Source organism: Hyphomonas sp. (genome assembly GCF_018402285.1).
Taxonomy (GTDB): domain Bacteria; phylum Pseudomonadota; class Alphaproteobacteria; order Caulobacterales; family Hyphomonadaceae; genus Hyphomonas.
The window spans coordinates 56,066-167,765 of sequence record NZ_JAGYJH010000001.1; the positions used below are offsets into that span (position 1 = coordinate 56,066).

The following is a 111,700-nucleotide window of genomic DNA, read 5'->3' on the forward strand; positions in this document are numbered from 1 at the left end:
TCCGCTAGAAATGGAGGTGAACCACAACAATAGCAAGAATATGACCGTGACGCTTGGCTTTTGCCGCGATTTGATGTCTCAAGCCGCTTTCCGGAACTAGAAAGCCGCCGCCCATGACCCGCCCCGTTGTTCGTTTTGCGCCCTCGCCCACTGGCCGTCTGCATGTCGGTAATGTGCGTACTGCCCTGATTAACTGGATGTTTTCACGTGGGCAGCAGGGCAAGTTCATCCTCCGCATCGACGACACGGATCTGGAGCGCTCCACAGCCGAGAACGAAGACGCTCTGAAAGTCGACCTCACCTGGCTCGGCCTGACATGGGACGACACGTTCAACCAGTCCCACCGCTTCGCCGTCTATGACGCTGCTGCCGACAAGCTGCGGGCCATGGGTCTGCTCTATCCCTGCTACGAAACGGCCGAGGAACTCGACGTAAAACGCAAGATCGCCCAGTCCCGGGGCCGCCCGCCGGTCTATGACCGCGCCGCCCTTCAGCTGACCGAGAAAGACCGCGCCGAACTGGAGGCCAAGGGCCTCAAACCCCACTGGCGCTTCAAGCTTTCGGGCGAGCGCGTGGAATGGCACGACCTCGTGCGCGGGCCGCAGAGCATCGACACCTCTTCTGTCTCTGACCCGATCCTCATTCGCGAGGATGGCAGTTATCTCTACACCCTTCCCTCGGTCGTCGACGACATCGAGGCCGGCATCACCCATGTCGTGCGCGGCGAGGACCATGTCACCAATTCCGGCGCCCAGATCGAGATCTTCATGGCGCTCGGCGGCAAGGCACCCGAGATGGCCCACACGCCTCTGCTGATCGGCGCTGACGGCGCAGCCCTCTCAAAGCGCATCGGTTCGCTCTCGATGGGCGAGCTTCGGGCGCGCGGTTTCGAGCCGATGGCCATCTGCAGCCACCTCGCCAAGCTCGGCACCTCCGACAATATCGAGGCGCGCAGCACACTGGAGCAGCTCTGCGAAGAGTTCGCCTTCTCGAAAATAGGCCGCGCCCCGGCCCGGTTCGACGATGACGACCTGCATGCCCTCAACGCCGCTCTGGTGCATGCGATGCCGTTTGAATCCGTCCGTGAACGGCTGATCACCCTGGATGCCCGCGCCGCGTCAGAGCCGTTCTGGCTGGCCGTGCGCGAAAACTGCACCTTCGTGGCCGATGCGAAAGCATGGGTCGATATGGTCTTCGGCGCGCCCGCCCCGCTGGTGGCAGAGGAAGACCGCGAGTTCATCTCCGGCGCCGGCGCGCATCTTCCCGAGGGCGCCCTCACCCCGGAAAGCTGGAGCGCCTGGACCAGCGCGCTGAAAACGGCGACGGGCCGCAAGGGACGCAGCTTGTTCATGCCGCTGCGCAAGGCCCTCACCGGCGCCGAGCACGGGCCGGAAATGAGTGCCATCCTGCCCCTGATCGGCCGCGAGAAAGTGCTTCAGCGCCTCAGCTGAACGGCCAAGGTCAATCGCAGCTGTTGTCCCGCTCGCACGAGACGGTTTTGACGGGGCGCCCTTCGGCGAGGTCGCGCACCCAATCGGCGAGTTGCACCCCTTCGGCCTCGGTCGAGTACATCACCCCGTATCGCAACGCGGTGTGCCCCATACCGGGCGCCGAGAATGTTCTTATGCCTGCAATATCGCGCGCCAGATCAGCCGAGTTGGCGGCCAGCAGAGCGCGGACAGGTTCGCCGGTTCCCAAAAGCCCCAGGAAGCTCTGCTGAACTTCGTCATCGACATTGTCGAAGCGCGCCAGCTGTAAATCCGGATACCGCGCGGCCGTGACGCGGAAGAAGTCCTCAGTTGTCGCTGTTGCGCGCTCGACAGAGGCAAACTCCGGCCAGTCCGGAAGGGCTTCAAATGCGCCCCAGGCTTCAAGCACGCCGGAAATCCCGGGAGAGCGATAGCCGCCCGCGCCATCCGCCAGCTGGATCACCTCTGCCTGCGGATAATGTTCTGAGACAAGACCGGCATAGTAGGGCGAGGCAATGGCACCGGCGCTACCTCCCGTCACAAACACGCGTTCAGGCGCGGCCTGGTTGGCATACACCCATTCAAGCGCCGCCTGGACATTCGTCTTGCCCCGGTGATGGATCATCACATCGGCTCCAGCCGAGGTCTTATAGGTGGCGTCCCTGGCGCCGAGATGGGCATCCCCCGTGCAGTAAGGTACAAAAACCTGGGTCCAGCCGGCGAAGGGATTGCCGGCCGCCCTGTTGTCGAACACACCGTCCAGCTGGTCTGGCTGGTTGGACTCCATGTCTGCGAACGGGGTGTAGGGGGTAGGCTCGGTGGCCAGATCGCAAAGGTCACCGCTCCAGCAGGCCCCTCCCCCATTCAGGAAAATCATCACCCGCTCCGGATCACCCTGGCGCACATGAAAGCGAAAGGGTGTTCCCGTCGCGCAAAGCGTATCGCCGCCAGGCTCAATCAGGGTCCAGCCTGCAGCCTTTGCTTCTGCCAGCGGCGGCGCCTGCTGCACATCCGGACGGGCGCTGCAGCCAGCCGTCACCGCGCTCAGAACCAACCCTGCCAGCAAGGCGCCAGATCTTGATTTCATGCTACTTCCTCCCCAGGGTCTGCCGCCCTGCAGGAGGAAGCTTATCAGCTGGCCGGAGGCTGGCAATCGCCCCCCAGGGCGATTAGCGCGTCACCACATCCCGCTGCATCGGCGCAAGCTTGGCCAGCAGCTTGTTCTGCGCACGGAAGGGCACGCCCTCCCTGTTCATCGCAAGCTGGAGGTTCTCGACCAGCGCATTGAACTCACGGTTCGTGATGCCGTGGTCCTTGTGCGACGAGGCCATGTCCCGGCCGGTGTAGTCGCACGGGCCAGCGAGAATGCAGCAGAACTGCTCCTTGAGGGTCCGGCGCAGGCGCACAAGGTCGCTGGCCATCAGGATTTCGGCCATCCGGGAATCCTCAAGGCTGATGCCCACCATGGTGTCGACGATACTTGCAACGCCCTCTTCGCTGCCGAATACCTCTTGAGGCTCTCGCTCGCGATGGGGTTGCCCCGGCATTCTCGTTTGTCATCTCATAGGGATCGACCGGCAACTCACCGGCCGGCGCATCCTCTGTCTGCGCATGGACGCCAATACGGTGCAAGGCGCCCGCTGGCGCTGGAGGCTACCCCGAGCTTCCTGCAGGCAGGCAATCCGGCGCGCGCCATCGCCGGAGGCGCGTCATTGCCCGCTCATCAGGCCGCGCAAATCATCACCGCATAGTTTTCAGCACGATTGTTTCACACCAACATTCCTAATGTTGTAATTTTCATCAGGTTGGCTAATCTATTGCGATGAGCGAAGAACTGTCGATATTTGATATCAAGATCCTTGAACAGCTCCAGAAGGACTGTTCAGTCTCCACCGTGGAGCTGGCAGACATTGTTGGCCTGTCCCAATCGCCCTGCTGGCGCCGTCTGCAAAGGCTGAAGGACGAGGGCTACATCCGCCAGCAGGTCGCAATCCTGGACCGCGAAAAGCTCGGCTACGGCCTGCACATCTTCGCCTATGTCAAAGTCGCGCGGCTGTCGGAGAAGGACCGGGAAATCTTCCTTCGCAAGGTCCAGAACACGCCGGAAATCCTCGAATGCTATTCGATCTTCGGCGAGATGGACCTGATGATGAAGATCCTCGCCAAGTCGATGAAATGGTATCAGGAGTTCCTGATGGATTTCCTGCTGAACCTGCCGGGCGTGGAGAACGTCAATTCCACCGCGACCTTGGGCGAGCTGAAATCCACCACGGCCATCCCCGTGCGAGGCAACATCGCCCTCTGATCCTGATGGGCGTTCCGGCTACGGAGCGTCCACATAGGCCATGCACTCAACCTCTACTGACGCGCCAAGCGCCAGACCATCTGCGCCAAATGCGCTGCGCGCGGGCATTCGGCCCTTGGTGAAGTAGCTGGCATACACCTCATTGAAGGCAGGCCAGTTGCTCATTTCGTCCAGCATGACGGTACATTTGAATATCTGGTCCATCCCGGCGCCGGCGGAAGCCGCTACACGTTTGACCGCCTCCATAACTTCCACGGCATGGTCTCGGAAATCGGCGGAAGGCGCAGGACCACCGCCCCCGATCTGCCCGGAAAGATAGAGCACATTGCCCACGCGGACAGCGCCGGAAAACGGCAACGTGTCCACGTCAACCGAAAGACCCTCGGCAATCATCGGATAGTGCTGGACAAAGTCCGGCACTGGCGCGGAAGCGGGCTTTGCGGCCACCGGCTCCGGCGCTGCTGGCGCTGGCTCAGCTGTTGAGCGCAGCATCTCCGGCGGCTCTGCAAACGGCTTGATGCTGAGCGCCTCATAGATTTCGGAAGGAAAATACACGTCTCCGTCCCGTACGACCATGCGCGGCGCGCGGATGGCGTTGATGTCCTCCAGCGGATTGCCAGAGAGCAGGATGAAGTCAGCGAGCTTACCAGGCTCTACAGCCCCAAGCGTATCGGAATAGCCCATATAGTCGATCGGGTTCCACGCCGCGATGCGCAATGCTTCGGCGGCCGGAATGCCCGCCAGGGTATAGAGCTCGATCTCACGGTGAACCGTGAACCCCGTGCCATCATCCGTGCCCGGCAGGATCGTGACGCCCGCCTCATGCAGCATCTTCAGCGTTTCCAGAACGCGCCGGAACCCTTCCTGATAGGCTTCGTCCTCCGCGGCATTTGCGAGGGAAACAAAGCTGCGGCGCCGATAGCGCTGATAGGCAATCGGCATATGGTCGAGATAGGCCTTGTCGCCCACAGCAACCGTGCCTGCCCGGCTCAGCATGAGCCGCTCCAGGATCACCGCGGTCGGATCAATGGCCGTTTCGTTCTCCTGCATGCGGCGTACAGTTGCCTGAACCTTCTCAGATTGCAGGTCCAGCGTTGCGCCCCGCGCCATGCCCGTCAGGCGCAGCGGTGTTCGGGTATCTTCGGTAATCTCCAGCAGCCAGCCGAGCATCAGCTGGTTGATATGCGTCACCTCATCAAAGCCAGCGTCTATCATAGCGTCCGCATTCGTGAACGCCGGAATATGGCCGATCATCCGCATGCCACGCGAATGGGCCCGCTCGGCAACCGCAGGCATCCAGGCCGGGTTCATGGAGTTATAGGATTTGACATAGCCATATCCCCGTTCCGCATACCAATCGACTGCCGCCAGTGCCTCTTCTTCCGTAGCAGCGATAATGCCGTGCCGCGCCGAGAACGGGCTGCGCCCTTCCAAAAACCCCGCCGGCGTGATGCGCGGCCCGGCCACCCGGTCTTCTGCCATCCGCGCCAGCAGGCCGGCCAGGAAGGTGTTCTCATTGCCCATGTCCCGGGTCGATGTCACACCAGCCGCTAGGTAGTAGAGCCCGGAATTGGCGGACGCATGTGAGTGCATATCGGCAAGCCCCGGCATCAGCGTGTCGCCTGCCCCATCAAACACTGCGCCTTCGCCTTCGGGCAGGACGCCCGGCGCGTAAGGCGTGACGCTGGCAATCATGTTGCCGCTGACGGTGATCACAGACGGCGCGCCAAGCGTTCCGGTCTGCACGTCCAGAACACGGACGTTCACGATGGAGTAGGGCGCATCATAGCGGTGCAGCAGGCGCTGAGCCAGCTCCTCCGTCCGCGCCGCATTGAGCTCACGCGCCACCGCCTGCAAGGGCTGGACACTCTCCTCAAATCCCTTGCGGACAACCGCAGAAGATTCGGAGAAAGTCGCGAAGAGAGAGCCATCTTCCTCCATCGCGAGCAGGCTCGGGCTCATGTCAATTCCCGAGAGGCGATAGACGGCCACAGTCTTGTCCGCCGCGCCAGAGGGCACTACCACATTCTCCACCTTTTCCAGCCGGATCTCGCCGCCCGGCAGCACAGGCATCTGCTGGTCTGCATCCTTCAGGAGGGCGCGCGCATAAACATAATCCGCCCACGGGCTGCCGTCATTGACGGCATAAAGCGCAGGCTCGGAGAGATCCTGCCGCCCGGAATCTGCCTGGCTCAGCCAGCGCGCCACGCCCTCATTGACCGCAAAGGATTCTTCAACCCCCGCCCCCATGAGCGAGGTGCCAACAATCAGCCAGCTGACGGGAACGCCCGCTGCGTCAACCGTCAGCTCTTCGCGGTGCTTCGGCCCGCGCCCGTTGCTGTCGACGTAGTAATCAACAACGGCCGATGGCCCGGCCTCCGACACTTTCAGATGCCCGACAGACTCGCCATTCTGGATGATGGCGTACTCAAACCGCTCCGTCTGAGCCGCTGCCAGGGGCAAGGCAGAAGCCAGAAGCGACGATGCCAGAAGGGCTGCCAGGCGATACATCATGGGTTCATCTCCTGATTTTTGTCTGCGCCTGCTACTGTAGCAGCGGCAATGAAGGCATGAAGCCGGTCCGCAATGCCCGCTTTCAGCGTGTCTTCGTCATAAGGGGAATGCCCGCCGGGCAGCGCGACCAGTTCTACTCGCTTCTGAGGCAGATCATTATGGGTCAGCGCATACTGCGTACCCAGCAGCGTTGTCGCAAGATCGCGGTATCCGGCAAAAACCAGAAGGTTCACGCCGGCCTTCTCCTGCATGAAACGGGACAGGACCGGCGCCGAGCTCACATAAAACCTGGGAGACTTGGCAGACGCCCGCCAGTCCCACGCAAAATTGGCGTCCAGATTGAGCGAGCGATATTCCTCGCCTGCCGGCACGCCCGCGACCTGCGCAAGATACTCCGCGATGTCCTGAGATACGATGACATTCGACCGCCCGAGCCCCAGGGACGGGTCATTCGCAGCAGCCGGCCGGTGATCATTCACCTCCGGCGACGGCAAGGGGGATGTCACGGCGGTGTTCAGACGGCTGACGAGCAAGCCATCCTGCGCCAGAACATTTTCCAGGAAAAACTGGATATCAATGCGCAGGTCTGCACCAGCCACATCTTCTGCCGAAAGCCCGGTCATCCCGGCAATCTTAGCGGCCACTGCCGCCTTCTCATCGGCCCCGATCAGGTCACCCTTCTGCAGCGCCAGCAGGTAATCGCTCTGCGCATAGGCGCGCGCAATCTCCCAGCTTTCCGCCTCGGTTTCGGCTTCAATATCCGACCGCCCAAACCGCCAGGCCGTCGCCGCCATCGTCGGCAGCGCAAACACATGGCCAAGATCGGTCTGCCCCGCCCCGCTGTCGAGCGCGGGCGAGACCATCACAAGCCCCCGCACATCCAGATCGCCGACCTTGGCGACCAGATTGGCCAGCCGTGTCCCGCCATAGCTCTGCCCGGCGAGCACCAGCGGCGACCCGGTGCGGTCATTCTCTTCCAGCCAGACGCGGATGAAACGGTTCACCGCGTCCACATCTCCCTCAATACCGAGATAGCGCGCCTGTCCTTCTTCGGAGTTTGCCCGGCTGAAACCGGTTGCCACAGGATCAATGAAGACAAGATCTGCTGACCTCAGGAGGGTGTACGGATTATCCGGAAAGGTCCTGTCTTTCCCCCGCGCCTTGGGTCCGATGGAGAAATGGAGCGGCGAGGAAGATGCCCCCGGACCGCCATTGAACAGGAACATCACTGGCCGCGCCACAACATCACAGTCGCAGTCCATAAGGTAGGCCGTGGCCGAAATGGTCGCGCTGTCGCGCTCTTCGGGATCCAGCTTCAGCGCGCTCCACGCCACCGCGTATTCGACCGGCGGCAATCCCGCCCGGTCCTGCACGCTCTGGTCCGGGCCTTGCGCAAATATGGTCCAGGCGTCAGGCGCAGCAGCAACGGGCGCTCCATTGGCGGCGCATCCGGCGAGAATACCGAGGATCGCGGCGGCAGAGAGCGCCTTCTTGAGTCGAGACAGTTTCATCATCCCCTAGACTCTCCTCATGCAGCGGAAAAATCCTATGCCTATCGCCCGCGCAGAAACACCCCGCCGGGAACAATCATGCATATTCGGGAAAAGGAACGCATGATCCATTCCACCGCCACCGCTATAATGAAAATATGGATCAGGCAGAACCGCAGCCCGCAGAGACGGAGACCCCCATGGCAGAGATCACCCGCCGCAACTGGCTCGCCCTTGGCGCGGCAACCCTCGCCGGCGCCGCGGCCTGCCGCAGCCCGGCTTCTGCTGCCCCGGTAGCCACCTCCGGCGCCCTCGCCAGCCTGCCGGACCGCGCCAGCTTCGGCCTCGGCGAAGGCGTCTACCTGAACGCAGGGTCCCAGCACCCGATCAGCCATCCGGCCCGCGCCTCGATCGAGGCCTATCTCGACCACCGCGCCGAGCATGCGCCCGGCGGCAGCTATGAGCTCGACAGTTCCGGCGCGATTGAAAAATTCGCCCGCCTCGTCAATGCGGATCCGGACGAACTCTCCTTCGTTCAAAGCACAACGACCGCCGAGCAGATGATCGTCCGCTCCCTGATGCTCCCGCAATCCGGTGCCCGCATCGTTACCGATACGCTGCACTTCTTCGGATCAGTGCCGCTTTACCTGGAGCTCGAAAAGGCGGGCTGCGACGTCGCCTGGGTGAAACACCGCGATGGCCGCATCGCGCTGGAAGACATGGACCGCGCCATCACGCCCGGCACGCGCCTGGTCGCGCTCTCCCTGGTCTCCACGATCAACGGCTTCCAGCACGATCTCAAGGCCATCTGCGACCTCGCCCATTCGCGCGGCGCGCTCGTATATGCCGACATTATCCATGCAGCAGGCTGCATTCCGGTAGACCTGCATGCCACCGACGTCGATTTTGCCGCCTGCGCCAGCTATAAATGGCTGATGGGTGATTTCGGCCTCGGCTTTCTTTATGTCCGCAAGGGCGCCCGCGAAGCCCTCACCCGCACACAATACGGCTATTACGGCATCTCCAGCTTCACCAGCCACGTCTACCAGTTTGATACGCCAGGGGAAGATGTTGCAAGCTATGGCTTTGCCGATACGGCAACGGGGCTCTTTGCGCTCGGTACCTATTCGCACACTACGGTTGCCCTGCTCAACGCTTCGCTCGGTTACATCGCCGCCCTGGGCGTGGACGCAATCCAGCAGCATGCGGTAACCCTCACGACGCGGCTCAAAGAAGGCCTGCAGTCGCAAGGCTACACGCTGATGACGCCCGAAGACTGCGCCACACCTTTGGTCGCCTGCAGCTATCAGGATGCCCGCACGCGCCTTGGCCCCAAACTCAAGGCGGCCAGCATCACCACCACGGTCTCGGCGCACCGCTTCCGGCCATCTGTGTCGGTCTTCAACACGGCCGGCGATATCGACTACTTCCTGGCCACCATCGGCCCGGCCTGAACGGTCACTTCTTCAGGAAGTCCCTCAGATCATCGGAGAAAGCCTCTGCCGTTCCGCCCAGATAAAGCATGTGTCCGGACTCGTAATCCGTGAACGTCACGCGATCCTGCGGCAGGCCGGCGGCCGCAATCGAGGCGCGCGCATCGGCGGGCGTCGTGACGAGGTCATAATACCCCGACGCCACCAGCACGCGCAGGTCCGGATTGCGCCGCATGGCCCAGGCGAGGTCCGTGGCATAGCTCTGCCCTTCGGCGACGCCCTTGCGGCTCCAGTTCCAGCCAAACAGCAGCTCCCGCCACCGGATGGACGCATAGGGCCGCCCGAGGCGGACATCGAGATCATCCCGGATCATCTGATGAAACGCCGCAATGAAACCCGGCACATAGCGCGTCATCGCCGGATCATCCGCCACCGGATCACCCCCGCTATTGGCCAGTGGCAGGGTGTAGCGGCTGTCATACATGCCAATTTCCAGTCCGCGCCCGCGCAGGGCGGCCTTGGCATAGCTGCGCTCGTCGATGTGGAGGTCATCCCCGATATCGCTTTCGGCCAGCCCGGTCATGCGGGTAATCTCCTGCAGCACGTTCGCTCGCGCCTCCGGTGTCAGCGTGCCCTCATGGTGGGCGCGCAGTGCCGGTTCATAAGTCTCCCGCGCATAGGCTTCGGCGGCCTTGTAGGCCTCCACGGCCCCGCCCGCCGGCGTCTCCACCAGCCCGTGGAACACTGACGTCACGACAAGTCCGGGAAGAGACCGCGCCTGCTTGGCGGCCTGCGTGCCGGCCGGCACATCCGCGCCGCCGGTCTGCCGCGCATCGAGCGTCGTGCCCAGGAGCACAATTCCGTCGAGCGTTATGCCGCGCATCAGGCCATTATAGATCGGCCCGCCCATCAGGGTTCGCGGCAGCACGGCTGCGCGGATAGATCCATAGCTTTCTCCGAGCACATATTTCGGCGAGTTCCAGCGCCCGTGCTCGCTCAGCCACAGCTCGATGAACTGCGAGATGGACTCTGCGTCCTCATCCACGCCCCAGAACGTCTTGGGATCGGTCCCCTCCAGCGGCACGGAAAACCCCGTGCCGACCGGATCGATGAATACGAGGTCTGCCACGTCCAGAATGCTGTATGGATTATCCTCCAGCCCAAACGGCGGAACATTGGAGGGGTTCACATCCGCGTCCAGCACCACCCGGCGCGGGCCGATCGCGCCCATATGAATCCAGAGCGACGCAGACCCCGGTCCGCCATTGAACACGAACACAACAGGCCGTACCCCGTCCTGAACATCCGTGCGCAGATAGCTGAAAGAGAAGATGCTCGCCGTCGGCTTGCCATCCATATCGCGCAGCCAGGTATCCCCGGCAATCGCCGTGTAGGAAACCGTCTCGCCATTTGCCGTGAAGCTGTGCTCCGTGACGCGCCGGTAGGGCGCGCTCCCGGCCACGAACGGAGCCGACGGGGCGGTTTCAGCCACCACCGGCGCGGTTGGGTCCACAGGCGCAGCAGGCGGCGTGCCCGTTTGCGCGCAGGCATTCAGGCCAAGCACGAGTCCCGCCGCGCATGCGCCCACAAAATTCCTGAAACGAATCATCCTGCCCGCTCCCCGTGGATCGTCTGATAGACATGATAGCCTGCGGCAATATCCTGCACGATATGCCCCAGTGATTTATAGAGGGTGATGTCGCTGTCATGGACCCGGCCCGAAATCGTGCCGCGCAGCACCTCGCCAATCTCACCCAACAAATGGGCCTCGGGCACTGCGCCGCTCGCCATTGCATGCCGGATTTCCGAGCCCTGCGCCAGAACCGACGCGCGCGAATCCGCAAAGAACCGCGCCGAAGCCACCAGCGCGTCATCAATCTCGCGCGGCCCGTCGAAGCTTGAGCCGACAACATTCAAATGCGCGCCGGGCCGCGCCATGTCCGCCGTCAGGATCGGCTCAGCTGCCCCGGTCACGGTGCAAATGACATCCGCGTCCGATACAGCGACCGCAACCTCCGAAAATGCCGAGCAGGCAATCCCTGTCCGCTCCCGGACTTTCCCGGCAAGTGCTTCGGTGCGCTCTAGGCTGCGCCCCCATATCCGGATCTCGCGGAAAGACCGCACAGCCGGCAGAGCGCACGCATGGTGCCAGGCCTGCTCGCCCGTGCCAAGGATTGCCAACACACTTGCATCTTGCCGCGCCAGAACATCGGTCGCCATCGCGCTCGCGCTCGCCGTGCGGATCGCCGTGATCATGCCCGCCTCCAGCTGGCAGAGCGGCGCGCCCGTCACAGGGTCAAAGATCACCACGGCGCCCTGATGGGAGGGCGGCCCGCCCTCGCCTCTGATGCGGCGTCACGGAAACGAGCTTGGACCCGAACGGCCCGCCAGGCCCCAGGGTACCGCCCATGATGCCGAACATCCGGCCTTCCTCCAGCGGCAATATCTGCCGCAGCATCTGCCGCGTCTCGCCCGACGACAGCCGCGCCATTGCCCCCCGCATCACGCCGATACAGTCTGAATGGCTGAGCGCCCGTGCAATCTCTTCTGCGCCGATGAAGATCACTCGCCCGCCTCAGGCCACCCACGGATCCAGCCGCGGATATCCTCTCCGAACGCCTTCGCCGAAGCATCCACTGAATAGGCCATATGCCCGCCAATATACTTGGCGCTCCGCACCCGGTCTTTCGGCCAGTCGGACTGATCAATCAGATAGTCAGCGGCGCCCACAGTGGTCATTGTGTCATGATAGCCCGTGCCGACAAACACCCGGAACTCGGGAAAAGCCCGGAACGCCGCGTCCAGCCGCTCGGCATAGGCATAATGTCCAAACGGCGAAGCTGCGCCCCAGTTCCAGCTGTCAAAGCCCGGCCCCGCGCTGAAGGTTTCCTTATAGTTTTCCAGTGGAAGATCCCCGAAAGTTTCTTCCGCATAAGCGGCAAATAACTTGGAATAGGCCTGCTGCAGAATGCTCGACGGATCGCTCCGCCCGTCGCCCAATGGCCCGGTATAGCGCCCGTCACTCCGTCCAAGGATCAATCCCTTGTCCTTCAGCAGCTCCACCCGGAACTGTTCCTTCGAGATACGCAGGCGATTTTCGGCATAATAAGCCGCCGGAATGCCCGTAAGAGCTTCCAGCTTCCCGGCAATCTCCGCCAGCTCTTCATCCGTAATCCGCTGCCCCTTGAACAGGGCGCTCAGATACTCCGCCTCGCCGAAGGCCTGCGCCTCTGCCATGAACTCTTCAAAGCTGCGCCCCGCCCGGTCCACGCCGCCAACATCCCAGGCAATCGCCGCCAGCGTCGGCAAGGAGGCAATATAGCTGAGGATGTTCTGTTTGCGCTGGGAATATTCTACGATATTGACCGCCTGCCCCATCAGGAACACACCCTCAAGGTTCAAGCGACCGGCCTCAGCCATCTGACCGGCCGCTTCGGCTGCCCGGTGCGTGCCATAGCTCTCGCCCAGGATGAATGCGGGCGCGCCCGTCCGCCCATGCTTTTCCAGCCAACTTTCGGCAAAGGCCACAAACTGAGCTGCATCAGTCCGTACAGAGAAATATTTCGACGCGTCGCCGCCCCCGGCAACACGGCTGAAACCGGTGGACGCCGGATCAAAGAAAACAAGATCCGCCGCGTCCAGCGGAGAATGCTCGTTCGGTACCAGACGGAACTGCTCCAGCGGCGCGTTTAGATCGCCCGGCGCCGAAACTCGCTGCGGCCCCAGCGCCCCGATATGCAGCCAGAGCGAAGCAGAAATCGGCCCGCCATTGAAGATGAACAAGACCGGCCGATCAGTCGGCGCCGCGCCAGTTTCGGCAATATAGGACAGCGTCACAAGGTCTGCGGGCGGCAGGCCGTCTCCCGGAGACACGCGGATCTGCTCAAGCGATGCCGTATAGTCGATCAACGCGCCGCCAAACACGCCGCTGGCGCGGACAGACCGCTCCTCAAGCGTGAACGCAGGTTCGGCCGGCCCGACCAGCGCTGCGACCGGAGCAGGCCCGACAGGCTGTGCACTGACACAGCCCGCCAGCACCATACAAGAAGGAAGGGAATAGAGAAGGCGCCTGACAAAATGTTTCATGATGGCAGGCGCCTCCCTTTGGTGTTCCGGTTGGTCAGTCCGTCCAGTCTAGAACCGGTAGTTCACGCCTGCAAAATAGCGCCGGCCAAGAATGTCGCCATGCACGAAGCTCGGATAGGAGGGGCCCTCATCAAAGAGGTTCGTCACGCCCGCCCGCAGCGTCAGCCCTTCGCGCAGTTCATACAGACCCGAGAGCGAGTGAACATAGTTCGCGTCAATCTCCGGGTTCGGATTGTTCTCGATGGTCGCGTTCGGCACAGCCAGGACATCATCGAGGTAGTCCATCTGATAGCTCAGGCGCAGCGGACCGCTGGAATAGGCCGCGTTGAAGCGGGCCGTCCAGTCCGGGCGCTGCACGGTATTGTCAGATCGCGTGAAGCTCGTTCCGGTTACGGATGTGTTGAGTTCGGCCATGTGCGTGGCTTCAAGGCCAAGGGTCACGTCGCCGGTCGCGCCGCTGAAGACGTCGTTCACGTCAAAGCCGTAGTTCACATAATAGACTTCGCCGCGGAAGGTGATTTCACCGGCATTGAAGGTCGTCGTGCGGCCCGTCGCGGTCGTGCCCGCCGGGTTGGAGCCATCAGCCACCTGAAGGCGCGTGAACGCCGAACAGATCGCAGGCGGCTGCGGCGTGCTGTCATAGCAGGTCGCCATGAAGTCGGCCGTTGTGAAGGCCGAAAGACCGTCCGTCAGGTCGATCTCGATCCGGTCAGCAGCAACCGTCAGGCCCGGAATAAGGAAGTTGTCGAACACGACGCCGAAAGTCGTCGTCTCGGAAACTTCGTTCGCAAGATCCGGATTTCCGCCTGTCAGAACGCTGGTCACCGTGAAGTTTTCAGCCGGGTTCTGGAAGGTCGCCAGGCTTCCGTACTGCGGATTGGCGGCCCATTCAGCTTCGCAATTGGCGCGGCGCACGGCAGGGTTCGGGCCCGCATTGATGCGGTCTGCATCACAGGGGTCAAACCCGCCATTCGTAAGAATGGTATTCTGCGGCGCAAACAGCTGCTCAAGTGTCGGTGCACGGAAGTTCCGGCTGCGGGTCACCCGGAAGGTCAACCCATCGGTGACTTCCCAGCGCGATCCTGCGCTCCATACCGATTCTTCCCCGGCGATGGAGTTGTCAACGAAGCGGTAGGTACCGCTGAAGTCCAGCGCCTGAACGCCCGGCAGGGTCAGGTCCCCGCCAAAGATCGGCACAAGAACTTCCGCCGAATACTCGTTGGTGTTGTATTTACCCGAAGATTCCGCCTGCACAGCGCCGGTGCCGACAAGGCCCTGCTGGTTGGCAAGGAAAGGCGTAAAGGTCGCCTCCTCGCGGCGGTGTTCATAGGCGAGCACTACGTCAACCGCGCCGGCAGGCAGATCGAACAGCCGCGTTCCGATCGTCGCCAGAAGGTCCACCTGCTCGTTGGCAAAGTCGTTTCCGCTCCGCACGGAGACGTAACGCGATGCCTCAGGGCTGATATTGCCAGCACCAAACGGATTGAGCGGTGCGCAGGAGGGGTCGTCGTTTGCCGTGTTCGCATCGGCATTGACGGCGCACACGATGTTGCCTGCCCCGTTGCGAACCGCGTTGACCGCGCGGTTGAACTTGACGAAATCGGCTTGCCAGCGTCCCTGCTCGCCACGCACATCGGCAAAGCTGGCGGACGCGGTCCAGTAGAAGTCGCGGCCGGCCGTCTCGAATTCACCTTCAAACCCGCCCAGCGCGCGCCAGGTTGTCGTCTCGTTTTCTTGAACATTGCTCGGGAACAGATCATCATAGAAGTGACGGGACAGCCAGAGGCCGCCGCCGGAGGCGAAGGCCGGGCTCGCCGCGTTCAGCGCGGTGATAGCCGACTGGCTGAGGAAGGGGTTGGCATTGGTGAAGCGAATTGCGCCGGAGGATACGCTTGTCTGGTTCAGAACCGTACGGGCATAGCCCTGCGGCACGCTCTCACCATTGGTCTGCGCGTAGAGAAGCTCGCCATTGAAGCGCAAATTGTCGGAGATGTCATAATTGAGCAGCAGGTTGCCGGTATAGCGCTCAACCCCTGTGCGAAGCCCGGCAAGGACGCTATAGCGTGTGCCGTCGCCGCCCTGCGCAAACGGAATGCCCAGGATCGTGCCAGGATCGTAAGCCATGATCGATCCGTCAGCGGCGAACTGCGCCGGCGCGCCGCCCACCCGTGTCAGGAAGTTTGGCGGCGGGGCAGGCGCGTTGAAAATCACACCATTGCCGTTGAAGTTCCAGAAATAGGCCGGAATGATTTCGCGTAGCGAAGGGATGCCGTCATTGGGACCGGTATCGGCAGCATTGCCCTGCGTGATCCGTGAACGGTTGGATTCCGGAAAGTCGCTGAAGCGCAGCAGCGGCGTGGAGGAAGCCTCAACATTGATGGCGATATTGCCGCGGTCATTGTCGAAGTTCTGGCCCGCCGTCACCCGGCCGGTGTAATTTTCGTAATTGCCCAGCTCATTGTCGCCGTACTGAAGGTCGATTTCGACGCCCTCGAAATCATCCTTCAGGATGTAGTTCACAACCCCGGCAATCGCGTCAGAGCCATATACGGCCGCGCCGCCGGCCTGAACCACTTCGATCCGCTCGATCAGGCCCGTCGGGATGATGTTGGCATCCACCTGCGCGTCGCCAAGGCCGCTCGATGTCGTCGCAAACCGGCGTCCATTGACCAGCGTCAGCGTACGCCCGGCGCCAAGGCCGAAGAGTTCGGGATATTGCTGGCCCGAGCCCGAGGCCGTGCCGTCACCGGCTGCCTGGTTCAGCTGCGGGCGAAGTGAGGTGATCTCGTTCAGCGCGTCGCCTGCGCTGACGAGGCCGCGTTCCGCAAAGGCAGCCTCGCCAAAGGTCACGACCGGCGCCGGCGTGGAGGCCACATCGCGGCGGATGCGCGAGCCGGTGATCACAACGGTGTCCAGCGTCGCAGTTGCGTCTTCCGCCGCCGGAACCGCCGCAACCGCCTCATCCTGCTCTTGCGCGGTGGCAAGCGGCGCCACCAGGGCGGTCGCCATGGCGGCCAGGGCACATGTATTCAACAGGCGCTTCACGATCACTTTTCTCTCCATCGCTGATCTCCGAGATCGAGCCGCACTCCCCGGCCAGTCCCCCTCATGGCGCTGGCTGCTGTGCGGCTTTTCGTTGGATGCCACGCTAGGAAACGGGTGACGGTTTTTTTATACTATTTGCGACATGCCCACCCCGGCTTCGGCAACAATTATTCTCCAGCGACCGGCTGGGGAATATTTCTGCCGGGGCCGCTATTGGGCCGTCACAGCGCGGCGCGCCCTCTGATTGACGAGGTAGTAAACGAAACCGAGCGCGGCCCAGCCACTGAGCAGCAGGTAAGGCCGCCAGTCCGCCGAAATGCCCAGAAGGATGATCGCAAGGCCAAGCGCGATCCCGAGCCCGGCAAGCGCATAAACCATGCGCGCGGGCAGGCTGAAGGCAGACGCGGCCCGCAATTCCGGCTCCCGGCGGCAGAGGCCGATCGCCGAAAGACAGGTCGCGGCATATTTCAGGATCGTCGGAATGTTCACGGCCAGGAACAGGAAGACGAGATTCTGAGGCATGAACAGGCCAAGGCAACAGAGCGCAAATGTCAGGAAGATCGCGTTCTGCGGCACACCCCGCGCCTCATTGGTCTTGCCAAGGAACGCAGGCAGCATCCCGGCCCGTGACATCGCATAGAGAAACCGCGTCATGATGACAAAGGTGGCATTGATCGAGCTGCCGATGGCCACAAACGCACACACAAGGATCAGGACCCGCCCGCCCTCGCCCAGCGAGACGACCGCCGCGTCCAGCAGCGGCGCGCCCGAAGCCCCCAGCGCGTCAGCCCCAAGTATGCCCAGCGCGACCACCGCGACGCCAAAATAGATTGCCGCCGTCAGCGCCACCGAAATGCCGATGCCAAGCGGAATGTTCCGGCGCGGATTGCGCACCTCCCCGCCCACTTCGGTCGCGCTCTCGATCCCGAGAAAGAGCGAAATCAGCAGCGGAATGGCCGCCAGGATGCCGAGAATGCCCTTGTCCGCAAATGGCGTGAAATTCACCGGCTCGACATGCCCCGCCCCGCCGAACACGAACACCGCGCACGTCGCCAGCAGGATCACCAGCATCACCGCCTGGCTGCGCGCCACGAAGGAAACCCCCGCCAGATTGATCAGGAACACAGCCGCAAAGATGCCGAACATTACCAGCTTCGTGGGCAGCGCAATCAGCGACGACATGTAGGACACCAGCACCATCGTCAGCACGATCAGCGCCGCCGTGCTGCCGGCAATCCGCATCCAGCTGATGATGAAGCCGGCAAAGGGATGCACGAACCGGCGCGGCCACTCAAACGAGGCCCCTGTCGCCGGGGCCGCTGCCCCCATGAAGGAATAGATCAGCGCAAAGACGATCATCGGCACCACCGCGATCACCATCGACACCAGCATCGCCGGCCCGGCCACGGCCGCCGCCGGCGTCAGGATCGAAAAGATCGACACGCCCACCGCCGTACCCAGCCCCAGCGACACGACGCCGAACAGGCCGACATTGCGCTTCAGGCCGTCGGTGGCAGGGGCGGCGTCAGACATGGAAACTCCTCAGGCTATGTGGCGCTTCTGGCCGGTCGCGCGATACTCGGCAAGCCCGCGCGCCAGCCGCCCAAGCCCTTCGCTCAGCCGCTCGGGCGCCATGCCATAGCCGATCCGCAGATAGCCCGGCGATCCGAAACACTCGCCCGGAACCACCAAAACGCCGTGCTTGGCCGAGAGCCATTGGGAAAGCTCCCGCGTGTCCTCCACGCCCGCCAGCTGCGGGAAACAGGTACACCCCTGCAGGGTAAACCCCGGCAGGATCAGCCCCTCGGCCGTCATCTCGCCCAGCACCGCTGCCGCTACCGGGCGCGCCGCTTCCATCATGCCATTGCGCCAGGCATCAAACACATCGGCCTTCGCCAGCACTTCGGCCGCAACACAGTGGGATAGCCGCGAAACATTGAAATCGGCCCGCTCGGCATAGTCCTTCAGCCGCCGCATCACGTGCCGCCCGGCAATGATCCAGCCGCAGCGCAGCGTGCTCAGGCCAAAAATCTTGGTCATGCTGCTGAGGCGCAGCACATTCTCGTGCGCGCCGGGATCGAGCCCCGGCCCGGCATCGCTGAAATAGTCCCGGTACACCTCATCGAGCACCAGAAGCACGCCCTTCTGCGCCAGCACCCGCGCCAACGTCGCGAGCGTCACATCGCTCACATACGCCCCGCTCGGATTGTGCAGATTGGTCAGCACCACCATCCGGGTATCGGGATGCAGCGCCTCGACAATGCCATCCACGGATATCCCGAAATCGGGCGCTTCCCGGCGATAAAAATCGGCATGCACGCCCACATCGCGCGCCATGTTGGCAAAGATGTCAAAGCCCGGCGCCTCCACCAGGATACGGTCGCCGGGTGAAAGCAGCGCGGTATAGATCATGCCCACGGCAGTCGTTGCCCCGGTCGTGCACAGGATCGATTCCTCCGGCACGCCGTAACGCACCGCCAGATGCTCGCCCAGATCGGGATTGTTCCGCATGAATACGCTTTGGTAGGTCCCCGGGAAGCCATCCCTGAACGCGTCGCGCAGGATGCCACCCAAAAGGTCAACCGGCTCGGGCACAGAGCTTTCAAACAGCGCAATCGTGCCAGGTTTGCCAGACCGCATCAGGGTCAGCATGTCCCGCACCCAATGGGCAAAGCTCAGGACGTTTTCGTCGGAACTGTCGGAGGCGTCCACGGCTAGATAATCCTTACCCTTGGAATATTTTATGTTTTTCGGCCGCACGCGCAGCGCGGGAGACCGTTGGAGAAGGCCTCCACAGCATCAGACTGACAGCCCGCCGGAAAAATGTTTATGCAAAGGCCGCCGCTGCCCGCCGTGCCAGCGCATAAATGTTCTCGCGCGCCCGCCCGCCAGGCAGAGAGAATTTCACCCGCCATCGCCTGCCGCCGCGCGATCAGTTGGCCGCGCCGGTGGCAAAGCAGTCCTCCGGAGCCACGCCCTCCACCCGGCGCCAGTGCATGCCGGAATAGGTCTCACCGCCCTCCTCTAAGGTCGCTGTGTCTCCCGTCACGCACGCGCCAAACCCGTCGCCCGCCGGATAGATCAGCTGCCCGTCAATATGCAGCCCCCGGACGAAAGCTTCCTCTTCCTGTCCAAGCTCCTGCGAAACAAAATCGCTCCAGGCCTCGATGGTCAGATCGACCTCACCGCTTTCGCGCAGCGCAAACACCTCGCGCAGCAGCATGTCGAGATTTCGCGCCCCGCCGCTCGCCGCGCGAATGCGCGAATCAAGGTCGGCAAAATAAAACGCGCCGCGCTGATACGGCGCATGCCGGATGCGCCCGTCATTGAAGCCCACCTGTCCGATCTCGGCCGCAGACATCGCCCGCGCCGGATTGGAATAGTACCGGTCGCTCAGCCCGTTCAGCCCGGCGATATATTCATCGATGGAAACGCGCCCCGCCCGGAACGGCACAGTATATTCGTAATAGGTGGTCAGCCCTTCGGAAAACCAGTTGGTCAGCACATGCTGCCCGCTCAGTCTGCCAACCCACATATGGATCATCTCATGCGCCAGGGTCGAGCGCGGCGACTGTCCGCCCATTTCCTCCTGCAGGGCCGGCCCGCGTGACAGCATGAAGGAATTGGCCAGCGCCGTCGCCCCGCCATAGGGCTCGGTGTCGAGCTGGCGCAGGAAAACGCGGTAGTCCGGTGCGGGGTCGAGATAGGCGAAGAACTCGCCAAAAAAGTCATAAAGGTCCTTGGCATAGTCCATTTCGGCGGCCACATCGAACGGGAAATCCCCCAACCAGTAGGCGCGGAAATGACTCTCTTCCTCCGCAGGCGGATATTGCCCGGCAGGCCCCGCCATCAGCCAGCCCTGCATCAGAGCGGCGGGGGGGCCACTGACGAGCACACGCCCCTCTCCGAACGTGGTGACCCCCACCGCTCCCGGTCCAAACTCCGTCAGATCCCATTCGAGAAGAGACTGGCTGGACTCTGCATTCACCGGCACGATCATGTAGCCCGCCCCGGCGCCGCTCACCCCGCCTTTCGACGGGCGGATGCCAAAGGCCGGACCCGGCGGCTCACCCTCAGGCTGGACCAGCGCACGGTAGCGGATGTCGAGAGGGAATTCGACATCCCGGGTCGCCGTCCAGTGCCGGAAGTACGGGAAACCGCCGGGCACTGGATCGTCCTGCTCAAGGGTGAACTCGACCGGTCCGGCCTCGTCCGTCACACGCAGATCGAGGATACGGTCCGCGATGCCCATGACATTCACATACACCACCGGTGCAGAGAGCTTCAGCCGGGTTTCCCCGTCCTTTAGTCCGCCCTGCAGGCGCGAGGTGACCGCAATGGCCTCCACCTCGCCTGCCGCATCCAGCTCCGGCCGCAGCGTAATTTCGTAGGAAGCTTCTGGCGCGTTGCTAGCCACTGGCGCCGCCTCAGCAACTGGCGCTGACTTGCATCCGGCAACAACCATCAGCGTGCAGAAGACCAGCCCCGCCACACGCAGTCCGTGCCCCTGGCGGCGCGCGGCGCCCTGCGTCTCGTGTCCGGTCACAATCATCGCCCGTCTCTCCAGGAATCCTTGAAGCCGATAGTCCCCAGCCCGGCCAGAATAGTCCTTTCGATAACGCCGCCAAATCCCGGGCGTCTGCATGAATGGCCCTCCAGAGGGCCACTGCCGGGATAGATATTTCCCCGCCGCCGCAAAGCCCTGCCCTATTCGATTAAAGTTCCCCGCGCCCGGCGCTAGTCTGGGCGCTACCGGCCTTGCAGGAGCTTTCCCATGATCCCCGCCCGCTCACCTCGCGCTGCCTTTGGCGCCGCCATGCTCCTCGCCGCCACCCTCCTGGCCGCCTGCGCTGCCCCGTCCGAAGCGCCCGCCCCGCCGGCTGCAGCCACCGTCACACCCGCCGGCATGGAAATCACCCTGACGCCCCGCCGTCCCGCCGGCGAGAAGGTCGAATCCATCGATGTCACCCTCAGCATCCGCGAGCCAGCCCTCGCGCAGGGCGACACCTTCCTCTCCATGGCCATCGTGCGCGTCATGGCGCCGGGCGCGCTCAATCGCCCAGAAACGCTCGTCGCAGCAGACGCCGCCGGCCCGCTGCCGCTGACCATCGAGGAAGACCCCGTCGATTCCTCCGAATTCCGCCAGGATCGCCGCTGGATCGCGGCCCGCGCCACGCAGGGCGACGTCACCGTCCGTTACACGATCGAGCCGCGTGTCATCACCTCGGCCACGCGCCCTGGCCCCCTGATCGACACCCGCACCGAGCTCACCGGCTTCTACGGCTCGGGCAACACGATGCTCGCCCTTCCCGTCTCCGGCTGGCCGCGCGAGGTCGCCCTCAGCTGGAACCTCACCGAGCTTGAGCCAGGTGCCCGCGCCGCCTCAAGCCTTGGCGAAGGCGATGTCACTGCAACCGTCACAGCGCAGAACCTCAACAACAGCTTCTTCTTCGCCGGCCCCCTGCGCAGCCAGCCCGAAGACGGCGCAGGCGACTTTGCGATCTACTGGATCACCCCGGCGGCCTTCGACCTGGACGGCGCCGCCGCCTGGACGCAGGAAGCCTACACCTATTTCAACGGCTTCTTCGGCGCCAGCGACACGCCCTTCCGCATCTTCATGCGCACCACCGAGCGCTTCCAGGGCGGCGGCGGCGGGGGCTTCAACTCCTTCATCTTCGGCACCGTCGGGGGCGAAGACCGTGACCCCGACGAGGTTCGCGGCCTCCTCGCCCATGAAGCGCTACACCATTTCGTCGGCGGTTACGGTGATGGCGGCGGCGCGGGCGGCCAGCAATGGTATTCCGAAGGCGTCACGAACTACTACACCGTTGTCCTGCCCTATCGCGCCGGCCTCACCAACATCGATCACTACATCAGCGACTTCAACGGCTACGCCAAATCCTACTACACCAATCCGCAGTCGAACCTTTCCAACACCGAAGTCACACGCCTCTTCTTCGCTGACGGCAACGCCCAGATCGTGCCCTACAATCGCGGCCCTCTCTATGTCGCCCTCACTGATGCACAGATCCGCGCCGCCTCTGGCGGAGAACTACGCGTGGACAACCTCATCTTCGATTTCATCGACAGCCAGGAGAAAGCCGAAGACGGCGTCGCCCTCTGGCATGACCTGGCCGAGGTCTATCTCGGCGAAGCCGGCAGTGCGCAGTTTCGCGCCATGATGGAAGGCGCCCCGCTCGACCTGCCCTCTGATCTATTCGGCCCCTGCTTTGTGGCCGAGGAACAGATGCTGCAGAACTTCGTCATCGGATTTCGTCCCTACAAGGATGAAGAAGGCGCCACCCGCGCTGGCCCCATCGTCCCTGGCACTGCTGCCGAAGCCGCCGGCATCCAGCGCTATGACATCATCACCAATCCGGACGCGCTCGGCAGCGCCCGGGACGCCGCCCCCGGCACCCCCGTCACGCTCGCCCTCCGGCGCGAAGGCGCGGCCCCCTTCAGCCTCACCTACACCCCCTGGACCCCGCCCCTGCCTGGCAAGCAATGGGTCCGCACCCGCGTCCCGGAAGAAGACTGCAACCTCTGAAGGCGCCGCGCCCGCTGCAGAAAAATACCACCCTGGCGCAAACCCTTATGGAACCTTCAGGCCGCCTGACGGGTTAACAACCAATGGAACCGACGCCCGCGCGCCCCGCTCCCAGCCTGTCCGCCTTCACCGCTCGCCTCCTCCTGGTGCTCGCGGTGGGCGCGCTTGCGCTGGCGGCATGGACCGTGCGCGATGCCTTCCTTCTTGTTTTTGCTGCCGTTCTCGTGGCGATCGCCCTGCACGGCATCGCCGACGGTCTGACGCGCAAGACCCCGCTGCCCCGCGGGGCAGCGCTCGGCATTGCCGCCTTGCTGCTGATCGGCAGTGTGGCCGCCATCCTCTGGATCTTCGGGGCGCAGCTAGCCAGTGAACTCTCAGGCGTGGCTGACCGCCTGCCCGAAGCCTGGGACCGCGCCCGGCAGACGCTGAATGCAAATCCGCTCGGATCAGCCCTCGTCTCGGAGATTGAGGCGCTCATGTCCGGCGATTCCAACGGCTCACTGAGCAACATGCTGAGCGATGCGGGCGGCTTCGCCCTGCCGTTTGCCTCGGGCTTCACCTCCGGGCTCCTCGTCCTCTTCATGGCGGCCTTCCTGACCATCTCGGCCGTACCCACCCGCAATGGCGCGCTCCTGCTGCTGCCTTCGGGCACCGACCGGAAGGTCGGCGAGGCGCTCGACGCCTCGGGCCATGCGCTCAAGAAATGGCTGCTCGGCATCAGCATCGATATGGCCATCATGACCATCGTGATGGGGCTTGTGCTCTGGCTTCTGGGCGTGCCCGCCTTCGTCGGCCTTGCCCTCATCGCCGGCATCGCGCAGTTCGTGCCCACCGCCGGCCCGCTCCTGGCGGCCATCCCCGGCGTCCTGCTGGCCTTCACCGTCAGCCCGGCAACAGCCCTCTGGACGGCCCTGGCCTACTTCACCGTGTCCCAGGTCGAAGCAAATCTCATCTACCCGCTGATCCAGAAGAAGACCGCCTCGATCCCGCCCGCGCTCAACCTCTTTGCCATCCTTGCCTTCGGCATGCTGCTGGGCCCGCTCGGCGTGCTGCTCGCCACCCCGATCCTGGTTGTCGCCAGCGTCTTCGTCATCCAGCTCTATGTGCGCGCCACCCTCGGCAAGGAGGCGGCTGTCCCCGGCGGCCGGCCAGGCTGACAGCCAAAGGCATGCACCGGCAAAAATCGCCTGATCCTTGCCGCCGGCAAGCGCGTCTCAATTCTGGCTGAAGAGTTGGTGCGGTCGAGAAGACTCGAACTTCCACGGGTTGCCCCACAGCGACCTCAACGCTGCGCGTCTACCAATTCCGCCACGACCGCACACTGGTATATTCGGGGCAGACGGGCCGTATAGGGCGGTCATTGCGCTTTGTGAAGCCCTCAAAACACCCTATATCGCACGCGCCATGCAGATTTTTCCTCCCGTCGAATGGGCCGTGTCAGATGCCCCGGTCCCCTATGAGGCGGCCCTTGCCTTCATGGAGGCGCGCGTCCGCGCGATTCGCGAGGAAAACGCTCCGGAACTCGTCTGGTTCCTGGAGCATCCCCCCCTCTACACCGCCGGCACTTCGGCCCGGATCAAAGACCTGAAAGACCCTGCCCGCTTTCCCGTCTTCGAGGCCGGGCGCGGCGGCCAGTACACCTATCACGGCCCCGGCCAGCGGGTGGCCTATGTCCTGCTCGATGTCGCCGCCCGGGGCCGCGATGTGCGCGCTTTCGTGGCCCGGCTCGAAGCCTGGATCATCGCCGCGCTGGCGGCCTTCAATGTCGAGGGCGGCATGCGCGAAGGCCGCGTCGGCGTCTGGGTCGACCGGACCGAGCCGGGCGGGCCCCTGCGCGAAGACAAGATCGCCGCCATCGGCGTGCGCCTCAGGCGCTGGGTCAGCTTCCACGGCATTTCGCTCAATGTCGAGCCCGAGCTTGACCATTTCACCGGCATCACCCCCTGCGGCATCGAAGACCCCCGCTACGGCGTCACCAGCCTGGCCGGCCTCGGCCGCATCATCTCGATGGAAGAAGCCGACATCGCCCTGAAGGCTGCCTTCGAGCAGGTCTTCGCAAGCCAGCTCCTGCGCGTCGAAGCGCCCCTGGTCACGGCATAGGTTCCTGCGCCCCTCAAACCCCGCGCTCGATTTCCTCAGGCGTCATGTGACTGCCCGTGCGGAATCTGCCCTGCCCGCCATTGGGCAGGCGCGCCACATACATCAGTGACCAGAGCATTGCCCCGAAGGACGCGAGCCACCAGATCGGGAAGGCTATCCCCATGCCCGCCTGCTGCGCCAGCTGGCGCTCGCTCATTTCCATCATCTTCGCCATCTGCGGATTGCGCGCCCCGCCGCCCCGATTGCCACCGGCGGCCGGCTGCTGGTCCCTGGAGGCGGCCCCTTCGCCTTCCTCCTCGCCTTCGGCTTCCTTCTCGGTCTTGGCCTGGACAGCTTCGGTGTTCACCGGGCTGTGCATCTGGCGGTATTGCGCCGCCCCGGCCTGCGTGCCCAGCGCGTAGGCGATCAGCCCCAGCAACAGAGGCACCAGAACAATCACCGCCATGAAGGCAGACCGCCCGGCCTCCGTCAGCCTGCGGACATGTACCACGAAGGAGGTATAGTCCGTGACCAGCGTAAACACGGCAAACGGCACCAGCAGAGCAGGCACCGAAAACAGCACCAGGCTCACCGGCGTGTTCATGCCGTCCGTGCCCACCCCGGCAACGCCGGCCAGGAAGGCCACGAAACTCGGAAACACATAGAGCATCAAGCGCCCCATGAACATGAAGGTCCAGGCGCGCGTGAAGTGCAGCTTGTAGGTTTTGCCGAAGGGATTGAAGAGGGTCTGCCACCAGTTCATGTTCCCCGGCACGTCCCGTTCATCGCGGATCCAGGGACGGCGAGCGTCAACAGTGCCGGCTGAATAGTCCATGGCAGGTCCTCGTCGTGTCAGGAGCGGGTGTCAGGGCGGCCGCCGCCGGATGTTGGCTGGCCGTAACGATTGGAATTGGGGTCAGAGCGCAGGCTGTAGGCGGCAAAGCCCGTGAGCCCGGTGGAAATCAGGAAGCCCAGGATATTGGGCACGGCCGAAACGCGTACGAACTCTTCCATCTTCGCCGAGAGTTCTGCCTGGTCGACGCTGTCAGGCGCCATGATGGCGTTGAAAACTTCCATCGAGATGTCCGAGGCGCCGGGCACCATCATCTGCATCAGGATGCCGCCCACCACCGCATTGAGAATGCCCCAGCCCACAAGGAAGGCGAGCCACAGCCAGGCGCTCTGCCCGGCATCATGCAGCCGCTTGCCAAAGAGGCACACATACGGAAACACCAGCGCATATTGCAGCATGTTGACCTGCGGGCTGGCAACCACCGACAGGGTCATGATCACCAGCATCACACCGGTCAGCACAATGAAACCCTGCCCGAAGGCGCGCGGGCTGATCCGCCCCTGAGGGTCGAAGAATAAAGAGCGGAAATCCATCTGGCGCGGCGCGGTCACTTTCTGGGGCTGTGTTCCAACGAAACCTGTGTGGCCCTTATCAATAAACGATAAGGAATGGCAACTAAAAAAGCCGGGCCCGAAAGCCCGGCTTCTCAAGGGTTTTAAGCCATTTCGCGGCTCAGGCGAAGATATCTGCGTTCGCGCCGGCCGGATTCTTCGGATCGGGGCCGTATTTGTTGGATCCTGCCGTGCCTGGAATGCACGCGATCACGATCATCGCGATACTGGCAAGCAATCCGATGAACGGGATCATGCTCACGATGATAAGGCCCAGATAGATCCAGCCTGTCTGGTTGATGTCATGGAGCCTGCGGACAAACAATGCGATGCTCGGAATGATGATCGCAAGACCATAGAGACCCAGGATACCAATGAAGACAAAGCCCAACGGTCCCATCTCGCCGGTTTCCGGGTTGAAGCCACCCAGCACCCCCAGCAAGATGCCCAGCACTGTAAATACGATCAGGTTGAACAGCACCACCCACCAGTATTCCGAGCGGCGCGAACGCCCCTGGAAGTCCACATACCGGGCAAAGAACATTTTTACTGCGTCAGGAAAACTTACCATCGAGGATACCCCCTTTTCGATGTAGGTTGAACTCAAAGATACTCAGACGAAAGTGGACGAAGCCCCGGCCGGGCCAGGACCATACTGGTTGTCGTTCGGGTCGGTTTTGTTCATCGCGCCCATCACGGCGCCAACAATACCAGTAACGATCAGCGTAGAGAGAATGCTGGGGATCAGCTGGGCCTGCGCGGCCTTCTTCGAGGCTTCCATGGCCACGCTCATCGCGGCTGCCGGATTGCCGCTCGAAGCGGCCTGCTCAATCTCGCGCTGCATCTCTTCCTGCATCGCCACCTGATCAATCCCGAACAGGGAGGGCAGGAACATCGCCAGCACAACTGACACGACGATTGCCAGGATCACCACCAGGATTGTCATCCAGCCCGACTTGCCGGAGTCATGGAAGCGCTTCACATGCACCGCAATCCACGGCCAGACGAACAGGATGCCGATAAACCCGATGAAGGGAGAGACAAATGCGCTGATCAAGGACAGCGCCGCGCTGATGGCAAACAGGATGAGCACTGCCCGCCAGTAGGCAGGCTGATCAATCCGCCCGTTCGGGGTCAGGAATAGTTCCATGGTCACGTCCCTTTAATGTCCGGCCGCATAAGGCGCCTGCCAAAGTCAAGAATGGCAGCCAAAAAACCGCAAGGCCCCTGCCGTTACGGTAGCAGGATTACCAGACACAACCGGTTTAGGGAACGTTAAGTTCGCCAGCCGCCCGCAAAATTGGTCAGGCGAACTCCACCATGATCTCGTCGGCCGCCACGCTGTCGCCCGCCTTTACGTTGATGGCCTTCACCGTGCCGGTTGCGCCTGCACGGATAATGTTCTGCATCTTCATCGCCTCGACGATGCACACCGCCTCGCCTTCCTGCACTTCCTGACCCATCGTCACGTCCATCGACACGACCAGCCCCGGCATGGGCGAAATGACCAGCTTCGAGGTATCCGCCTTCGGCTTCTCCGGCAGGCGGGCGTGCATGTCGGCCACAAACGGGGTACACACAAGCGCGCGCAGCGCCACGCCGCGATGCCGGAAGAGATAGCCCTCGGTCCGGTCGGCAAACTTCACGGCAAACGGCTTGCCGTCCAGCACGCCGTCCACAAGATGCTCGCCCGGATGCCAGGACGTCACAAGGCTGTGCGCCTTGCCGCCATCCACCGTGATCTGAGCTTCCCCGTCCTTGCCGATATCAATGGTCACCGGGTGATGCTTGTCGCCCAGGATCACCACCCAGTCCTTGCGCATCGAGGCCGCCGGATCAGACATCTGCCCCGAAATCTGCGCCGCCCGGCGCGAGAAGAAGGCATGCACATAGGCCGCCGAGCAGATCAGCTGCGCTTCCTGTTCCTTCGTCGGCTCTGTGCCCTGGAAGCCTTCGGGGAACTCGTCCTTGATATAGGCCGTCGTGATGTTGCCCGAGCGGAACCGCTTCTCGTCCACAACCGCCGCAATGAACGGAATATTGTCCTGGATGCCCTCGATGTGGAACCGGTCGAGCGCCTCGCCATGCGCGTCCAGCGCCGCGTCGCGGTCTTTGCCGTGGGTGATCAGCTTGGCGATCATCGGGTCGTAGAACATCGAGATTTCGTCGCCCTCGCGCACGCCGGAATCCAGGCGCACGGTCCCGCGCGCCACTTTCCCTTCCGCAGGCGGATGGAAGCGCTTCAGGCGGCCAATCGAAGGCAGGAAGTTCCGGTACGGATCTTCCGCATACACCCGGCTCTCAACCGCCCAGCCATTGATCTTGACATCAGACTGCTTGATCTTCAGCTTCTCGCCGTAAGCCACCAGCAGCATCTGTTCGACAAGGTCCACCCCGGTGATCATCTCGGTCACCGGATGCTCGACCTGCAGGCGGGTGTTCATTTCCAGGAAATAGAAGCCCTTGTCCTTGCCGGACGCCACAAACTCCACCGTCCCGGCGCTGTCATAGTTCACAGCCTTGGCGAGCGCCACAGCCTGCTCGCCCATCTTCTTGCGCGTCTCCGCGTCGAGCAGCGGCGATGGCGCTTCCTCGATGACTTTCTGGTTCCGGCGCTGGATCGAGCATTCGCGCTCGTTGAGGTAGATGCAGTTGCCATGCTTGTCGCCCAGCACCTGGATTTCGATGTGGCGCGGCTCCAGGATGAACTTCTCGATGAAGATCCGGTCATCGCCGAAGGAGGCTGTCGCTTCGGCCTTCACCGCCGGGAAGCCTTCTTCGACTTCCTTGTCGTTGGCCGCCACGCGAATGCCTTTGCCACCGCCGCCAGCCGACGCCTTGATCATCACCGGATAGCCGATCTGGCGGCTGATCTCGACGGCGTGCCTGGTGTCGGTGATGAGGTCCATATGCCCGGGCACGGTCGAAACGCCGGCCTCCGCGGCCAGCTTCTTCGAGGAAATCTTGTCGCCCATCGCGTCAATCGCGTGCGCGTTCGGGCCGATCCAGCCGATGCCCTCTTTCTCGAGGCGCTTGGCAAAGCCGGCATTCTCCGAAAGGAAACCAAAGCCCGGATGGATCGCCTCGGCGCCGGTCTGGCGCACGGCGTCAATGATCTTGTCCTGGACGAGGTAGGACTGGGCCGCCGGCGAAGCACCGATATAAACGGTCTCATCGGCCATCTCGACCGCCATCGAGCCGGCATCGGCATCCGAATAAACCACGACCGTTTTGACGCCGAGCCTCCGGCAGGTCTTGATGACACGAACAGCGATTTCACCGCGATTGGCGATCAGGATCTTCTTGAACATGCGTCCTCGGCCCTCGAAACTGCAACAAACCCGTCTCCGTTAAGCCGCCCCTGCCCCCTTGTCCATGCTTGCCCCACCGGCAATTTGCTGCGCTGCCCCTTGCAGCCAAACGGCGCCCAACTAAAGCTGGCGGCCGATAAAAAATGACGGGAGGGTCAGGTTCATGGGCGGCGCAGGTAAATGGCTTCGGGGCATCGCAAGTGTTGGCGTTGTCATCATCCTCCTGCTCGGCGCAGGCTGGGTGCTGGTCGGGCCTGACTGGCGCGCCCTCATCGCCCATCCGCCCTCTGGCCGCGACGTTCTCTTCTGGTCAAATCCCCAGCGCGACGCCGCCTTCCGGATGATGGACCGACCTGCCCCTGATCATCGAATCGCGCCCCATCGCGGCCGGCGATACCTCCCGCGCCGCTGCCTGAAGGTCCCCCGCTGGACCTCGGCCCGCTCGACCTTGACGCCTATATGGCCTCCCAGAACGCCGCCGCCCTCGTCATCCTGCAGGACGGCAAGATCCGCCTCGAACGGTATGGCAACGCCTTCACGCCCAGCGGCCGCTGGACCAGCTTCTCCGTTGCCAAATCCCTCACCTCCACTCTTGTTGGCGCCGCGATCGTGGACGGACATATCGAGAGCCTCGAAGACCCCGTCACGAAATATATCCCCGGTCTGGCCGGCTCCCCCTATGACGAGGTGACAATCGCCCAGCTCCTGACGATGACCTCCGGCGTCGCCTGGAACGAGGACTATGAAGACCCCAATTCCGATGTCGCCCGCTTCGACAGCGCCGAGCCTGTCGCCGGTGAGATCGGCATCGTCACCTATATGCGCGGCCTCGAGCGCGCCCATCCCCCCGGCGAAGTCTGGAACTACTCCACCGGTGAAACAAACCTCATCGGCGTCCTCGTCAGCGCCGCCACCGGCAAGCCCGTCGCAGACTATCTCTCCGAAAAGATCTGGGTGGCCTATGGCATGGAACAGGACGCCACCTGGCTGCTGGGCCAGGACGGCCACGAAATCTCCGGCTGCTGCATCCAGGCCTCCACGCGCGACTTTGCCCGCTTCGGCCAGTTCATCCTCGACGGCGCCATGACAGATGCGGGCCCCGTTGTCCCCGCCGGCTGGCTTGCCGCCGCCACCGTCAAGCAGGCAGACATCAGCGAGCCCGGCTATGGCTACGGCTATCAGTGGTGGACCTGGGACGAGGGCGCCTTCATGGCCGACGGCATCTTCGGCCAGGGCATCTTCATCGACCCGGCCCGCAACCTCGTGATCGCGTCCAACGCCAACTGGACCACCGCGCTGGGCCTGCGCGATGGCGAATGGCCCGCCCGCTCGGACTTCTACCGCAAGGTTCAGGCTGCAATCGACGCCGAAGCGGCGGAGTAAAGCCTCACCAAAACCATGTGTAACCGGGGACATGGGTTACAGGTGTCATGGTATTTTCCGTGTGCAGCTGGAGTTGACGCGCCTCGGCAAATCCACCAGACGCGACGCCTGCGAGCTCCTCCGGGAACTGACGGAAACCACCAGTACCCGCTTCTGTCACAACATGTCCTCCGGGCTGGCCTGCCCCATGGCCTGCCCTGCCCCCGCCACTTCGCAGGGGAGGAAAAGGACGCTTGCCTCCCTGTGTCAAATATGTTAGTGAACGCTCACTTTTAAGGAGAAGGCCCCATGCCCGTCATCCGCCTCGACCTCGCCGCCCTCATGAAATCCGGCCAGATCACGCCCGAGGAGGCCACCCGGCTTGCCGCCCTCGCCCTGCCTGGCACGCGCGCCGGCCTGGCGGTCAACCTGCTCCTGATCTTCGGCGCCGTCGCGGTCGCCATTGCCGCCATCGCCCTTGTGCCCAATGCGGCCACCGGCCTGATGCTCGCCCTCGGCGCCATCACGGGCGCGGAAATCCTCCGCCGCCTGAAGACGGGTCCTGTCACCGGCGATAGCTTTGCCCTCCTCGCCACTGCCCTTGCCCTCATGGGCACACTCGGCCTCGCCGGCTGGACCGCCTGGCAGTTCCAGGACGCCCCCGCCACCGCCCCTGCCGTGCTGGTCACCTTCGTGCTCGCCGCCGGCGCCCTCTGGTATTGCTCCGCCTTCCTCGCAGCCCTGGCCGTCCTCGCCCTCGGCGCGGTCTTCGGCACAGGAACGGGCTACTGGCATGCCAGCTACGGCCTCTTCGTGGAGGAGCCGGTGATCACGATCGCTGTCTTCGGCGCCCTCGCCGCCGGCCTCTATCAGCTGCGCGCAACGCTCCCGGAAGCCTGGTCCAATCTCACCACTGTTGCGGCCCGCACCGGTCTTGTCCTTGTCCATTTCGGCTTCTGGGTCGGCTCGCTCTGGGGCGATGTCATCGGCGACAGCTGGCTGCCCTATGGTTCGCGCTCGGAGGCTGGCCGCATCCTTCCCTGGATATTCTCCCTCGGCTGGGCCGGCTTCTCCCTCGCCCTTGCCCTGCGCACCCCGCGCGGCGGCTTCCTGTCAGTCAGCGCCCTCGTCTTCCTCGCCATCCATGGCTACACCCAGTATTTCGAGACCTTCGGCGCCGAGCCGATGAGCCTCCTCATCGCGGGCCTCGTCCTGGTTGGCCTCGCCATCGGCGTCGCCCGGTTCGTCCGCCGGGGCGAGCTCAAGCCTGACGGATGAATTTGGAAAAGGTGTAGATCAGGTCTCGCGGCGCCTCGGCCGTCATCAGGCTGTCGACAGGATCGTCGCGTCTTGCCAGCATGGTCCCGGCAACTTTCGTGGATTGGCCGTCTTTGTCCACGCGGAAGTAGTTCATCGACCAGAGCGGAAAGGCCCGCGTTCGGGAGCATTCGGCCAGGATGCGCACCACGCCGCTATGCCGGTCGTCCTTCATTATCCGGCCGAAAATGTCCTCTACCTCTGCGCGCGGACCCTCGATCAGCTGCATGAAGCTCGCCCCATTATGGGCGAGGTAGCCGGTGATGTGGCGCTCTTCATTATTGGACTGGGAGGTGTTGAGAATACTCAGCATATCCGTCTCCGTCAGGCCGGGACGGGCCGTGCTCACATAGATCAGGCGGAACAGGTCATGGCTCATGCAGATAGAACGAACAGCCATATATACCGGTTCCCGGCAAGCTGCTGCACCGCCCGGTTGCCCCGCCGCCCCCGCGCCGCGCGCCACGCGGGCGCGCCCCTCCCTTGACTTCCCCGCCGGCCCCCAGCCCATTGATAAGGCAGCAAAAACCGGACCGGGATAAAGGAAACACCAGATGACCCAACGAGACCTTGAAGGCCGCACCGCTCTGATCACCGGTTCGGCCACCGGCCTTGGCCGCTCGATCGCCCTTAAGCTCGCCGAACGCGGCGCCAGCGTCATCATCAACTGCACCAAGTCGATTGCCGATGGCGAAGCCACCGTCGCCGATTGCCAGGCCGCCGGCGCCCAGGCCCGTCTTGTCCCGGCGGATATCTCCACCGATGAAGGCTGCCAGAAGCTCGCCGATGCCGCCGCCCAGGCCGGCCGGCTCGACATCCTCGTCAACAATGCCGGCATAACCAAACATGCCCGCGATCACAGCGACCTGGACGCCCTCAGCCGGGAGGATTTCCTCAACCTCTACTCTGTCAATGTCGCCGGGCCCTTCATCCTTCTGCAGAAAACCAAGGACCTGCTGGTCGAGGCCCACCGCCAGACCGGCCGCGCCTCTGCCGTCCTCAATGTCTCCTCCATTGCCGGTGTGGCCGGGGTTGGCTCATCGGTCGCCTATGCCGCCTCCAAGGGCGCGTTCAATACCATGACGATCAGCCTCGCCCGGGCGCTGGCCCCCGCTATCCGCGTCAACGCCGTCTGCCCGGGCTTCATTGGCACCCGCTGGTTCAAGGACACGATGAGCGAGGAGCAATACACGAAGATGGAGGCCGGGGTGGCCGCCTCGGTCCCCCTGAATGTCGCCTCCGGCCCGGACGACATTGCCGATTCCGCCCTGTTCCTCGTCAGTGACGCCTCCCGTCACATAACTGGTGAAACCCTGCTGGTGGATGCCGGCATGCACCTTGGCTATGCCCCGCTGAAGGCACGCTGACTCGCCCTCTGCCTGATTTCTGGACGCTGCAGCGCACAATTGCGAGGCAAGGGCATCTGCATCTGCCTAAAACAGCGGCGTTCCGCCCCCTCTCGCCGGTGTTCCCGTCAGGGCAGCATCGGCAAGACCGGGAAAGCCCGGCACTTTCGTCCATGGCGCTCAAGCGGGAGCGTGATCAAAAGACGGGGTTAACACGCATGCGTATGAAATTTCTTCAGGCGGGAGTCGCACTGGCTGTCATGGTGGCGGCTGCCGGCACTGCCTCGGCCCAGGGTGAGTTCTCGGGCAACGTCGCTCTGACCACAGACTATGTCTGGCGCGGTGTCTCCCAGTCCAACGGCGACATGGCCATCTCCGGCGGCTTCGACTATTCCAACGGCATGTTCTATGCCGGCACCTGGGCATCGAACGTCGATTTCGGTGACGCGTCCGACACCAACGTGGAAATCGACTTCTATGGCGGTCTTGCCGGTGAACTCGAAAGCGGCATCAGCTGGGATGTCGGCGTGATCTACTACGCCTATCCCGACGCGGAGGAATCCGACCTGGACTTCGTCGAAATCAAGGGCGCGCTCGGCTATGCCTTTGAAGGCGGCCTCGCTGTCGGCGGTGAAGCCTATTACGACATCGACAACAAGAACCTCTATCTGAACGCCACGGCAGGCTATTCCCTGTCCGACGCCTTCAGCGTGGACGGCAGCGTCGGCAACTACCAGTTCGATGCTGGCGGCGACTACACCAACTGGTCGCTCGGCGGCACCTACTCCGCCCTCGGCTTCGGCTTTGACCTGCGCTACTGGGATACCGACATCGACGCCACCGACATCGCCGACGAGCGCATCGTGTTCACCATTTCGCGCTCAATGTAATCTGCCTGAAGGACCTGGAAACAGGGCCTGAAATCTGAAGCCGCGTGCGGGGTGTCTGTTTTCCCGGCACGCGGCTTTCTTTTTTCGCGTTTACGAAGAGGGGGTAGAACCGCCTCAAAAGGCGGTTTATAGGCATGATCTTTCCCTGAGGAGAGGCGCATGCGAATTGGTGTTCCAACAGAAATCAAAAAGCAGGAATCCCGTGTCGGCCTGACACCTGAAAGCGCTGGCGAGCTCGTTCGCGCGGGCCATCAGGTGAACATTCAGGCAGGCGCGGGTGTTGCTTCAGGCTTTGCTGACGAAGCCTATACCGCCATCGGCGCGGCAATCCTGCCCGATGCCGCCGCCCTGTTCGGCGAGAGCGAACTGATCGTAAAAGTGAAGGAACCGCAGCCGGAAGAAACCGCGCGCCTCACGAAGAACCATACCCTCTTCACCTACCTCCACCTCGCTCCCGATCCGGTCCAGGCCAGGGGCCTGATGGATTCCGGCTGCCTTGCGATTGCCTATGAAACGGTGACCGATGCGCATGGCGCCCTGCCGCTGCTGCGCCCGATGAGCCAGGTGGCCGGGCGCATGTCGATGCAGGTGGCTGCCGGCGCGCTGATGCGCACCAAGGGACGCGGCCGCGGCATCCTGATGGGCGGCGTGCCCGGCGTGGCGCCTGCAAAGGTCGTCATTATCGGCGGCGGCGTCTCGGGCACCCATGCCGCAGAAATCGCTGTCGGCATGCGGGCCGATGTCTGGATCTTCGACCGCAACAATGAACGCCTTGGCGAGCTCGACGAGCAGTTCCGCGGCACCGTCAACACGATGTATTCCACCGCCCACTCCCTCGCCGAAGCGATCAAGGACGCAGACCTCGTGATCGGCGCTGTGCTGATCCCCGGCGCCTCGGCTCCCAAGCTGATCAGCCGCGCGCAGCTCTCCACCATGCAGCCGGGCTCGGTACTGGTGGACATCGCCATCGACCAGGGCGGCTGTTTCGAGACAAGCCATCCGACCACGCATGATGACCCCATCTACGAAGTCGACGGCATCCTCCACTATTGCGTGGCCAACATGCCCGGCGCCGTGCCGCGCACTTCCACCTACGCGCTCAACAACGCCACCCTGCCCTTCGTCATGCAGATCGCCAATCTCGGCGCCCGCAATGCCATCAACGCCAACAAGCATCTGGCCAATGGACTCACGGTCGATCAGGGCACCATCGCCCACAAGCTCGTCGCCCGCGACCTTGGCGAAAAATATGTGCGTCCGGAATGGCTGACGGTCATCTGACCATCTGACTCCAGATGTAAAAGCCCGGACAGCGTCCTGCTGCCCGGGCTTTTTGCTGCCTTGCGCTGCGGCCTCAGGGTTTGATGACCTCGCCGCGCGCCATGACGAAGCTGACAGATTTCAGCAGCTTCACATCCGCCACCGGGTCTCCCTTCACGGCGATGATGTCGGCGCTCTTGCCGGGCTCCAGTGTGCCGGCCGTTTCGGTGATGCCGAGCAGGTCGGCCGCGTTCACGGTGGCCGCCTTGATGGCTTCCATCGGCGGCATCCCGAAGCGCACCATCAGCTCGAACTCATCCCCGTTGCGGCCATGCTTCGAAACGCCGGCATCGGTGCCGAAGGCAATCGGAACGCCCTTGGGATAGAGGATTTCGAGGCTCTTGCCGGTGATGCCGATGCGCCATTCGATCTTGGCGCGCACATCGGGCTCATACGCGTCGGGATTGGCTTCCAGCCGCTCGATATATCCGTTCACGGTCGAAAGGGTCGGCACATAATAAGCGCCCGAGGCCACGAACGCCTCGATGGTTTCCGGGTCAAGGATTGTACCATGCTCGATGGAATCCACTCCCGCTTCCAGCGCCAGGCGGATACCGTCCTCGCCATGGGCATGGGCCGAGACCTTCTTGCCAAAGAGGTTTGCCGTCTGCACGATGGCCACTGCCTCGTCCTCGAACATCTGCTTGCCAAGGCCCGCGCCGATCCGGCTGTTGACCCCGCCGGTGGTGGCGAGCTTGATCACGTCCGCCCCGCGCGACACTTGCAAACGGACCGCCCGGCGGCAATCCTCGGCCCCGTCACACGTATTGCCCGCTGCCTTGAAATAGGGACGCAGCTCGTCGCGGTATCCCAGCGAGCCATCCATATGGCCCGACGACACCGAGATCGAATTGCCCGCGTCCAGAATGCGCGGCCCCTGGATCTGGCCATCATTGATCGCGTCGCGCAGCGCCAGCACCGCCCCGTCGCTGTCGCCCAGATTACGCACCGTGGTGAAGCCTGCGCGCAGCGTCTTCATCCCGTTCTCCCAGGCGTCAAAAGCCTGCGCTGCCGGCGAGAGGGTGATCTCTTCCAGCTGCCCGGCAATCCCGCCGGAATCAGACGTGAGGTGGACATGCGCGTCGATCAGGCCGGGCAGCACATAGCTGTCCTTCAGGTCGATCACGCGGACATTGCGGCCCGCCGCCTTGAAACCATTTTCCACGGACACGATCTTGCCATCTGTCACGGTAATAGTGGTCGCCCCGCGCGGCGCATTGCCCGGCACATCCAGCACCTTTCCGGCGTGGATGATCACGGTCTCAGCGGCAGACGGCAGCGCCGCCGCAACGCAGAGCGCTGCAATTGCGGCAGCGCGTTTCAGGCTCAGGGTAAAGGTCATCGGATCAGTCCTCCCGGGTCAACAGATCTGGCATAACTCTTATAGGACGGTTGCGCCGAGAAAACCCTCATCATCCATCCCATCTCGGCTAGGGTGGGCAAAGACAAGGAGGCCCTCATGATCGAACTCATCATCGACAAGCGCGCGCGAGACCTTGGCGGCGGCTTTGAAGTCGGCCGCGTGCTGCCCTTTGCCAGGCGGCGGATGGTCGGCCCCTTCATCTTCTTCGACCAGATGGGCCCGGTGGATTTCGCCCCCGGCATCCCGCGCGAACTTGACGTGCGCCCGCATCCCCATATCGGCCTTTCGACGGTCACCTATCTCTATTCCGGCGCGATGACCCACCGAGACAGCCTCGGCTTCAAGCAGGAGATCCGGCCCGGCGCCGTCAACTGGATGACCGCGGGCAAAGGCATCACCCATTCTGAACGCCTCGAGCATGCCCGCATGAACGGCGCCCACATGTACGGCATCCAGGCCTGGGTGGCTTTGCCGCAGGAAGAAGAGGAAACCGGTCCCGGCTTCTGGCACCACCCGGCCGCCAGCCTTCCGGTCTGGAACGAGGCTGGTCTCAAGGGCCGCCTCATCGCAGGGTCTGCAGAGGGCATGGACGCAGGCGTAAACGTCCGCTCCCCGATGTTTTACATGCACTGGGACATGGAGAAAGGCGCCCGCCGCAAGGTGACCGGTGAATACACCGAACGCGCTGTCTATGTCACCACCGGCGCCGCAAACGTGGCCGGCCAGAAGATCGGCGCGGGCCAGATGGCAGTCCTTGGCAAGGGCGACGTGATCGTCACCGCGGAAGAGGCGTCCACCGTGATGGTGCTCGGCGGCGAACCGATCGGCGAACGCTTCATTTTCTGGAACTTCGTTTCCTCCTCCAGGGAGCGGCTCGAACAGGCAAAGGAGGATTGGAGACAGGGCCGGATGAAACTGCCCGATGGCGACGATCAGGAATTCACGCCCTTGCCCGAAGGCTGAAGACGGTTCAGGCAGCTCGCCCCGAATGCGGGCGCGCCAGTGCCTCGGCATCACCCTGCTTGGTGGACGTGGCGCTGGTGTTGAACTTCAGGATATAGACGATCGAGCCGTTCCGGGCTTCGCGCATTTCGATCTGCCCACCGATGGTCTGCATCAGCGCGCGCCAGACAAGCCGGTTTTCCGAGCTTTCGGAAAGATACTCTTCGGTCAGTTCGGTCTGCATCTGGCCGTTGGCAAGCCTGGCGGCTTCGACCGAGACCCAGCCCTGCTCGCCGCGCACGCCGCAGCGTACCCGCAGGGATCCCCCGCCCCGGCACACCTGGCCGAGCTCAAGCAGCACGGCCGAGAGCACCCGCGAAAGCACCCGCGCCGCCTTGGCGCTGTCGATCATTGTATCCTGCCCGCCCGGCTCGTCGATTTCGACGCCCAGGGTGGTGATGGCCGAGTGTTTCTGGGCAATGACCTGAGCAAGCGTCGTCTTCAGCGACACATCCGAGCCATCGACGATGCTGTCGCCGCCCTGTGTGATCGAGAGAACCTCATCCACGAGGCTGAGCGCCTGATCGGCAAAGCTGACCATCTTGTCGCCCGCAAGGCGCACTTCGGCGTCATCAAACGGGATCTGGCTGCGCGTTTCAAAGCGCGAAGCAATCGTGCGCAGCGTGCGCAGCGGCAGGCGCAGCTCGCGTGTAACCGAGCCGACAAAGCGCTCCACGGCAAGGCGGGCTTCTTCAGCGTCACGGCGGGCCTCGTCGGCCTCCTGGCGCAGGTCGTCCATGCGCGAAACGTCCGTATGGATAATAACCCGGCCACCCGAGCTTGTCGGCACGCAGGAGCGCATCACGCCGCCCACGTCTGCCAGCTTGCGCATCTCCGTACCGGGGCGGAAATCGGCCTGCTCGAGACCCTTGGGGAACCAGCGCTGGTGAACGGCGTTCTGGATGATCACATTGCCAGCCGCATCATAGATCGCGAAGGCTTCGGGAATGGCGGTCACAGCGTCCAGCAGCTGCTCATGGTTCTGGGCGGCGAGGCGCTTTGCCTCCATCTCCAGCAGCAGGTTGCGATAGGCGTTGAGGCTGGCGAAAGCCGAAGCCAGCGTCAGCACGATACCCAGCGCGACAATCGTAACGGGCAGGCCAACCGGTTCGAGCAGGAAACCAATCGTCGCCGTGGTAGCAGCGCCCAGAAGGAAACGGGCTGCAACATTCGCGACCGGCGAAACAACTGCCACCACGCCGGCGCACATGCCGAACACGATGGCAAACATAGAAACCTTGATGCCGACATCCCCCGTGGGCGCCAGCATAACGCAGAGGCCCCACCAGGCGCCAACGACACCGGTGGCAACTTCCGCCTTGCGCAGGAAACGTCCGCGCACGGGCCTTGCGGACGAACGGTCCCACCGGCTGCGGCTCCAGGCGATCTGCGAAATGGCAAAAACCCAGATCGGGATCATCCATCCAAACAGAAGCGCTGTGTTGGTGCTGCCAAACAGCGTGAACACGACTGCGGCGGAATTGATGATGTTGATGAAGCCCATGACCGTGAGTAGTGACACCAGGCGATGGTGCATATAGGCAGGGATGTCAGGCGTCTCACGGCGCTTGAGCCGTCCCACTCCGACGAGCGGGAACAGTATAACGTCTGAAAGGCCAATCGACATCTTCATGCGAGTATTACTAACAGGACATGATGAAGATGGGTTTTTACCGAACTGTGCGACCTTCAAGGTCCCTTTAACCAAAGAATAACTCTCTATGAGCCCGACAAACCGGACTTCCCTGGCAATTGTCGGCGCGGGCCCAGCGGGCCTCACCCTTGCGCAATTCCTGCGTCTTAAGGGGTATTCGGCAGCCACCCTGATCGAACAGGCAGACCGTGTCGGCGGAAAATCCGACAGCCTTGACCTTGGCGACATCGTTGCGGAGATGGGCACGTGTTACGCCACAGGCGCCCACAAGGATGTTGTCGGGTGGATGAAGCGCCAGGGCGGTGATCTGCGCATCCTGCGCAAGACGACGATCGATGGCGCCGGCCTGAAGGATTATATTGGCGATGCGGGCGGCCCGCCGCTGGGCGCGCAGGTGCTCAGCTATCTGGCAAAGCGCGACCGCCTTCTGAAACAATTGAAAAGGACGCCGGACAAACCTTCCCTTCTGGCCGAAGCGGCCATGCCGACGGATGCCTGGCTGGCTGAAAACAAGCTGCCGAAAATGACCCGGCTGATGTACCGCGCCATCACCTCACTCGGCTACGGTTACCTCAACGAAGTCTCGATCTATCAGTCGATGCAATGGGTCGATCACCACACCATCCTCAGCGGGGCCACCGGAAAGCTGATCATGCCGGCGGCCGGATGGTCGGATTTCTGGAATGTCCTGTCGCAGAATTTCGATGTCCGCCTGTCCAGCAGCATCCTGAAGATCGAGCGTTCGGGACAAGACAGCCTGTTGCACTTCAAGGATGGAACCCAGCTTGCTGCAGGCGCCCTTGCCTGCACCATCCCGATGGATAACTGGGCCAGTCTGGTGAATAATCCGACGGCAGATGAAACAGCCGTCGCCGGCGCGATCACCTGGAAGGGCTATGCTACGTCGCTGATCGTGGTGGAGAACTGGTTCACCAGCGAGGACATCCGCTCCTTCTCCAAGGCCTTCCTGCCCGGCTCCTATCCCGGCCAGCTGATCTCGGCGCGCTATGAAGGTTACAGCCCGGATTTTGGCGGGCATCTCTATGTCACCGGCCAGATCCCCGGCGACTACACCCTTCCGGAACTGCGCATCTTCCTTGAGCGCGACCTGGCAGACCTCGGCGCCAGTCTCGTCAATGTGGTCAACGCAAAGACCTGGCGCTACTTTCCCCATTATGACCTGAAAGCCATCAGCGCGGGCCTCCTGGGCACCATGCGGGGCATGCAGGGCCAGGCCGGCACCTGGTATACCGGCGCCACCTTCTCGCATGAATCTGTGGCGAATGTGTCCCGCTTCAACAAGGCGCTCACGCCCGCATTACTGGCGCGCCTGAAGGGCTGATCGCAATCCGTGCATGAATAAAGCGGGCGGGAGGCAGTTCATTGCGCGCCTGCATAAGTGTTATCGGCCACGGGCAGGATCACGAACCTCAGCCCAGCCCCCAGATGTCAGGCGTTGAACGACACGCCATCGGAGGCTTTCAGATGTCCACACTTCTTGTCATCAATTCCAGCGCCAATACCGGCGATTCGGTGTCGCGCACCCTCATCGACGACGCCGTCGGCCAGTTCCTCGCGGCAGCGCCGGGCATCAAAGTCGTGCGCCGCGACCTTGGCACCACCCCTGTCCCCCACCTCACCACGGCGAACCTCGCCGGCGTGCGCGGCACCCCCGCCACCGAGGAAGAGCATTCGGCCCGCGCCCTGTCAGACCTCCTGATCAGCGAGCTGCGCACTGCCGACACCGTCGTGATCGCCGCACCGATGTACAACTTCTCCGTGCCTACCAGCCTGCGCTCCTGGTTCGATTTCGTCCTGCGTGCCGGCGAGACCTTCAAATATTCCGAGGCCGGCCCGGAAGGCCTGCTGAAAGGCAGGAAGGTCGTCGTGCTCACCTCGCGGGGCGGCCTCTATTCGGAAGGCCCCGGCGCGGCCGCCGACTTCCAGGAGCCTTATCTGCGCCACCTGCTCGGCTTTGTCGGCATCACGGATGTGACCTTCATCCACGCCGAAAAAATCGGCTATGGCCCCGACGCCCGCGCCGCCGCCATCGCGTCGGCCAGAGGCCAGATCGCCAAGGTGGCCAGCACCTTCTCCACCGTCGCTGCCTGACCCTCCCGGCAACCGGCCACCCCTGCCGGATGGCAGCGACGCCGCGCCCGCGCTCGTCTCCCGAGCGCGGGCGCCTTGCGCTTGGGAGGTCGCCAATCCGTTGCTTGCCAAGCCAAAGACCACGCCTTAACGCTGCCAGGCAAGGTGCCGGCGTGGTGGAACGGTAGACACAGGGGACTTAAAATCTGTTGGCAACCCTTCACGTCTGCACGGGGTCGAGTGGAAAAAGTAGAAACAAGAACAGGAGGTTGTGGAGCGCTTAGAAGAATGAAAAATTTGCAAGGGCAGAAGACTAGGAGCCAATTGGGAGCCAATACAGTCAGAAAGCCTCGCAAGCGGACGTGGTGGAATCGGTAGACACAACAGACTTAAACCATGTGATTGAGTGCCCCGGTGGAAATGCCGGGAGTAGAACTGCTCAAATTCGGGGAAAGCTAAGGGTCCAGATCGGACCGATGCCAATCCCGAGCCAAGCCTGGCGAAAGCCGGGAAGGTGTAGAGACTAGACGGGCAGCATCTAAGGTCAGCGCGCTGACTATGATGAAGGGATAGTCCAGACCACAAACGGTGCCTTTTGCTTCTGCAGTCTGGGCGTCGGCGGTGAAAACCGTAGTCGGTAAGAAAATCTGTCGGGGGTATCCCCGTGCGGGTTCGAGTCCCGCCGTCCGCACCATTCTTGTTTGATCCCGTGTCTCTGCGCTCAAATAAATCGTGCTCATGGTTGCGGTGCGGTTCGAGCTGGCTCCTCGCGCCCGGACCATTCTCTCCCACTGAAACGAAGACTGAGCGCTGGGGCGCCGGTCTCAGGCATTTCTTGGTTTGACGGAGGGAACGACGGCAAGTCAGCAGCATGGCGACAGACCCGCCCTTGGGGAGCTTTGATCGTCCGTCATTTCGTATCCCTTGGGTTTACCAAGTGCGATGCATTCAAGATACCGAGCTTATCAAATTTCGAAAGCCAGCTATTTTGTATCCCATGACGCGACAAAACGAGACAAAGCTAAAATGGCTGCTGGAGACCGTACTGCCGGGTCGGCTGGTCGATACGCCGACGCTGGAGCGTCATGGCATCACGCGCATGCTTGCCCACAAATACATAGACAGCGGCTGGCTCGAACCTGTCGTGCGCGGACTCTACCGACGTCCGCAGGCCGACGTTCGCAGCGAAGACTGGCAACTCGTCGTGCGCTCGCTGCAGCACGGTATGGACTATTCATCAGTCGTCGGCGGACGCACTGCGCTGGAGCTACAGGGGCTCGCTCACTACGTGCCGATGCGAGGTGATCAGGACGTCCACCTTTATGGCGATGCGCACCCGACCTGGCTGAAGCGGCTGGATGCGGCTGGACGCTACCGGCTGCACAGCACCAAACTGTTCGACATGAGCGCTGATGAGGAGACGACGGAGGTCGACTCACCCGTCGGCCCGCTAAAGTGTTCAACGCCGGAGCGTGCCATCCTCGAGCTGCTGGATGAGCTGCCAAGGTATGAGAGCGCTCATACAGTCGATAAGGTCTTTGAAGGCCTCGCCTCTGCGCGCCCCCGCAGACTGGAGAAGCTGCTGGCGTCATGCACGAGCATCAAGGTGAAGCGCCTCTTCTTCGTCTTCGCCGACAAGCACGGCCATGCCTGGCGTCGTCATCTCTCGCCAGAACGGTTCGACCTCGGTTCGGGGCCTCGTGCCCTCTTTGAGAACGGCCACTACCATCCACACTACGCCATCTCCGTGCCGCCGGAACTGATGCCGCAAAGTGAGGCTCGCGATGGTGCGTGAGCGATATGTGGATCAGGTCCGGCTGCTGGTCGATATTCTGCCAGCCGTAGCGGCAGAGGACGACTTCGCCCTGAAAGCCTGTGCGGCGATCAACTTTCATGTTATATTACTGATCGGGAAGATTTTAGCATAAATATACCGCCAAGAGCTTACAACTACCCGTTCGGGAACATTTTGCTTGACGCCAGCCCGCTAATCACATATCTTCCCGTTCAGGAAGATAATGATAATGACACCAACAGATATTGGAATCACCATACGCGCCGCACGAAAGGCGCAAGGCCTGCGGCAGGACGAACTTGCGGCTGCGGCCAATGTCGGCGTGCGTTTTCTGATCGAGCTCGAAGCCGGCAAGGAAACCGCCCAGCTCGGCAAGACGCTGGCCGTTCTGTCTGCGCTCGGTATCGACGTGGCGCTATCCACCCCTGACGAGGCGCGGCGCATGACGCGGCGGCTGATCGTCTGGTGGAACGGCGCGCGTGTTGGTCAGCTCGCCCTGAACGAATACGGCGAACCTGAGTTCACCTATGCAGCCGACTGGCTCGCAACCTCGAACGCGAGGCCGGTTTCAGCGTCCTTGCCGCTGCAGCCCGAACCCTTCGACCGGAGGGCAACACTGCCCTTTTTCGAGGGTCTTCTGCCGGAGGCGGCCCAGCGCACTGCGATTGCGCAGGCGCTTGGCATTTCTGAACGAAATGAGTTCCGACTCCTGGAAGAAATTGGCGGCGAGGTCGCCGGGGCGATCGAAGTCTGGCCGGAGGATATGGAACCTGCTGTAGCAGGGTCGCCAGAGGCATCCCGAATTCTGAGCGATGACGAACTGGTCGCGCTGATCGACCGGTTGCCAACGCGCCCCATGCTGGCGGGCGGCGAAGACCGCTTGCGGCTTTCGCTCGCTGGCGCCCAGTCGAAACTGCCTGTGATCTGCAAGGATGGCCAGATCGCGCTGCCCGCACCAGGGCAGCCAACAACCCATATCCTGAAGCCCGAGATCGCCCGGTTCGAGGGCACTGCCGAGAACGAGGCCTTCTGCATGCGGCTCGCCTGCGCCATCGGGCTTGACGTTGCTCACGTCCAGTATCGCAGCATCAGCGACAAACGGTTCCTGCTGATCGAACGCTATGACCGGCAGACCGGCGAAGACGGGAAGACGATGCGTCTTCATCAGGAGGATTTCTGCCAGGCGCTTGGTTTCACGTCAGCGCGCAAATATGCAAGCGATGGCGGGCCGGTTTTCCGGGACTGTTTTGCCCTTATCCGGCGGGTAACGACGCGACCCGCAGCCGAAACGCTGAAGCTGCTGGATGCGGCCCTGTTCAACGCCATCATCGGCAATGCCGACGCCCATGCGAAGAATTTCAGCCTGCTCTATCTGCCGGACCGCACGCAGCTCGCACCGCTCTATGATCTTCTCTCCACCGTTGCCTATCCGGACCTCAGTCAACGCTTCGCCATGAAGATCGGCGGACGCCGGACGCTGGAGGAGATTTACCCCGCCGATCTCGACAAGTTTGCAAGGGACATCGAGATCCGCGCACCGTTCGTTCGCAGACGGATGGGGGAGATTGCAGAGGCCGTTATCGAGCAATCGGATGGTGTTGCGGCCGCGCTTGTGTTGGCGAGTGATCGGCGACAGCTGCTCAATGAGATATGCGATACCGTTGCCGGGCGAGCGAAGTTACTACTGGATCGGCTCAAGTCCTGATGGATACCCAGTCACCGTTACGCAATACCGAAACCGGTTCGCCCAATATCAGGATGGCGCTACTCTCCAACTGCGCGATCGCGCTGCTTGAGCATGCCGACAAGAGCGGCGGTCTTGGACTGACGCTTGATTGCCTGCACATGCTTCTCGGCCGAAGACTCTTTCGGCCCGGATTTCTGTCTCATCTTCACTCCTCGTATCAGTTACGATGAGCCAGAAATCCTCCTTAAGCAATTTAGCCGAACTGTCTCATGGTCGCTGACGGGGAACAGCCATTTTTTAAGCCTTTCTGCAAGTGTTTGCAAAAGGCATTCTAGCCCTCTTAAAATCCCTAGGCCCAACGGCCGTGCCGGTTCGAATCCGGCCGCCGGCACCAGTTTCACTCTGATCGGGTATCGCCGCGCCTACATGCGTCACGCTCAAGGCTGGTTGCGCCGCAGTTTCGGGGGGAGTGCCCCCGTTGCGCCATTTGCCCTTCTGCGAAAAATCGTTAGCTTTCCCGGCAAGAAGATCGCGGGGAAACGCACATGACGACTGGAGACCGGCAAGCCGCCGCGTTGCGGCCAGGCATTGCCGCGCAGCTCGGCCTGTTCATCGGTCCGGCGCTGGCCATCCTGATCGCCCTCCTGCCCCCGCCCGAAGGTCTGGAGCGAGGCGGTATGCTGGTGGCCGCTGTGCTCGTTCTCATGGCGGTCTGGTGGGCCACCGAGGCCGTGCCAATTGCGGTGACCTCCCTGCTGCCTCTCGGCCTTCTCCCCCTCACCGGTGTCGCCAGCCTGAGGGACATCGCCGCCCCTTATGCCGATCAGGTTGTCCTGCTCCTTCTGGGCGGGTTCATCATGGCGATCGGCATCGAGAAATGGCACCTCCACCGGCGCATCGCCCTCAACGTCCTTCTCTTGTCGGGCGCCCGCCTGAAACTGCTCGCGGGCGGCTTCATGCTCGCCACGGCCCTTCTGTCGATGTGGATTTCCAATACGGCCACCAGCCTGATGATGGCGCCAATTGCCCTCTCCGTCGCGGTGGCCGCCGGCGGTGGCCCGCGCCTTGCCGGCGCGCTTCTGCTGGGAATTGCCTATTCCGCCTCCATCGGCGGCCTCGCCACCCCGGTCGGCACACCCACCAACCTGATCGCCATAGGCTGGCTCAGCGAAAATGCCGGGATCGACATCAGCTTCCGGGAATGGATGAGTTTGGGCCTGCCGGTTGCCCTCATCATGCTGCCATTGGCCTGGCTGATCCTGACCTGGGGCCTCAGGTCCGACGCCGCCGCCGCCAGGGCCGCCGAAGCCACGATCCGCAACCAGCGCAACGCACTCGGCCGAATGACCACTCCTGAAACCCGCGTCGCCATCGTCTTCGGCGTCGTGGCCCTTGCCTGGATCACGCGCGAGCAGCTGGTCCAGATACCTCTCCTCGCCGGTCTCACCGACATGGGCATCGCCATTCTCGGCGCCATCCTGATGTTCCTTGTGCCCCATGGCAGCCATGCCCCTGAACACCAGCCCGGCGGCTGGGCGCTCCTTAACTGGGACGATGCCCGCGCTGTGCCATGGGATGTCGTCCTGCTGTTTGGCGGGGGCCTGTCTCTGGCTGCGGCTGTCCAGGCTTCGGGGCTCGCCGGATGGCTCGGCAACTCCCTGGCCGGCTTTGCCAATGTGCCGCCCATCATCCTCATCCTCATCGTCGTCGCGATCATCATCTTCCTGACAGAAATCATGTCGAATGTGGCCGCCATGACGACGTTCCTGCCCGTTCTGGGCGCGCTGGCGATGGCAACCGGCGTGGACGTGCGCAGCCTCATCATCCCTTGCGCGATGGCCGCCTCCTGCGCCTTCATGCTGCCGATCGCGACCGGGCCGAATGCGGTTGTCTTCGGCATGCGGCAATTCTCGATCGGGCGGATGATGCGGACCGGCTTCTGGCTCAACATCGCCTGCGTGATAATCGTGACCCTGTATTTCGGCCTCTGAGGCCGGACCGCAGCGGCGCCAGCCGGGTTGTCACAAATATACAATCGACGCGTAGGTTTAAGATACCTGCGCCCCGCGAGCTGTCAGTATTGTGTCAGATTTGTTGGGTTAGACGCTGCCCGGTGAAACGTGCATCCTTTGCCCTTATTGCCCTGACCTGCGCCGCGGCCCCGGCCGCGATGGCGGAAAACCAGGTCTGGACATCGATCGACCTCACAGCGGGCCCTTCAGCAGACGGGCAGCTGGGACCCCGTCTGGAAATCAATTCCCGCTACGAACCGGATGGCGCACCCTCGCGCATCGAACTGCGTCCCGGCGTGACCTACGCGCTGCGCCCTGGCGTCGAACTCGCAGGCGGCTACTACTGGGGCCACACAAACCAGTCCGGACCGGACCGGAATGAGCACCGCCTCTGGCAGCAGGCAAGCTATGACATCGCCCGGGGCGGGGGCTTTGAAGTGTCGGGCCGGACCCGCATGGAGCAACGCTACCGGGAGAGCTTTGACGACACCGGCGCGCGCATCCGCCAGCGTGTGACAGTGTCCTACAAGGTTCCCGGAACGCCGTTCACCCTCTCGGCTGGGCCGGAAGTCTATTTTGAATTGTTCAAGACCGATTGGGGCGCCGAAACCGGCCTGAGCGAAGTGCGGACCAAGGCGAGGATTGACTGGGCCGTGTCAGAGACGCTCGAACTGAGCCTTGGCTATCTCAACCAGTTCCAAAACGAGCAGGATGGACCCGACGAAAGCGACCGTCATATCCTGATCGGCCTGTCCAAAGCCTTCTGATCTGTCCCAACGAAAAGCGCGCCTCCCGTCAGGAAGGCGCGCTTAAAAATCTGGTCATCTGCGCAGGCGAGCCAGAGGCGTCTGCCTGCGGGAAAGATTAGGCCAGCTCGATGGCGCTGACCGCCGACTTGCCGGAACGCTTGTCGATGGCGGTGTCGTACGACACTTTCTGACCTTCGTTCAGGTGGGCGATACCCGAACGCTCGAGCGTCGAGATGTGCACGAATACGTCATTTCCGCCGTCGTTGGGCGAAATGAAGCCGAAGCCCTTCTGGCTGTTGAAGAACTTCACGATACCATTTGTCATTTATATAAGTCTCATAGTCATTGGTGGACTGACAATGCGTCAGCCCTTGCATATCGAATTTTGGAGAGTTTCTGAAACCGCAACTCACCTTGGTGAGCGCACGCGCCTGATCGTCCGGCCAATGTCGATGGCAGGCATATGCGCTATCCACAGGCAGAATGCAAGTTTAATTTACTGTCAGGCTCCGGACGCTCCGGAGCCTGACAGGTTTCTCAGTTAACGCGCTCGAACACCGCCGCGAGTCCCTGCCCGCCGCCAATACACATGGTTTCAAGGCCATAGCGCGCCCCGCGCCGGTCCATCTCGCGCAGCATCGTGGCCAGGATCCGCCCGCCTGTCGCGCCGACCGGGTGGCCAAGAGAAATGCCGGAGCCGTGTACATTGAGGCGCGCATAGTCCTCTTTGGAGAAGCCCATCGCCTTGGTGCAGGCAAGCACCTGCGCAGCAAACGCCTCATTCAGCTCGATCAGATCGATGTCTTTCAGGCTGAGACCGGCCCGCTTCAACGCTTTTTCCGTAGACGGAACAGGGCCAATCCCCATCACCGCCGGGCCGACGCCCGCCACAGCCCAGGAGACAAGCCGGGCGAGGGGTTTGAGGCCGTTGGCCTCTGCCAGTTCGCGGGTCATCACCAGACAGGCCGATCCGCCATCATTCTGGCCGCTGGCATTGCCGGCAGTCACGGTGGCTTCTGCGTCCTGCTTCAGGCGGATGGCCTTGAGCTTGGAGAGCACGTCCACCGTGGAGTCGCCGCGCGGATGCTCGTCGCTGTCGACAACCGTGTCGCCCTTTCGGCCTTTGACCGTGAACGGAATGATCTCTTCTGCAAACACGCCGGCCTTCTGCGCGGCCACAGCCTTGGCATGGGAGGCGGCGGCAAACTCGTCCTGCGCCTCGCGGGTGATCTGGTAATCGCGGCGCAGGTTTTCCGCCGTCTCCAGCATGCCGCCGGGCACGGGGAAGTTCTTCCCGCCCGCGGTAAGACGGCCATTAACAAGGCCGTCATGCACGGTCATGTTGCCCTGGCCGAGGCCCCAGCGCCAGTTGGTGGAATAGAACGGCGCGTTGCTCATCGATTCTGCGCCCCCTGCGATCACGCAATCCATCGCGCCGGTGGCCACCTGCATCGTGGCGTTGATGATCGCCTGAAGCCCCGAGCCGCAGCGCCGGTCGATCTGCATGCCGGTGACGTCCACCGGCAGACCGGCGTCCAGCGCCACAACGCGGCCGAGCGCAGGCGCGTCCATCGACGGATAGCACTGGGCAAAGATCACATCATCGACCTTGTCCCTGGCCAGGCCCGTCCGCGCCATCAGGCCCTCGACCACAGCCGCGCCCAGTTCATGCGCGTGCACGCTCTTGAACGAGCCGCCAAAACCGCCCACCGCCGTCCGTACCGGCTCGACAATCACCACATCGCGCATTCATTCCTCCCGGGACTTCTCTGAAATCTGGCCTCTGTTAAACCCGCCCTTTGCGACAACGCAACCCGGACGGGCTTGAGTTGTCAGCCCTGCTGGTCCCGGCCCCGCGCGGTGACCTGCTTGCGGGCTTCTTCCACGGCCGACGCTGAAACCGACCTGGAATGCTCGATCGATCGGGTCACTTCTTCCTTCATCGAGGCGGCGAAATTCATGCCGAAGCCGTCATCGATCAGGGCCTTGTACTTGCGCAGGAGATCCGGGTTGGTGGACGTCATCTCGGCCGCCATCTGCAGCGCAGCGGGAACAAGCTCAGCAGCCGGGTAAACGCGGTTGACGAGGCCCCATTTTTCCGACGTGTGCGCGTCGATGAAATTGCCCGTGAAGGAGAGTTCCTTGGCTCGGCTTATGCCGATCAGGCGGGAGAGTTTCTGCGAGAGCCCCCAGCCTGGCACGATGCCGACGCGCGCATGGGTGTCGGCAAAGCGTGTATGCTCGGAGGCGAGCAGCACGTCGCACATCAGGGCAAGCTCAAAGCCGCCGGTGATGGCAAAGCCGTTGATCGCGCCGATGATCGGCCAGGGATAGGCTTCAAGGGCTGCGAGCATGTTGATCGATTTGGAATCCTCGTCCGCGCCGAGGGCAAAGCCGGTCTGGCCCGCTTCCTTAAGGTCGATGCCAGCGGTGAACGCCCGGCCCGCGCCGGTCAGCACGACAGCGCGGATTTCCGGGTCGTCCTTCAGCTCGGTGAACACGCGCACGATCTCGGCGCGCAGGGCACGGTTGAGCGCATTGAGGGCGTCGGGGCGATTAAGCGTGACGAGGCAGACGGCGCCGTGGCGTTCGGTCAGGACGATGGGCTGGGACATGGGGCGTTCCTCCGGATATAGTCGCAAGAGGTGTTAGGACGGGCGGCAGGGCCCGCCAAGCCTGACGCGGCGTCCGCCCTTACCCTTTGCGGCGGGTTACCAGCCGGAAGACGCCGATCAGCGCGGCCAGGACAGCGATCGCCGCTGCCAGCCAGAACAGGCCGAACTTGACCGGGGTGATCCACACCTTGGCATCGAGCGCGTCCGCCACGCCCGACAGGGCGAGGGCCTGGACCGTGTTCTCGGTGAGATCAAGGATCAGGACGGCAAAGGCCGGCACAGAAGCGATCTTCCCCCACTTGCCGAAGAAGCGCAGCGCCATGCCCGCAAACAGGAGGCCGAAGCTCAGCGGGAACAGCGTGTCGATGATCAGGGTCACCCAGAAATGTGCGGTCTTCTGATCAGCTGTCAGCCCCTCAAACAGGGCGCGGACTTCGACGGGCTCGGACACAAGGTCGAGATAGGCCCCGCCGACAGAAGGGGCGAAAATCTCGAAGCCGGCGGCTGCAATGATCATCAGAGCAAAGAGCGCCCACAGGACCGGCGCGCGTGTCAGGAATTGCATATTGTCCCCTCCCCCGGGAGTTTCGCTGGCATTTTATAGCGCGGGGTTGGCGCAATGGTTGAAGTTTTTTGTCCCCTTATCGACGCTTTTCCGGTCAGGCCGGATCGAGCACAGGCTCCACGCCCAGGCTGCGCATCAGAGCCTCCAGCTCGCCCTGAACGGTCGTCAGCAGGGCAGTATCGCTCGCGCGGGCAACCAGCGCGACGCCATTGTCGCCCATGCCCAGATACCAGGGATAGGAACCGATGGAGACCCCGGGATAAGTCCTGGCAATGTCTCCGAGCCGTTCGGCAAGGTCACCCTCGCGCAGGCCCGCCCCGCGCAGCTGGACCTTGTGAACCCGCTCGCCGCCTTCCAGGCGCGGGCCGATGTCTTCGAGCATCGCGCGGGCAATCTGGGGCACGCCGGCCAGCGTGAACACGTTCTCCATCTGGAAGCCCGGCGCGCCAGAGACCGGGTTTTTCACGATCCTTCCCCCATGCGGAATGCGGGCCATACGGCGGCGGGCCGGGGTGAATTCGGTGTTCATGGCCCTGTAGCGTTCCGCCATCTCCGCCATCACCTCGGGGTGTTCCGAAATGCCGGTATTGAAGGCTGCCGCAATAGCGTCGGCCGTGATGTCGTCATGCGTCGGACCGATGCCGCCCGTGGTGAAGACGTAGGTGTACTTCGCCCGCAGCGCATTGACCGCCGCCACGATCTCCTCCTGCACGTCCGGCACCGTCCGGCACTCGAGAACCGGTATGCCGATCGGCTCCAGATACTGCGCGATCTGCTGGAGATTGATGTCACGGGTGCGCCCCGAGAGGAGTTCATCCCCGATCAGCAGGACAGCGGCGGTGGGCTGGGTCATTCAGTTTCCTCGAGGGCTTCATAGACAAGGCGGGCGGATGCGGCGCGGGCATCAAAGCCCGGTCCGGCGCCGCCGAAGTGCTGGATCATGCCGATGAAGTAAAGGTCGTTCGCAGGGTCCACCCAGAACCAGGTGCCCGCCGCTCCGCCCCACATATAGGCGCCGACAGGATAAGCCCGGTCTTTGCCCGGCTCCAGGACAACGGCCACATCAAGGCCAAAGCCGACCCCGGTCGCCTCATCGGCAGATGTGCCGTCATGGCCGATATAGACCCCGTTTGGCAGATGATCGGTCGCCATCAGGCGCACCGTCTCCGGCTTGAGGATCTGCACGCCGCCGAGCGTGCCTTCATTGACGAGCATTTGGGCAAAGCGGGCATAGTCGTCCATCGTTGAGACGAGGCCATGGCCGCCGCCTTCAAACGCAATGGTTTCCTTGCGGAACTGGAAGCCCGGGGCGCCGGCCGGGACAAAGCCCGAGCCATCCGGCGCGTTGACATAGACATCGGCAAACCGGTCATACTCTGCTTCGGGAACGAAGAAGGCGGTGTCCTTCATGCCAAGCGGATCGAAGAGGCGGGTCTGGAAGAACTCCCCAAGCGTCTGGCCCGACAGTTTCTCGATCAGATAGCCCTGGATATCGACGGAGATCGAATAGTCCCAGGTGGTGCCCGGCTCGTGCAAGAGCGGGATGGACGAGACACGCTGCATAAAGGTGTCCATGTCCGGCGCAGCGAATATATCGAGTTCCCGGAACCTGTCATTCACATAGTCGCCCCCGCGCAGACCATAGCCGAAACCGGCGGTGTGGCTCATCAGTTCCTGGATGGTGGGCTGGCGGCTGGCAGGCTCAAGGATGGGCTGGCCATCTGTGTCCATACCCTTGAAAACCTGCAGGCTGCCCAGTTCCGGGATGTGTTTGGAGACCGGATCGTCGAGCTGGAACCTGCCTTCTTCCCACAGCATCATGAGCGCCACGCCCGTGACCGGCTTGGACATGGAATAGATGCGGTAGATCGTGTCTCCGGCAAGCGGGGCCTGATCGGCTTGCCGGCGTATACCGGCCTGGATGTCGGAGACGATCTTACCGTCCTTGACCAGCCGGGTCGCGATGCCCTTCACCTGCCCGTCCGTCACATACTGCACCATCCGGTCTTCCAGCGCGCGAACCGCGTCCTGATCGAACGCCTCTGGCCCGGGCTGGGCCACAACCGAGAGGGGCTGAGACGTATCTTCGGGAACAGAGACGGCCGGGGCAGTAGCGCAAGCGGCCAGAAGGGCGGCCAGCGACAACGCCGCCGTTCCGGCAAGAGATTTCCTGAAGCTGGTCATGGTGTTCTCTCCCGCCATTGGTCTTGCCCCTAACTGGCAGCGGCTGCTCTCTTCGGCAAGGCAGCAGTTGATTAGGTGTGGAAAACAGCTCTTTGCCCTGCCATATTGGGACAATGAACGACACACATCTTCTCCTGCCCATGCGCACGGGCGAAATCCGGATCCACGATGCCGAAGGCTTCGAGGGGATGCGCCGCGCCGGCCGTCTCGTCGCCGAATGCCTCGACATGCTCGTGCCGGAAGTAAAACCCGGAGTGACGACCGAGCACCTGGACAATCTGGTCCGCCAATTCGTTCAGGATAACGGCGCGGTTTCGGCCACGATCGGTTATCGCGGATACCGCCATGCCTCCTGCATCTCAGTGAACCACGTCATCTGCCACGGCATTCCCGGCGGCAAGGCGCTGAAGGAAGGGGACATCGCCAATATCGATGTGACCCTCATCATCGATGGCTGGCATGGTGACCATAGCCGCATGTACGGCGTGGGCGAGGTAAAGCGCAAAGCCGAGCGCCTCATGGAAGTGACCTATGAGGCCCTGATGGCAGGCATTGCCGCAGTAAAGCCTGGCGGCCACTTTGGGGACATTGGCGGCGCGATCAGCGAGATTGCCCGCCTCAACCGCTACTCCGTTGTCGATGATTTCTGCGGCCATGGTCTCGGCCGCCTCTTCCATGACGAACCCAACGTGGTCCACTCGGCCAAGGCCGGAACCGGGCCGGTGCTCAAGCCTGGCATGTTCTTCACCATCGAACCGATGCTGAACCTCGGCCGCCGCGACGCTGCGATCCTTCCCGATGGCTGGACCGCCGTGACCCGCGACCGCCAGCTTTCGGCCCAGTTCGAACACTCTGTGGGCGTGACCGAAACCGGCGTGGAGATCTTCTCCGCCTCCCCCAGGGGCTGGCATGAGCCTTACAAGGTGACGCTCTGACCCGGTCTCGGAGGGGGAGCGCAGCGCAGACGAAAACCCCGCTGCCAAGGCCATCGCGACCGGCAGCGCGCCAGGCTCCTGAAGCGGGGCCCCGGACGACCATCAGATCCTGGAAAAGCTGCTCCAGGCCTTCATCCCGCGCCGGGCGCGAGGAGATCAAGGCGAAGGAGGTTATCCCCTCCTGGTCTGTGCTGGTAGCCTGTGTGCGCCGCGAGCTTCAGCATGAAAAGGACGAGCAGTTCTGCGTGATCTTCCTTGACCGGAAGAACCAGCTGATCCTGGACGAGATCATCGGCCGGGGCACGCTCGACCCTGCACCGGTCTATGCGCGCCAGATCGCGCGGCGGGCGCCGGAACTGCAGGCCTCCAGTCTCATCCTTGTCCACAATCACCCCGCCGGCGACCCCAAACCTTGGCGCGCAGACATCGGGATCACCGGCGAGATCATTGATGTGCCTTGGCTATTTGAACCTACCGTACACGGTCATCTCGTTTTCCGGACTTCCGGCCTCATCAAAGGCTGATCCGGCGCGTAATGCCGATGCGCGCGAGGAAGGCTTCGTCATGGCTGACGATCAGCAGCGCGCCATCATAGGCATTGAGGCCCGCCTCGACCGTTTCGAGCGAGGCAACATCCAGATGGTTCGTCGGCTCGTCCAGGATGAGCAGCTGGGGCGGAGATCGGCCGCCGAGGACGCAGGCAAGTCCAGCCCGCAGCCGCTCTCCGCCGCTGAGCGTCGATACGGTCTGCCGCGCGGCGCCCGCCCGGAACCTGAACCGCGCAAGCGCCGCGAGGCTGGCCCGTGTGCGCTGGCCGCCCGAAAGGCGCATGAGGGGTGTGTTGATGCCGATGCCGGAAAGGCCCGCCCGCGCCAGTGCTTCTGCGAGGCGCGCTTCCAGTGTCCAGTCGGCCTGGGCAAAGTCGTCTTCGGTGCCTTCACCTGCCTCAATGCGGGCAAGGCGCCCGAGCGCAGACCCGGCGCCGAACAGGCGCGCGAGGGTTTCTGCCGGCTCAGGCGTGAAGGACTGGCGCAAAGTTCCGATTGTGCCGGCCAGCCTGACGGCACCGAAGGCTGGCTGCGCCGCGCCGGCGATCAGCGTGAGCAGGCTCGATTTGCCGACACCATTGCGCCCCACAAGGCCAACGCGTTCCTGATTGAAACTGAAGCTGAGGTCTGAAAAAAGAACCCGGCCGTCAGCCAGGGCATATGTCACAGAGGCGAGTGTGATGGAGGCTGGCATTGCAAACATTCTTCCGGTGAACTGATCCGAGGGCGGTCATTTTCCGGAGAGTGTTCATGGCAGGGCGCCTCACGCTGACTTGTGGAATTCCATCCAGGCGGAGAAATTAGTCCCGCCCCGGGAAAAGTCCAACTCACCCGCCAGGTGAAACTGCAGCGCTCCCTGCGCCCTTCCCTGACGATAAGGCTTGCGGGCGGCAGCGGGACCGTTACCGTCGCGACATAATCCAGCGCGCCGGCAGAAGCGTGTCTTTCCTGGGAGGCGAGCAACACATGACGGCAACCGCAGACGCGGCCGACACCGGCAACGGGCATATCACCGGTTTCGGCACCAAGCCGTATCGCTCCTATGTGCTGATTGCCCTGACGCTGATCTACACGCTGAACTTCATAGACCGGACCGTCATCACGGTTGTCGCCCAGCCGATCATCAACACCTTCTCCCTGAGTGACGCCCAATGGGGCCTCCTCACCGGCCCGCCCTTCGCCCTGTTCTATGCGCTGATGGGCATCCCGATCGCGATGTGGGCAGACCGGGGCAACCGGGTCTTCATCATCGCGCTCTGCGTCGTTATCTGGTCTGTGATGACCGTATTGTGCGGCCTCGCCGCCAGCTTCATCTGGCTGCTGCTGTTCAGGGTCGGTGTGGCGATCGGCGAAGCGGGCTGCACGCCGCCGGCCAATTCCATCATCACCGATTACTACCCGCCCAAGAGCCGGGCGAATGCCATTGGCATTTACTCGATGGGGGTCACTATCGGCGGGGTGATGGCGCAGCTCTTTGGCGGCGCCCTCGCAGGCCTGCAGGGGGCTGATTTCGGAAACTTCCTGTCTTCCATCGGCCTCGGCGGCCTGTTCTCCGGCATCAACTGGGAAGAGGTGGAAGGCTGGCGCCTGGTCTTCGTAATCGTCGGCGCGCCGGGCGTCCTGGTTGCCCTGGTCCTCTGGCTGACGACGCGGGAGCCGCCGCGCGGATACTCCGATCCCAAAGGCAAGACGCCGATTGAGAAGGCCGGCTTCTTCGAGGCCTTCAAGGAGTTTGGCGCCAAGCCGACCTTCTGGTCACTATCTCTCGGGGCTGCCTTTGTTGCCTTTGTCGGCTATGGCCTGATCAGCTTCCAGGCACCGTTCCTGATGCGGGTGCACGGGGTAAGTGTTTCAGAAGCGGCCATTCGCTATGGCGCGCCGCTGGCCGCTGTTGCCGCGTTTGGCACGTTCCTTGGCGGCTTCCTGTCGGAAAAGTTCACCCCGCGTTTTCCGGCGATCGTTGCCTGGCTGCCGGGTGTGGGCCTGTTGATTGCCATCCCCGCCTACATAGCCGCCTTCCTGACGCCATCCCTGACGATGGCGTTCTGGATGTGGGTGATCGCGGCGATTGCCCACTACGCCTATCTCGGCGCGCAATACACCGTCTCGACCGCCATCGTCAGCCCGCGCTCCCGCGCGACAACGGTTTCAGTGCTGTTGTTGATTGTCAGCCTTATCGGGAACGGCCTCGGGCCGATGTTCACTGGCATGATGAGCAGTGCCTTCATGGGCGGCATCATCAAGAAGAACGGTCTGGAAGAGGCCTTCGCCACCTTCAATCCCGGGCTATGCGCAGGGCGGATGGCGGAGCTCGGCGAAATGGGTCCGGCCCTCTGCTCGGCCTACGCTGAAGGCCTGCGCCAGTCGATGGTGGCCACGGTCATATTCCTGGTTATCGCCGCTGCCTTCTACTTCCTTGCTTCACGCACCTTCCTGAAGGATCGCTGGAGCCCCGCCGCCGATTAAGTTTCAAACCATTTGCCTGACTGTCTTGGAGACCCGAATGACCGACGCCGCCACTCCCAGCCAGACAACCACCGAAGCCGTCCCGGGCTACAAGACCGGATACGGGACCCCGCTTTATCGCGGCTATGTTTTGACTTCGCTGCTTGTTGTTTACATCTTCAACTTCATCGACCGCTCGATTTTCGGGATCCTGACCGAGCCGATGAAGCTCTCCCTGCAGCTTGAAGACTGGCATATGGGTCTGCTCGGCGGCCTCGCCTTCGCCATCTTCTACACAACCCTTGGCATCCCGATTGCCCGCGTCGCCGAACGCCGCAACCGGATGCTCATCATCATCATCTCTCTGACCCTATGGAGCCTGATGACAGTGCTCTGCGGCTTTGCGACCAGTTTCCTGACGCTGTTCATCTTCCGCCTGCTGGTAGGCGTGGGCGAGGCAGGCTGCACCCCTCCGGCCCAGTCGGTGATCGCCGATTACTTCAAGCCGACAAGCCGGGCGACGGCCGCTTCAATCTACGCCCTCGGCGTTCCGCTGGGCGGCATGATGGCCGGCCTCGCAGCCGGTCCGATCAACGACTATGTGACCGGCGAAAATGTCTACAATCTGCTCGGTTCCTGGGGCTGGACCTGGGCGCAGGGTTTGGTGGACTGGAACAGCCTTGAAGGCTGGCGCATCGCATTTATCGCCGTAGGCCTGCCGGGCGTTCTCTTCGCCGTCATTCTGTTTTTCACGGTCAAGGAACCGCCGCGCGGCTATTCTGATCCTCCGGGCGCGCCGCGCAAGGCGGTGCCGGACGGGTTTGGAACGGTACTGAAGGATCTGATGCGCAAGCCCACCTATGTGCATGTGGTTGCCGGCGCTGCCGTTGCCTCCTTCGCTGGGTATGGCGTGGCTGCCTTCTCGACCTCGTTCCTGCTGCGCACGCATGGGCTGACTCTGACTGAAGCGGCGCTGATCTTCTCGCTCGTGCTGGGTCTGATGGCTGCGCTGGGCGTATTCCTGTCGGGCTTCCTCGCAGACAAGCTGTCAGTGCGCTATCCGACGGCACTCTCCTGGATGCCGGCGCTGGGCATGGGCCTGTCGGTCCCGCTCTACTGGCTTGGCTATCTCAGCCCTACCGTGCCGCTGATGATCCCGCCACTGATGCTGGCGGCGACGCTCCATTACTTCTACCTCGGCCCGATGTATGCGGTCTCCGCAGGCGTTGTGGACAGCCGGACACGGGCAACGGCCGTCGCAATCACCCTGTTTGCCGTCAACCTGATCGGTATCGGCCTTGGACCGACGCTCGCAGGCCTCCTGTCCACGGCTTTCAAGACGATGTTCATCAACGGATCAGACCTCGGCCTGACGCTTGCTATGTGCCGTGATGTGACCGGGCTCGCGGCTGAACAGGCCGCCGGGTGCCGGAGCGCGGACGCACGCGGCCTGCAGTACGCGATCGTGGTCTTTGCCTCGCTTTATGGCTGGGCAGCGATCCACTACCTGCTGGCCGGCAAGACGCTGAGCCGTGACATGCTGCCGAAAACTGCGTAAGGGCGCCGCCTATGGCGGTATACACGCAAGTTTCCGATGAAGCGCTCGCAGGCTTCCTCGCCGGGTATGATCTCGGCGAGGCGCTTGCGTTCAAGGGCATCGCCGAGGGCGTCGAGAATTCGAACTTTTATCTCGAGACGCGCAAGGGACGCTACATCCTCACCCTCTTCGAGAAGCGGGTGAACGCGGCCGACCTGCCCTATTTCATCGGCCTGAAACAGCATCTGTCCTCAAATGGCTTTCCTTGTCCCAAGCCGGTCATGGGGCAGGACGGCCAGGCGCTGCGCACGCTGGAAGGCCGCCCGGCGGTCATCGTCACTTTCCTGGACGGTCTCTCCCCCCGGCGCCCCAGCGCGAAGCAGTGCCGCGCCCTGGGTGAAGGGCTCGCGCGCATGCATCTTGCGCTCGCTGACTTCAAAGGCCATCGGGAAAACGCGCTCGGCCCCGCCTCCTGGCGACGGTTATGGGAGGGGCGCGGCGCAGACGCCGAAGCGCTCCAGCCCGGCCTCGAAGCGGAGGTGGATGCCTGTTTCGAGCAGATCAGCGCGGCACGCGCCTTTGCCGATGAGCTTCCGCGCGGCACCATCCATGCCGATCTCTTCCCCGATAACGCCTTCTTCCTTGGGGACACGTTCAGCGGCGCCATCGACTTCTATTTCGCCTGCACCGACGCCCTGGCCTATGACCTTGCCGTCTGCCTCAATTCCTGGGCCTTCGAGGAAGGCAACGCGAGCGATGCCTCGCGTCTGGAATATAATTTCTCCAAGGGATCTGCCCTGATTGCCGGATACCAGTCCGTGCGCCCGCTTGAGGCTTCTGAACGCGAAGCCTTGCCGGCCCTCTGCCTGGGCTCGGCCATGCGGTTTTTCCTGACACGGCTTGCCGACTGGTCCTCGACGCCGGCCGGTGCCCTCGTAAAGCCCAAAAACCCTCTTGAATACGCCGCCCGGTTGGCTTTCCATCGCAAGATGGCAAGCGCCGAAGGCTATGGGGCATGAGCGAACACCCGGTATCGGGACTTCCACGAGACACTTCACCTGCAGACGATGTCCTGCCTGCCTATGCCATGGCCTCGCGGCCGAGGCGCGTGAAGCGGGTCAAGCTTGCGCTCCTTCTGTCGTCAATGGCCGCCTGCGTCGTTGTGGCGATTGTCGGGTTTCTCGTGATGATGCTCAGTTTCATGGTTTTCGAACTGGCCGGCCAGACGCCGGGCCCGGCGGTCGGCGCCGGAGACTTTCGCGGCGGGGCGCTGCTGGCGGCCCAGCTGTCGGCGATGAATTTCATCCTGTTTTTCATAACAGTTCCAGCCGCCGCCCTGGCGCTGGGCCTGTCGATTGCCCGCTTCCCGCACAGGGGCATTACCCACATGATCCCTTACCTCCGCTGGGGCGCGATCTGGGGCGGCTTCCTCGTCGGAGGCACCACCTTTGTCTTTGGCCTGTTTGGCGGCCCGGCCTCGGCCGTCGGAGCGCTTATGTGCGGCGGAGCCATTGGCAGTCTGGCTGGCACCTTCTGCGGCTTCCTGTTTCACGCCATCGTACAGCCGGCCCGCCAGGTTACGGAAATGGATGTGAGTGTCTTCTGAAGCCGCCTTGACGGCGGCGCCAAAGCCCCGCACCCCGCTCCCATGACCGACAAAGACATCATCGAAATCTGGACTGACGGCGCCTGCAGCGGAAATCCCGGCCCGGGCGGCTGGGGTGCGCTCATCCGCTGGAACGGCCATGAGAAGGAACTCTATGGCGGCGATCCGGCCACGACCAACAACCGCATGGAAATGATGGCCGTGATCGAGGCGCTGGGCGCTCTCAAAAGGCCGTCAAAGGTCACGTTGAACGTAGATTCCACCTATGTGAAGGACGGCCTGACCAAATGGATCAAGGGCTGGAAACGCAATGGCTGGAAAACCGCCGACAAGAAGCCTGTAAAAAATCAGGAATTGTGGATGGCGATGGAAGAAGCCTGCAAGCGCCACGACATCACCTGGGTCTGGGTGAAGGGTCACGCCGGAGACGAGGGCAACGAACGCGCCGACGGCCTCGCCCGCAAAGGCACGGATGAAGTCCGCGGACAGAAATAGCCCTTCTGGAACTTATCGCCTGCAATGAAAAACGCCCGGAGAGCTAAAACTCTCCGGGCGTTTTTCTCAAAGGTCTCAGGAAGCTCAGGCGGCTTCTTCGATCTCGCTGGTTTTCTGGTTCGGGCGCGGATCACGCAGCACATAGCCCCGTCCCCAGACGGTTTCGATATAATGGTTGCCGCCGGTGGCCTGCTGCAGCTTTTTGCGCAGCTTGCAGATGAAGACGTCGATGATCTTCAGTTCCGGTTCGTCGAGGCCGCCATAGAGGTGGTTGAGGAACATTTCCTTGGTGAGCGTCGTTCCCTTGCGCAGGGAAAGCAGCTCGAACATGGCGTATTCCTTGCCGGTGAGGTGGACGCGCTCACCGTCGACTTCGACGGTCTTGGCATCAAGGTTCACCAGAATGTCGCCGGTGCGGATAACGCTCTCGGCGTGGCCCTTGGAGCGGCGCACGATGGCCGTGATCCGGGCAATCAGCTCGTCCTTGTTGAACGGCTTGGTGAGGTAATCGTCGGCGCCGTAGCCGAGGGTTTTCACCTTCGCTTCGATGTCCGGATTGCCCGAGAGGATCATCACAGGCGTGTTCACCCGGCTCATGCGCAGCTGCTTGAGCACCTCAAATCCGGTGATGTCCGGGAGCGACAGATCCAGGAGGATCATGTCAAACTCATAGACTTTGCCAATATCAACACCGTCTTCACCAAGGTCGGTGAGATAGACGTTGAAGCCAGCGGCTTTGAGCATCAGCTCGATTGAGCGGGCCAGTGCCCGATCATCTTCAATTAGCAGGACGCGCATCGCTCGTCTCCCGAATCATCCTAAGGTCAGTCGTAACTGGTTTGGTTAACATTGTGAATCCTAACGTACCTTTATTAACAGGTATTAAAAAAGCGTTGGAACACAGACGAATTGATTCACTTTCTCTGAACGGATCAGTTGCCGATCTCGGCGGAGGCCTGCCCCATCATGACCTGTGCCACTGCAATGACATCCTGAACAGGCTGGGCCTGCGGATCAATTGACATCAGCGTCTTCTGACAACGGATGGCATCGCGCACCTTGGCATCGCGCATGACGGTCCCCGCAAGGCGCGGCCGGAAACCGAGGAAAGTCTGGCAGGCCCGCGCAATGGCTTCATAGGTGCGCTGTCCGGCGGCGCGCGTATCTGCCTGATTGATGCAGACCAGCGGCTCGACCGACGGCGCATAGCCGCGCAGAACCTTGATGAAGGCGTAGGCATCGGTCATCGAGGACGGATCATCCGTGATCACGATCAGCGCCTTGTCGCCCGAACGGGCCAGACGCATGCAGTTGGCTTCGATCCCCGCGCCAAGGTCGATCACGACATGATCATACTGAAGCGCCAGAGCCGACAGGCCTGCGGCCAGGCGAGCTACTTCTTCGGTCGGCAGTTCGGCCAGCGCGCCCGAGCCCGAGCGTCCGGGCAGAACATCAAAGCCGCCATGGCCGGCGCCGCCATCAATCGGCGTCACAGCATCTTCCAGCTCAACCCAGCCAGCGACAACAGCCGCAAGATCGGTCTCCGGCGCGATGCCCAGCTGAACGTCGACATTGGCAAGGCCAAGGTCGCCGTCGACGAGCAGCACGCGGCGGCCGGACTGGGCCAGCGAGGAGGCCAGCGAAATGGAGACGAACGTCTTGCCAACGCCGCCCTTGCCACTGGCAACGGTGATAACCGAAGCAGGGGTAACCCGCGGCGGCGGGCGAACGGGGGGACGGTCCTGGGATCTGCGAACGGCAAAGCTCATGGGATCATGCAGCTCCTCTGAGGGCAATCACGTCGCCGCGGGCATCTTCCATGAGAAGCGCAGCAAGACGTGACGGGGCAGCCGGAACAAGTCCGCCGCCAATGAAGGGCGTGATTGCCAGATGTGAGAAGGCGATTCCGGAAGACGTCAGGGCCGCAATGGCCCCGCCCCGGCGGCGCACAACATCAAGTTTCGTAAGGATCGCGCGGCGGACGCCGGCGCGGTGGAACGCCCGTGCCGATTCAGCCAGGTCGTCCGGATGCCCCTCCGCGGACAGCACAAGAACCGGCTCGGCGCGGATGGCGGCCACCAGATCGCCAAGGCTGGCTAGATCATCGCCCTCGAAGGGATTGATCGCCGGAAGGTCGATTACACAACGGCGCCCTTCATTGCGCAGGGCACGCAACTCGCTGAACAGCGCATCGGGTGTTTCAGCAACGCGGATCTGGTCGCGCTCGCGCTCCAGATAGGCGGCGAGCTGTTCGCCCGCAGCAGAACCGTCGAGGTCTGCGGCAAGCGGCGTGATTTCAGTGCGGGCAACAGAGGCGCGGCGCGTCAGCTTGGCAGCCGTGGATGTCCGCCCGTGCCCGGGCGGACCAACAAGCAGAATGTCGCGGTCCATGCGCGCAGGGATCGGATCGCAGGTCACGAGGCGCGACAGGCCTTCTGCCATCGCTTCCTCAGGCGCGGAGAATTCTCCGGGGCGGCGCCCGGCGCCCTCGCTGGCCACGCGCTCGGCAAACCGTTGCGGCGCGCCATGCCAGAGCAGGGCATCACGGACCCGGGCAAAGATCGGATTGTCGACCCCGCGCCCATGGCCCAGATTGCGGGCATCCCGCAGGAAGACAGGTTCATTGCTGGCAGCCGCAGCCCCGGCGCGATCGGTTGCCGCGCGAACCTCGACGCCGCCATCGACTTCCCGTTCGGACAGGATCACGGCATCTGCGCCCATCTCCGCAAAGATCATCGCCTTGGCAGCTTCCATCGATTCTGCAGCGAACATCTTCATGCGCATGGGCGTCTTGTCCTCGGATCACGCTGGTGCGGCAGGAAGAAGGTGATTCTCCGAAGCGCCGCGAACTTGTACTCATTGAAGCCGCGCAAAAGTTAATTTTGTCCGAAATTCCGTTAGGGTTTACAGGAAATTCAGAAAACTCCGGCCTTTCGTGCAGGCAGGACACAAGGCTGGTCCCGCCGTCCCGGCGGCCTATCCTGAAACTGAGAAACGATAGGATCAGGCATGCAGATTACAGAAATCCTTGCAGTTACTGGCCTCGGGCTCGGGGCGGCCATGGGCCTGGGCGCCCTCCTCGTGCCGGAATGGGCCTCCGGGGTCGTGCGCCTGAAGGCTGATCCGGCCAAAGGCGGAGGCTATTCGGAGTTCCGCGCCACCTATGGCGGCCTGCTTTTGATGGTTCACGGCGTTGCGCTGGTCATCGTCCTGATGACACCGGCAGCAGGCTCGGTCCTGGTCGTCATGCCGATCGCCGCCGGTTGGCTGGGGGCAGCCATCGGGCGGACCGTGGCACTGATCTTCGACCGCGCCAGGCTCGGCAACGCGAAGATCATCCCGATCTGGATGGCGACGGAGGTGGGCCTCGCCCTTGCTATTGGCGCCCCGGTCCTGCAATTCCTCAGCTGAAACCAGACCTTAGCCAGATCAAAGCCAGATCAAAGAAAGACATTGCCATGACGGAGCGTCGCGAGACGGGCCGCCCGGCCCGGAAACCTTCCGGCCCAAAGCGGTCACCCCAACCCCGAAAACCTGCCGCTGTCCCTGCCGACTGGAGCGAGGGCGAACGGATCGCCAAATACCTCGCCCGGGCTGGCGTGGCGTCACGCCGGAGGTCGAACGCCTCATCGAGGCGGGCGAAGTGACCGTAAATGGCCAGAAACTGTCGTCTCCCGCGTTCAAGGTGACGGGCAAGGAACTGATCAAGGTTGGCCGGAAGACGATCCAGGCGCCCGACGCCAGCCGTCTCTGGCGCTATCACAAACCCTCTGGACTCATCACAACGACCAATGATCCCGCGGGCCGGCGGACGATCTTTGACGAGCTTCCAAAATCCCTCCCCCGTACCGTGACCGTCGGACGGCTCGACCTGACAACCGAGGGCCTGCTGCTGCTGACCAATGACGGAGAGCTTGCGCGTTTCCTGGAGCTGCCGAAATCTGCTCTGGAGCGCACCTACCGTGTGCGCGCCAAGGGCACGGTCACCCAGCTCAAGATCGATGAACTGGCGAGCGGCATCACGGTCGAGGGCGTCAAATATCAGCCGATCAGGGCTGTCTTTGATCGCGAGATGGGCGCCAACTCCTGGCTGACGGTCACTCTGACCGAAGGCAAGAACCGGGAAGTACGCAAAGCCCTGGAATCGGTCGGCCTGACCGTGAACCGGCTGATCCGGATCAGCTACGGCCCCTTCCTGCTGGCAGACCTGAAACCCGGGCAGGTCGATGAAGTTCCGCCCGACCTGCTGGAGACTGCCCTGGCCCAACTGGGGCACACGGTAGATTCTGCGCCGTCCAAGCCCGCCCCTGCCGCTAAGTCACGCCTTGGCAGGCGAGGCCCTTCCGCTAGAGTAAAGGGGAAGCGGTCCTAGTCGCCGCAAATCCGCTCTGGAGGAAAATCCGATGTCCAATACCGATGTGCTGGCGGTTCCGCCGGACACAAAGAAAGATCCTGCGCGCCGCATGAGCGAAGCGGCGGCGGCAACCTGCGAGCAGATCGTGACGCCAGCGGTCTATGCGGATCAGCCGGTTCTGGACGCGGCCTTCAAGCGCCTGCGGGCGCAAGACCCGCTCGCCTGGTGTGAGCCGAAGGATTTCCGTCCTTTCTGGGCGGTCACCAAGCATGCCGACATCATGGAAATCTCGCGCCAGAACCAGTTGTTCACGAACGGCCAGCGCGAGATGCTGTCCTATCACGAGGCCGAGAAGGGCGTGTACGCCAAGTTCGGCCAGCCCCACCTCCTCAAGACGCTCGTTCAGCTGGACGATCCGCTGCACTTCAAACTGCGCCACCTGACCCAGGAATGGTTCATGCCGCAGAACGTGAAAAAGCGCGACGACGCCATCCGCAGCATCGCCAAACACTATGTCGACCGGATGGAAGACCTGGGGGGTGAATGCGACTTCCAGCGCGACGTTGCGCTTTACTATCCGCTGCGCGTGATCATGCAGATCCTGGGTGTTCCGGAGTCGGACGAGCCGATGATGCTCAAGCTGACACAGGAGATTTTCGGCGCGCAGGACGAAGACCTGATGCGCGACAAATCCCTCGCCGAAGAGCGCGATGTCGAGAAGGGGCTTGCCTCCATTCAGGCGACGCTTGCCGAGTTCTTCATGTATTTCACCTCGATCACGGCAGACCGCCGCGCAAACCCGAAAGATGATGTTTCCACGGTCATCGCCAACGGAATGGTCGACGGCGAACCGATCGGCCAGCTCGAAGCGATGAGCTACTACATCATCACGGCAGCCGCGGGCCACGACACGACCAGTGCCTCGACCGGTGGCGGCGTGCTGGCCATGCTGCAGAGCCCGCCGGAACTGAAGAAGATGATGGATGACCCAAAAGGCATGTCGCGCACCGCGGTGGACGAGGCCATCCGCTGGACGACGCCGGTCAAGCATTTCATGCGCACCGCGCAGGAAGACTACACCCTCCGTGGCAAGAATATCCTCAAGGGTGAAAGCCTGCTGCTCTGCTACCCGTCCGGGAACCGCGACGAAGAAGTCTTCGACGACCCGTTCAGCTTCAAGGCTGACCGCTCGCCCAACAAGCTGATCTCGTTCGGCTATGGCGGGCACATGTGCCTCGGCATGCACCTCGCACGCCTCGAGATGCAGGCGATCTATGAGGAGCTCTTCAGCCGCGTGAAATCCATCGAACTTGCCGGCGAGCCGAGCTTTATCAAGGCCAACTTTGTCGGCGGCCCGAAATCCATCCCGGTGCGGTACAAGTTCTGATGCCTGGGGGCGCTCCCGGGCGCCCCGCCCTGCCCCGCCTTTCCGAACAGAGACCGAGAGCCACGCCCATGACCTTCACAAATGTCACTGAAACCTATCAGGTCGAGAGCCCTCCCAAAGAGCCCAAATTCGGCAAGGCCTATGCTCTCAGTCCGCCCCAGGATCTTACCCAGCCGACTGTCTTCTCCGACCATGGCGGGTACACACACGAAGCCTTCGCCACCATGCGTGGCAAGGCGCCGGTCATGTGGCACCCTGAACAATACGGCGCAGGGTTCTGGGCGATCACCTCCTACGATCTCGTCAAGAAGGTGGAACTCGCGCCCGAGACGTTTTCGTCCCAGAAGGGCGGCATCCTGATGAATTACGGTATGGAGGGCACGCCCCGCCATCCGCTGCTGCATTCATCTTCTCTCAACTCGCTGATCAATCTCGACCGGCCGTATCATACGCCTCTCCGCATGGAGCATATGGCCTATTTCCGGGCAGACTTCGTTGCTGAATTGAGGAAGCGGGTGGACGTGGAAGTCAACCGCCTCCTCGACACGATGGAAGCGCAAGGTCCGGTCATCGACATGGTGGAGATGTTCTCCGCCGAACTTCCTCTCTTCACGCTCTGCGAAATCCTTGGCGTTCCGCCGGCAGACCGCCCGAAACTGGTCCACTGGATGCACTTCCTGGAGACTTCGCAGTACCAGGCTCAGCAGGAAGGCCTCGGCAACGTCTCGCCCGAGCAGATCATGACGTTCATGACCGAAATCCAGGCGATGTTTGAATATGGCCGCTACCTGCTGGAAGAGCGCCGGAAAAATCCGCAGCCCGATCTTCTCTCGGCAATTGCCAATGTCCAGATCGATGGCAAGCCGCTGTCGCCCGAATTCCTTGATGGCTCGTGGTTGCTGATCGTTTTTGCCGGCAATGACACGACCCGCAACTCCCTCTCCGGCACGATGCGCCTCCTGACGGAATATCCGGAGCTGCGCGAGCAGCTGAAAGAAAAGCCTGAGCGCTTCCCCAACTTCGTCAACGAAGCCATCCGCATGGTAACGCCTGTAACCTATATGCGCCGCACCGCCACGCAGGACACAGAGCTTGGCGACCAGAAGATCGCTGAAGGCGAGAAGATCGTCATGTATTATGCAGCCGCCAACCGCGACCCGGCAAAGTTTGAAAATCCTGACCGGTTCGATATCGACCGCGCCAACGCCAGGGAGCACCTTGCCTTCGGCCATGGACCACACGTTTGCCTTGGCCAGCGCGTTGCCAACATGCAGCTGGAGTCAGCTTACCGGCATATTCTCTCGCGCTTTCCGAATGTCCGCTGGACCGGTGAACAGACGATTGCACCCAACAACTTCGTACACGCCATTTCTTCCCTCATGGTGGACCTTGGCAAATGACCACTGTCCTGCGCGAAGACCGGGACGGCCTTGCCGTCCTGACGCTTAACCGGCCCGACAAGCTGAACGCCCTCACCGTCGGCATGTTTGCAGAGCTGCGCGCGCATGTGACGGCGCTCTACAAGGACGACACCATCGGCTGCGTCGTTCTGCGCGGCGCAGGCAAGTGCTTCTCGGCAGGCCACGATCTTGCCGATATTGCCGAAGGCGAGAAAGTGCCCTCGCGCGGCTGGCATTCTGAAACCTTGCGCATGATGGAGCGCCTGCCCAAGCCGGTGATCGCAGCTGTGCACGGGCATTGCTATACCGGGGCGCTGGAAGTGGCGCTGGCGGCAGATTTCATCATTGCCGCCGAAAGCGCAAAGTTTGGCGATACGCATGCAAAATGGGCGCTCACTCCGATCTGGGGCATGAGCCAGCGCCTGCCCCGGCGCGTCGGCATTGCCACGGCAAAGCGCCTGATGTTTACGGCCGAAATGATCAGGGCGGATGAAGCCTTCCGGATCGGTCTTGCAGAAAAGGTTGTTCCGGACGCTGATTTCGATGCCGAGATCGACAAGCTCGCCCGGCAGATCCTCGCCAACTCGCCCTTCAGCCATGCCGCCAACAAGCGCCTGCTGGAAGCAACTGACGCGCGGGATATGGACAGCGGCCTGCAATGGGAAATACTTAACAATGAGGGCGTAGGCCCTGACATGCAGGCTCGCATCGGCGCATTCATGGGGAAAGGCCGAAGCTGAGCTCCAAAAAGGGGACTGAACTTGGCTGACTTTCTGATCCGGCGCGGCAATCTGCGCGACACTTCCTGGACCCATACACCGCTGCCTGCGCTGGCAGAGGGGAAGGCGCGGCTGAAGGTCGATGCCTTCGCGCTGACGGCCAACAATGTCACCTATGCCAGCTTTGGCGAGGCGATGGGCTACTGGAACTTTTTCCCAGCCGCTGACCCGGCCTTTGGCCGCGTGCCGGTCTGGGGCTTTGCCACCGTCACCGAGTCAAAGGCCGATGGTGTGGCGCCCGGCGCGCGCGTCTATGGCTACCTGCCGATCTCGGATGAATTTGACATTCAGCCCGTGCGCGTCAGCCAGACCAGCTGCATGGACGGCGCCGCGCACCGCCAGGGCCTCGCCCCGATCTACAATACCTACATCTTCAACGCCGCTGACCCGTCTTACAATCCTGCCTTTGAAGCTCAGCAGATGCTGTTCCGTCCGCTGTTCACCACGGGCTGGATGATCGACGACTGCCTTATGGAAGCGGGCACGGACATTCCCGAAACGGTGGTGATTTCCTCTGCCTCATCCAAGACAGCGCTGGCACTTGCCCATTGCCTGAAGCAACGCGGCGCTGTGGAGGCCATCGGTCTGACCTCGCCAGCAAACAAGGCCTATGTCGAAGCCTCCGGCCTCTATGCCCGGACGGTCACCTATGACGAGGTTGACCGGCTGCATGCGCGTGGCCTGACTGCCTATGTGGATTTTGTCGGGCGCCCTGCCCTGACGGCCGACATTCATCATGCGCTCAAGGACAGGTTGGTGCGCAGCCTGGTTATCGGCGTCACCGACTGGGAGGGCAACCGCGCGCCGGTAGAGGCACCCGGGCCGCAACCGGAATTCTTCTTTGTTCCGACCTATGCCGCCGCGCGGGCAAAAGCTCTTGGGGCTGATGAGCTGAATGCGCGCACGTCAAAGGCGCTTGCCGGGTTCTATGCCGCTTCGGAAAAATACCTGACCCCCAGCCATCTGCAGGGCCAAAGCGCGATTGAGACGGCCTGGCAGGATACTCTGGCCGCCAGGGTTGCCCCGTCAACTGGCCTGATCCTCAGCCTCTGAACTGTCAGCGCGGCGTCACCTTGATCTCGGTACGGCGGTTGCGGGCATGGGCCTCTGCCGTCGAGCCGCTGTCAATGGGCTGTGTCTCGCCATAACCGACAGCTTTGATCGTATCCTCCGCAAGGCCCTTGCCAACAAGATAGTTGCGCAGGGCATCGGCGCGCTCCTGGGAAATCCGAAGGTTGTAGCCGTCCGCGCCGCGCGTATCCGAATGGACACCAATCTCAATCTCGAAGGCACGGCACAGCATGGAAATGCCGCCCAGCGCGTCGACCAGCGGTAAACTGACAGGAGAGATTTCTCCCCGGATATTTCCGAACTGGATCGTGCGCCCGCTGAGCGTGGCATCAAAAGCCGCCTTGCAGCTCTCCGCTGTGGTCAGTTGACCGGCCAATGATGCGAGCGGAACACCGAGCCCCTGCTCGCCGCCTTCCACGGAAATCCCGTCGACAATGATAAGGCCCGCAACGCCCGCGCGGGGGTGGCCTTCGATGGCCGCAAGACCGGCAGAAAGACCATAAGCCTTTGCATCTGCGTCAGGCGCGGTGCCGGTGATAATGGCAACCTGATCGCGGATCGTTACGCCGAGCCATTCGATGCCTGCAGCTTTCAGCCCGGTGTCGATTTCCTGCGCCCACAAGGCCGGATTGCTCGCGGCAAGCTCCGGCGGCGTCGTGCTGACCATGAGACGCCCGTCGCGCATTTCATACATGCCGTCCGCAATCGGCACACATTCGTCGCCATTTACCATAGGCAGCGCTGGCGCCGTTTGCGGCTGAGACGGCGCCTCACCACAGGCGGCCAATGCCAGAATGGCGCTTGCCGGAAGCAAAAGGGAGCGGATAGCCATGACTTTCCTCATACTGGCAACACCCGAGAGCCAGGCTTTGCCGACTTGAACTCAACAAGCAGCGCAGCCGCCGCTGTCAAAACGGCGCCTGCCCTGCCCCCGCCCCTGCAATTTACCTGCCGGACTTGTAGACCTCACCGCCCTTCATGACAAAGGCCACCTTTTCCAGTGCCCGGATGTCCTTCAGCGGGTCGGTGGTGACGGCTATGATGTCGGCGTATTTGCCTGTTTCCAGCGTGCCGATGTCATCAGACATCTCCAGATGCTCTGCGGCAACAACTGTCGCTGAGCGGATCGCCTCTTCTGGCGTGAAACCGGCTTCGACCATCAGGGCAAACTCCTGGGCGTTGTCGCCATGGCGGGAGACGCCGGTGTCGGTTCCAAAGGCAACATTGACGCCGCCTTCATGAGCCCTGCGCAGCATTTCGATCATCAGGGGCCCCACTTCAGCCGCCTTGGCGCGCGAGGCCGCCGGCAACCAGGGCTCGTTCGTCCAGCCGGTAACGGTAGCGCCCGCAAGCACCGTCGGCACCAGCGTTGCGCCATTGTCCCTGAACAGGGCGATCGAACCTGCATCGAGATAGGTGCCGTGTTCAATCGAATCGACGCCGGCACGCAGGGCGGCGTCGACACCGCTCTTGCCGTGGGCATGCGCCGTCACCTTGCGGCCCATGGAGTGGGCTGCGTCGACAATGGCGACCAGCTCTTCATCCGTGAACTGCTGTTCGAGGCCGGCCGCTGTGTTGGAAAGGACCCCGCCGGTGGCTGTGATCTTGATGAGGTCAGCCCCCTCCTTGATCTGCTGGCGCACCGCGCGACGGCAATCATCTGCGCCATTGCAGATGTTCGCGCCGGTGAAAGCCGCCATCACGCGCGCCGAGTAGCCGTTGATGTCGCCATGCCCGCCGGTGACAGCGACGCTCGCGCCGGACGCGCGGAGCCGGGGCCCGGCGACTGCGCCGCGGGCGATGGCATCGCGAAGTCCGAAAATGGAATCGTTGGGCGCGCCCACATCCTGGACGGTCGTGAACCCGGCTTTCAGCGTGACCAGCGCAAACGCTGCGCCGTCAAACGCGGTGTCCACATCGGAATTCTCAAACTCCTTGATGCGGCCGTCAGGGCCGTTTTCGCCGGTGATGTGAACATGGCTGTCGATGAGCCCTGGCAGCAGGTAAGCATCGCGCAGGTTGATGACCGTGTAGTCCCTGGGCTTGGAATAGCCTGCCGTGATGGAGACGATGCGTCCGTCCTCCACCAGAATAGTCTGGCGTGTCAGATAGCCCTCGCCGGGTTTTGCCAGAACATACCCTGCATGGATGACGGCGTCCTCAGCGGCAGAAGACGCCGCAAACATGAGCGCGCCGAGCGCAGCAGCTATTATTTTTTTCAAAGGTATTTTCTCCCCTTACATCTGTGCACCGTAGCGTTTCCCGCCACACTTTCAACGCCTCAGGCGAGCGATCCGCCGTCAAACGGGGGAAGCGCGGCCTGCAGCTTCTTGGTCAGTTTCAAGCGGACAATCGCATAGGCCTGCGTGATCCGCTGGCGCAGCTCTTCCTCCGGCAGGTCATCGGGGCCAACCTCCACCCATTTTGCCCGCGCCAGATAGGGCGCCGGCCGGCCGGTGCCGGTCTCCACCAGGACATGAAAGGCCTCATCGCTGCATTTGAAAGAGATGCGGCGGCAGGCATTGTCGGTGGCCGCAAACATCTTGCCGGCGACCTTGTAGATCTGATCGTCGCCCCATTGCACCATGCACTCTGCCCCGGGCAAGGACAGGCAATGCTTCCGCAACCGGGCGGGCGTCATGCCAGCCGTTCCTTCGGATAAGCCGGGTAGCTCGCCTTCATCACGCCGTGATTGAGCAGCATCTCGGCGACCTGCTTCTGGCCGGAGGCATCAAAGATCCGGGTGCGTATCCAGTAATTCTCCGCGCGGCGGGATTCAGACAGCGCTACCACTTCGCGGCGCAGCACATATTCCTCACCCACAAACAGCGGTCCTGCGATCATCCGGATCTCGAGATCAGCAAACAGGCCAATGCTTGGATGCTTCACGGGGAAGCGTGCGCCATGGCTGGAATAGTTTGCCAGCACACTGACCATCTCCAGCGGCACAACCGCTCTGCCCCAGGGCGAAGCGGACGCCTCTGAATACATCGGATTGTTCTCGGTGATGACCTTGAGCTTCTCGGCCAGTGAAAAGGGATAGAGATCACCCATGTTCTGGTCCGGTCCCATCCGGACGCGCTCCTGGGAGGCGCCCTGCATGCCGACCTTCATGTCCGCAAGGATCACCAGGTCATTGGCTGGCCGCAGGGTTTTCATGCGGCCTTCCAGCAGCGTCTCGCCATGATCGGGTCCCAGCGTCGCGCTTGCCTCCAGCACGGGCGTGCCGTCCTCCTTGAAAGCGCGCGCCTGGGTGCGCGTGGCGCCCGGCGCTGGCCGGTCGATCTCGGCGCGCACTTTCTCGCCGTCAAACACCATGTTGAGGAAGTGGCAGGAAAAACACCCTTGCTCGAACCAGACATTTCCCCAGACCCCGGCAAGCAGCGGCACGAATTGCTGGAAATGCGTCGGGCCTTCTATGGGGCCGGCCTTGATGCCCAGCCGCGCGGCCTCGGCATCATCGTGAAGCGATTTGTGGCCGCCATATTTCTGCTCGGTCAGCATGTTGACGGGGCTTCTCAGGGGGCCTTTGAGAATATCGGACATGATTGCTCCTGTGCTTTTACCGACAGTGCCACTTTCAGAGTTCTCCGTCACGCCTTTGCGCGCCCGCTTTCCGCGCCAAACAGGCGCAGTGCGAGATAGCTGAGCGCGACGAGGATCGCCGAGAGGATCAGTGCCAGCATGGCCGTACCGTTCCAGCCTGCATGGTCATAGACAAAGGTAGCGCCCCAACTGGCGATGCCGCCGCCGATGAACATCAGGCCGATATAAGCCGTCATCAGCCGCGTGCGCACGTCCGGCGGCAGGCCGAGAAACGTCATCCGTCCCGTCACGTCGATGAGCGGGCCAACCACATTCATGAGCGTCAGCGGAATGATCAGCAGCCAGAGGCTATGCCCGAACACGCCGAGCAGGCACACGCCGGAAAACTGGATCAGCGAGATGATGAAGCGCGCTTTCCTCGCCCCGATCCGGTCAGCCCAGGCGCCGAGCGGGGCCGTGGTCACGAGGTTTAAGAGGGCAAGGGCCGCCAGATAGCCCACCGTGTCGGTGCCGTATCCCATCTGGGGCGATGTCAGGTGCAGGCCGAGGGTCAGCCAGACCGACAGGAAGATGCCAAAGCCGACGCCCTGGATGGTTCCCGACAAAAGCACTTCAGGATACCGCCGCACAATGGGAATGACCGACAGGACCAGACCAAGATAACTGCCCGCCTTTTCGCTGTCGCTGCGTTCGGACTTCTCCCGCCCATCCATGATCCGTGGAAGGAGCAGGGTGATCGCCAGCATCACGCCTGCAGCAATGTAGTAAACGGTGCGCCAGCCGAGATGTTCCCCGATCCAGCCTGCCCCGACCCGCGCCAGAAGGATGCCGGCAATCACGCCGGTCGTCAGCGTGGCGGTCACCTGCCCCAGCCGCTGCGGCTCTACCCGTTTGGACGCATAGGCCGGCAGGAGGTAAGGCGTAATGGTCGAAAACCCTAGAAAGGTCGATCCGGCCACGAACAGCCAGAAACTGGTGGCAAACGCCATTATCACCAGCCCGAGGAACTGTCCGGCGGCAAAGACGGTGGCCAGCTGCCGGTTGCTGAACCGGTCTCCGAGCGGCAGTAAAAAGAAGATGCCGAGCGCGAGCGCAATCTGGTTCAGCGCCGGCACAAGCCCGATGCCGGAGGCGGAGACCCCGAAATCCTTGGCGACCAGCGCGATGATCGGATGGATGTAATAGGCGTTTGCTGTGACCACTGCGCTTGCCAGCGCCAGGAGCAACAGGTCGCGCCGGGTCAGCAGCCGCCGGGCGTTTTCAGGGCGCGGCGGACTGGAAGGCTCTGCGCTCACCCCGGCATGCCGGCGCGGCGGGCATACTCATAGGCAAACCTTGCCAGCGGCACCACGCGGGCAGCATTGGACTCGGCGTTCGCGCTATTGGCCGTGCCATCGCGCACGCGCCCGATGATCCCCTGCAGGATGCCGGCCAGGCGGAAGGCGTTGTAGGAAAAGTAATAGTCGAGCTCGGGCAGGCCCTTGCGGCCGGTATGCTGACAATAGAGGCCTACATATTCTTCCATCGACGGAATGCCCCAGGCCTTGAGGTCCGGGATCGCCATGATCGATCCGCGTGCGGAGTCTCCTGGCGGCATCACCCAGTTCATGAGGTGGTAGGAGAAGTCCGCAATCGGATCACCCAGTGTCGAGAGCTCCCAGTCAAGCACGGCAATGACTTTGGACTCGGTGGGATGGAGGACCATGTTGTCGAGGCGATAATCGCCATGCACAATCGTCGTGGTCTCGCCTGGCGGGATATTTTTCGGCAGCCATTCGATAAGCTGCTCCATCTCCGGAATATGCATCGTCTCGGAGGCTTTATACTGCTTCGTCCAGCGGTGGATCTGGCGGGCGATATAGTCGCCCTCCTTGCCAAAGCCTTCCAGCCCCGCCTTGCGCCAGTCGACATTGTGCAGGTCTGCAAAGGTCTTGACCTTCGCCTCGTAGATCGCGCGGCGTTCTGCCGGTGTGGAGTCGGGCAGTGTGCCATCCCAGAGGATCCGGCCCTCCACCATATCCATCACATAGAAGATGGTGCCCGCCACGTCCTCATCCATGCAAAGCCCATATGGGCGCGCAACCGGATAGCCGAGGGGGTAGAGCGCGTTGATGATCCGGAATTCACGGTCAACCGCATGGGCGCTGGGCAAGAGGGTGCCTGGCGGCTTGCGGCGCATCACGTATTTCTTCTGTGGCGTGATCAGCTGATAGGTCGGGTTGGACTGGCCGCCCTTGAACTGGCGCACCACCAGCGGGCCTTCATAGCCTTCGACATTTTCCTGCATCCAGGCGGCGAGCTTGGCTTCGTCAAAACGATGCGACTCGGCCACTTCCTTGGTGCCGGAATACAGGTCCTGTGCGGTATCGCCCTCTGCCATTTTGGTCTCTCTCAATTCTGCCGGATTTTGTGCCGATACCATACAAGCCCATACCGTCCCGCCAAGACCTGCCGCCGCGTCGCGTCGCCTTTTCAGGATATCAGGATGAGAATTGTTTGCCGTTTCAGCGCCTTGATCTTCCTGATCTTTTCCTGCGCCGAGTTGACCGCTCAGGCGAAAATGCCCGATCCGGACGGACGTATCCGGGCAGAAATCCTGGACCGAGCCCTCGCCGCAATGGAAACGCACGCCCCGAAGGACGCAGACACCGGAAAACTGGTCGTGGTCGATTACAGTCTCCACTCCAGCAGGGAGCGCCTGTTCGTCATCCATCTGGAAACCGGCTCGGTCTCCGCCTATCGCGCGGCCCATGGCATGGGCACCGACAGGGACCATGATGGCTATCTCGACAGCTTCTCCAGCCTCCCCGGTTCACAGGCAAGCAGCGAGGGCACATTCCGTTTTTCCGAAGAATACACCGGCAGGCATGGCCAGTCCTTCCGTCTGGACGGGCTGGAGGAAACCAATGCCACCGCCCGCGAACGCGCCATCGTGATCCACGCAGCCAGTTACGCCGAGCCCGCCTTTCTTTCCCGGCATGGCAAGCTTGGGCGGTCGAATGGCTGCATTGTCTTCTCGAAGGACGACCTTGCCCGTTTCAGGGGAGAAGTGCCCGAAGGCACGCTGATCTTTGTTGGCAAATGACGCCGCCTATTTTGCTTGATCAGGGCCACCAGAGGCGGCTAAACCGCGCTCCATGACCGATACACCTCCCGACCGCCTGTCCATCTACCCCGATAGCCCGTTCTACGACTATGACGTGCTCGCGCGCGGCATTGGCGTGAGGTTTCGCGGCGAAGAGAAAACCACTGTCGAGGAGTATTGCATCTCCGAAGGCTGGATAAAGGTCTCGGCCGGCAAGGCTGTCGACCGTAAGGGGCGCCCGCTTCAGCTCACTCTGAAAGGCCCGGTCGAGGTCTGGTTCAAGGAAGACCCGGCGGCCTGAGCCAGGCGCCTTCCATACCCTGTTTCCGGGGGATGACAGGGCGCTTCAGGTATCAGACACTAAACGGCGACAGTCAAACCTGACAGGGAGCCGCTGATGTTCTTTGCCCGCCTGATTTTCAGTCTCCTGGCGTTTAGTCTTCTTGTGGTTACAGCGCTTGCGGAGACGCCCTCCCAGGCACAGTTTGAACGCGGCATGGAGCTTGGCAAGGCGGGCGACATTGACGCGGCCTTACCGCTTATCAGGAGCGCCGCCGAAGCTGGCCTGGCCGAAGCCCAGTACACGCTGGGCACGATGTATACCCACGGGCAAGGCGTGGCGCAGTCAAAAACCATCGCGCGCGAATGGTATCACAAGGCCGCCGTCCAGGACCACCCAGGCGCGATCTACAATATCGGCCTGCATTATGATCGGGGCCTAGAGATCGAGCAGAACCTTGCAACCGCGCTGGGCTATTATGAGCGGGCAAGTGCCCTCGGACATGGGGAGGCGGCCTATAATGCCGGGCATATTCTCTTCATGGGGGATGGCGTCGACAAAGACATGGCCAGAGGGCTGACCTTCTTTGAGGTCGCCGCCAAAGCCGGTCTCGGCGGCGCCAGCCTGGCGCTTGGCTGGGCGTATGAATTCGGTCTTGGGACGGATCAGAATTACAGGCTCGCCAATATGAACTACACCCTCGCCGAACTGAACGGCAAACCCTTCGCCAGCCTCTTCAAGGCCGACCTTCACGTAAAAATGAACGAGGAAGCCATCGCCCTGCAACAGGCGGGACGCTTTGCTGACGCGCTCGCCCTCTTCGATGCAGCGTGCGACGACGCATCGGGCTTTGGATGTTACAATGCCGGTGTCATCCGGCTCGAAGGGCGTCATGGTTTCGCCAGGGATATTCCCCGCGCCTTAAGCCAGCTGCGTGATGCCTGCATCTTCGAAACGGCTTATGGCTGCCGTGGCCATGCGGCCGCTGTTCTTTACGCGCCTGGCACCCTGCACAAAAGCGATGTGGAGATGGCCGCCAAACTCATCACGCAGGAATGCGAGGGGGGAGATCAGGGCCAGTGCCTGAACCTGGCCTACATGAAATACTATACCCGGTTTGGCATGCCCGACGCTGACGGCGCGATCAGCCTGCTCGCCAAAGCGTGCTACAATCATGGTTACAAGCCCGCCTGCAAACCGCATCAGGATCTCTACAACACCCAACTCGCGTTGAGCCCGGCCCCCGTCGCGCCGCGCCAGAGAGGCGCCTTCGAACAATCGCTGCATAACGGGCTCGATGCTCTTGCGGGCGGCCTGAAGGTCTGGGGGCAGGCCGCAGCGGCCTCATCGGGAAGCAGCTACGCTTATGGAAACTATGGCGCGGCCAGTTCGAGTTCGACCACTTATAATCAGATGGACACCTACCAGGCCTGGCAGGACAAGCAGGACTTCAACAACTACCTCAGCAGGATGAGTTCCTACGGCTCAGCCTATGCGGCCGGATGCCGTCCGGGAAATCCCTATTGCTAGCTGCCTGACGCCGCTGGCCCCAGCATCTCTTCGCAATGCACCACATGCTGGGCGCGCACCTGCTCCAGGGCGCGGTGGATCATCGCGCGGCCCTTGTCATACATCAGCTCCAGCGTGATCCCCCGCAGGGTCAGGATCAGGACGCGCGCATGCACCGTGCACGCCTCGACATCCTTTACGCCCGCCGCGGTCGCCGTGGCGCGGGTGTCCTGATCGATTTCCGCTTCGATCCGCATCGCAATCGGCCGCAGCGCCTCGCCGAGTGCTGCGTCCCAGCGCGACGCCAGCAATGCTTCGGTGACGGCGGCGCCCTCGGGAATTTTCTGGGTCTCCCAGAAGAGGTCGCACATCGCCCGGTAGCGCGCCTGGGCATCGGGCAGGGCCCGCATCCGCTCGCGCGTATGGGCCATCATGATTTCCATCGCCGCCTCAACCGCGCCGGCGATCAGGGCAGTGCGTGTGGGAAACTGGTGAAGTACCGACCCCCGGCTGACACTGGCGCGTTCCATCACAGCCTCGATAGAGGTTGCCGCATAGCCCTTCTCGCAAAGGCATTCGATGGCCGACTGGATCAGCTGGCGGCGCGTTTCTTCGCCGCGCCGCGTAGTCCGGCGCCGGGCGCCAGCTTCCTGGCCAGAGAGGTCTGTTCGCGTCTGCATAACTGACAAAATCAGGCCCCCACAAAGCCGGTTGGTCAACACCGGAGCCCAAATAGTCAACATTGACTATTTAGAGCAGAATGATACGCGTAGACGAAACAGCTGCTCCGCCGGGCGCAGCACCAGAGGCTCCCGAGAGCCCGAACATAGATCACCGGCCAGGAGGAAACAACAATGACGACAGCTGCCGCAAGGGAACCGTCCGCGTCGACCGGATCAGGCTTTGAAATCTTCAGATTTACGTCCGCGCCCACCCTCGAGGAGACCGGCCATATGGAAGTGGCAGACCTCGACGAGGACATGCAGGCCGGCATCGGCGGGGCGCTTGAAGCTGGCTTTGCCGAGGGCAACGTCGTCAAGACACTATTCTCCCGCCCCGGCTTCAGTCTCACCTATGCCTGGTTCAAGAGCGGCTTCCCGCTCCCTCTGCATACGCACAACGCCGATTGTCTTTACTACATCGTAGCCGGCACGCTTCAGCTTGGCACCGAAACGCTCGGGGCTGGTGACGGCTTCTTCATCGGCGCCGGCAAGGCCTATCGCTACACACCCGGCCCGGAGGGCGTAGAAGTACTCGAATTCCGCGGCGAGGAAAACTTCGACATCAGGTTCATGGCGAAAACCCTGCCCGCCTGGGCAAAGATCACCGATGTGATCAAGGAGCGCCGCCCGGCCTGGGCCACCGAAACGCCGCCCAGCGCCGCGCGCTGAAGCGAGGCTTGCCCATGACCCGCAAGAGATTTGAAAACAAGGTCGCCGTCATCACCGGCGCCGCCTCCGGTATCGGCGCGGCCACCGCCCGTCTCCTTGCTCGCGAAGGCGCGCATGTCGTACTCGCAGACCTCAACGACAATGGCGGGAAATCCATTGCTGCAGACCTTGGCCCGACAGCCATGGCGGTGAAATGCGATGTTTCCAGCGCCGCCGATGTCGAAGCTCTCATCAAAGCGGCTGTGGAGCGGCATGGCCGCATCGACATCCTCTTCAACAATGCCGGCATCGGCAGCTTCGGCACCAGCGTTGAAGTTCAGCCTGCAGAATGGGAACGCGTCATCGCGATTGACCTGCACAGCGTCTATTACGCCTGCCACTTTGCAATCCCTCACATGCCGCGCGGCAGCGCCATCGTGAATACGGCGTCCATTTCCGGTCTTGGCGGAGACTATCGCTTCGCTGCCTATAACGCCGCCAAGGGCGCTGTGGTGAACTACACCCGCGCCCTCTGCGTGGACCATGCCCGGGACGGCATCCGCGTCAACGCGCTGTGCCCCGGCCTCGTCGAAACGCCAATCACGGCAGGCGTCCAGCAACTGCCCGGCCTGCGGGAGGAGTGGCTACAGCGCATCCCGATGGAGCGCGCCGCCCAGCCCGAAGAGATGGCGAGCGTCGTGGCCTTCCTGGCTTCGGAAGACGCCTCCTATGTAACCGGCACGATCATGGTCGCCGATGGCGGACGCACTGCCCATACCGGTCAGCCCGAAGTCGCCCGGTTCGCGCTTCCCCCGGAAAACTGAAGCCTTCGAATAAATCAGGATAAAGATCATGCGCGCCGCTGTTCTTCAGGGCAAAACCCTCACTGTCCGCCAGATGCCGGACCCGTCGCCGCTGGCAGGCCAGCTCCTTGTCCGCCCCCTGTTCACCGGCATCTGCGGCAGCGACCTCAGCGCGCGCAAGCAGATGGCAGCACTGGCTGACACATTGGCAGACGAGGCGCAGGACCAGATGCCGGCGATTATTCCCGGGCATGAATTCTCAGCCGAGATTGTCGGCATTGCGCCGGGCACGGACACGCGCCTGAGAACGGGCGACATCATTACGGGCCTTCCTTTCACGCATACCCATGAAGGTCCCCAGACCATCGGCCTGTCACCGGGCCATGGCGGCGGGCTCGCAGAGCTATCCTGCATTGATGCCTCTCGCAGCTTTCGCATCCCGGAGGGTGTGCCGCATGATCTGGCTGCCCTGACAGAACCTCTCGCGGTTGGTCTGCATGCAGCCAATCTCGCAAGCCGCAACCGCGCGCCCAATGTCGTCATCGGCTGCGGCCCGGTAGGCCTCGCGGTGGTCCTCGCGCTCAGTCTGCAAGGCCGGGGGCCGATCCTGGCAGCGGATTTTTCGGCAGAAAGACGCCGCACCGCCGGGCTTATGGGCGCCGACATCGTGATTGATCCGGGCAAGGGCTCGGCCTTCAGCCATTGGGGCGATCTCGGCCTGAAGACCTATCCGATGTCGCCGCTGCTGGAGCGGGATTTCCGCGGCTTGCCGCCGGGGGCAAACATCTTCGAATGCACCGGCGCGCAGGGCATGATCGACCAGGTCATCAAGGGCGCCCCGCCGCATAGCCATATCATCGTTGCCGGTGTCTGCCCGCATGAGGAAAAGTTGACGCCGCTGGAGGGTATCCTCCGGGAACTGACGCTCGAGTTCAGTTTTGCCTACCGGCCGGAAGAATTCGCCGCCGCCCTCGCCGTCATCGAGGCTGAGCCTGCAAAAGCCGCCCGCCTCATCACCAGCCGCCAACCTCTGGCGAACACCGAAGCGGCCTTCGACAGCCTTGCCAAGCGCCCCAGTGAAATCAAGATCCTGATCGATCCGAACGTTTAGGCCTTGAGCGCCCGCCAGCCAATGTCGCGGCGGCAGAAGCCGCCCGGCCATGTGATTGCGTCAACACCCGCATAGGCGCGGTCAACGGCTTCGCGTAAAGTCGCGCCGCTGGCGGTGACGTTCAGGACGCGCCCGCCTTTGGCGACGAGCTTTCCGCCTTCGGCAATGTCTGTGCCCGCATGGAAAACTGTGACGCCGTCAAGGACCTGCGCCGCCCCGAGGCTTTCAATGACCGTGCCTTTTTCATAGCTGCCGGGATAGCCGTTTGCGGCGAGCACCACGGTGGCGGTTGGCTGGAAGTCTTCCAGTTCCAGCAGCGCCTCAAAGGCTGCTTCGCTGCCCTTCAGGCCGCCGGTTGCCGCCACGAGGATCGCCGGAACGATGTCGCCCCTCAGGCCCTTCATCAGCACCTGGCATTCAGGGTCTCCGAAACGGGCGTTGAACTCGACGACCTTGGGCCCTTCAGGCGTTACCATGACGCCGATATAGAGCACGCCCTGATACGGCATCCCGTCTTTGGCCATGCCCTTGAGCATAGGGCCGGCGATCTGGCTTTTGACCCTCGCCATGATCTCTTCACTGACGACCGGGGCGGGGGCATAGGCGCCCATCCCGCCGGTGTTTGGGCCAGTGTCGCCATCGCCCACGCGCTTGTGGTCCTGCGCGGCGGGCAGGAAGATCGCGCCTTCGCCATCGGTGATGACGAATATGCTGGCTTCCTCGCCGTGCATGAATTCCTCGATCACGAGGGTGGCCGACGCATCGCCGAACTTGCCTGACAGCATCTGGTCGATTTCGGCCTCAGCCTCTTCCAGCGTCTCGGCGATCACAACCCCTTTGCCGGCGGCGAGGCCATCGGCCTTGAGCACGTAAGGCGCGCGCATCTTGCGCAGGAAAGCCTTGGCCGGGGCTGTTTGGGTGAACTCGCCATAGGCGGCGGTCGGCACGCCGTATCTTGTCATCCGCCCTTTGGAGAAAGCCTTGGAGGCTTCCAGCTGCGCGGCCGCCTTGGAGGGGCCGAAGACATCAAAGCCGCGGGCGCGCAGGATGTCGGAGAGGCCAAGGGCGAGGGGCGCTTCCGGGCCGATCACGACCAGGTCGGGCTCGATCTGGAGGGCGAGCTTTATCAGGCCGTCGATGTCATCTACCGCAACATCGAAGCAGGGGCCGACCGCGTCCATGCCGGGATTGCCGGGCGCGCAATGCACCACGTCCACCAGCGGTGACTGGGCCATTTTCCAGGCCAGGGCGTGTTCACGGCCGCCCGATCCGATCAGGAGTATGTTCATGGGGCGGCTTGATGCGCTGAGCAGGGCGTGGGATCAAGCCCCATGCCTGACTCGCCCACGACAAATCAGCCTGAACTGACCGTTTCGGAACTCGCCGCGAGCCTGAAGCGGACGATCGAGACCAGTTACGACCAGGTGACCGTGCGCGGGGAACTCGGCCGGGTCACCATTGCCAAGTCCGGGCACATGTATGCTGACCTCAAAGACGACAAGGCGGTGCTCAACACCATCATGTGGCGCGGGCAGGTCGACCGGCTGACCTTCCGGCCCGAGGAAGGCCTTGAGGTGGTCGCCACCGGGCGCCTCTCCACCTATGAAGGCCGCTCGGCCTATCAGATGATCGCCAGCACGATGCGGCCGGCAGGCGCTGGCGCGCTGATGCAGCTGCTGGAGGAGCGCAAGAAGAAGCTTGCGGCGGAAGGCCTGTTCGACCAGGCCCACAAGAAGCCGATCCCCTATATGCCGCGCACCATCGGGGTGATCACCTCGCCGACGGGCGCCGTGATCCGGGATATCCTCCACCGTATCCGCGAGCGATTCCCTGTGCGCGTCATTGTCTGGCCCGCGCTTGTGCAGGGGGAACAGGCGGCCGCTCAGGTCACCGCCGGTATCCGTGGCTTCAACGCCATGACCGGGGCTGACCGGCCCGATGTTCTGATCGTGGCAAGGGGCGGCGGGTCGATTGAAGACCTCTGGCCGTTCAATGAGGAGGGGGTCGTAAGGGCCGCTTTCGAGAGCGAAATCCCTTTGATTTCAGCGGTTGGGCACGAGACTGATACCACGCTGATCGATTATGTTTCCGACCGCAGGGCGCCAACGCCCACCGGAGCGGCCGAGATTGCCGTGCCGGTGCGCACCGAGCTGATCCTCAGCATTGAGGAGTCTGGCCAGCGCCTGAAACGCGCCCTCACCCGCGCCCTCACCCGGGCCAAGGACAAGCTGGGCTCTGCCCGCCTGCCCCGGCCAGAAAGCCTCTTACAATCAAAGCGCCAGCGGCTGGACTTTGCCTCTGCGAGCCTTCCCCGCGCCGCCCTGGCACTGACCCAGAAGGCGCGCCTGAAGCTCTCGCGCCTGCAGCTTTCCCCGGCCACTCTGAAGGCCGAGATACGCAGCCAGCGCCAGCGCCTGCGCGACACCGCCGTGCGCGCGCGCCCTGCCCTGATGCGGCTGATCGAGCAGCGGCGCAGCGCTCTGGCCTCTGAAGGCAAGCTGCTCGAGACCCTTTCCTACCAGGCCACTTTGAAGCGCGGATACGCCCTCGTCCGGGACACGTCCGGCCAATTGGTGCGCAGTTCCGGCCAGGCTCGGACACTTGCGGCCATTTACGTCACATTCGCGGACGGAGATGTCACCGCCGCGCCTTTTGAAGGCGAGACACCGCCCCCGGCGCCAAAGAAATCCACAAGCTCCCCGAAGGGGGGGCAGGGCACCCTCTTCTGAGCCCCGAGCCGCGGCATGCATCCAGCTCCCCGCTTCCGTGAAACTGACCCGGCCGTCCTGCTGGCGCGGATGGCGGCCCACCCGCTCGCGCTGGTGGCCGTCAATGGCGAGACCGCGCCGCTGGTTGGTCATACGCCGGTGATTGCCCGGCATGACAAGGATGGCGTTCTGCTGCGCTTTCATCTGTCTGCGGCCAATCCGGCGGCGGCGCGGCTCCTGGCCGGGGCATCGGCAGTGATCGTCTTCACCGGGCCGGACGCTTACATTTCGCCGGACTGGTATGGCGATGTGCCCGATCAGGTGCCGACCTGGAATTACCTGTCGGTGGAGGCCGAGGGCCAGGCGCGCGAGACAGGCCGCGACGGGGCGGCAGCATTTCTCGATGACCTCTCGGCCGTGTTCGAAGCCGCCCTTCTGCCAAAGCCGCCCTGGACGCGGGGCAAGATGAAGCCGGCCGCCTTCGAGGCGATGCTGGTCGGTATCCGCGCTTTCGAGATGCGGCCACGAAGACTGGAAGGGATAACGAAGCTCGGCCAGAACAAGACGGCGCAGATGCGGGCGGGCGTGATCGAGGCACTGGAGGGATTGCCAGGGGGCGGGGTGATTGCTGCCGCGATGCGGGGGCTCGCCTAGGTTTCACGCAGCCGTTCTGGCCGGACGTAGCAGGCGCTGGCCGGTTTGATGGGTGAGTTCGGGGGTCAGTTTATAGCCAGGAAGTGTCGGCGTGCGCGGTGAGGGGGCAAGATTGATCATGGGGCGGAGGATACGCCCCCGGGCGGGAGGGGATGGAGAGATTTGCGGGACGAATTTTTTTAGGATGTTGATTGGGATAGGGGTTTGGCTGGCGCAGGGGACTTGGGTTTGTTGGATAAGGCGCAAGGCCCTTAACCTCCCATCGCTTTGCGATGGGTCCCTCCTTGTTCGGGAAATCGCAGTGCGATTTCTGGTCCCCACAAGCCCTCAAGCAAGAGAGGCGTAAAGTGAGTAGGACGCCTCTTACCCTCTGCCATAAATGGAAGATGGGGCGCCCGCGCGCGAAGAGCGTGGGAAGTGAGGGTCTCGTGGATGCGGGATGACAGGGGGGGCGGGAAGCGGCTAGATAGGGTCATGACCCAGACACTGCCCCCCGCCTTTCTCGCCGCCGTCAAAGACCTGCTTGGGCCAAAGGGCTGGAGCCAGGATCCGGAGAAGCTGCTGGAAGCGGCCACGCCCTGGCGGGGGACGTATCAGGGGACAACGCCTCTGATCGTGCGGCCTGCCTCAACTGCCGAGGCCGCGGCGCTGGTGAAGCTCTGCGCGCAGCATGGCGTGGCGATGACGCCGCAAGGGGGCAATACCGGACTGATCGACGGGGGCACGCCGCACGGCGAGGTGTGTGTTTCGATGACGCGGATGAGCGCCCTGCGCGAGACCGATCCGTTCAATAATTCCATGACGATTGAAGCCGGCGCAACGCTGGTTTCCGCGCAGGCGGCCGCCGAGGCAGCCGGGCGGCTGTTTCCCCTCTCGCTCGGCTCGGAAGGGACCGCGACGATTGGCGGCCTCATTTCAACCAATGCCGGGGGGGTGGCCGTGCTGCGCTATGGCATGATGCGCGACCTGATCCTGGGGCTGGAGGTGGTTCTGCCATCCGGCGAGGTGTGGGACGGGCTTTCGGGGCTGCGCAAGAACAATACCGGATATGACCTGAAGCATCTTTTTGCCGGGGCCGAAGGCACGCTGGGCCTGATCACGGCGGCGACGCTGAAGCTCTTCCCGCAGGTCCAGAGCGCGGCGGCGTGGGTTATATGCGCGTCTACGGATGACGTTGTGAAACTGCTGGCGCTGGTGCGCGGGAAGGTCGGGGATTCGGTGACGAGTTTCGAGATCATCCCGGCGAACGCGGTAGAGATGGTAGTGGCTGATATTCCCACTGCCCGGGACCCGATGCCATCGAACGCGCCGTGGCGGGTGCTGATGGAAGTTTCCCAGACGGACGGGGCCTATGCGCGCACATTGCTGGAACGCGCCCTGGAAGCGGCGATGGAGGAAGGCCTTGTGCAGGACGCGGCGATTGCCGAAAGCGAGACCCAGGCGAAATCCTTCTGGCATATCCGCGAGACAATCCCCCTGTCCAAGCGCGCTTATGGCGCGGCGCTGAACCAGGACATTTCCGTTCCCGTGAGCCGGATTCCGGCTTTCATCGAGGCGTGCAATTCCGCTGTGCGCGATGTTCTGCCTACGGCGGATTTTGTGATCTTCGGGCATGTGGGCGACGGGAATTTGCATTATTCCGTGGTCGAAGCGCAGGGGGCGGCAGAGCCGCAGCTCAAAGCTCATGAGGACGCGATCACGCGGGTGATCTTTGACACCGTGATGGGCCATGGCGGATCGATCTCTGCCGAGCATGGCGTGGGGCGGCTGAAGCGGGATGAACTTGCCCGCCTGCGCCCGCCCGCCGCCACCCAAGCGATGCGGGCGATCAAGCGCGCGCTGGACCCGCAGGGGATCATGAACCCGGGGCGGGTTGTGACAGTCTAGCCCCCTGCCCGGCCCGGCGAATCGGCCTCATATTAACGCCTCGTTAACCACGGCCTCCGCAAAGCTGGCCAGCCGCAGAACGCGATGGGGACAGACATGGTCTGGTATACCGACCTCCGGAGCCGGAGACTTTTTTCAGAGGCCGAGGGCGACTGGACCTCCCGCCGTCTGCTGGAGCTGCGCGCGCAGCTTGCCTCTCCGCCGCCCAGGGGCGTACCGCGGCGGACGAAGGATGCGAGCCTCATCATCGGCACCTGGAACATCCGCGATTTTGACAACAACAAGTTCCGCCACGGGCCGCGGCGGCGCGAGAGCCTGCACTATATCGCCGAAGTGCTTTCGGCGTTTGATGTCTGCGCGCTGCAGGAGGTCAACGAGGATATCGGGCCACTGAAGGATGTAATCCGCCTGATGGGGCCGGGATGGGATTTCATCGCGACCGATGTGACGACCGGGTCGAGCGGCAACCGGGAGCGGATGTGTTTCGTATATGACGCCCGCAAGGTCCGTTTCCGTAACATCGTTGGCGAGATCGTTCTGCCAAAGCATGCGCTGCTGCCCGGCGAGCAGCAGTTTGCGCGCACCCCGTTCATGGTGAGCTTTCAGGCGGGGTGGTTCAAATTCTCGCTGTGTACGGTGCATATCTATTTCGGGGAGGCCGCGAAGGGGAGCGATGGCTATGCCCGGCGCGTGTCCGAGATCGAGTATATCGCCCGGGAGATGGCCGGCCGCGCCGAGCGGGAGAACGAGAACTATATCCTGCTGGGCGATTTCAACATCAAGAACCCGGTGGACGAGACGATGGGGGCGCTGACCAAGGCGGGCTTCCACCTGCCGCCCGAGCAGTATCCGTCTAACCTTCTGGGGACGCACTATTATGACCAGATCGCCTTTCGCACGCGCAAGGATGAGCTGACATTCCTGTCTTCTGGCGCGTTTGACTGGAGCCAGTCTCTGTTCCGGCCCGACCATTACGAGCATTACGCGCCTGTGCTGCCCAAACGCCACCGGGACCTCAGGCCCGATGGCAGCCCGCGCGATACCGGGAAGGACAGGGACTATTATTCGAGGCGCTGGCTGACCTGGCAGATGTCGGATCATCTGCCGCTCTGGGTGGAGCTGGCGATCGACTTTTCCGATGCCCACCTTCTGCATAATGTGAAGGGCGCGTTCGAGGCCGGAGATGTGCCTGCGCAGGTGGAGTTTACAGAAGAAGCTGAGCCCGTGGCGGCGCCGCCGGAGCCGGCCGAACCTGTGCGCCCCCTGAAGAAGAAGCGCAAGGCTCCCAAGGTGGCCGCGCCGGAGAAGCAGGGCACGCTGGCGCCTGCGCCGAAAATGAGTTTCGCCGAAGGCTGGCGGATTTTCTGGTGGGTGGCGAGCGGGGGCGCCGACCGGATGCGCAGGGCGAAGGAGGCGGGCAAGAAGGCCGCCAGGCCGCGCAGGGCGGCGAGGAAGCCTGACGCCTAGAGCGCGGCAAGCAGCGTTGCAGCCGCGGCCCAGAGGGGCTCGCTGGCCTTGACGATGACGGGATGATGGGTCGATCGGTCCCCGCCGGGCACGGAGGTTCCGGTGACGGCGAAGGCGATCTCTGCGTCGAGCGCCGGGGCGTGGAAGGCGCCCGAGTAGAGGCCGTAAGCTTCGCCGTGATGGCCGATGAGCCATGTGCCCGGGATGGGGGAGTTGCCTGGCAAATGCCATTGAACGCCGAAACCGAAATCGGTGAAATATCCCTCATCGGTGTCACCATTGGGGCGGGCGGGGTTGTAGATCCATTGCTCGAGGGGCCGGGATATCGTTCCGGGAACGCTGGCCGCGGCACGCGCGAGGATGGCCATGTCCTCCAGGCTGGCGCGCAGGCCGCCTTGCGGGCTGAAGAGGGTGCCGTTTGTGCCCGGAATGTAATCTGCGAGGCGAGCGCCCTCGTCGATCAGAATTGCCGGATCTCTTCCTTTGAGGTTGGCGGGGCCATCGGCCTCAACCTGCCAGCTGCCTTCTGCTTCGCGGCTGTAGAGTGTGGCGGCTTTGCGTCGTTTTCCGCGCGAGACGCCCGACCAGTTGAAGCCCGCGTCGAGGCCGAGGGGGCCGATTACTTCGCGGGCGGCGAGGTGGTCGAACCTCTCTCCGGTTTGCTTCTCCAGTAAGGCGCCGGCGAGGCCGTAACCGAAATTGCAGTAACGGAAGCCGACGCCGGGAAGGCTCCACCATTCCGGGCTCCACATGCCGGGCGTGAACAGGTCTTCGGTGCGCCCGGGGGCGGCCATCCAGTAGACGTCCGGATCGCGGAGGCCTGATCTGTGGCCAAGGAGGTGGCCAAGCGTGATCGGGATATTCGGGTAGGCCGCGTTTATGAGCGCAGGGGTGAAGCTATCCCGAATGTCCGCATCCAGATCGACTTCACCTTTCTCCGCGAGACGCTGCGCGGTGAGAGCGGTCGCCATCTTCGAGACCGAGGCGACGCGCATGGGGGTTTGCGGCGTGAAGGGGACGGCGTCTGCCTCGCCCGCTGCGCCCTGAGCGAGGCCGTCGGCATGGGCGAAAATCACTTCACCGCGATGGCGCACGACGAGGCCTGCGGCGGGGACCATGGCGGAATAGACGAGGTCTTCGATGCGGCGGCGGGCGGAGGCGGCGGGCGTGCGCAGGGGGTCAGGGCGATGGGCGCAGGCGGTGAGCGTCAGCCCCGCCAGACCTGTCATCAGGACGCGCCTGTTCAACGTCATCGCTTATCCCCGCCGGCCGAACAGGCGTTCGATGTCAGCCAGCTTAAGCTCCACATAGGTGGGGCGGCCGTGATTGCACTGGCCCGAATGAGGCGTGGCTTCCATCTGGCGGAGGAGCGCGTTCATTTCGTCGCCGTTCAGACGGCGACCGGCGCGGATGGAGGAGCGGCAGGCCATGTTGCCCATCACTTCCTCGAAGCGTTCCGACAGTGTGAGGCCGGCTTCATATTCGGCAAAATCATCGGCGAGGTCGCGGATGAGGCCGGCGGCGTCCATCTCCCCGAACAGGGCGGGGGTGGCGCGCACGGCGATGGCGCCGGGGCCGAAGGGTTCGATCTCCAGCCCGAGCGCGGCGAGTTCCTCGGCGCGGGCACAGACGCGGTGGGCCTCGTCTTCGGAGAGCTCGACAATATCGGGTATCAGCAGCGCCTGACGGCGCACGCCGCCTTCGGCCATCTGGCGTTTCATGGATTCATAAACCAGCCGCTCATGGGCGGCATGTTGGTCTACGATGACGATACCGTCTGCCGTTTGAGCAATGACATAGGTTTCGTGGACCTGGGCGCGGGCAGCGCCGAGGGGGTATTCCCCGAGCGGTCCCGGCGCGGGCATGGGGCCGGTTTCGACCTTTGCTGTGGGGGCGCCTTCATAGGCGCTCGCCTCCGGGACAAAGCCGCGCGGCGTGAAGGGTGCGTCTGTGCCATCTCCTTCGACCTGGCGGGCGGCGTAGCCCTGAGGCGGCATGACGGGGCGCTGGGTGTAGCCGCCGGGCCCACTTTGTGTTTGTGGCGCCTGCCAGAGGAAGCCTGCCTGCGGGGCGGGCTCTGCGCGGGCCTTGCCGAGGGCGAAGCCAGCGACGGTGGTGGAGGCGCGGTGACCGGCGGCGGCGAGGGCATGGCGCAGCGCCGAGATCATCAGGCCGCGCACGCCGCCTGCATCGCGGAAGCGCACTTCGGTCTTGGCGGGGTGGACGTTGACGTCCACGCCTTCCGGATCAAGGTCGACGAAGAGCGCCACCATGGGATGGCGGTCCCGGGCGAGGAAATCCTGATAGGCGGCGCGCACGACGCCCGTCAGCATACGGTCTTTCACCGGGCGGCCATTGACGAACAGGAACTGCATCTGCGCGTTGCCGCGATTGAGCGTCGGCAAACCTGCAAAACCCGAGAGGCGCACGCCTTCGCGGGTCGCGTCGACGGCGACGGCATTGTCTGAAAAGTCCCGCCCCATGATGGCGCCGAGGCGCTTGAGACGGCCTCCATCGCCGGGGCCTTCAGCGGGATAGCGCAAGAGGTTGCGACCATTGCTTTCGAGGCTGAAGGCGACTTCCGGATTGGCCATGGCGAGGCGTTTGACGGCGTCGGTGACAGCCATGGCCTCGGCGCGCTCGCCGCGCATGAATTTCAGGCGGGCGGGGGTGGCGTGGAAAAGGTCGTTTACGTCGATGCGCGTGCCGGTGTCGCTGCGCCCGGTGAAGGCGGCGGGCCGGGGGCCATCGAGGCGGCCGGCATCGGAGAAGATTTCAGCGGCCTCTTCCCCGGCGGCGCGCGAGACGATGCGCATGCGGCTGACCGAGGCGATGGAGGGCAAGGCTTCGCCCCGGAAACCCATGGTGAAGATGTTGAGGAGATCCACCCGGCCGTCTGTGTCCGGCACGAGCTTGGAGGTGGCGTGGCGCTCCAGCGCGATGAGGAGATCGTCGGCGGAGAGGCCGCAGCCATCATCCTCGAGGGTGATGCGCTTGAGGCCGCCTTCCTCGATCGCGATGGCGATGCTGCGCGCGCCGGCATCGAGCGCGTTTTCCACAAGCTCCTTTACGGCCGCAGCGGGCCGCTCGACGACCTCACCGGCCGCGATGCGGTTGACCACATCGGCAGGGAGTTTGCGGATCGTCGGACGGGGGGGAGCAGAATCAGCCATAGGCCGAAAAGACTAGCCGATCCGGGGCGGAATGTCGTCTGGCACGCTGCGGCGCGGGCGCGGGCCAAGACAGCGCCCTGTTTCCACGCGGTTTCGGAATTTTTGCCGCAGCCGCAGGCTAAAGGTTGAGTTTGGCGGGCGGGAGCGCGAAGATGGCAGCTGTCAGATCCAGACCGATACAAGGTATTGAAAATCCATGCGCTTTTCCGCTGCTGCCCCGTTCGCCCTGTTTGCCGCGCTCGCCCTTGCTGCCTGTGGCGGCGCTGATCGGGCGCCCGTTCCGCCGCCGGCTGAACCGGTTGCGGCCGAGCCTGGAGCGCCGACGCCTTCGCCGGCCACACCCGCAGCCGCGCCCGGCGAGCCAAGCCCGGAATTTGCAAACCTGCCCGCGCCTTACAACACCGCCAACTATGCCGTGGGCGCGCGGACCTGGAAGCTCTGCCAGTCCTGCCACCTGACCGCAGAAGGGGCGGGCAATCTCGTTGGCCCCAACCTTCACGGCATTTTCGGCAACCAGGTGGCCACGGTGGAGGGCTTTGCCTATTCGCCCGCGCTGCAGGCCGAGACCTTCATCTGGACGCCTGAACAGCTCGACCACTGGCTGGAAAATCCGCGTACTTTTGTGCCGGGCAACCGGATGAGCTTTTCCGGAGTGCGCCGCGAAGCCGACCGGCTGGGCGTGATCGCCTATCTGATGGTCGAGACGGGCTATGAGGCAGGAGATGCGCTGGCAGAGGAAGCGCCTGCGGAATAAGCCGGGCTGACGGCAGGCAACCGCGTTGATCAGGATGGCGTTTTCCTCGAAGGCGCCGCCGATTTCGTGGCGTTAGCCGAGGGAAACATCGAACCCGCCGGGATGGACGCCGAGCCGGGTTTTCAGTTTTGACAGAGCGGGCGCTGCGCTCGCCTTCCTCGAACCGGAGCTGCTGGCCGATGAAGATGTGCTTCGTCATATCCTGACCGCAGCAGAGTTCGATCCGTACACGGTCGCAGCCCGCGCCCCTGGCGGGGCATGCCAGCCGCGATCCTCGCGCGCCCCAGGGGGCCGCTTGGGCGACACCGGACGTGCTTGCGCCCGCAAGACAGAGTGTGATGAGCCCCCGCACGGCAGCTGACCCAGATGAGAACTCCCCAGGACGAAGCGTTGATTTTGCGGGATCTGAATATTCCTGCCGGGCGGGCCCGGAGCGTTCCTGTCAGAGCTTGATGTAGTCGGAGACGATGCGGAGGGGGCGGGCGCCGGTAGCTTTCCGGTCGAGGCGGACGTGCCAGCCGTCGGCATCGAGCAGGCCGTTGATGTCGATCAGGGCATCGACGGAGACGAAATTGTCCTTGTGGCGGCTGGTCCATTCAGGCGACAGCGCGCGGGCGCGGGACCAGACTTCGGCTTTGTCCGATCCGGCGAGGAAGAGGTAATTGTGCTGCTCGCCGAAGAGTTCGGGCGTATAGCCGCCGAGGTTTATGAACCAGAGCGTGCGGGCGGGCGTCTCCGGCGCGGGGCCGGGCACGAGATCGACCTGCCAGCCGTCCACCTCGGTGAGCTCGGCATAGCCATCGATGTGCAGCGAGGAGGGCTTTCCCCACCAGGCCGCGCGCAGGGTGGGGATCGTCGCCTCCAGGCTCCCGCCGGCGACAAAGCGCAGATCGTGCAGTTCGATATTGGCGCGGGGGTGATTGCCCCCGGTGAAGACAGCGAAGAGTTTCATAGCGGGCAGCCTGTAGGGTTGCCGCGGCAAGCTAACGGCGCAAGCGGGCATGGCAAGGGCAGCAAGGCCCCCTTCCGGGCCCCCTTCTGCTTCCCTGCCGGAGTCCATTTGCTTTGCTTTTCAAAGTTCTCTGTTGACTGGCGTATTCACTTTGAATTACCAAGTACTTGTCGAATACAGATATGGAGACCTGACATGACCCCAGCTGCCCCCCTTGCCGCCCTGATCGCTGCTGCCCTTGCCATGACCGGCGCCGCTTCTGCCGCCCCGCTGACCGTCACGGTCGACGGCATCGAAGCGCGCGGCGGCAAGCTCTATGTCAGCGTGCAGACAGAAGACCAGTTCATGAAGGAAGACGGCGTTGCCGGAGAAATCCTTGAGGCGCCCGAAGCCGGGTCGAAGACGCTCAGCTTTGACCTGCCGGAAGGGCGCTATGCGGTGTCGGTCTGGCATGACTTCAACGGCAATGGCGCGTTTGATGTGGATGACGCAGGCATGCCTGCCGATGGCTGGACCTCGCCGAATGCTGCGAGCCTGCAAGCTGCGCCGACCTTCGAGCAGTCCTCTGTGACGGTGGAAGCAGGCGGGGCTGCCCTGCAGATGGACATGATCTATCCGCGCTGAGTTTTCATCCGCTAAGGCATAAAGAAAACCCCGGAGCGCCCCACCTGCGCCCCGGGGTTTTCCCCTACTCCTTCCCCCCGGAAGATGTACCCGTTCAATGCCCCTTAGAGGCGGTAACGGATCTGGTCAGACCAGAAGCGCTCGAGACGCGAGATGGTCTTGTTCAATTGCGAGAGATCGTCGGCGCGAACACTGGCGGTCGGCTCAAGGGCCGTTGCCTGCTTCTCGAAGAGCTTTTCCACACGTGCACGGACTTTCCTGCCGCGATCAGTAAGGCGCAGGGTGACCGTGCGCTTGTCGTCTTCAGAGCGCGTCTGGATCAGGTAGCCGCCTTCCTGAAGTTTCTTCACGTTGTAGGAAAGGCTGGTGCCAGCAAAGGCGCCGCGGGCGCGCAGCACGGAGGCCGGGGCTTCGCCCTCGCCGATCTCGTAAAGGAGGAGCGCCTGAACGCCCGTCAGCGAACGTTCGCCGGCGCGTTCCAGATCATCCTTCACCACATCGTGCAGACGGCGATGCGCCTGTTCGAGAAGAGACAGCGACTTAAGGAAAGATTCGCCGATTGTGCCTGTTGCAGTGTCCTGCATGTCGATCATCATCATATTCACCACCACTCAACTTTTACTCAACTTTTGTTGTAGTTTGAGTATATTTACTGGAGTGAACCTAATAAATTGATAAGCACAACACGGTTTAAAATGATGTTGGTAAACAAATCAGAGCATTCATTAACCGTTACTGCCCCGTAACGTGTTTTTGCGGCAGATTCCGTTTCATTATGAAACAACAGACAGAAAAAAGCCGCCCGGAAAGTATCCGGGCGGCTTTCTATTGCTGAGCCAGACATATAGTTCCGCGATATGCTTCAGAACGGGAAGGCAAGCTCATCATCTCCAAGCGGCGCGAAGTATTTCGCCACGTCCGCCTCGCTGACATCTTCCAGGCGCGCGGGCGACCAGGCGGGTGCGTTGTCCTTATCTATAATGACGGCGCGCACGCCTTCCTGGAAGTCATGGCTTTGGACCTTGCGCCAGCCGATGCGGAATTCCATGCGCATGTTGTCTTCAAAGGTTTCGCAGCGTGCGCCTTCGCGCAGCTGGCGGAGGGCAACCTTCACCGTCTCGGGTGACTTGGCGCGGATGGTGGCGGCCTCGCCCCTGGCCCAGTCACCGGGGTCAGCCTCAAGCGCGGCGACGATGCCTTCGGCAGTCTGCCCCCCAAAGCAGCGATGGATGGTTTCCCGGTGGGCGCCATAGGACGGCGCAGGGACAGCATGTGTCAGGCCGCGGAGGATGTCGTCCAGCATGGCCGTCGCATCAACCGAGAAGTCAGCCGCCTCAAGGTTTTTGGCGAGCGCGGGGACGCGTTCTGACGGAAGGTAATGGGTAGCAACGCCGGCGGCGGCGACATCGGCGCCCTTCAGGCGCGCGCCGGTCAGCGCCAGCCATGTGCCAAGCTGGCCTTCGAGGCGCGGCAGGAACCAGCCGCCGCCCACATCCGGGAAGAGGCCGATACCGGTTTCAGGCATGGCAAAGAGGGTGCGCTCGGTGGCGATGCGGTGGGAGCCGTGAACGGAGAGGCCGACGCCGCCGCCCATGGTGACCCCGTCAAGGATGGCGAGGACGGGCTTGGGGAACGCTTTCAGCGCGGCGTTCATGCGGTATTCGGTGCGGAAGAAATCGCGCGCCTCCGAGGCGTCGCCTGCGCCGCTTTCGGCGAGCATGCGAATGTCGCCGCCCGAGCAGAAGCCGCGTGTACCGTCCTGATGGTCTATCCAGACAAGGTGGATTGCCGGATCGGTTTTCCAGGCGGTGAGGGCGGCGAGGATCTGCGCGCACATCGGCGTGTTGAGGGCATGCAAGGCGGATGGCCGGGTGAGCGTGATCCGGCCTATTCTGCCGGTAACCTTGGTGCTGACATCTGCGCTCATCTGGTGCTCCCCGTTTCTGACCACCGGCTAACCGGAATCTGTTCAATTAAATCAATGACTTTGGACAGGGCTTTACCCGGCCATGTCATTAAGAAGACATGCCATTCCCCAAATGGTCCCACATTTGACCCGTGATGCCCGGCCATCCCCATGACCCAACAGCGCCCTCAAATCAACCATCAGCCCTTCCTGCAATATAACAGGCGGGGCCAGCGCATTCGCGTGGAAGGCAAGGCGCATGTACGCCTTGGCCTGTTCAAGCGGGTGGAGTGCGAATTGCGGGACATCTCGCCGGGCGGCGCGCGTATCTGCGTGCCCGAAGGCATTGCGCTGCCCGACCAGTTCGTGATGACCCTGCCGCAGTTCAAGCATCCGCGCACCTGCATGAAACGCTGGGAAAGCGGGCGGGACGTGGGCGTCGAGTTCCGGATGGACTGAAGGCGCGCCCCGGGCGAGCCTCACCTAATTCAGCGCGCAGCCTTCGATGGTGATGCGGTGCATCAGGCGCCGCTCGCCGTGATAATCATTCATCGCCCAGTGCCAGGTTGACCGGTTGTCCCAGAAGGCGACCGAGCCGGGCTGCCATTTGAAACGGTGGGCATGATCGGGGTTCATGGCGTGGGCATAGAGGCGCATCAGCAGCGCGCTGGAGGCTTCGGCGTCATAGCCGTCTATGCGTGTGGTGAAGGCGGGGTTCACATAAAGCGCCTTCCTGCCGCTGAGCGGGTGGGTGATGACGACGGGATGGGTGACATCTTCCAGAACGTCTGCAGCCGCCGTGTTGCCGATGCGCCCGCCCGTATCTTCGTTGGCTTTATAGAAATTGTCCGTCTGCGAGCCGAAGATGTGCTTGGCCGAATGGATGGCGCGCAGGCCTGCGATCTCCTCCTTTGTCGCCTCGTCCAGCGTCTCATAGGCGGTGTACATGGAGGCAAACCAGGTGTCGCCGCCTTCATCGGGCAGCTGGCGCGCGACGAGGACAGAGCCCATGGCAGGCTCGGCGTCATAGGAATGATCCGTATGCCAACCGCCGCCGATATTGGTTTTCTGTTCCTTCTCCTTCAGCACGAGGGCAATTTCGGGATAGCGCTCATGGGCCAGGAAGAAGCGGTTGATATTGATGGGGCCAAAGCGCCGGGCGAAGGCGATGTGATCGTCTTCGGTCAGCGACTGATCGCGGAAAAAGATGACGCCGTGATCTGCATAGGCCTGTTTAACCGCGCTGAACTGCAGCGCGGTGAGCGCGCGGATATCGACGCCCGTGATTTCTGCGCCGGCGCCGGGCAATGATGTTATCTGCATGGCTTCCTCCCTGCCCGCTCTGATCTGGCGGGCTGTTACCGGCAGATTAAACCGCGCAGGCGGGTATTGGCAATCAGGATGCCTGAACCGTCGCGGGCTTTCCGCTGAGCATGCGGGCAAGCGTGCCGTCCTTGTCGATGAGGGCGTGTTTCAGGGCGGCGAGGATGTGCAGCGCGATAAGCCCTGCAAGGGCATAGGCGGCGTAGCCATGAACCTGGCGCAGGAGGCCGGCGGCTTCCCTGTTTTCTGCAAAAGGCGGGATGAGGAAGAGGCCATAGATGTCGATCGGGCGGCCGCCGATGAGGGACATCAGCACGCCCGAGAGCGGCATGATCAGGAGCGCAGCGAGCATGCCCCAATGGACAAGGCGGGAGGCAAGCTCCTGCCAGGCCGGCACACCGGGGACTGGCGGGGGGAAGCCCTGCACCAGCCGCCAGCTGACCCGCCAGAGCGCAAAGAGGAGCAGCAGCGTGCCGGTGGCCTTGTGCAGGTCGCGGATGGGGCCGGCCGTTTCACGCGAGAGGACATCATAGGACAGGATGAAGCCGACAATGATCATGCCGGAAAACGCCAGCGCGCCGAGCCAGTGATTGAGCCGGGAGAGGCTGCCATAGGCAGCGCTGGTCTTGTCGGTCATGAGTTTGCTTTCCCTCGTGTCAGGCGGAGACTAGCGCATCAGGGGATGGCGGCAATCCTATTGAGGAGGTTTGCCCAGGCTTCTTCTTCGCGGGCGGACCAGCCAGAGCCGAGAAGATCGCGGAAAACATCGCGGATGCTGGCAAACATCAGGTCGAACTCGCCCTCTTCCACGCCATATCCGCCATGGGAGAAGCGGGCGGCCGAGATGATCACGCGCTGGCTGCCCGCGCCTTCGGCGACGCCGAGGAGGGCTTCCAGGCAGGTCTGCACCATCGAGCCGCGCACGCCGCCATCGGTGTCCATGTCGAACAAGGGCCGGAAATCCGGGCGCCGGGCAAAGAGGCGGTCATAGATCAGCGGGGCGGGATCGGCGCAGGCGTCGGCGGCGCGCTCGAAGGTGGAGAGGATGATGTCGGTGTCGGGCATGGTGGCTTTCTCTCTGGCGCTGATGAGTGAAGCCGATGCGGAGGGCCAGCGCAATCAGGGAGCTTGCCTGGCGGCCGGGCCGGTGACCTCGATCCGGTCGGTCCAGACATGGCCGCCGAAACCTTCGGGGACCTTTGCGAGCTCGGCGGGGGTGTCGATGCCGGGAGCGCCGTCATTGCCGGTCCCGCCGGGCGTTCCAAACAGGACGATGGTTGAGCCGGCTGCCGTCATGCGCGCCTCGAATGCCCGGGGCCAGCCCCAGAGGAACGGGGCGTAGTCAACAGGCACGGGCACGATCTGGTTGTGGCAGACCTCAGGAACGAGACCGGTCCAGCCGGTCAGGGCGTAGCCGACCAGGCAGTCCTTTGCGGAACCCCTGGTGAAATAGGGCATGCCGGGCAAACGGGCGACGGCGGCTTCACTGGGGACGGGGGCGCCGTAGACGCCCCAGACCTGCGCGCGCCAGCGAGGGTTTTCTTCCAGCATCTCCGCAAGCACCCGGCCCTCGACCGGGCGGCGGCTCTTGAAGTTGATGAGGAACCTGCCTTCCGGGAAGGCGTCCAGAACTTCGGGAAGCGACTTGATCATGCCCACGCCCTTGCCGCGCAGGGGGAAGGTATCCCCGCCATCGGCGGTGTAGCCATAGCCGGCGTCGAGTGTGCGGATGAGGCGCATCGGTGTCTGGTTGGTCTGGCCTGCGGCCTGCGTGCGGCAGTCCAGTGTCCAGTCATGGAAGACGGCGAATTCGCCATCAGGCGTCAGGTGCACATCGATCTCCACGATCTCTGCCCCGGCCTCGAAGGCGGCGGCCATGGAGGGGAGCGTGTTCTCGATGAAGTCGTGCGTGGGCGGATAGATGCGGATGGCGGTGCAGGTATCGCGTTCCAGGTCTTCGCGGTGGTAGGTCTGGTGGACGCCGCGATGAGAGATGAAGCGGGGCGGGCCATCGGAGGCGGGCGGGGTGAAGAGGCTGGTGTTGCGCAGCCAGAGACCGGCCACGAGGACCAGAAGGACAATCAGGATTTTCCTCAGCATGGACACGCTCCTCGTGTTCTGGTGAGCGCCGGTTTCGCGGGGGAAGACGGCGGGATAAGGGCGGGTTCTGGATTGTTTCCGGCAGGGCGCGGGCTTTTTGCGATGACGCAGGGTGAAGTCCCCGCCCCGATTGCGCGCGTCTTTGGGCTGGCGCAGGGTGGCCTCAAAAACCGGGAGGAACTCAATGAAACATCTGGAAGGAAAGACTGCGTTCGTGACCGGCGCGGCCTCCGGCATCGGCCTTGGCATTGCCACGGCGCTGGCGCAGGCGGGCGTCAAGGTGATGCTGTGCGACATCGAGACGGCGGCGCTGGAGAAGGCCGTTACCGCCTTGCGCGAGACCAATGCCGATGTTGACGGCGTGGTGGCCGACGTGTCGCTGAAGGACAATCTGCAGCGCGCGGCCGACGAGACCATCGCGCGATTTGGCAAGGTGCATATCCTCGTCAACAATGCCGGGGTTGGCGGCGGGGGCGACTATGGCACCTGGAATGATGCGGGCTGGAACTGGGTGGTGGGGGTGAACCTCATGTCGGTCGTCTGGGGCATCGAGATTTTCGGGCCGCTGATCGAGAGCCATGGCGAGGGCGGGCAGATTGTTTCTACCGCGTCGATTGCCGGCATGGTGGCGCTGACCAACCCTGCCTATGATGTGACGAAGTTTGGCGTGGTAGCGCTGTCGGAAGATTTGCGGCCGAAACTGGCGGCGCGGGGCATTGGCGTCTCGGTGCTCTGCCCCGGCGTGATCCGCACGAACATCGTGGACTCAGGCCGCAATATCCCGAGCCGCTTTGCCGGGCAGATCCAGACCACTCCGGTCGAGGGGCCGGGTACGGAAGTTCTCAAAGCCGTGACCGAGGCGATCGCGAGCGGGATTGATCCGCTTTATGTCGGCGAGCTGGTGCGCGAGGCGATCGAGAATGACTGGCCGCATATCTTCACCGACATGCAGTTTGAGCCGCATATCGAGGCAAGGTTTGCGGCGATCAAGCAGGGGTTTGACCGGATACGGGACCGGGTGCCGCGGCACTAAGGCTTCATCATCCCTTCAGCATATCCCGGGAGATGATGACCCGCATCACTTCGTTCGTGCCTTCGAGGATCTGGTGGACCCTCAGGTCACGGACGATGCGTTCGACGTGGTAGTCGGCGAGGTAGCCGTAGCCGCCGTGGATTTGCAGGGCGTCGTTGGCGACCTTGAAGGCGGTGTCGGTGACAAAGCGTTTGGCCATGGCGCACCAGCGGGTGGCGTCGGGGGCTTTGCGGTCGAGGCGCCCGGCAGCTTCGTAGAGCATCAGGCGGGCAGCCTGGAGCTCGGTTTCCATGTCAGCGAGCTTGAACTGGGTGTTCTGGAACTCGGCGATGGCCTTGCCGAACTGCTCGCGGTCCTTGGCATAGCTGATGGCTTTGTCCAGCGCGAGGCGCGCCCCGCCCAGCGCGCAGGCAGCGATGTTGAGGCGGCCGCCATCGAGGCCTGCCATGGCGAAGCGGAAGCCATGGCCTTCTTCGCCGATGCGATTGGCGGCCGGCACGCGCACGCCGTCGAGGATGACCTGGCGCGTCGGCTGGGATTTCCATCCCATCTTGCGCTCATTGGCGCCAAATGAGAGACCCGGCGCGTCCTTCTCGATGATGAAGGCGGAGACGCCTTTGGCGCCCTCGTCCGAGGTGCGCGCCATCAGGACGTAGACATCGGATGTACCTGCGCCGGAGATGAACTGTTTGGTGCCGGTGATGACGTAATCGTCGCCGTCTTTCACCGCCTTGGTCTTGAGGCTGGCGGCGTCAGAGCCTGAGCCAGGCTCGGTGAGGCAGTAGGAGGCGATGAGCTCCATTGAGGTGAGGCGGGGCACCCAGGCGGCGCGTTGCTCCTGTGACCCGAAGGTGTCGATCATCCAGCTCGCCATATTGTGGATGGAGATGAAGGCGGCGGTGGAGACGTCGCCATAGGAGAGCTGTTCGAAGATCAGGGCCGCGTCTGTGCGCGTCAGGCCGGAGCCGCCAACATCCTCCTTCACATAGATGCCGGCAAATCCGAGTTCGGCGGTCGAGCGGATCACATCGACGGGGAAATGGCTGTCCCGGTCCCAGGCTTCCGAATGGGGGGCGAGCTTGTCGGCGGCGAATTTGGCGGCCATGTCGGCGATCATCTCTTGTTCTTCGGAGAAGATGAGGCTCATTGGCGGGGCTCCCGGATTGGCTTAAGTCTTTGGGGCCGCTTGTCGTTTGAGGTCCCTGATATGTCAATCCGACGCCCTCCTGCCGGGTATGTGATTACCGGCGCTGCCCGCGAGGAGGTCCCCGCGCTGATCGCCATCGACGTGGCGGCGGGAAGGGTGTTTGAGGGCACAGGCCTTCTGCCCGAGGCGCAGCTGGGCGATCATGTGCCAGCCAGGGTGCTGGAAGCTGCCATCGGCGCCGCGCACCTGCATGTGGCGCGGACGGCCAAAGGGGCGCTGGCGGGCTTTGCGATGACCTCGGTGCGCGAGGGGTGGCTTTATCTCGACCAGATCAGCGTGGACCCGGCGCATGGGCGCGGCGGAGTGGGCAGCGCGCTGATCGGGCGCGTAATGCTGGAAGCCAAGGACAGGGGCCTTAAGCGCGTGACACTGTCGACCTTCCGCGATCCGCCCTGGAACGGGCCGTTCTATCGCCGGAACGGCTTCCGGGAGCTCCCCCGGAAGAAGATGGAAAAGTGGATGATCGAGATTGAATCGGTGCAGGATGATCTCGGGCTCAATGTGCGCGACCGGTGTTTCATGGCGCGGCGATTGGGATGGTTGTGAGGGCGCCGGATTTGGCGCTAGGAGGTATGACATGACACAGTTTCCCCAAGCCTTTCCCGGCACCCGCATGCGCCGCCTGCGCCAGGCCCCCTGGGCGCGCAGCCTTGTGAGCGAAAACGTTCTGACCCCGGCAGACCTTGTCTGGGCGGTGTTCGTGCACGATGGCGAGGGGCGGGTGCCTGTCGCCTCCCTGCCCGGTGTGGACCGCCTCAGCGTGGCGGAAGCGGCCCTCGCCGCCAAGCGCGCCAAGGCGCTCGGCATACCGGCGATCGCGCTGTTTCCCTACATTGGCCCCGAGGGCAAGGACGCGGACGGCAGCGGCGCGCTTTCCCCCGGGGGCCTTGTACCCCGCGCGCTGAAAGCGATGAAGGACGCCGCGCCGGAGGTGGGCCTCATCACAGATGTGGCGCTTGATGCGTATACCTCGCATGGGCATGACGGCCTGCTGGACGAGGACGGCAGCATTCCGAATGACGCGACCGTGGAGCGACTTGTCGAGCAGGCGCTGGTGCATGTCGGCGCGGGGGCCGATGTGGTGGCGCCGTCCGACATGATGGACGGGCGCATCGGCGCGATCCGCTATGCCTTCGAGGAAGAGGGCTTCACCAATGCGATGATCCTGTCCTATGCGGCGAAATATGCGAGTGGCTTTTACGGGCCTTACCGGGAAGCGATTGGCTCGGCCGCCGCGCTGAAGGGCGACAAGAAGACGTATCAGCAGGACCCGGCGAATTCCGACGAGGCGCTGCGCGAAGTGGCGCTGGACCTCGCCGAGGGCGCGGACATGGTGATGGTCAAGCCAGGTCTTCCGTATCTGGACGTTGTGCAGCGCGTCTCGAGCACGTTTGGCGTGCCGACGCTGGCCTATCAGGTGTCGGGCGAATACGCTCAGATCATGGCGGCCGCGCAGAATGGCTGGATCGACGGCGACCGCGTGATGATGGAAACTTTGACATGCTTCAAGCGCGCAGGCGCGGCGGGCGTGATCACGTATTTTGCGGAGCGGGCGGCGGAGAAGCTGGGCTGACGCGCAGCCCAGCTTTCAGCAGGTCTCGCTACGCCGCTTCTTTAATCGCCACCACTTCAATATCAAATGTCAGGTCCTGCCCCGCCAGCGGGTGGTTGGCATCCAGGGTGACGGTCCTGTCATCGGAGGCAACGACGACCACCGGGACAGGCTGGCCAGACTGGGTCTGCATCTGCAGGCGGGTGCCGACTTCAACAGGGACTTCAGCCGGAATGTCCGCACGCGGAACGTCCTGGCGCATTTCGGGATTGACAGGACCGTAAGCCTCTTCGCAGGGCACGGTGACGGTCTTCCTGTCGCCGACGGCCATGCCGGGGATGGCGGCATCAAGGCCGGGGATGATCTGGCCGGCGCCGACCTGGAAAGCGAGCGGGTCGCGGCCCTGCGAGCTGTCGAAGGTGGTGCCATCCTTCAGGGTGCCAGTGTAATGGATGTGTACGGTGTCGCCTTGTTTGACCTGGGTCATGGGAGTTCCAATCTTTTCGGAGGGTGGGGAAACGGAAGGCGGCACGCAGGGCGCGCACGCCAAAGGGCTCTCGTTGCCTAAGGGATGGGGCTCGGCCACAAGGTTAAGAATTCCTGCGGAGATGTAAACCCGCAAGTCTGCAGGGGTCTGGCTGCGCCTTATTCGTCCCAGGTCTGATAATTCTTCCGCATGAAGGCAACGCCGTCGGCGACGATCTCTTCCAGAACCGGCATGTTTATGGCGGAAAGCTTGCCCAGATAGAGGCAGCTCTTGCCGGTCTTGTGCGGGCCGAGGCGGGCGAGCTTTTCGGTGAGGTCGCGGTATCCGGGAAGGATGTAGACGACGGTGTTTGCCTTGCGGGGGCTGAAGCCGGTGAGCATGTGTTCGCCCGAATGGCCGCTTTCATAGGTGTAGGCGTAGCGGCCAAAGCCGATGATGGATGGCCCCCACATGCAGGCCTTGAGCCCGGTGACCTTTTCGAACCAGGGCAGAAGCATTTCGGCGTCGCGTTTGCGGGGGCTGTCTTCCAGGGTCGCGATATAGTCCGCCGGGCGTGTCACGGCCGGCTTGGTCTTTGCTTCGTATCTGGCCACTGGTCCCTCTTTCAGTTGCCCAGATCAACGGCCTGGCCGAGATCAAGGAGCAGGATAAGCGCGCCGCAGACAAGTAGGAAGAGGGCTGACAGGCCGGCATTGATCCAGACCGCGCGGGCAGCGTGTTTCTGCTCGATCCATGTCCGCGGGTGGATCTTGCGCAGGCGGAAGACGATCAGCGCGGAGAGGAGCAGCGCCGCCACATTGAGGCTGAGCAGGAGCGCGGCCCTGAGCGCCAGCGTGCCCTGGCCGTAGCCGGCGAAGAGCCCGACGGCCGCTGCCGGTGGCAGGAGCGCGGCGGCGACCATCACGCCGACAAGCGCAGAGGCGGTTCCGCGCGTGACCGAAAGCGCCGCGGCGCTGCCTGCCGCCATGGCAAGAGCGAGCCCGTCAAGGCGCACTTCGGCGCGGGACATGAGTTCCCGGCTTTCAAAATCGGGCGGCATCACGAAGGCCAGCAGCAGCGACAGCCCGATCGCGACCGCGATCCCGACATTGAAGGCAATCAGGCCGCGGCGAATGAGGGCGGTTTCGCCCAATGCGGCGCCCATGGCGAGGCCCATGATCGGCCCGAGCAGCGGGGCAATGACCATGGCGCCGATGACAGCGGCAACCCCGTCAGACACGAGGCCAATGGCAGCCACGATGGTGGAGAGGGCAACCATGATCACATAGTCCCAGCTCAGCTTGGCGTCGCTGGAGATCTGGACGTAGAGTTCTTCCCGCGTGTGCTGGGAGCTGGCGGCTTTCTTTTCGTCCTTGGGTTCGGGAAGGCTCGGCAGGGTGAGGTCGAGATCAGCGACGGTGACGCGCCAGCCGGAGCGGTCTTCCAGAAGCGACTGGAGATTGTCGAGCAGCGACTGCACCGGCCCGTCGCGCATGATTACCTGGATGAGGCTGCGGTCCTTCTGTTCGGGCTGGAGGACCACATAGTCGATCGGGTCTGCCGCCTTGACGATCCGGATGGCCGTTTCAAAGGTCTCCCCGCCTGCGGGGATGTGAATGTCGACACGGCAGATACCCATCAGTCAGGCTTCCGGCCCAGGCGGGCAATCAGGCTGGACGTGTCCCAGCGATGGCCGCCCATGGCCTGCACGTCGGCATAGTACTGATCGACCTGGGCGGTGAGGGGAAGGCTGGCGCCGTTTTCGCGGGCCGCGTCCAGCGTGATGCGCAGATCCTTGCGCATCCAGTCTACCGCGAAGCCGAAATCGAACTTGCCGTCGGTCATCGTCTTCCAGCGATTTTCCATCTGCCAGCTCTGGGCCGCGCCGCCGGAGATGGCGGCGATGACCTTTTCTGCGTCGAGGCCTGCCTTCTCGGCAAAGTGGAGCCCTTCGGCGAGGCCCTGGACGATGCCGGCGATACAGATCTGGTTGACCGATTTGGCGAGTTGGCCGGCGCCGCTCGGGCCGATCAGCGTGATGGCGCGCGCGAACGCATTCATCACCGGCTCAGCGGCCGCGAAGGGAGCCTCCTCGCCGCCGCACATGAGGGTGAGCTTGCCATTGATGGCGCCGGCCTCGCCCCCTGAAACCGGGGCGTCGATGAAATGGGCGCCCTTTGCGCGGCAGCGCTCGGCGAGTTCGCGGGCAAGGGCAGCAGAGGCAGTGGTATGGTCGATGACGGTCATGCCGGCGCCGAGGCTTGGCTCGAAGGCGTCAAAGACGGCCCGCACGTCCGGGTCATCGCCCAGGCACATCAGGACATATTCGGCGCCGAAGACGGCCGAGGCCGGGTCCTTGGCCGCTTCACCTTTGTGGGCGGCGGTCCAGGCGGCGGATTTGGCCGGGGAGCGGTTCCAGACGGTGACCTGGTGGCCTGCCCGGGCAAGGTGGCCCGCCATATGGAAGCCCATGACCCCCAGGCCCAGGAATGCGGTACGTGCCATGCCAATCTCCTCATGAATTCGGGGCCAATTAGAGCGAATTTCATCAAAATCCCACCCCTGGCCGAAGCGTGGCTTTCACCACGACCTGATACACCCACGTCATCCATCAGAAGGATTGGACGCAAAAGAGCAATGGCGTATGCCACGACCTCACGGCGGCAGACGGGCAGAAGGCCCGTCATGCCTACCCGGAAAACGGGGACATGGAAGCTGGCCTATGCCGACTTCCTGACGGCCCTGGTCGCGTTCTTCATGCTCATGTGGCTGGTCAGCGGGGTCTCGAAAGAAGACCGCGCGGTGATCGCCTCTGAATTTACCGGGAAGCCGGTTTCTGCCTCGACCATTTCCCAAATGGCCCCGTCTGGCGCCGCTGAGCTGCTGGCGCGGCTGCAGGATGCGGGCGGCCTGAAGGCGGCAGGGGAGAGTGTACAGCTTTCCTCGGACGCAGCCGGCGTACGGATCGAGCTGGTTGATACGGCGGGCCGCCCGCTGTTCGAGACCGGCAGCGGCGCGCTGACGGCCGATGGCCGGGCCCTGGTCGAGGCGGCCGCTGCCAGCCTTGCCGGCCTGCCCCATCAGATTTCCATCGAGGGACATACCGATGCCTTCTCGATGACCGGGGCGGCCGCCTCCAACTGGGAGCTGTCTTCGCAGCGGGCAAACGAGGCCCGCCGGGCGCTCGAGACGGCCGGTTTCGCGACAGACCGGGTCAAAGCGGTGACAGGATATGCCGATACGCGGCCACTTAATGCCGGACAGCCCCACCTGGCCGCCAACCGCCGGATCAGCCTTGAGGTTCACCTGGCCGACTGAAATTGTTACCGGCGGGGCACACAGGTGTGTCCTTTTTGCCGCGTAATGGCCCCCTGCCCCGAAATGGCCACTTGGCGGAAGCGCGCGCGGGTGTATCGTCGGGAGCAATGAAGTTTTCGGATTCACATCTTCTGCCGGCGGGCCTGGAGCGGTCGCTGAGGTTCTACGTCACGAACCCCAGCCCCTGCCCCTATCTGCCTGACCGGAAAGAGCGCAAGGCGTTTACAAACCTCGCCATTCCGGAAGCCGACGCGTTGCACAATGTGCTCAGCCAGTCCGGTTTCCGCCGCAGCCAGTCGATTGCCTACCGCCCGGCCTGCGCGCGCTGCAATGCGTGCAAGAGCGTACGCGTGGCGACACGGGAGTATGACATCAGCCGGGGTGACCGGCGGGTGGTCGCGCGCAATGCCCGTCTGGTGCGCCGCCCGGTGGCCGCGCAGGCAACCCGCGAACAGTTCCGCCTGCTCAAGACCTATGTGACGACGCGCCATGACAATGGCGGCATGTCGGACATGAGCTTCCGGGATTATGCCGCAATGGTGGGCGCCAGCCCGGTGCAGAGCCTCATTTTCGAGTATCGCGACGGGCCCGAGCCCGATGCTCCGCTGGTGGCGGCGGCGATTACCGATGTGCTGCGCGATGGATTGTCTATGGTCTACACCTTCTTCGATCCGGCGAAGGCGAGCCAGAGCCTCGGCCATTACCTCATTCTCGACCATATCCGGCATGCCCATGACCTCGGCCTGCCGCACCTCTATCTGGGCTATTGGGTCAAGGGCAGTCCGAAGATGGACTACAAACGGCGCTACAAACCGCTGGAAGTGCTTGACGGCGACCGCTGGCGGCCCTTGAGAGACGACGACTAGATTTTCGCCGGCGAAACGGACCGATGGCCATTCCGGCCAGCAGAGCCCGTGCCGTGTGGGGAGGGCTTTGATGATCAACCGCCGCAACCTGATCGGCGCAGGCGCACTGGGTGTGGCCGGCGCGGCTGCTACGTTCTCGACGCCGACAGCGGGCGCAGTGCTGGCGAGCCCGGCGGTCAGCCGCAACCGCCGGCGCTTCAACATGGTGACCACCTGGCCCAAGGGCCTGCCGGGCCTTGGCACGGCGGCCGAGCGCGTTTCCCAGCGCATCAGCGACATGACCGATGGGCTGATCGAGGTGAAGGTGTTCGCCGCCGGGGAGCTGGTGCCGCCTTTTGAATCCTTTGACGCGGTCGCCAATGGCTCGGCCGACATGTATCACGGGGCCGAATATTACTGGACGGCGAAGTCCACCGGATTTCCCTTCTTCACCGCTGTGCCGTTCGGCATGACGGCGCAGGAGATCATGGGCTGGATCGACTTTGGCGGCGGGCAGGAACTCTGGGACGAGCTCTCTGGCCAGTTCGGCATCAAATGCATTCAGGGCGCCAATACCGGTCACCAGATGGGCGGCTGGTTCCGCAAGGAAATCCGTTCACTGCAGGATATGGCCGGGCTGCGGATGCGCATTCCCGGACAGGGCGGCGAAGTGTTGCGCGCGCTCGGCGGGGCGTCCGTGGCGCTGGCGGGGGGCGAGATCTATCAGGCGCTTCAGACGGGCGCGATTGACGCGGCCGAATGGGTGGGCCCGTGGAACGACTATTCCCTTGGCTTCCACCGCGAGGCGCCCTTCTATTATGGCCCTGGTTTCCATGAGCCCGGCGCGAGCCTTGCCGTGGGCATCAATCGCGGCGTTTGGGACAGTCTTACGGCCGGCGAGCAGGCGATCTTCAAGGCCGCCTGCGAAGCGGTGAACCATGAGACGCTCGGCGAGTTCACCTATCAGAACTCGGTCCACCTCGACCTGCTGGTCAATCAGCACAATGTGCAGATGCGGTCCTTCCCGGAGGAAGTGGTGAAGCGGATGTCTGAGGCGGCCTATGATGTGCGCGCGGCGGCCGGGGCCAGCGGCATCGAGAAGCGCATCTATGAGAGCTTCGAGAAATCCCTGAAGCTGATGCGGGGCTGGGCCGGGGTTTCCGACGGGGTGTATTACACTGCCCGCGCGCTCGGCAAGTAAGCGGGGCCGGGGCGGGCAATGGATACAGGCATCTTTCTCCAGATCGGAACGGGGCTGAAATGGCTGGGCCTTCTCAGCCTGCCGCTTTTCCTGCTTCCACTGATTGCGCTGAGCGCGCCGCGCCTGGTCGACGCCTTTGCGCTGAAGATCAGCCGGCTGATCGACAGGGTGACCGGCATGGCGCTGGGCGCAGCGATGGCCAGCGCGCTGATCCTTGTCTTTGCAATGCTGGCGGTCGTGATCCTGCGCTACACGTTTTCGCTCTCCTTCAGCTGGCTGAATGAGATCACCACCTATGCCTTTGCCGCCATGTTCATGCTGGGCGCCGCCGCGGCACTGAGAGACGGCGCGCATGTGCGCGTCGACATCCTGCGCCCGCGCTTTGGCGAGACCGGGCGCAGCTGGGTGGAGCTGACCGGCATCTACCTCTTCCTCTTCCCCATCTGCGTGCGCATCCTGATGACAAGCGAGGCGGGGCTTGCCCGGGCCTGGCTGCTGCTGGAGGGCTCGCGCGAGTCCGATGGCCTGCCGATCTTTTTCCTGTTCAAGACGCTGGTGCCGGTGTTTGCCGCGCTGCTGATGGCGCAGGGGCTTTCCGAAGCCATCAAGGCCGCGCTGCGGATCACGGGCGCGCTGCCGCCAGAGACGCCGCAGCAGCTGGCAGCAGAAGGAGGCGGCCATGGAGCTTGAGGCGGTCCTTGCGATCTCGATGTTCCTTGTTGCCATCGGCGCGCTGCTGGCCGGCTTTCCCGTTGCGCTGACGCTGGGCGGGGTGGCGCTGATCTTTGCGCTGATCGGGATTGCCACGGGCGTGTTTCCCGAGAGCTTCCTGAAAGCGTTTCCGAGCCGCATCGAAGGCGGCTCGATCATGCAGAGCCAGACGCTGGTGGCGGTGCCGCTGTTCGTGATCATGGGGGTGATCCTCGAACGCTCGCGGGTGGCCGAGGACCTTCTGAACATTGCCAGCCGCCTGCTCGGCAAGGTGCGCGGCGGGCTTGGCTTTGCGGTGGTGCTGGTGGGCACGCTGCTGGCGGCCTCGACCGGCATTGTCGGCGCGACGGTGATCACGATGACGTTGATCGCCCTGCCCTCCATGATCCGCCAGGGCTATGACCCGCGCCTTGCGACAGGCACGATTGCGGCCTCCGGCACGCTCGGCCAGATCATTCCGCCATCCATTGTACTCATCCTCCTGGCCGACGCGATTTCCAATGCGGCGAGCCAGGCGGCCTTGCGCACAGGCGGGGGCTCGGCGGTTGTGTCCGTGGGCGATCTCTTTGCCGGGGCCCTGATCCCCGGCCTCATTCTCGTCGCGCTCTACATGCTGTGGATTGCGGCGATGGCGATCTTCCGGCCGGCCTCCTGTCCGCCCGCAACGGTCCTCGAAGGCACCGCGCCGCTGAGCGTTCGCGATGTCGCGCTCGGCCTTGGCGCGCCACTGGCGCTCATCGTTGCCGTGCTCGGTTCAATTCTTGGCGGCATTGCCCCGCCGACGGAAGCGGCCGCCATCGGCGCGGGCGGGGCAATCCTGCTGGCGGGCATGCGGCTGGCGCGCGAGGCGCAGAGTCGGCTGATGCCGGTGATGCTGGCGGGGCTTGCCGGGCTGATCCTGATCATCGTGCTGCGCAATTCCCTCGACCTGCGCACCGCCTCCAGCGGCCATAGCGGGGCCGACCTTGTCGGCATGGCGATCACCGGGCTTGGCGCGTTTGCCTTCTTTGCGGCGCTGGTCTCCGGCTTGCTGGTGCTGCGCCGGGTGAAGGAACTTGGCCCGGCGCTGAAAAGCTCGGCGCATATCACCTCGATGGTGTTCCTGATCCTGATCGGGGCGTCGCTCTTCAGCCTCGTCTTCCGGGGCTTTGACGGGGACGACCTTGTGGCAGAGCTGCTCCATTCCGTGCCGGGGGGCAAATGGGGCGCGCTCGGCATTGCGATGCTCGTGATGTTCGTGCTCGGCTTTTTCCTCGACTTCATCGAGATTGTGTTCGTGGTCGTGCCGCTGGTGGCACCTCCGCTGATCATGCTGGGTTTCGATCCGGTATGGCTCGGCATCCTGATGGCGGTGAACCTGCAGACGAGCTTCCTGACGCCGCCCTTCGGCTTTGCGCTCTTCTATCTGCGCGGGGCCGCGCCGCCGGAGGTCTCCACGATGCAGATCTGGCAGGGGGCTGTTCCGTTCATTGGACTGCAGCTCATCCTGCTGGCAATGATCGCCGCGATGCCGGCGCTGGCAACATGGCTGCCGTCGCTGGCGGCAAGATAACCGCAGCACAGACGTTACAGGCAGGTATTCCCGATGGGACAGGATATTGCGCCCTTCCAGGCGATCTCGATCAGCCGCCGCGCGCATGAACTCAAAGCTTCAGGCCAGCGTATCCTGCATATGGAGTTTGGCCAGCCCTCGACCGGCGCGCCGAAGGCGGCGATTGCGGCGGCGCACGGCGTGCTCGATGCCGAGGCGATGGGCTATTGGGAGAGCCAGCCCCTCAAGGAGCGGATCTGCCGGCACTATCTGGAAGGCTATGGCGTTACCCTCTCGCCCCGGCGACTGGTGATTACCTGCGGGGCCTCGCCGGCGCTGGTGCTGGCGCTGGCGGCGGCGTTCAGCCCGGGCGACCGGATCGCCATGGCGCG

At 63.2% G+C, this 111,700-nt stretch carries 106 protein-coding genes, 1 tRNA gene and 1 pseudogene (1 of these 108 only partly in view); 54 read left to right on the plus strand and 54 right to left on the minus strand.

Annotation, left to right across the window (positions count from 1 at the left end; all coding sequences use genetic code 11):
* The first annotated feature begins 113 nt into the window (after positions 1–113).
* The gene (gene gltX / locus KG722_RS00285) at positions 114–1,451 is read left to right on the plus strand and encodes a glutamate--tRNA ligase (RefSeq protein WP_213268408.1); all 1,338 of its coding nucleotides are present in this window, start codon (positions 114–116) and stop codon (positions 1,449–1,451) included.
* Between the two features lie 10 nt (positions 1,452–1,461).
* Here gltX and KG722_RS00290 read toward each other — a convergent pair whose 3' ends face one another.
* Together KG722_RS00290 and KG722_RS00295 are read right to left on the minus strand one after the other, a co-directional pair.
* A complete protein-coding gene (locus KG722_RS00290) occupies positions 1,462–2,556 on the minus strand; it encodes a pectin acetylesterase-family hydrolase (RefSeq protein WP_213268409.1) in 1,095 nt (364 codons plus the stop codon).
* 82 nt (positions 2,557–2,638) lie between these two features.
* A complete protein-coding gene (locus tag KG722_RS00295) occupies positions 2,639–3,016 on the minus strand; it encodes a group 1 truncated hemoglobin (protein ID WP_213268410.1) in 378 nt (125 codons plus the stop codon).
* Between the two features lie 275 nt (positions 3,017–3,291).
* On the opposite strand from KG722_RS00295, the gene KG722_RS00300 reads away from it, so the two are divergent.
* Entirely contained in the window at positions 3,292–3,774 is a 483-nt protein-coding gene (locus KG722_RS00300; protein WP_213268411.1) for an Lrp/AsnC family transcriptional regulator, read from the plus strand.
* Positions 3,775–3,792: 18 nt separating this feature from the next.
* Here the strand turns inward: KG722_RS00300 and KG722_RS00305 are convergent, their stop codons facing one another.
* Together KG722_RS00305 and KG722_RS00310 are read right to left on the minus strand one after the other, a co-directional pair.
* Complete coding sequence (locus KG722_RS00305) at positions 3,793–6,288, minus strand: Rid family hydrolase (RefSeq protein WP_300998108.1); 2,496 nt, start codon at positions 6,286–6,288, stop codon at positions 3,793–3,795.
* Positions 6,285–7,802, minus strand: coding sequence for a hypothetical protein (locus KG722_RS00310; protein WP_213268412.1), 1,518 nt, complete (start codon positions 7,800–7,802; stop codon positions 6,285–6,287). Before KG722_RS00310 ends, KG722_RS00305 begins: the two co-directional genes overlap by 4 nt.
* Before the next feature lie 176 nt (positions 7,803–7,978).
* Here KG722_RS00310 and KG722_RS00315 point away from each other — a divergent pair, with 176 nt between their 5' ends.
* Positions 7,979–9,232 carry an aminotransferase class V-fold PLP-dependent enzyme gene (locus tag KG722_RS00315; protein ID WP_213268413.1) on the plus strand — a complete coding sequence of 418 codons (1,254 nt, stop codon included), beginning with the start codon at positions 7,979–7,981 and terminating at the stop codon, positions 9,230–9,232.
* Positions 9,233–9,236: 4 nt separating this feature from the next.
* On the opposite strand, the gene KG722_RS00320 is transcribed toward KG722_RS00315, so the two are convergent.
* The 8 genes from KG722_RS00320 to KG722_RS00350 all read right to left on the minus strand — a co-directional run bounded on the left by KG722_RS00320 (position 9,237) and on the right by KG722_RS00350 (position 20,894).
* The gene (locus KG722_RS00320) at positions 9,237–10,820 is read right to left on the minus strand and encodes a septum formation initiator (protein ID WP_213268414.1); all 1,584 of its coding nucleotides are present in this window, start codon (positions 10,818–10,820) and stop codon (positions 9,237–9,239) included.
* Complete coding sequence (locus KG722_RS00325; protein ID WP_366909823.1) at positions 10,817–11,518, minus strand: ornithine cyclodeaminase family protein; 702 nt, start codon at positions 11,516–11,518, stop codon at positions 10,817–10,819. The genes KG722_RS00320 and KG722_RS00325 overlap by 4 nt, the downstream gene beginning before the upstream one ends.
* Positions 11,508–11,777: a hypothetical protein gene (locus tag KG722_RS14855; protein ID WP_300998109.1), complete on the minus strand. Its 270-nt coding sequence runs from the start codon at positions 11,775–11,777 to the stop codon at positions 11,508–11,510. The genes KG722_RS00325 and KG722_RS14855 overlap by 11 nt, the downstream gene beginning before the upstream one ends.
* Positions 11,774–13,297, minus strand: coding sequence for a peptidase S10 (locus KG722_RS00330; RefSeq protein ID WP_213268415.1), 1,524 nt, complete (start codon positions 13,295–13,297; stop codon positions 11,774–11,776). The genes KG722_RS14855 and KG722_RS00330 overlap by 4 nt, the downstream gene beginning before the upstream one ends.
* A 48-nt stretch (positions 13,298–13,345) precedes the next feature.
* Complete coding sequence (locus tag KG722_RS00335) at positions 13,346–16,360, minus strand: TonB-dependent receptor (RefSeq protein WP_213268416.1); 3,015 nt, start codon at positions 16,358–16,360, stop codon at positions 13,346–13,348.
* Between the two features lie 192 nt (positions 16,361–16,552).
* Entirely contained in the window at positions 16,553–17,875 is a 1,323-nt protein-coding gene (locus tag KG722_RS00340) for an APC family permease (RefSeq protein WP_213268417.1), read from the minus strand.
* A gap of 9 nt (positions 17,876–17,884) precedes the next feature.
* Positions 17,885–19,054, minus strand: a complete 1,170-nt coding sequence (locus KG722_RS00345; RefSeq protein ID WP_213268418.1) for an aminotransferase class I/II-fold pyridoxal phosphate-dependent enzyme — start codon at positions 19,052–19,054, stop codon at positions 17,885–17,887.
* A gap of 220 nt (positions 19,055–19,274) precedes the next feature.
* A complete protein-coding gene (locus KG722_RS00350; RefSeq protein WP_213268419.1) occupies positions 19,275–20,894 on the minus strand; it encodes a hypothetical protein in 1,620 nt (539 codons plus the stop codon).
* A 222-nt stretch (positions 20,895–21,116) separates the two neighbouring features.
* On the opposite strand from KG722_RS00350, the gene KG722_RS00355 reads away from it, so the two are divergent.
* The gene (locus tag KG722_RS00355) at positions 21,117–22,889 is read left to right on the plus strand and encodes a hypothetical protein (RefSeq protein ID WP_213268420.1); all 1,773 of its coding nucleotides are present in this window, start codon (positions 21,117–21,119) and stop codon (positions 22,887–22,889) included.
* A gap of 83 nt (positions 22,890–22,972) precedes the next feature.
* A complete protein-coding gene (locus tag KG722_RS00360; protein WP_213268421.1) occupies positions 22,973–24,046 on the plus strand; it encodes an AI-2E family transporter in 1,074 nt (357 codons plus the stop codon).
* Positions 24,047–24,122: 76 nt separating this feature from the next.
* On the opposite strand, the gene KG722_RS00365 is transcribed toward KG722_RS00360, so the two are convergent.
* Positions 24,123–24,207: transfer RNA gene (locus KG722_RS00365), tRNA-Leu, on the minus strand.
* A gap of 86 nt (positions 24,208–24,293) precedes the next feature.
* Between KG722_RS00365 and lipB the strand changes: the two genes are divergently transcribed.
* The gene (gene lipB / locus KG722_RS00370; protein WP_213268422.1) at positions 24,294–24,989 is read left to right on the plus strand and encodes a lipoyl(octanoyl) transferase LipB; all 696 of its coding nucleotides are present in this window, start codon (positions 24,294–24,296) and stop codon (positions 24,987–24,989) included.
* Between the two features lie 13 nt (positions 24,990–25,002).
* Here the strand turns inward: lipB and KG722_RS00375 are convergent, their stop codons facing one another.
* From KG722_RS00375 to KG722_RS00395, 5 genes are all read right to left on the minus strand, one after another.
* Positions 25,003–25,803: a hypothetical protein gene (locus tag KG722_RS00375; protein WP_213268423.1), complete on the minus strand. Its 801-nt coding sequence runs from the start codon at positions 25,801–25,803 to the stop codon at positions 25,003–25,005.
* Between the two features lie 17 nt (positions 25,804–25,820).
* A complete protein-coding gene (locus KG722_RS15310; protein ID WP_213268424.1) occupies positions 25,821–26,372 on the minus strand; it encodes a DUF805 domain-containing protein in 552 nt (183 codons plus the stop codon).
* Between the two features lie 121 nt (positions 26,373–26,493).
* Complete coding sequence (locus tag KG722_RS00385) at positions 26,494–26,943, minus strand: DUF805 domain-containing protein (protein ID WP_300998111.1); 450 nt, start codon at positions 26,941–26,943, stop codon at positions 26,494–26,496.
* Positions 26,944–26,985: 42 nt separating this feature from the next.
* A complete protein-coding gene (locus tag KG722_RS00390; RefSeq protein ID WP_213268425.1) occupies positions 26,986–27,522 on the minus strand; it encodes a DUF805 domain-containing protein in 537 nt (178 codons plus the stop codon).
* Between the two features lie 154 nt (positions 27,523–27,676).
* Positions 27,677–29,683, minus strand: a complete 2,007-nt coding sequence (locus KG722_RS00395) for an acetyl/propionyl/methylcrotonyl-CoA carboxylase subunit alpha (protein WP_213268426.1) — start codon at positions 29,681–29,683, stop codon at positions 27,677–27,679.
* A 459-nt stretch (positions 29,684–30,142) separates the two neighbouring features.
* On the opposite strand from KG722_RS00395, the gene KG722_RS00400 reads away from it, so the two are divergent.
* A complete protein-coding gene (locus tag KG722_RS00400; RefSeq protein WP_300998112.1) occupies positions 30,143–31,066 on the plus strand; it encodes a serine hydrolase in 924 nt (307 codons plus the stop codon).
* A 288-nt stretch (positions 31,067–31,354) separates the two neighbouring features.
* Positions 31,355–32,323 (plus strand): hypothetical protein, encoded by a 969-nt coding sequence (locus tag KG722_RS00405; protein WP_213268427.1) that lies wholly within the window; start codon positions 31,355–31,357, stop codon positions 32,321–32,323.
* On the opposite strand, the gene KG722_RS00410 is transcribed toward KG722_RS00405, so the two are convergent.
* A complete protein-coding gene (locus tag KG722_RS00410; protein WP_213268428.1) occupies positions 32,307–32,762 on the minus strand; it encodes a BLUF domain-containing protein in 456 nt (151 codons plus the stop codon). The genes KG722_RS00405 and KG722_RS00410 overlap by 17 nt on opposite strands.
* Positions 32,763–32,916: 154 nt before the next feature.
* Between KG722_RS00410 and KG722_RS00415 the strand changes: the two genes are divergently transcribed.
* The 3 genes from KG722_RS00415 (at position 32,917) to ald (ending at position 35,879) form a co-directional block, all read left to right on the plus strand.
* Positions 32,917–33,729 carry an SDR family oxidoreductase gene (locus tag KG722_RS00415; RefSeq protein ID WP_213268429.1) on the plus strand — a complete coding sequence of 271 codons (813 nt, stop codon included), beginning with the start codon at positions 32,917–32,919 and terminating at the stop codon, positions 33,727–33,729.
* Positions 33,730–33,926: 197 nt separating this feature from the next.
* Positions 33,927–34,598, plus strand: a complete 672-nt coding sequence (locus KG722_RS00420) for a TorF family putative porin (RefSeq protein ID WP_300998113.1) — start codon at positions 33,927–33,929, stop codon at positions 34,596–34,598.
* A 159-nt stretch (positions 34,599–34,757) separates the two neighbouring features.
* Entirely contained in the window at positions 34,758–35,879 is a 1,122-nt protein-coding gene (ald, locus tag KG722_RS00425; RefSeq protein ID WP_213268430.1) for an alanine dehydrogenase, read from the plus strand.
* A gap of 73 nt (positions 35,880–35,952) precedes the next feature.
* On the opposite strand, the gene KG722_RS00430 is transcribed toward ald, so the two are convergent.
* Complete coding sequence (locus tag KG722_RS00430; protein WP_213268431.1) at positions 35,953–37,260, minus strand: amidohydrolase family protein; 1,308 nt, start codon at positions 37,258–37,260, stop codon at positions 35,953–35,955.
* 117 nt (positions 37,261–37,377) lie between these two features.
* On the opposite strand from KG722_RS00430, the gene KG722_RS00435 reads away from it, so the two are divergent.
* On the plus strand, positions 37,378–38,244 hold the full coding sequence (locus KG722_RS00435; RefSeq protein ID WP_213268432.1) for a pirin family protein: 867 nt from the start codon (positions 37,378–37,380) through the stop codon (positions 38,242–38,244).
* A gap of 7 nt (positions 38,245–38,251) precedes the next feature.
* Here the strand turns inward: KG722_RS00435 and KG722_RS00440 are convergent, their stop codons facing one another.
* Complete coding sequence (locus KG722_RS00440) at positions 38,252–39,916, minus strand: hypothetical protein (protein WP_213268433.1); 1,665 nt, start codon at positions 39,914–39,916, stop codon at positions 38,252–38,254.
* 88 nt (positions 39,917–40,004) lie between these two features.
* Here KG722_RS00440 and KG722_RS00445 point away from each other — a divergent pair, with 88 nt between their 5' ends.
* The 5 genes and pseudogenes from KG722_RS00445 to KG722_RS00460 all read left to right on the plus strand — a co-directional run bounded on the left by KG722_RS00445 (position 40,005) and on the right by KG722_RS00460 (position 45,528).
* Positions 40,005–41,279 carry an FAD-dependent oxidoreductase gene (locus KG722_RS00445; RefSeq protein ID WP_213268434.1) on the plus strand — a complete coding sequence of 425 codons (1,275 nt, stop codon included), beginning with the start codon at positions 40,005–40,007 and terminating at the stop codon, positions 41,277–41,279.
* Positions 41,280–41,422: 143 nt separating this feature from the next.
* Positions 41,423–42,049, plus strand: a complete 627-nt coding sequence (locus tag KG722_RS00450) for an FMN-dependent NADH-azoreductase (RefSeq protein WP_213268435.1) — start codon at positions 41,423–41,425, stop codon at positions 42,047–42,049.
* Positions 42,050–42,899: 850 nt separating this feature from the next.
* On the plus strand, positions 42,900–43,823 hold the full coding sequence (locus KG722_RS00455; protein ID WP_213268436.1) for a type IV toxin-antitoxin system AbiEi family antitoxin domain-containing protein: 924 nt from the start codon (positions 42,900–42,902) through the stop codon (positions 43,821–43,823).
* Positions 43,813–43,917 (plus strand): annotated as a pseudogene (locus KG722_RS15315) (nucleotidyl transferase AbiEii/AbiGii toxin family protein); the annotation flags it as partial. The gene KG722_RS00455 and the pseudogene KG722_RS15315, both read left to right, overlap by 11 nt.
* A gap of 135 nt (positions 43,918–44,052) precedes the next feature.
* Positions 44,053–45,528 carry a HipA domain-containing protein gene (locus KG722_RS00460; RefSeq protein ID WP_300998114.1) on the plus strand — a complete coding sequence of 492 codons (1,476 nt, stop codon included), beginning with the start codon at positions 44,053–44,055 and terminating at the stop codon, positions 45,526–45,528.
* Between the two features lie 59 nt (positions 45,529–45,587).
* Here KG722_RS00460 and KG722_RS14865 read toward each other — a convergent pair whose 3' ends face one another.
* Complete coding sequence (locus KG722_RS14865) at positions 45,588–45,713, minus strand: hypothetical protein (protein WP_300998115.1); 126 nt, start codon at positions 45,711–45,713, stop codon at positions 45,588–45,590.
* Between the two features lie 342 nt (positions 45,714–46,055).
* Here KG722_RS14865 and KG722_RS00465 point away from each other — a divergent pair, with 342 nt between their 5' ends.
* Complete coding sequence (locus KG722_RS00465) at positions 46,056–47,501, plus strand: DASS family sodium-coupled anion symporter (RefSeq protein ID WP_213268438.1); 1,446 nt, start codon at positions 46,056–46,058, stop codon at positions 47,499–47,501.
* A gap of 122 nt (positions 47,502–47,623) precedes the next feature.
* Positions 47,624–48,289, plus strand: a complete 666-nt coding sequence (locus KG722_RS00470) for a DUF2490 domain-containing protein (protein WP_213268439.1) — start codon at positions 47,624–47,626, stop codon at positions 48,287–48,289.
* Positions 48,290–48,386: 97 nt separating this feature from the next.
* Here KG722_RS00470 and KG722_RS00475 read toward each other — a convergent pair whose 3' ends face one another.
* The 6 genes from KG722_RS00475 to KG722_RS00500 all read right to left on the minus strand — a co-directional run bounded on the left by KG722_RS00475 (position 48,387) and on the right by KG722_RS00500 (position 53,635).
* On the minus strand, positions 48,387–48,596 hold the full coding sequence (locus KG722_RS00475) for a cold-shock protein (protein ID WP_213268440.1): 210 nt from the start codon (positions 48,594–48,596) through the stop codon (positions 48,387–48,389).
* Between the two features lie 212 nt (positions 48,597–48,808).
* Entirely contained in the window at positions 48,809–50,020 is a 1,212-nt protein-coding gene (locus tag KG722_RS00480) for an acetyl-CoA C-acetyltransferase (RefSeq protein WP_213268441.1), read from the minus strand.
* Between the two features lie 83 nt (positions 50,021–50,103).
* Positions 50,104–50,886, minus strand: a complete 783-nt coding sequence (locus tag KG722_RS00485) for an enoyl-CoA hydratase (protein ID WP_213268442.1) — start codon at positions 50,884–50,886, stop codon at positions 50,104–50,106.
* A gap of 79 nt (positions 50,887–50,965) precedes the next feature.
* Entirely contained in the window at positions 50,966–51,451 is a 486-nt protein-coding gene (locus KG722_RS00490) for a hypothetical protein (protein WP_213268443.1), read from the minus strand.
* A 94-nt stretch (positions 51,452–51,545) separates the two neighbouring features.
* Positions 51,546–52,304, minus strand: coding sequence for a molybdopterin-binding protein (locus KG722_RS00495; protein ID WP_213268444.1), 759 nt, complete (start codon positions 52,302–52,304; stop codon positions 51,546–51,548).
* Complete coding sequence (locus tag KG722_RS00500; protein ID WP_213268445.1) at positions 52,301–53,635, minus strand: serine hydrolase domain-containing protein; 1,335 nt, start codon at positions 53,633–53,635, stop codon at positions 52,301–52,303. Before KG722_RS00500 ends, KG722_RS00495 begins: the two co-directional genes overlap by 4 nt.
* Before the next feature lie 113 nt (positions 53,636–53,748).
* Between KG722_RS00500 and map the strand changes: the two genes are divergently transcribed.
* Positions 53,749–54,570 (plus strand): type I methionyl aminopeptidase, encoded by an 822-nt coding sequence (gene map, locus KG722_RS00505; protein WP_213268446.1) that lies wholly within the window; start codon positions 53,749–53,751, stop codon positions 54,568–54,570.
* Between the two features lie 188 nt (positions 54,571–54,758).
* On the plus strand, positions 54,759–55,094 hold the full coding sequence (locus tag KG722_RS14870; protein ID WP_366909832.1) for a JAB domain-containing protein: 336 nt from the start codon (positions 54,759–54,761) through the stop codon (positions 55,092–55,094).
* Here the strand turns inward: KG722_RS14870 and KG722_RS00515 are convergent.
* Positions 55,084–55,812, minus strand: a complete 729-nt coding sequence (locus KG722_RS00515; protein ID WP_213268447.1) for an ATP-binding cassette domain-containing protein — start codon at positions 55,810–55,812, stop codon at positions 55,084–55,086. The two genes, KG722_RS14870 and KG722_RS00515, sit on opposite strands and share 11 nt — an antisense overlap.
* Before the next feature lie 272 nt (positions 55,813–56,084).
* Between KG722_RS00515 and KG722_RS00520 the strand changes: the two genes are divergently transcribed.
* From KG722_RS00520 to rnhA, 5 genes are read left to right on the plus strand one after another with little or no spacing between them, the layout of a single operon-like run.
* On the plus strand, positions 56,085–57,584 hold the full coding sequence (locus KG722_RS00520; protein WP_213268448.1) for an MFS transporter: 1,500 nt from the start codon (positions 56,085–56,087) through the stop codon (positions 57,582–57,584).
* A 37-nt stretch (positions 57,585–57,621) separates the two neighbouring features.
* Positions 57,622–59,121, plus strand: coding sequence for an MFS transporter (locus KG722_RS00525; protein ID WP_213268449.1), 1,500 nt, complete (start codon positions 57,622–57,624; stop codon positions 59,119–59,121).
* 11 nt (positions 59,122–59,132) lie between these two features.
* Positions 59,133–60,119, plus strand: coding sequence for a homoserine kinase (thrB, locus tag KG722_RS00530; RefSeq protein ID WP_213268450.1), 987 nt, complete (start codon positions 59,133–59,135; stop codon positions 60,117–60,119).
* The gene (locus KG722_RS00535) at positions 60,116–60,706 is read left to right on the plus strand and encodes a hypothetical protein (RefSeq protein WP_213268451.1); all 591 of its coding nucleotides are present in this window, start codon (positions 60,116–60,118) and stop codon (positions 60,704–60,706) included. Before thrB ends, KG722_RS00535 begins: the two co-directional genes overlap by 4 nt.
* 42 nt (positions 60,707–60,748) lie before the next feature.
* Positions 60,749–61,201 carry a ribonuclease HI gene (rnhA, locus tag KG722_RS00540; protein ID WP_213268452.1) on the plus strand — a complete coding sequence of 151 codons (453 nt, stop codon included), beginning with the start codon at positions 60,749–60,751 and terminating at the stop codon, positions 61,199–61,201.
* An 84-nt stretch (positions 61,202–61,285) separates the two neighbouring features.
* Here the strand turns inward: rnhA and ctrA are convergent, their stop codons facing one another.
* The 3 genes from ctrA to KG722_RS00555 all read right to left on the minus strand — a co-directional run bounded on the left by ctrA (position 61,286) and on the right by KG722_RS00555 (position 63,985).
* Positions 61,286–61,999, minus strand: a complete 714-nt coding sequence (ctrA, locus tag KG722_RS00545; protein WP_213268453.1) for a response regulator transcription factor CtrA — start codon at positions 61,997–61,999, stop codon at positions 61,286–61,288.
* Positions 62,000–62,133: 134 nt separating this feature from the next.
* Positions 62,134–62,970 (minus strand): AAA family ATPase, encoded by an 837-nt coding sequence (locus tag KG722_RS00550; RefSeq protein ID WP_213268454.1) that lies wholly within the window; start codon positions 62,968–62,970, stop codon positions 62,134–62,136.
* A 4-nt stretch (positions 62,971–62,974) separates the two neighbouring features.
* Positions 62,975–63,985 (minus strand): flagellar biosynthesis protein FlhF-like protein, encoded by a 1,011-nt coding sequence (locus tag KG722_RS00555; protein WP_300998116.1) that lies wholly within the window; start codon positions 63,983–63,985, stop codon positions 62,975–62,977.
* A gap of 225 nt (positions 63,986–64,210) precedes the next feature.
* On the opposite strand from KG722_RS00555, the gene KG722_RS00560 reads away from it, so the two are divergent.
* The 6 genes from KG722_RS00560 (at position 64,211) to KG722_RS00585 (ending at position 70,174) form a co-directional block, all read left to right on the plus strand.
* Complete coding sequence (locus KG722_RS00560; protein WP_213268455.1) at positions 64,211–64,612, plus strand: hypothetical protein; 402 nt, start codon at positions 64,211–64,213, stop codon at positions 64,610–64,612.
* Positions 64,613–64,844: 232 nt separating this feature from the next.
* Positions 64,845–65,573, plus strand: coding sequence for a pseudouridine synthase (locus KG722_RS00565; protein ID WP_366909837.1), 729 nt, complete (start codon positions 64,845–64,847; stop codon positions 65,571–65,573).
* A 31-nt stretch (positions 65,574–65,604) separates the two neighbouring features.
* Positions 65,605–66,942 (plus strand): cytochrome P450, encoded by a 1,338-nt coding sequence (locus KG722_RS00570; RefSeq protein ID WP_213268456.1) that lies wholly within the window; start codon positions 65,605–65,607, stop codon positions 66,940–66,942.
* Positions 66,943–67,010: 68 nt separating this feature from the next.
* Positions 67,011–68,342, plus strand: a complete 1,332-nt coding sequence (locus KG722_RS00575; RefSeq protein WP_213268457.1) for a cytochrome P450 — start codon at positions 67,011–67,013, stop codon at positions 68,340–68,342.
* Positions 68,339–69,082, plus strand: a complete 744-nt coding sequence (locus KG722_RS00580) for an enoyl-CoA hydratase/isomerase family protein (protein ID WP_213268458.1) — start codon at positions 68,339–68,341, stop codon at positions 69,080–69,082. Before KG722_RS00575 ends, KG722_RS00580 begins: the two co-directional genes overlap by 4 nt.
* A gap of 21 nt (positions 69,083–69,103) precedes the next feature.
* Positions 69,104–70,174: a DUF2855 family protein gene (locus tag KG722_RS00585; protein ID WP_213268459.1), complete on the plus strand. Its 1,071-nt coding sequence runs from the start codon at positions 69,104–69,106 to the stop codon at positions 70,172–70,174.
* A 4-nt stretch (positions 70,175–70,178) separates the two neighbouring features.
* Here KG722_RS00585 and KG722_RS00590 read toward each other — a convergent pair whose 3' ends face one another.
* From KG722_RS00590 to KG722_RS00615, 6 genes are all read right to left on the minus strand, one after another.
* Positions 70,179–71,024: an OmpA family protein gene (locus tag KG722_RS00590; RefSeq protein ID WP_213268460.1), complete on the minus strand. Its 846-nt coding sequence runs from the start codon at positions 71,022–71,024 to the stop codon at positions 70,179–70,181.
* Between the two features lie 112 nt (positions 71,025–71,136).
* Entirely contained in the window at positions 71,137–72,414 is a 1,278-nt protein-coding gene (locus KG722_RS00595) for an amidohydrolase family protein (RefSeq protein ID WP_213268461.1), read from the minus strand.
* A 59-nt stretch (positions 72,415–72,473) separates the two neighbouring features.
* Positions 72,474–72,833 carry an MmcQ/YjbR family DNA-binding protein gene (locus KG722_RS00600; protein ID WP_213268462.1) on the minus strand — a complete coding sequence of 120 codons (360 nt, stop codon included), beginning with the start codon at positions 72,831–72,833 and terminating at the stop codon, positions 72,474–72,476.
* On the minus strand, positions 72,830–73,738 hold the full coding sequence (locus KG722_RS00605; protein ID WP_213268463.1) for a hypothetical protein: 909 nt from the start codon (positions 73,736–73,738) through the stop codon (positions 72,830–72,832). Before KG722_RS00605 ends, KG722_RS00600 begins: the two co-directional genes overlap by 4 nt.
* Positions 73,739–73,785: 47 nt before the next feature.
* Positions 73,786–75,033, minus strand: a complete 1,248-nt coding sequence (locus KG722_RS00610) for an MFS transporter (RefSeq protein WP_366909839.1) — start codon at positions 75,031–75,033, stop codon at positions 73,786–73,788.
* A complete protein-coding gene (locus KG722_RS00615; protein WP_213268464.1) occupies positions 75,030–76,118 on the minus strand; it encodes a phosphotransferase family protein in 1,089 nt (362 codons plus the stop codon). Before KG722_RS00615 ends, KG722_RS00610 begins: the two co-directional genes overlap by 4 nt.
* A 105-nt stretch (positions 76,119–76,223) precedes the next feature.
* On the opposite strand from KG722_RS00615, the gene KG722_RS00620 reads away from it, so the two are divergent.
* The 3 genes from KG722_RS00620 (at position 76,224) to KG722_RS00630 (ending at position 78,633) form a co-directional block, all read left to right on the plus strand.
* Positions 76,224–76,823, plus strand: coding sequence for a murein L,D-transpeptidase catalytic domain-containing protein (locus KG722_RS00620; RefSeq protein WP_213268465.1), 600 nt, complete (start codon positions 76,224–76,226; stop codon positions 76,821–76,823).
* A 52-nt stretch (positions 76,824–76,875) separates the two neighbouring features.
* Entirely contained in the window at positions 76,876–77,124 is a 249-nt protein-coding gene (locus KG722_RS00625; RefSeq protein ID WP_213268466.1) for a DUF3297 family protein, read from the plus strand.
* Between the two features lie 96 nt (positions 77,125–77,220).
* On the plus strand, positions 77,221–78,633 hold the full coding sequence (locus tag KG722_RS00630) for a tetratricopeptide repeat protein (protein WP_213268467.1): 1,413 nt from the start codon (positions 77,221–77,223) through the stop codon (positions 78,631–78,633).
* Here the strand turns inward: KG722_RS00630 and KG722_RS00635 are convergent.
* Positions 78,630–79,292: a TetR/AcrR family transcriptional regulator gene (locus KG722_RS00635; RefSeq protein WP_213268468.1), complete on the minus strand. Its 663-nt coding sequence runs from the start codon at positions 79,290–79,292 to the stop codon at positions 78,630–78,632. The two genes, KG722_RS00630 and KG722_RS00635, sit on opposite strands and share 4 nt — an antisense overlap.
* Positions 79,293–79,466: 174 nt before the next feature.
* Between KG722_RS00635 and KG722_RS00640 the strand changes: the two genes are divergently transcribed.
* Genes KG722_RS00640 through KG722_RS00650 form a run of 3 tightly spaced genes read left to right on the plus strand, consistent with a single transcriptional unit; the run spans position 79,467 to position 81,896 of the window.
* Positions 79,467–80,003: a cupin domain-containing protein gene (locus tag KG722_RS00640; protein ID WP_213268469.1), complete on the plus strand. Its 537-nt coding sequence runs from the start codon at positions 79,467–79,469 to the stop codon at positions 80,001–80,003.
* 14 nt (positions 80,004–80,017) lie between these two features.
* Positions 80,018–80,806, plus strand: a complete 789-nt coding sequence (locus KG722_RS00645; protein ID WP_213268470.1) for an SDR family oxidoreductase — start codon at positions 80,018–80,020, stop codon at positions 80,804–80,806.
* A gap of 28 nt (positions 80,807–80,834) precedes the next feature.
* Positions 80,835–81,896 (plus strand): zinc-binding dehydrogenase, encoded by a 1,062-nt coding sequence (locus KG722_RS00650; RefSeq protein ID WP_213268471.1) that lies wholly within the window; start codon positions 80,835–80,837, stop codon positions 81,894–81,896.
* Here KG722_RS00650 and purD read toward each other — a convergent pair.
* Complete coding sequence (gene purD, locus KG722_RS00655; RefSeq protein WP_213268472.1) at positions 81,893–83,185, minus strand: phosphoribosylamine--glycine ligase; 1,293 nt, start codon at positions 83,183–83,185, stop codon at positions 81,893–81,895. The two genes, KG722_RS00650 and purD, sit on opposite strands and share 4 nt — an antisense overlap.
* Before the next feature lie 42 nt (positions 83,186–83,227).
* On the opposite strand from purD, the gene xseA reads away from it, so the two are divergent.
* The 4 genes from xseA (at position 83,228) to KG722_RS00675 (ending at position 88,612) form a co-directional block, all read left to right on the plus strand.
* Complete coding sequence (gene xseA / locus KG722_RS00660) at positions 83,228–84,625, plus strand: exodeoxyribonuclease VII large subunit (RefSeq protein WP_213268473.1); 1,398 nt, start codon at positions 83,228–83,230, stop codon at positions 84,623–84,625.
* A gap of 15 nt (positions 84,626–84,640) precedes the next feature.
* Complete coding sequence (locus KG722_RS00665) at positions 84,641–85,258, plus strand: FMN-binding negative transcriptional regulator (RefSeq protein ID WP_213268474.1); 618 nt, start codon at positions 84,641–84,643, stop codon at positions 85,256–85,258.
* A gap of 474 nt (positions 85,259–85,732) precedes the next feature.
* The gene (locus tag KG722_RS00670; RefSeq protein ID WP_213268475.1) at positions 85,733–87,145 is read left to right on the plus strand and encodes an FAD-binding oxidoreductase; all 1,413 of its coding nucleotides are present in this window, start codon (positions 85,733–85,735) and stop codon (positions 87,143–87,145) included.
* Positions 87,146–87,229: 84 nt separating this feature from the next.
* A complete protein-coding gene (locus tag KG722_RS00675) occupies positions 87,230–88,612 on the plus strand; it encodes a hypothetical protein (RefSeq protein WP_213268476.1) in 1,383 nt (460 codons plus the stop codon).
* Here the strand turns inward: KG722_RS00675 and KG722_RS00680 are convergent.
* Positions 88,609–89,865 carry a serine hydrolase domain-containing protein gene (locus KG722_RS00680; RefSeq protein WP_213268477.1) on the minus strand — a complete coding sequence of 419 codons (1,257 nt, stop codon included), beginning with the start codon at positions 89,863–89,865 and terminating at the stop codon, positions 88,609–88,611. The genes KG722_RS00675 and KG722_RS00680 overlap by 4 nt on opposite strands.
* A 3-nt stretch (positions 89,866–89,868) precedes the next feature.
* Positions 89,869–91,785, minus strand: coding sequence for a DNA mismatch repair endonuclease MutL (gene mutL, locus KG722_RS00685; protein ID WP_213268479.1), 1,917 nt, complete (start codon positions 91,783–91,785; stop codon positions 89,869–89,871).
* Between the two features lie 196 nt (positions 91,786–91,981).
* On the opposite strand from mutL, the gene KG722_RS00690 reads away from it, so the two are divergent.
* Positions 91,982–92,539 carry a cytochrome c family protein gene (locus tag KG722_RS00690; protein WP_213268481.1) on the plus strand — a complete coding sequence of 186 codons (558 nt, stop codon included), beginning with the start codon at positions 91,982–91,984 and terminating at the stop codon, positions 92,537–92,539.
* A gap of 442 nt (positions 92,540–92,981) precedes the next feature.
* On the opposite strand, the gene KG722_RS00695 is transcribed toward KG722_RS00690, so the two are convergent.
* Positions 92,982–93,491 carry a DUF1543 domain-containing protein gene (locus KG722_RS00695; protein WP_213268483.1) on the minus strand — a complete coding sequence of 170 codons (510 nt, stop codon included), beginning with the start codon at positions 93,489–93,491 and terminating at the stop codon, positions 92,982–92,984.
* Between the two features lie 195 nt (positions 93,492–93,686).
* Between KG722_RS00695 and KG722_RS00700 the strand changes: the two genes are divergently transcribed.
* The gene (locus tag KG722_RS00700) at positions 93,687–94,115 is read left to right on the plus strand and encodes a DUF2141 domain-containing protein (RefSeq protein WP_213268485.1); all 429 of its coding nucleotides are present in this window, start codon (positions 93,687–93,689) and stop codon (positions 94,113–94,115) included.
* 104 nt (positions 94,116–94,219) lie between these two features.
* On the opposite strand, the gene KG722_RS00705 is transcribed toward KG722_RS00700, so the two are convergent.
* On the minus strand, positions 94,220–94,714 hold the full coding sequence (locus KG722_RS00705; protein ID WP_213268487.1) for a MarR family transcriptional regulator: 495 nt from the start codon (positions 94,712–94,714) through the stop codon (positions 94,220–94,222).
* A 263-nt stretch (positions 94,715–94,977) separates the two neighbouring features.
* Positions 94,978–96,042 (minus strand): enoyl-CoA hydratase/isomerase family protein, encoded by a 1,065-nt coding sequence (locus tag KG722_RS00710; protein ID WP_213268489.1) that lies wholly within the window; start codon positions 96,040–96,042, stop codon positions 94,978–94,980.
* A gap of 150 nt (positions 96,043–96,192) precedes the next feature.
* On the opposite strand from KG722_RS00710, the gene KG722_RS00715 reads away from it, so the two are divergent.
* Positions 96,193–96,480, plus strand: coding sequence for a PilZ domain-containing protein (locus KG722_RS00715; RefSeq protein WP_213268497.1), 288 nt, complete (start codon positions 96,193–96,195; stop codon positions 96,478–96,480).
* A 24-nt stretch (positions 96,481–96,504) separates the two neighbouring features.
* Here KG722_RS00715 and KG722_RS00720 read toward each other — a convergent pair whose 3' ends face one another.
* The 4 genes from KG722_RS00720 to KG722_RS00735 all read right to left on the minus strand — a co-directional run bounded on the left by KG722_RS00720 (position 96,505) and on the right by KG722_RS00735 (position 99,444).
* Positions 96,505–97,344 (minus strand): TauD/TfdA family dioxygenase, encoded by an 840-nt coding sequence (locus KG722_RS00720; protein WP_213268499.1) that lies wholly within the window; start codon positions 97,342–97,344, stop codon positions 96,505–96,507.
* A gap of 73 nt (positions 97,345–97,417) precedes the next feature.
* Positions 97,418–97,981: a cytochrome b gene (locus KG722_RS00725; protein WP_213268501.1), complete on the minus strand. Its 564-nt coding sequence runs from the start codon at positions 97,979–97,981 to the stop codon at positions 97,418–97,420.
* A gap of 38 nt (positions 97,982–98,019) precedes the next feature.
* Positions 98,020–98,409: a globin gene (locus KG722_RS00730; protein WP_213268503.1), complete on the minus strand. Its 390-nt coding sequence runs from the start codon at positions 98,407–98,409 to the stop codon at positions 98,020–98,022.
* Between the two features lie 54 nt (positions 98,410–98,463).
* Positions 98,464–99,444, minus strand: coding sequence for a glycerophosphodiester phosphodiesterase family protein (locus KG722_RS00735; RefSeq protein WP_213268505.1), 981 nt, complete (start codon positions 99,442–99,444; stop codon positions 98,464–98,466).
* Positions 99,445–99,628: 184 nt separating this feature from the next.
* Here KG722_RS00735 and KG722_RS00740 point away from each other — a divergent pair, with 184 nt between their 5' ends.
* Positions 99,629–100,477: an SDR family NAD(P)-dependent oxidoreductase gene (locus tag KG722_RS00740; protein WP_213268507.1), complete on the plus strand. Its 849-nt coding sequence runs from the start codon at positions 99,629–99,631 to the stop codon at positions 100,475–100,477.
* Positions 100,478–100,484: 7 nt separating this feature from the next.
* On the opposite strand, the gene KG722_RS00745 is transcribed toward KG722_RS00740, so the two are convergent.
* Positions 100,485–101,624, minus strand: a complete 1,140-nt coding sequence (locus tag KG722_RS00745; RefSeq protein WP_213268510.1) for an isobutyryl-CoA dehydrogenase — start codon at positions 101,622–101,624, stop codon at positions 100,485–100,487.
* 60 nt (positions 101,625–101,684) lie between these two features.
* Between KG722_RS00745 and KG722_RS00750 the strand changes: the two genes are divergently transcribed.
* Complete coding sequence (locus tag KG722_RS00750) at positions 101,685–102,230, plus strand: GNAT family N-acetyltransferase (RefSeq protein ID WP_213268512.1); 546 nt, start codon at positions 101,685–101,687, stop codon at positions 102,228–102,230.
* Between the two features lie 31 nt (positions 102,231–102,261).
* A complete protein-coding gene (gene hemB, locus KG722_RS00755; protein WP_213268515.1) occupies positions 102,262–103,257 on the plus strand; it encodes a porphobilinogen synthase in 996 nt (331 codons plus the stop codon).
* 28 nt (positions 103,258–103,285) lie between these two features.
* Here the strand turns inward: hemB and KG722_RS00760 are convergent, their stop codons facing one another.
* From KG722_RS00760 to KG722_RS00775, 4 genes are all read right to left on the minus strand, one after another.
* Positions 103,286–103,723 carry a peptidylprolyl isomerase gene (locus KG722_RS00760; protein WP_213268517.1) on the minus strand — a complete coding sequence of 146 codons (438 nt, stop codon included), beginning with the start codon at positions 103,721–103,723 and terminating at the stop codon, positions 103,286–103,288.
* Between the two features lie 158 nt (positions 103,724–103,881).
* Positions 103,882–104,316 (minus strand): DUF1801 domain-containing protein, encoded by a 435-nt coding sequence (locus KG722_RS00765; protein ID WP_213268519.1) that lies wholly within the window; start codon positions 104,314–104,316, stop codon positions 103,882–103,884.
* Positions 104,317–104,327: 11 nt separating this feature from the next.
* Complete coding sequence (locus KG722_RS00770) at positions 104,328–105,341, minus strand: TIGR00341 family protein (protein ID WP_213268521.1); 1,014 nt, start codon at positions 105,339–105,341, stop codon at positions 104,328–104,330.
* Positions 105,341–106,207 carry an NAD(P)-dependent oxidoreductase gene (locus KG722_RS00775; RefSeq protein WP_213268523.1) on the minus strand — a complete coding sequence of 289 codons (867 nt, stop codon included), beginning with the start codon at positions 106,205–106,207 and terminating at the stop codon, positions 105,341–105,343. Before KG722_RS00775 ends, KG722_RS00770 begins: the two co-directional genes overlap by 1 nt.
* A 180-nt stretch (positions 106,208–106,387) precedes the next feature.
* Between KG722_RS00775 and KG722_RS00780 the strand changes: the two genes are divergently transcribed.
* From KG722_RS00780 to KG722_RS00805, 6 genes are all read left to right on the plus strand, one after another.
* Positions 106,388–107,020 carry an OmpA family protein gene (locus KG722_RS00780; protein WP_213268525.1) on the plus strand — a complete coding sequence of 211 codons (633 nt, stop codon included), beginning with the start codon at positions 106,388–106,390 and terminating at the stop codon, positions 107,018–107,020.
* 107 nt (positions 107,021–107,127) lie between these two features.
* On the plus strand, positions 107,128–107,886 hold the full coding sequence (locus KG722_RS00785; RefSeq protein WP_213268527.1) for an arginyltransferase: 759 nt from the start codon (positions 107,128–107,130) through the stop codon (positions 107,884–107,886).
* Positions 107,887–107,956: 70 nt separating this feature from the next.
* Entirely contained in the window at positions 107,957–109,066 is a 1,110-nt protein-coding gene (locus KG722_RS00790; protein ID WP_213268529.1) for a TRAP transporter substrate-binding protein, read from the plus strand.
* 18 nt (positions 109,067–109,084) lie between these two features.
* Positions 109,085–109,756 (plus strand): TRAP transporter small permease subunit, encoded by a 672-nt coding sequence (locus tag KG722_RS00795; RefSeq protein ID WP_213268531.1) that lies wholly within the window; start codon positions 109,085–109,087, stop codon positions 109,754–109,756.
* Complete coding sequence (locus tag KG722_RS00800) at positions 109,746–111,329, plus strand: TRAP transporter large permease subunit (protein WP_213268537.1); 1,584 nt, start codon at positions 109,746–109,748, stop codon at positions 111,327–111,329. Before KG722_RS00795 ends, KG722_RS00800 begins: the two co-directional genes overlap by 11 nt.
* A gap of 33 nt (positions 111,330–111,362) precedes the next feature.
* Positions 111,363–111,700, plus strand: partial view of an aminotransferase class I/II-fold pyridoxal phosphate-dependent enzyme gene (locus KG722_RS00805; protein WP_213268540.1) — the 5' portion only. The gene runs 799 nt beyond the window's last position; only the first 338 of its 1,137 coding nucleotides appear in the window; it begins with the start codon at positions 111,363–111,365; its stop codon lies beyond the right edge, outside the window.

Excerpts from the sequence above, each read along its gene's own strand:
- KG722_RS00615 (WP_213268464.1), bottom strand. The coding sequence starts at position 76,118 with ATGGCAGAGGGCGATACCGCACAGGACCTGTATTCCGGCACCAAGGAA.
- KG722_RS00625 (WP_213268466.1), top strand. The coding sequence starts at position 76,876 with ATGACCGATACACCTCCCGACCGCCTGTCCATCTACCCCGATAGCCCG.
- KG722_RS00730 (WP_213268503.1), bottom strand. The coding sequence starts at position 98,409 with ATGCCCGACACCGACATCATCCTCTCCACCTTCGAGCGCGCCGCCGAC.
- KG722_RS00785 (WP_213268527.1), top strand. The coding sequence starts at position 107,128 with ATGAAGTTTTCGGATTCACATCTTCTGCCGGCGGGCCTGGAGCGGTCG.
- KG722_RS00665 (WP_213268474.1), top strand. The coding sequence starts at position 84,641 with ATGCATCCAGCTCCCCGCTTCCGTGAAACTGACCCGGCCGTCCTGCTG.
- ald (WP_213268430.1), top strand. The coding sequence starts at position 34,758 with ATGCGAATTGGTGTTCCAACAGAAATCAAAAAGCAGGAATCCCGTGTC.
- KG722_RS00715 (WP_213268497.1), top strand. The coding sequence starts at position 96,193 with ATGACCCAACAGCGCCCTCAAATCAACCATCAGCCCTTCCTGCAATAT.
- map (WP_213268446.1), top strand. The coding sequence starts at position 53,749 with ATGAACGACACACATCTTCTCCTGCCCATGCGCACGGGCGAAATCCGG.
- KG722_RS00695 (WP_213268483.1), bottom strand. The coding sequence starts at position 93,491 with ATGAAACTCTTCGCTGTCTTCACCGGGGGCAATCACCCCCGCGCCAAT.
- KG722_RS00415 (WP_213268429.1), top strand. The coding sequence starts at position 32,917 with ATGACCCAACGAGACCTTGAAGGCCGCACCGCTCTGATCACCGGTTCG.
- KG722_RS00310 (WP_213268412.1), bottom strand. The coding sequence starts at position 7,802 with ATGATGAAACTGTCTCGACTCAAGAAGGCGCTCTCTGCCGCCGCGATC.
- KG722_RS00630 (WP_213268467.1), top strand. The coding sequence starts at position 77,221 with ATGTTCTTTGCCCGCCTGATTTTCAGTCTCCTGGCGTTTAGTCTTCTT.
- KG722_RS00445 (WP_213268434.1), top strand. The coding sequence starts at position 40,005 with ATGAGCCCGACAAACCGGACTTCCCTGGCAATTGTCGGCGCGGGCCCA.
- KG722_RS00395 (WP_213268426.1), bottom strand. The coding sequence starts at position 29,683 with ATGTTCAAGAAGATCCTGATCGCCAATCGCGGTGAAATCGCTGTTCGT.
- KG722_RS00410 (WP_213268428.1), bottom strand. The coding sequence starts at position 32,762 with ATGGCTGTTCGTTCTATCTGCATGAGCCATGACCTGTTCCGCCTGATC.
- KG722_RS00500 (WP_213268445.1), bottom strand. The coding sequence starts at position 53,635 with ATGACCAGCTTCAGGAAATCTCTTGCCGGAACGGCGGCGTTGTCGCTG.
- KG722_RS00350 (WP_213268419.1), bottom strand. The coding sequence starts at position 20,894 with ATGATTGTGACCGGACACGAGACGCAGGGCGCCGCGCGCCGCCAGGGG.
- KG722_RS00485 (WP_213268442.1), bottom strand. The coding sequence starts at position 50,886 with ATGTCCCAGCCCATCGTCCTGACCGAACGCCACGGCGCCGTCTGCCTC.
- KG722_RS00335 (WP_213268416.1), bottom strand. The coding sequence starts at position 16,360 with ATGGAGAGAAAAGTGATCGTGAAGCGCCTGTTGAATACATGTGCCCTG.
- KG722_RS00600 (WP_213268462.1), bottom strand. The coding sequence starts at position 72,833 with ATGACGCCCGCCCGGTTGCGGAAGCATTGCCTGTCCTTGCCCGGGGCA.
- KG722_RS00590 (WP_213268460.1), bottom strand. The coding sequence starts at position 71,024 with ATGGCTATCCGCTCCCTTTTGCTTCCGGCAAGCGCCATTCTGGCATTG.
- KG722_RS00735 (WP_213268505.1), bottom strand. The coding sequence starts at position 99,444 with ATGCTGAGGAAAATCCTGATTGTCCTTCTGGTCCTCGTGGCCGGTCTC.
- KG722_RS00375 (WP_213268423.1), bottom strand. The coding sequence starts at position 25,803 with ATGGACTATTCAGCCGGCACTGTTGACGCTCGCCGTCCCTGGATCCGC.
- KG722_RS00650 (WP_213268471.1), top strand. The coding sequence starts at position 80,835 with ATGCGCGCCGCTGTTCTTCAGGGCAAAACCCTCACTGTCCGCCAGATG.
- KG722_RS00775 (WP_213268523.1), bottom strand. The coding sequence starts at position 106,207 with ATGGCACGTACCGCATTCCTGGGCCTGGGGGTCATGGGCTTCCATATG.
- KG722_RS00440 (WP_213268433.1), bottom strand. The coding sequence starts at position 39,916 with ATGAAGATGTCGATTGGCCTTTCAGACGTTATACTGTTCCCGCTCGTC.
- KG722_RS00690 (WP_213268481.1), top strand. The coding sequence starts at position 91,982 with ATGCGCTTTTCCGCTGCTGCCCCGTTCGCCCTGTTTGCCGCGCTCGCC.
- mutL (WP_213268479.1), bottom strand. The coding sequence starts at position 91,785 with ATGGCTGATTCTGCTCCCCCCCGTCCGACGATCCGCAAACTCCCTGCC.
- KG722_RS00515 (WP_213268447.1), bottom strand. The coding sequence starts at position 55,812 with ATGCCAGCCTCCATCACACTCGCCTCTGTGACATATGCCCTGGCTGAC.
- KG722_RS00750 (WP_213268512.1), top strand. The coding sequence starts at position 101,685 with ATGTCAATCCGACGCCCTCCTGCCGGGTATGTGATTACCGGCGCTGCC.
- thrB (WP_213268450.1), top strand. The coding sequence starts at position 59,133 with ATGGCGGTATACACGCAAGTTTCCGATGAAGCGCTCGCAGGCTTCCTC.
- KG722_RS00680 (WP_213268477.1), bottom strand. The coding sequence starts at position 89,865 with ATGACGTTGAACAGGCGCGTCCTGATGACAGGTCTGGCGGGGCTGACG.
- KG722_RS00535 (WP_213268451.1), top strand. The coding sequence starts at position 60,116 with ATGAGCGAACACCCGGTATCGGGACTTCCACGAGACACTTCACCTGCA.
- KG722_RS00705 (WP_213268487.1), bottom strand. The coding sequence starts at position 94,714 with ATGATGATGATCGACATGCAGGACACTGCAACAGGCACAATCGGCGAA.
- KG722_RS00580 (WP_213268458.1), top strand. The coding sequence starts at position 68,339 with ATGACCACTGTCCTGCGCGAAGACCGGGACGGCCTTGCCGTCCTGACG.
- hemB (WP_213268515.1), top strand. The coding sequence starts at position 102,262 with ATGACACAGTTTCCCCAAGCCTTTCCCGGCACCCGCATGCGCCGCCTG.
- KG722_RS00795 (WP_213268531.1), top strand. The coding sequence starts at position 109,085 with ATGGATACAGGCATCTTTCTCCAGATCGGAACGGGGCTGAAATGGCTG.
- KG722_RS00360 (WP_213268421.1), top strand. The coding sequence starts at position 22,973 with ATGGAACCGACGCCCGCGCGCCCCGCTCCCAGCCTGTCCGCCTTCACC.
- KG722_RS00430 (WP_213268431.1), bottom strand. The coding sequence starts at position 37,260 with ATGACCTTTACCCTGAGCCTGAAACGCGCTGCCGCAATTGCAGCGCTC.
- KG722_RS00555 (WP_300998116.1), bottom strand. The coding sequence starts at position 63,985 with ATGCGCATGAAGATGTTCGCTGCAGAATCGATGGAAGCTGCCAAGGCG.
- KG722_RS00340 (WP_213268417.1), bottom strand. The coding sequence starts at position 17,875 with ATGTCTGACGCCGCCCCTGCCACCGACGGCCTGAAGCGCAATGTCGGC.
- KG722_RS00330 (WP_213268415.1), bottom strand. The coding sequence starts at position 13,297 with ATGAAACATTTTGTCAGGCGCCTTCTCTATTCCCTTCCTTCTTGTATG.
- KG722_RS00770 (WP_213268521.1), bottom strand. The coding sequence starts at position 105,341 with ATGGGTATCTGCCGTGTCGACATTCACATCCCCGCAGGCGGGGAGACC.
- KG722_RS00475 (WP_213268440.1), bottom strand. The coding sequence starts at position 48,596 with ATGACAAATGGTATCGTGAAGTTCTTCAACAGCCAGAAGGGCTTCGGC.
- KG722_RS00465 (WP_213268438.1), top strand. The coding sequence starts at position 46,056 with ATGACGACTGGAGACCGGCAAGCCGCCGCGTTGCGGCCAGGCATTGCC.
- KG722_RS00575 (WP_213268457.1), top strand. The coding sequence starts at position 67,011 with ATGACCTTCACAAATGTCACTGAAACCTATCAGGTCGAGAGCCCTCCC.
- KG722_RS00305 (WP_300998108.1), bottom strand. The coding sequence starts at position 6,288 with ATGATGTATCGCCTGGCAGCCCTTCTGGCATCGTCGCTTCTGGCTTCT.
- KG722_RS00300 (WP_213268411.1), top strand. The coding sequence starts at position 3,292 with ATGAGCGAAGAACTGTCGATATTTGATATCAAGATCCTTGAACAGCTC.
- KG722_RS00295 (WP_213268410.1), bottom strand. The coding sequence starts at position 3,016 with ATGCCGGGGCAACCCCATCGCGAGCGAGAGCCTCAAGAGGTATTCGGC.
- ctrA (WP_213268453.1), bottom strand. The coding sequence starts at position 61,999 with ATGCGCGTCCTGCTAATTGAAGATGATCGGGCACTGGCCCGCTCAATC.
- KG722_RS00740 (WP_213268507.1), top strand. The coding sequence starts at position 99,629 with ATGAAACATCTGGAAGGAAAGACTGCGTTCGTGACCGGCGCGGCCTCC.
- KG722_RS00550 (WP_213268454.1), bottom strand. The coding sequence starts at position 62,970 with ATGAGCTTTGCCGTTCGCAGATCCCAGGACCGTCCCCCCGTTCGCCCG.
- KG722_RS00495 (WP_213268444.1), bottom strand. The coding sequence starts at position 52,304 with ATGACCCAGCCCACCGCCGCTGTCCTGCTGATCGGGGATGAACTCCTC.
- lipB (WP_213268422.1), top strand. The coding sequence starts at position 24,294 with ATGCAGATTTTTCCTCCCGTCGAATGGGCCGTGTCAGATGCCCCGGTC.
- KG722_RS00490 (WP_213268443.1), bottom strand. The coding sequence starts at position 51,451 with ATGCAATTCCTGACACGCGCGCCGGTCCTGTGGGCGCTCTTTGCTCTG.
- KG722_RS00780 (WP_213268525.1), top strand. The coding sequence starts at position 106,388 with ATGCCTACCCGGAAAACGGGGACATGGAAGCTGGCCTATGCCGACTTC.
- KG722_RS00710 (WP_213268489.1), bottom strand. The coding sequence starts at position 96,042 with ATGAGCGCAGATGTCAGCACCAAGGTTACCGGCAGAATAGGCCGGATC.
- KG722_RS00760 (WP_213268517.1), bottom strand. The coding sequence starts at position 103,723 with ATGACCCAGGTCAAACAAGGCGACACCGTACACATCCATTACACTGGC.
- KG722_RS00700 (WP_213268485.1), top strand. The coding sequence starts at position 93,687 with ATGACCCCAGCTGCCCCCCTTGCCGCCCTGATCGCTGCTGCCCTTGCC.
- KG722_RS00455 (WP_213268436.1), top strand. The coding sequence starts at position 42,900 with ATGGCGACAGACCCGCCCTTGGGGAGCTTTGATCGTCCGTCATTTCGT.
- KG722_RS00560 (WP_213268455.1), top strand. The coding sequence starts at position 64,211 with ATGCAGATTACAGAAATCCTTGCAGTTACTGGCCTCGGGCTCGGGGCG.
- rnhA (WP_213268452.1), top strand. The coding sequence starts at position 60,749 with ATGACCGACAAAGACATCATCGAAATCTGGACTGACGGCGCCTGCAGC.
- KG722_RS00405 (WP_213268427.1), top strand. The coding sequence starts at position 31,355 with ATGCCCGTCATCCGCCTCGACCTCGCCGCCCTCATGAAATCCGGCCAG.
- KG722_RS00620 (WP_213268465.1), top strand. The coding sequence starts at position 76,224 with ATGAGAATTGTTTGCCGTTTCAGCGCCTTGATCTTCCTGATCTTTTCC.
- purD (WP_213268472.1), bottom strand. The coding sequence starts at position 83,185 with ATGAACATACTCCTGATCGGATCGGGCGGCCGTGAACACGCCCTGGCC.
- KG722_RS00670 (WP_213268475.1), top strand. The coding sequence starts at position 85,733 with ATGACCCAGACACTGCCCCCCGCCTTTCTCGCCGCCGTCAAAGACCTG.
- KG722_RS00320 (WP_213268414.1), bottom strand. The coding sequence starts at position 10,820 with ATGATTCGTTTCAGGAATTTTGTGGGCGCATGCGCGGCGGGACTCGTG.
- KG722_RS00720 (WP_213268499.1), bottom strand. The coding sequence starts at position 97,344 with ATGCAGATAACATCATTGCCCGGCGCCGGCGCAGAAATCACGGGCGTC.
- KG722_RS00800 (WP_213268537.1), top strand. The coding sequence starts at position 109,746 with ATGGAGCTTGAGGCGGTCCTTGCGATCTCGATGTTCCTTGTTGCCATC.
- KG722_RS00390 (WP_213268425.1), bottom strand. The coding sequence starts at position 27,522 with ATGGAACTATTCCTGACCCCGAACGGGCGGATTGATCAGCCTGCCTAC.
- KG722_RS00635 (WP_213268468.1), bottom strand. The coding sequence starts at position 79,292 with ATGCAGACGCGAACAGACCTCTCTGGCCAGGAAGCTGGCGCCCGGCGC.
- KG722_RS00355 (WP_213268420.1), top strand. The coding sequence starts at position 21,117 with ATGATCCCCGCCCGCTCACCTCGCGCTGCCTTTGGCGCCGCCATGCTC.
- KG722_RS00460 (WP_300998114.1), top strand. The coding sequence starts at position 44,053 with ATGACACCAACAGATATTGGAATCACCATACGCGCCGCACGAAAGGCG.
- KG722_RS00420 (WP_300998113.1), top strand. The coding sequence starts at position 33,927 with ATGCGTATGAAATTTCTTCAGGCGGGAGTCGCACTGGCTGTCATGGTG.
- KG722_RS00675 (WP_213268476.1), top strand. The coding sequence starts at position 87,230 with ATGGGGACAGACATGGTCTGGTATACCGACCTCCGGAGCCGGAGACTT.
- KG722_RS00725 (WP_213268501.1), bottom strand. The coding sequence starts at position 97,981 with ATGACCGACAAGACCAGCGCTGCCTATGGCAGCCTCTCCCGGCTCAAT.
- KG722_RS00640 (WP_213268469.1), top strand. The coding sequence starts at position 79,467 with ATGACGACAGCTGCCGCAAGGGAACCGTCCGCGTCGACCGGATCAGGC.
- xseA (WP_213268473.1), top strand. The coding sequence starts at position 83,228 with ATGCCTGACTCGCCCACGACAAATCAGCCTGAACTGACCGTTTCGGAA.
- KG722_RS00745 (WP_213268510.1), bottom strand. The coding sequence starts at position 101,624 with ATGAGCCTCATCTTCTCCGAAGAACAAGAGATGATCGCCGACATGGCC.
- KG722_RS00400 (WP_300998112.1), top strand. The coding sequence starts at position 30,143 with ATGGCCTCCCAGAACGCCGCCGCCCTCGTCATCCTGCAGGACGGCAAG.
- KG722_RS00645 (WP_213268470.1), top strand. The coding sequence starts at position 80,018 with ATGACCCGCAAGAGATTTGAAAACAAGGTCGCCGTCATCACCGGCGCC.
- KG722_RS00570 (WP_213268456.1), top strand. The coding sequence starts at position 65,605 with ATGTCCAATACCGATGTGCTGGCGGTTCCGCCGGACACAAAGAAAGAT.
- KG722_RS00480 (WP_213268441.1), bottom strand. The coding sequence starts at position 50,020 with ATGCGCGATGTGGTGATTGTCGAGCCGGTACGGACGGCGGTGGGCGGT.
- KG722_RS00450 (WP_213268435.1), top strand. The coding sequence starts at position 41,423 with ATGTCCACACTTCTTGTCATCAATTCCAGCGCCAATACCGGCGATTCG.
- KG722_RS00315 (WP_213268413.1), top strand. The coding sequence starts at position 7,979 with ATGGCAGAGATCACCCGCCGCAACTGGCTCGCCCTTGGCGCGGCAACC.
- KG722_RS00435 (WP_213268432.1), top strand. The coding sequence starts at position 37,378 with ATGATCGAACTCATCATCGACAAGCGCGCGCGAGACCTTGGCGGCGGC.
- KG722_RS00385 (WP_300998111.1), bottom strand. The coding sequence starts at position 26,943 with ATGGTAAGTTTTCCTGACGCAGTAAAAATGTTCTTTGCCCGGTATGTG.
- KG722_RS00525 (WP_213268449.1), top strand. The coding sequence starts at position 57,622 with ATGACCGACGCCGCCACTCCCAGCCAGACAACCACCGAAGCCGTCCCG.
- KG722_RS14865 (WP_300998115.1), bottom strand. The coding sequence starts at position 45,713 with ATGAGACAGAAATCCGGGCCGAAAGAGTCTTCGGCCGAGAAGCATGTG.
- KG722_RS00790 (WP_213268529.1), top strand. The coding sequence starts at position 107,957 with ATGATCAACCGCCGCAACCTGATCGGCGCAGGCGCACTGGGTGTGGCC.
- gltX (WP_213268408.1), top strand. The coding sequence starts at position 114 with ATGACCCGCCCCGTTGTTCGTTTTGCGCCCTCGCCCACTGGCCGTCTG.
- KG722_RS00520 (WP_213268448.1), top strand. The coding sequence starts at position 56,085 with ATGACGGCAACCGCAGACGCGGCCGACACCGGCAACGGGCATATCACC.
- KG722_RS00605 (WP_213268463.1), bottom strand. The coding sequence starts at position 73,738 with ATGTCCGATATTCTCAAAGGCCCCCTGAGAAGCCCCGTCAACATGCTG.
- KG722_RS00290 (WP_213268409.1), bottom strand. The coding sequence starts at position 2,556 with ATGAAATCAAGATCTGGCGCCTTGCTGGCAGGGTTGGTTCTGAGCGCG.